Below are 113083 nucleotides of genomic sequence, written 5' to 3' on the forward strand. Positions count from 1 at the left end.
CTCTACGAACGCATCCAGACCGACTGGCTGTTCGCGATGCCGAGCCTGCGCCTCGCGGAGGCCCAGCACGCGGGCGGCGGCCGCGCCCACTTCTACGAACTGACCTGGCCGGCCCCCGAGAGCGTGGGCTTCGGCGCCTGCCACGCCCTGGACATCCCGCTGCTCTTCGGCACGTACGACGCGGACCTCGGCGCCATCCTCTTCCCCGACGGCAGACCCACACCGGACGCGGAGCGGCTCACGTCCCTCTTCCAGCGGGCCTGGACGACGTTCGCCCGCACCGGCGACCCCGGCTGGCCGGCGTACGACCCGCAGCACCGCCTGGTCCAGATCCTGGACCGGGAACCGCGGGTGGCGCCGTACCCGGAGGAGAAGAGCAGGCTCATCTGGGAGGGGTACGACTTCTCACCCTGCCCCCTGCCGAGCTGACCGGCGGGGCACGGGTGTCACATCCGGCGGCCGGGCGGTGTCTTCATGCCGAGCAGCCGGACAAGGACACCCGCTGAGGAGAAGAACCGTGACGCTTCGCCTTCCGAAGGCCGCGACGGCATGACCGAGGACCCGTTCGTCGCCCACCGCGGCCTGCTGTTCACCGTCGCCTACGAGATACTCGGGTCGGCGGCCGACGCGGAGGACGTGCTGCAGGAGTCCTGGCTGCGGTGGGCCGACGTCGACACCGCGCAGGTGCGCGAGCCGAGGGCGTACCTGGTGCGCACCGTCACCCGGCAGGCGCTCAACCGCCTGCGCACGCTGTCGCGCAGCCGCGTGGACTACGTCGGCCAGTGGCTCCCGGAACCGCTGCTGACCAGCCCCGACGTCGCCGAGGACATCGAACTCGCGGAGCGGGTCTCGATCGCGATGCTGACCGTCCTCGAAACCCTAGGACCCACGGAGCGGGCGGTGTTCGTGCTCCGCGAGGTCTTCGAGGTGCCGTACGACGAGATCGCCGAGGCCGTCGGGAAGACGCCCGCCGCGGTGCGGCAGATCGCGCGGCGGGCCCGTGCGCATGTGGCGGCCCGGCGGCCCCGGACACGGGTGAGCCGCGCGGAGCAGCAGGCCGTGCTGGAGCGCTTCCTGGCCGCGCTGCGGACCGGGCAGGTGCGGGAACTGATGGAGGTCCTGGCGCCGGACGTGGTCCTCATCGCCGACGGCGGCGGGATCGCGGCCGCCGCCCGGGCTCCGGTCCACGGCGCCGCACTCGTGGCGGCGCTGCTCGCCCGCCCGGACCGGACCGTGTCGACCGTGTGGCTCAACGGCGCGCCCGGCGCCCGGATCGAGGCCGGCGGCCGACTGGCCGCGGTGAGCCTGGAGGTCGAGAACGGCCGGATCACCCGGATCCACGCGATGGCGAACCCACGCAAGCTGACCCGGCTGGACCGGCCGACGCGACTCACCAGATAGATCCGCTACGGATTCCCCATGTTCCCCATGTTCCCCATCGGTTCGATGTCGACGTGCACGGGTGTGCCCCACACCCGCAGCACCTCGTAGTCGGTGAACTCGTGCACGAGCCGGTAGGCCATCGCGGGCCGCGAACCGCGTCGCTGGGCGGCGAGATACGCCTCGGCCTCGTGCCGGTCCCGCCGCGGCGTCCCGCACAGCTGCCACTCGTGCCCGTTCCACGCCTCCGGCAGCCAGCGCTGCTGCGGCTGGGGCCGGTCGGCGCGGACGCCGTAACGGGAGGGCGCGGTGGCGACGGGCGCGGGGGTGCCCCGCCCGCCGTGGAACTCCGACCGGCGGGCGGCCCGGCGCCGGGTCTCGCAGAGCAGGCACAGATCGGGCGCGCTCTCGTCGACGGGCCCCTGCGGATGCTCCGCGCACCGGGTGCTGGGCGCGCCGCTCCCGGCACTCTCCTCCACCAGGTCGAGCGCCCGGCGCAGATCGGCCTTGATCTCGTGCAGCCGGGCGTCAGGGGTGTCGGCGGTCAGGGCCTCCCCGTGCTCCCCGAGGAGCCGAAGGGCCCGGCCGAGGGCGGCGAGCTGGGCGTGGTTCATGGTGTCCGACGGTAGCGCGTTCCGGTCGGACCGGGCGTATGACCGTACTGCGGGGCCTGGAGTGCCCCGTCGTCAGCCGCGCAGATAGCTGACGGCGCTGCCCGCCCCGCACACGGGGACGGCGCCGAGGGCACCGGCCGCCAGCGTCAGCGGTGAGGTCGGCTGGAGAACGGGGAGCAGGGCGACATTCTCGGCACACCTGAGGGCATCGGATTCGACCTCGCGGTCGTCGGCGTGGGCGGGGGCGGCCAGGGCGGCGACGGACGCGGCGAGGAACGCGGTGGCCAGGAGCTTCTTCATCATGCCCGGGGGAACGACCGGCCGGGCGGTTTGTCACGCGGGTGCGGCCACACGGGGACGGCGCGGGAAGCCGAAGAGGTAGGTCGCGGCGAAGCCGACCGCGTACCCGGTGAACAGCCCGCCCGCGTAGATCGCCGCCGCCACCGCCGGGCCCCGGTTCCCGGCCAGCAGCGGGAACAGGGCCCAGCCGGACGGTCCGATCGCCGTCGCGCCCACCCGGGTGCCGAGCATCGCGAAGAAGCCGACGAAGCCGCCGCCCGCCGCCCCGCCCGCACAGGCGGTCAGGAAGGGGCGGCCAAGAGGGAGGGAGACGCCGTAGATCAGGGGCTCGCCGACGCCCAGCAGGCCCGCCGGGAGCGCCGACCTGATCGTCGTCCGCAGGTCCGTGTCGTGGCGCAGCCGGACGTACACCGCGAGCGCCGCGCCCACCTGGCCCGCGCCCGCCATGGCCAGCAGGGGCAGCAGGACGGTGTAGCCCTGCTGCTCGATGAGGGTGGTGTGGATGGGGATGAGGGCCTGGTGCAGGCCCAGCATGACCAGGGGCAGGAAGAGGCCGCCCAGGAGCAGGCCGGCCCCCGCCCCGGCCGTGGCCAGCAGCCAGTTCGCCGCCGCGCCGATGGCCGTCGCCACCGCGCCGGCCGCGTACATCAGGCCGTACAGCGTCGCCAGGCCGGAGACGAGGACGGTGACCGTCGGGGTGAGCAGGACGTCCAGCGCGCCCGGCACCCGGCCCCGCACCCACTTCTCCACACGGGTCGCGAGCAGCGCCGCCGCGAGCGCGCCGAGCACCCCGCCCTGTCCGGGCGCCAGCTGGGTTCCGAACACCGTCACCTTCGCCACGCCCGGGTAGACGACGACGGCCGCGACCGCGCCGCCCAGTACGGGCGTGCCGCCGAACTCCTGCGCCGTGTTGACGCCGACGAACACCGCGATCAGCGCCAGGAAGGCGGCGGCGACGGCGGACAGGGCCGGGGTCAGGGCGGGCAGCCAACCGGTGTTCAGCAGCAGCCCGTTGACGCCGGACAGGATGCCGCAGCCGATCAGGGCGGGGATCAGCGGCACGAAGACGTTCGCGACCCGGCGCAGGGCGGTCTTGACGGGGGTGGCGTTGCGCCGCCGCAGCTCCTCCGGCAGCGCGGCGCGGTCCCGCGACTCGGTGTCGTCCGGCAGTGCGGGGTCGTCCCGCGGCTCAGTGCCGTCCGGCAGTGCGGCGCCGCCCCGCAGCTTGGTGCCGTCCCGCAGCCCGGCGCCACGGCCGCTCGGTCGCGCGGTGGCGGCGACCCGCGCCGCGACCTCCGCCGTGACCTCGTCGACCACCCCCGGCCCGAGCACGATCTGCCACGCGGGCCCGTCGGTCACCACCCCCAGCACACCGGGCAGGGCCCGCAGCGCCGCCTCGTCCGCCGCCGCCGGGTCGGCGAGGGCCAGCCGGAGCCGGGTCATGCAGTGGGCCACGGAGGTGACGTTGGCGGGGCCGCCGACCCGGTCGAGGACGGCGGTCGCGGTGGCGGCGGAGTCAGGGGTGGCGGGGTCGTTGCGCACGCCCTGAGCGTGCGGGTCAGCGGGCCGCCTGCGCCAGCGCGGCGCGCAGATGGCCGCCGGACTCCTCCAGAAGGCGGGTGGCCGTCGGGCCCTCGACGTCGGCGAGAAGGCAGAGGATCGCGTTCTTCACCTCGCCGCCGGACTCCGTCAGCGCCTTCTCGATCTCCTCGTCCGAAGCGCCCGTGGCCAGCGCCACGATCCGGCGGGAGCGGGCCCGGAGCTTGTCGTTCGAGGCCCGGACGTCGACCATCAGGTTCCCGTAGGTCTTGCCGAGCCGGATCATCGTGATCGTCGAGAGCATGTTGAGGACCAGCTTCTGGGCCGTACCGGCCTTCAGCCGGGTGGACCCCGTGATCAGCTCGGGTCCCACGACGACCTCGATGCCGTGCTCGGCGGCGGCCGCGAGCGCGCTGTGCGCGTTGCAGGACAGGCCGACGGTCAGGGCACCCAGCGCGCGGGCGTGTTCGACGGCGCCGATCGCGTAGGGGGTGCGGCCGGAGGCGGAGATACCGACAACGGTGTCGGCGGGGGCGATTTCCAGCCCGTCCAGGTCCTGGCGGGCCAGCTCCCCGGAGTCCTCGGCGCCCTCCACCGAGGTGACCATGGCCGTCGGTCCGCCCGCGATCAGGCCGACGACCTGCCCGGGATCGGTGTTGAAGGTGGGCGGGCACTCGGAGGCGTCCAGCACGCCCAGCCGTCCGGCGGTACCGGCACCGGCGTAGATCAGGCGGCCGCCCTTCTCCATCCGCTCGGCGATGGCGTCGATCGCGGCGGCGATCCGGGGCAGCTGGGCGGCGACGGCGGTGGGGACGCCGGCGTCCTCGCCGTTCATCAGGCGGGCGATGTCGAGGGTGGGCAGGCGGTCGATGCCGGCGAGTTCGGGACGGAAGGCTTCGGTGGTCAGGGAAGCCAACTGAGTACGCAGGTCGTGGGAGGTCATGGGGGGTGCTCTCTCAGGTTCGGGTTCGCGTGCTGGTACTCACCTGGGGTTGCTGCGATGCCGGTGGGCCAGCGCCTCGTACGACGCGGCCAGCGCGGGCGCCGCCGTCTCGTACGTCCGCTGGGCCACTCCCACGAACAGGCAGTCCACCACGAGCAGTTGACTGGTCCGCGAGGACATCGCGGCCGGTCGCAGCTCGCTCTCCCGTGAGGTGGACGTGGTCAGTACGTGGTCGGCGTACTGGGTGACCGGTGAGTCCGGCCGGCCGGTGATGGCCACGGTGGTGGCCCCGTGCTCGAAAGCGACCCGCAGCGGCTCGATGACGTCCCCCGTCGAGCCGGAGTGGGTGATGGCGATCGCCACGTCGCCCGAGCGGAGCTGCACCGCGTTGGTCACCGCGAGGTGCGGATCGCTGTGCGCGTGGGCTATGAGCCCTATCCGCAGCAGCTTCTGCGTGAGGTCCTGGGCGACGAGCCCGGACGCGCCGATGCCGTACACATCGGTGCGCCGGGCACCGGCCAGCGCGCCCACGGCGGCACCGAGCTGCACGGTGTCGAGCCCGGCCGCCGTGTCGGCGAGGGTCTGCTGCTCCTCGTAGGCGAGCTTGGCGACGACGTCGGCGATGGGGTCGTCCACGGCGATGTCGGTCGTGATCGCGGGCGCGCGCCCGGACTGCTGCTGGGCGGCGAGCCCGGCGAGGGCGAGCCGCAGGTCCCGGTAGCCCGGGTAGCCGAGGAGGCGGGCTGTGCGGACGACCGTGGCCTCGCTGGTGCCGGTGAGTTCGGCGAGGCCGGTGACCGTGAGGGCGGCGCAGCCGGCCGGGTCGTTCGCCACGGCCTCCGCGACGCGCTGCATGGACCGGGTCATGGAGGGGGCGAGGGTGCGCACCTTGGCGGCGAGGGAACCGCCCGGACTGCCGAAAATTTCCTTCACGTCCTGGTTCACAGATGAAAGATATTTTCGGTTCGGCCTCGTGGTCAAGAGTGCGCACAATGGGTTCCATGGAGCCCATCAGTCCCCTTGAGCAGGCCTTGCATGCCGCCCGAGCCCTCGTGCTCGCCGATCTGGTCGCGGGCGAGGTCGCGAAGGCGGACGTGGTCTCGCTGGTCGAGGACTCCGTCGCGGAGCGGCGCTGGTGGGTCGAGCAGTGGCCGGACGGCGCGGCCTATGTCGCCGGGCTGATCGCCCAGGACGTCCAGGACGCGCTGCTGGACCGGTACGGCCGCTGGCCGCTCTGCCCGGTGTGCGGCACCGGCGACCCGCACGCGCTGGACGTGGAGCCCGAACTGGGCCCCGACCCGCACTGGGTCTGCCACAAGGTGGGCGTGAAGGTCGCGGCGGTCGGCTCGCTGGGCTCGGCCACCGGCGAAATGCCCTCGTCGTGACCCTGTACATCGACCCGCCCGTCTGGCCGGGACACGGCCGCCTGTGGTCGCACCTGGTCAGCGATGTGTCCTACGACGAACTGCACGCGTTCGCCAGGAAGTTGGACGTGCCGAGGCGCGCCTTCGACCGCGACCACTACGACCTCCCGGCACACCGCTACGCGGACGCGGTGGCGGCCGGGGCGGTGGAGGTCGGCTCCAAGGAACTGGTCCGCCGGCTCACCCAGGCGGGCCTGCGACGCCCGAAGGGCCGGCCGGCCGCGTAGGGGCGGGACCCGGGGTCTCGAACCACGTCTCCGCCTCGTGCCGCATCCCGAGTTCCGTGGCCATCGCCGCCGCGACGCGCAGCGAGGTACCGGCTCGCATGGCGGCGACGGCGAGGGGGACGAGGGAGATTTGGCGGCTGTCGTCGGGGCCGAGGGGGATCGGATGCCTGTCAGGGGCCTGGAGCGCCTCGACCAGGGAGTCCTCCAGCTCGCGTTCCCTGGTCCACTCCTCCGTGGGCGGTACGACGTCGTAGCCGAGGGCGGTGAGGGCGGCGGCTATGCCGTCACAGCTCCGGTTGGTGCGGTGGGCGGCGGCGCGCACGGCTTCGGGGGAGACGCGGTCCGAGTTCGCCGTTTGCCTGCTGAAGTACACGTAGGAGGCATCCTGTTCGCGCAGGCAGGTGACGGCTTCGGGCGCGAAGGAGAAGCGGTGCCCGATACGGGCCAAGCGGTCGACTGCTTCGGCCAGGGAGACATTGGCCCGCCGCGCGGCCGCCGCGACCTGCTCCAGGGAGAGCGGGTGCCCGGCATCCGCGTTCTCGGTGTCGGTTCCGAGGAAGGTGATCTCCTCCCTGGAGGGCAGATCCTCGTCCTCGGGCACCTCGGCCACTGTGAAGCCCAGCTCACGCAGTCTCTCGGCGAGTAGACGCGCCGGCCGCTTGAGGCGCCGGGACGCCGTGGCGACATAGTGCAGCGGCACATCCCGCTCCACGCTGAGTTTATGGCTGTTCGCGAGCAGGGCCTTGTCGTCGTCGGTCAGTTCGGACAGTTCCGCGGCGCCCGGCGGCAGGCGGAAACCCAACTGCCCGAGGAGCCCGGTGACGCGACGCACCGGCAGGTCCGCCCGATGGGCGACCATCGTCACCCGCGCGGCGGAGACGTACGCGGCATCCTCGGGCGAGGGGCCTTCGGCGTGCGTGTCCCATAGCCGGGTGAGGATCGCGCGCTCCTCCTTGTCCCAGTGCTCGCGCACCGGGACGTCAGCCGGCACGGAGAAACCCAGCTCACGGAGCCGCTGCGCGGCCTGTGACGTGGCGCAGTCGGCTCGCGCCGCGCTGACACAGACCTGGGCAGCGGACAGTGTGGCCCCCGGGGGACAGCCAGCTGTACGCGCCCAACTCCCGCAGCAGCCGTACATCGGAGAATCGTGCCTCGGCGCGCCCAGCAGTGGCTCCACGTCGTAGCCCAGGACAGTGAGCCGCTCCGCGATATCGGCGGGCGAGCGCCGGCTGTCGGCGCTCAGCTGGAGCACCTCCGCCGTTTCGACCGGCAGCGTCGGGTCACGCCATCCGAAGAGCGCGTCGATGCTTGTCAGGCCGGTCTCGGCAAGCTGCCGGGACGGTGCCGCTCCAGCGAGCAAGGAGGGAGCCGAGGGCTCCCTCAGCCAGCGTTCGCGCGCCCTGCGACCCACCGTCGCGAAGGGCACGTCGACACCGTCCGCGAGCTGCCAGTCCAGGCCGTCTTGGCGCGCCTGCTCGGCGATACGGTCGGCGAGGGGCAGGTTCCACTCACTCGCGCTGTGGAGCCATGCGGGGTGACCAGCTCCGGACTCCGGCGCCGTCAGGCTGGGGACGGCGGAGGCCAGGAGGTCCAGCACATGGCTCCTGTCATAGCCCCCTGTTCCCGCCGACCGTGTGTCGCCGCAGCGTCCTCACGCATGGGTGTGCGGGACAACTCTAATGTCCCAAGGGGCCGTTGGGAGCGTTCCCGGCAGGACCGGACCCACCTCGTCCGCGGGAACGCCCTTCCTCACCGGCGTGTGTAGAGCAGGAGTCCGCCCTCCAGGCCGTGTTCCTCGTGGGCGATCCGCTCCTCCTCCACGGTCGCCCGGGTGAAGCCCGCCCGGTCCACCACGCGTTGCGAGGGAGTGTTGTCGCGCTCGATGCACGCGAACACGAGGTCGACGTCCTCCCGCGCCAGCGCCTGCTCCGTCAGTGCGCGTACGGCCTCCGTCGCGTAGCCCTCGCCCCGGGCGCCCTCGACGAGGTCGTAGCCGATCTCCACCCGGCCGTCGTCGTCCGGGACGCCGTGGAAGCCGATGCCGCCGATCGCCCGGCCGTCCTCGTGGCGTACCAGCACGAAGACCCCGAACTCCGGCCGGTGCACGCCGGCCTCGTACGCCTTCATCAGGTAGGTCGAGGCCTCCCGGGTGCCCTCGTACGGACCGCCCTCCAGCCAGTCGAAGCCGCCGTCGCCGCCCAGCTGCAGATCGTGGGCGACGGCCGGGCGGACGCCGACCAGGGTGAAGCGCTCGGCCGGGATGACGAGGTTGTTCTGCCAGCGCCACTCGGTGACCGGGTCGCGGCCCCGCAGCTCGCCGCGGCCGGTGGCCCACAGGAGGGTCGGCCACGCGGCGGGGCCGGGCTGGACGTGCGGGAACAGCCAGGCGAGGACGGACTCGGCGAGGTCGGCCGGCGGCTCGTAGGGGATCCCCAGCCCCTCCGCGATGTCGTACGTGTGCAGCAGCACCTCGGCGATGCCCATCGCGGCGAAGCCCACCCGGTCGGCACTGCGGAACGGGTAGGGGTGGTAGGCCCGGACCCCGGGCGGGGCGGTGCGCACGGTGGCGGCGAGCAGCGCGCCGGTCGTCTCGATGACGTGCAGCAGGCCCGCGTTGTCGGTGCCCTCGTCGAGGGTCAGCTCGAAGGGGACGTAGGCGTCCTGGGCGCGTCCGGCCAGGTTCGCGGCGTAGCCGATGAAGGCCTCGGCGACATGGAACGCCGTCGTGTGGCAGTCCCACTCCAGCCGTCCGGCCCGGGCGGCCCGCCAGTCCCGGTCCAGCACCGTGCGCAGCGCTGCCGAGCAGCTCGCCACGGCCTTGATCACATCGTCCCCGTTTATCGGTCGCATGGGGCGAACCCTAGGCGCCGTCCTCCCTCAGGTCGACAGCATTTCCAGCTCGGCAAGGAGGTTGTAGCGGGCGGTGGCCTCCCAGTGCTCCCGGCCGTACGCGGTGCGGAACAGCCTTGGCAGGCCGAGGAGTTGACGCAGAACCGCCGAACGACCATCCCGGAAGGCGTCGTTCGGCACGAAGTGGTACTCCTCGCGCACCTCCGCGGTGTAGACGGCGTACGCCGACGGAGGCGCGGCCAGGATCGCGAGGTCGGCGTCGCACAGCACCTGGCCGTCGCGGTCGTCGTCCGCCGGATCGTGCGTGACGGTGAGCCGGACCAGCCGGGCCACCTCGGCCGTCTTCGCGTCCGGCACACCGGCCTCCGGCAGTGCGCGCTCGGCCAGCCGCGCGGACCGCTCCTCGTTCGTCGACCGCTCGGGCAGATAGACGGCGTCGTGGAACCAGGCGGCCAGGCGTACGACGTCCGGGTCGTCCGCGTGTTCCTGGAGTACGTCGATGTGGTCGAGGACCGCCGTCAGGTGCTCGACGGTGTGGTACCGGCGCTGCGGCTCCTGCCAGCGGCGCAGCAGGGCATCGGCGTACCGGTACGGATCCGGGGCGCGGGAGTCGTCGTCCCGTGCCGCGAGCAGGGCGCGCAACCAGCGGGTACGCAAGTCGTCGAGGTCGGCCATGCCGTCATTCTCCCGCCGCGCGACGCGTTGCCCCTAGCGTGGCACCCATGACTGACGTACAGGAAGCACGGGACCCCGAACTGCCCGGCCGGCTGCTCGCCGTCGAGCGGGACGCGCTGATACCGCTGCTGCGGTCGCGGCCGGACGCGGACTTCGCCCTGCCGACCGCGGCGTGTCCGGGGTGGACGGTGCGGGATGTGCTCGCGCACTGCTCGGCCGCGCTGACGCGGGTGGTGGAGGGGCGTTTCGAGCAGGGCGTGTTCTCGCCCGAGTCCAACGACCGGGACATCGCCGAGCGGGCCGAGTGGTCGAACGCGCGGGTCGTCGACGAGCTGGAGCGCGGGATGACCGAGGCCGGGCCGGTGATCGCCAGGTCCGGCGGGGCGCTCGACATGATCGCGCTGGGCGAATGGGTGCACGCCGGTGATGTGCGCGAGGTCTTCGGCGCGCCGGGGGCGTACGCGGGGGCCGGGCTGCCGTACGCGCTGACGCTGCTGGTGCGGGTCACCCGGGAGAAGGAGCATCTGCCGCTGCACGCGGACCTGGACGACGTGGACGAGCCGCTGCGGTTCGGGGCGGCGGTGGCGGCGGGGCCGCCCGCGCGCTACATCGGCGACGCGCCCACGCTCGTCCGGCTGTACGCGGGGCGGCCGGTGGGCGGGGCCGGTGGGGCCGGCGGGTATGAACTGGCCGGCGCGCGGGAGGGGGACCTCAACATCTTCAGTTGAGGGGACACCTCCGGGTGAACGGCGCTCCCGTCGGGCGTGGTCCGTACGGCCGTGGTCGGTACAGGCGTAGTCTTGGAATTGGACTAGACCTGTAGTCGCCGGCGGTACGCGCCGAGGAATGCCGAGGAATGGGGTGCCATGAGCAAGCGTGCAGTCCTGGAGGTGATCGCGCTCGACGTCGAGGACGCGGTCGCCGCCCAGGCCGGAGGCGCGGACCGCCTGGAGCTGGTCACCGACATGGCGGCGGACGGGCTGACGCCGTCGGTGGCCGCCTTCGCCGGGATCCGTGCCGCCGTCGACATCGACCTGCGCGTGATGCTCCGCCTCGCGGACGGGTTCGCGGCCGGCGACGTGGAGCGGCTCACGGCGGTGGCCGGGGAGCTGCGGGAGGCCGGCGCCGACCAGTTCGTGCTCGGGTTCCTCGACTCGGACGGCGGGGTGGACCTGGCGGCGGTGGAGCGGGTGGTCGGTGTGCTGGACGGCTGCGCGTGGACCTTCCACCGGGCGATCGACCGGGCCGCCGACCGCGAAGCCCTGCGCAAGCAGCTCGCGGACCTGCCGGGCCTGGACACCTACCTCACCGCCGGCTCCGCCGCCGGTGTGGACGACGGTCTGCCGACGCTGGTCGCGGAGGCGGGGCGGCGCGGGGAACCCGGGTACGACCAGACGGTCCTCGTCGGCGGCGGGCTCCGCCTGGACCACGTCCCCGCGCTGCGCGCCGCCGGCATCGACGCCTTCCACATCGGCGGCGCGGCCCGCCCGGACGGCTGGACGGGCCCGGTGTCGGCGAAGTCGGTAGCCCACTGGCGCACCCTGCTGGACGACCGGCCGGTCGCCTAGGGGGGCGGCATGGCCGGGGTGGGGGGCCGGTCCGTGGGCCTGCTGCCATGGTCCTGGTGTCAGGTCGGTGGGCGGCCCCGGGCTCGTCGTCGGGTCGGCGGGCCGGTTGAGGACCTTTCGCCGGGGCGGCGGCCTGCCCGGGGTCTGGCGTCGCGTTGGTGGCTCCCTGGCTGGCTGGGCTTGGTGGCAGGTCGGTCGGCCGAGGGCCTGTTGTCTCGCCGCCCGGTCCGGGGGCTGTTGTCATGCCGGTGGGCCTGCTGCCATGGTCCTGGTGTCAGGTCGGTGGGCGGCCCCGGGCTCGTCGTCGGGTCGGCGGGCCGGTCGAGGGCCTGGTGTCGCGTCGGTGGGGCGGCCCAGGGACTGGTGTCGTGTCGATGGGCCGGTTCGGGGCTTGTCGTCACGCCCCGGTGAGGCCGGCATCCGGCTCCCGTCGCCGGCCGGTCGGCGTTGTCATGAGATCGCGAAGCCGACGATGATCACGAGGACGAACAGCGCGAAGCCGGTGAGCGGGACCAGGCCCAGCATTCCGGTCGGCCGCAGGAACACCGGGCGGCCGGGGTCCAGCGGGGGGCGCCAGCCGGCCGCCGGTGCGGGGAGCTTCCGGATCCGGGACAGGGTGAAGAGGTTGATCAGCAGCGTGATGGGCGTGATGAGCATCGACATCGGCCCCCACCATCCCTGCGCCAGCGTGTCCGCCTGCATCTTCCGGAAGACGGCGAGCGCGCAGGTGTGACAGAACCTGCCGTGCCTCCGCAGGAACCGCATCATCAGCACCATGCCCTGGTGGCCACGGATCGTCACCGTCTCCGCGGGCGACGCCCCGCACACCTCGCACCCGAGGCCCGGCCCGGGGGCGGGGGCGGGCGGGTAGGCGCCGGGGGCCTGCTGGTACGGAGCCTGGCCGTGGCCGACGGGCGCCTGCGGATACCCCACCGAGGCCTGCTGGTAGGCCCCGGGGCTCTGCTGATGCTGGTACGGCCCGGGGTTCTGCGGGTACGCGAGGTGCGGTGGTGGTGGCGTGCTCAACGGAGGCCTTTCCCTGGGGACACGGGGGAACGGCACAGCACCCTACTCACCGCCCGTCTCGGAGAGTTGCGCGGGCACCGGTGCGGCGTGGGTCACGATCAGGCCCGACACCGCGCGGGTGAGCGCCACGTACAGGCGCCGCAGTCCCGTCCGTTCGTCCGGCTCGCCGTCCACCACCGCCTGCGGCTCGTCCAGGACCACGTAGTCGTACTCCAGACCCTTGGCGAGGGACGCCGGGACCAGGGTGAGGCGGGTCTCGCGGGTGGTCTCCTCGCCGGGGGAGAGGTAGGCGATCCCGGCCGCCGTCAGGGCCGCGGCCAGCTCCGGGATGCGGGCGTCGGCGGCGATCAGGCCCGTCGAGCCCTCGTTGCGCAGCAACTCATCGCAGGCGGCGAGGACTTCGGCCGTCTCCGCGGCCGTACGGACCTCGAAGAAGCCGAGGTTCTCACGGACGGAGGCCACCGGGGTGAGACCGGGCGCGATGTGCGGGAGGAGGCGGGAGGCGTAGGTGATGACGTCCGTGGGGACACGGAAACCGGCCGTCAGCTCCTCGATCACGCCCTCGCGCTTGCCGAGATGGCCCAGCGCCTCGTCCCAGCTGCGGGTCGCCCAGGGAGTCGTGCCCTGCGCCAGGTCGCCGAGGACGGTCGCGCTGCCGGTGGTGCAGCGGCGCCCGACGGCCCGGTACTGCATGGGGGAGAGATCCTGCGCCTCGTCGAGCACGACATGGCCCAATGAGTGAGTGCGCTGGATCAGGTCCGCCGCCTCGTCGACCAGCACCGCGTCCGCCGCCGACCACTTGGCCGACTTCACGCTGCGCACCGGCTTGGCCCACAGGATCGTCTTCTGCTCGTCCTCGTCCAGGATTCCGGCGGCGTGCTCGGCGAGGAAGCCGGCGTCCGTCAGCAGCCGCAGGACCAGCTTCGCCGGGTCCACCACCGGCCAGATCCCCTTCACGGCCGCCTTCACCGCGCTGTTGCGGGCGACGGCGTCCTGCACCCGGTCGTCCGGGGCCTCCCCGGACCGCTCCATCTGCACCAGCACCGCGTGCGCGATCCGCTGCGGCAGGGCCTCGCGGGCGGCGCCGTAACGGATGTCCCGGTCCAGCAACTCCCGGACGATGTCCTCCAGTTCGTACGACGGCACCCGCCAGCGCCGTGAGCCGCGCACCACCATGACCGCCTCCGTCGGCAGGGTCACATGGGAGTACAGGGCCCGGCGCAGCACCTCGGCCATCCGGGCGTCACCCTTGACCACGGCCGCGGCCGCTTCGTCCGTGCCGCGCACCTCCACATGCGCGACCAGGTCGTCCACGGTGGCCTGCTGGACGGCCAACTCGCCCAGGGCGGGCAGGACTTGCTCGATGTAGTGCAGGAAGGAGCGGTTCGGTCCGATGACGAGCGTGCCGGTGCGGGCGAGCCGCTCCCGGTGGGCGTAGAGGAGGTAGGCGACCCGGTGCAGGCCGACGGCGGTCTTGCCGGTGCCGGGGCCGCCCTGTACGCACACGGTCCCGCCCAGCCCGCTGCGGACGATCTCGTCCTGCTCGGGCTGGATGGTGGCGACGATGTCCCGCATGGGGCCGACGCGCGGTCGTTCGATCTCCTGCTGGAGCAGCTTGCTGGTCTGCGCGGACTCCTCCGGGTCGGACAGGTGCTCGTCCTCGTAGGCCGTGAGGTCGCCGCCGGTGTAGCCGAAGCGGCGGCGCAGCCCGATGTCCATCGGGTCCTTCTTGGACGCCCGGTAGAACGGCTGCGAGACCGGCGCGCGCCAGTCGATGACCATGGGGTCGCCGTCGGCGTCGTGGACATGCCGTCGCCCGATGTAGAACCGCTCGCCCTCGGCGCCCTCCGCCTGGTCCGCCGCCGGCGCGTGCTGGTAGTCCAGCCGGCCGAAGAACAGCGGGGTGTGGCTCAGGTCGGCCAGCGCCTTGATCCGCTCGTCGATCTGACGGGACAGTACCTCGGCGTTGACCCAGTTCGCGGTGACGTCCCGGATGTCCAGCGACTCCACGTCCTCGCGCATGGCGCGCAGCGCGGCCCGGGAGGAGGCGAGGTGGGACTGTTCGCGGGCGAGGGGGTCGGCGAAGTCGCCGTGCGGGCCTTCGAGTGGTTCGTGGGCGGGCGCGGACAAGGGGGTGCCTCCGGATCTGCTCTCGCATGACGCATGACTGGGGCCGTCCGGTTTCCGTCCGGGCGGCGGCGCTCCGGGAGGGAGGCGGGCAAGAGCGGAGATTTTAGGTGAGCGGGCGGGGCGGAGGCCACTGGATTTTCCGACCCCTAGGGGATGAGGGGTCCCCGAAGTAGGGGCCGTGGTCCACCCGGGGGCCTACGCGGAGCTGTCCGGGATTGGCTCTGGAGACCGATGCGGGTCTTGTACCCGGCGAGCCACCATGGAGACATGAGCGCAGCAACCATCTCACCCTCCTCCCCGGTCCGACCCCCGTCCGGCGCCACGGCGACGGACGGCCCCCATCACCACCCCCTGGGCAACGCCCTGCGCGCCCTCAAGGTGTTCGCGGAGGCCGCGTTCAGCGTGGTCATCCTCGGTGAGTACGGCGAGGAAGCGGGCATACGCCGTAAGTGACGGCCCAGGGCCGCATCCGAGACCGGCCCCTGGTCGTCCACCGGGCCGAGGGCACTGCCGTGCGTCCTGAAGGCGGCCTTCCTCGCGGGCACGCGCTCCTGCTCGCGACCCCCCATCGGGAGCCGTCGGCTCAGCCCTCCGCCAGGATCTCGTCGGCGTCCACGATCCGGTAGGAGTAGCCCTGCTCGGCCAGGAAGCGCTGGCGGTGAGCGGCGAAGTCCTGGTCGATGGTGTCGCGGGCGACGACCGAGTAGAAGTGGGCCTGGTGGCCGTCGGCCTTCGGGCGCAGCACCCGGCCGAGCCGCTGGGCCTCCTCCTGGCGGGAGCCGAAGGTGCCGGACACCTGGATGGCGACGGTGGCCTCGGGCAGGTCGATCGAGAAGTTGGCGACCTTGGAGACGACGAGCACGCTGATCTCGCCCTCGCGGAAGGCGTCGAAGAGCTTCTCGCGCTGGGCGTTGGAGGTCTCGCCCTTGATCACGGGGGCGTTCAAGTGCTCGCCCAGTTCATCGAGTTGGTCGATGTACTGGCCGATGACGAGGATCTGCTGCCCGGCGAACCGGCGCACGATCGCCTCCGTGACCTTCCGCTTGGTGTCCGTCGTCGCACAGAAGCGGTACTTCTCCTCCGTCTCGGCGGTGGCGTACGCCAGCCGCTCGGAGTCGGTGAGGTTCACCCGGACCTCGACACAGTCGGCCGGCGCGATGTACCCCTGCGCCTCGATCTCCTTCCACGGCGCGTCGAACCGCTTCGGCCCGATGAGCGAGAACACGTCCGATTCGCGGCCGTCCTCACGGACCAGGGTGGCCGTGAGCCCCAGTCGCCGCCGCGCCTGAAGATCGGCGGTGAACTTGAAGACAGGAGCGGGCAGCAGATGCACCTCGTCGTAGACGATCAGCCCCCAGTCCCGCGAGTCGAACAGCTCCAGGTGCGGGTAGACGCCCTTCCGCTTGGTCGTCAGCACCTGGTAGGTGGCGATGGTGACCGGGCGGATCTCCTTCCTCGTCCCGCTGTACTCGCCGATCTCGTCCTCGGTCAGCGAGGTCCGCTTCACCAGCTCGTGCTTCCACTGCCGGGCGGAGACGGTGTTGGTGACGAGGATCAGGGTGGTCGACTTGGCCTGCGCCATGGACCCGGCGCCGACCAGCGTCTTCCCGGCGCCGCAGGGCAGCACCACGACCCCGCTGCCGCCGTGCCAGAAGTTCTCCACGGCCTGCTTCTGGTACGGCCGAAGCGCCCAGCCGTCCTCCAGCAGCTCGATCGGATGCGCCTCGCCGTCGACGTATCCGGCGAGGTCCTCGGCGGGCCAGCCCAGCTTCAGCAGCACCTGCTTGATCTGCCCGCGCTCGGAAGGGTGCACGACGACGCTGTCCGGGTCGATGCGGGCGCCCACCAGCGGGGCGATCCGCCTGGACTTCAGCACCTCCTCCAGCACCGGCCGGTCGGTGGTGGTCAGCACCAGCCCGTGCGCCGGATGCTTGCTCAGCGTGAGGCGCCCGTACCGGTCCATCGTCTCGGCGATGTCCACGAGCAGCGCGTGCGGCACCGGATACCGGCTGTACTGCACCAGCGCGTCCACGACCTGCTCGGCGTCATGCCCGGCGGCCCGCGCGTTCCACAGCCCGAGCGGCGTGACCCGGTAGGTGTGGATGTGCTCCGGCGCCCGCTCCAGCTCGGCGAACGGCGCGATGGCCCGACGGCAGTCGTCGGCCCGCTCGTGGTCGACTTCCAGGAGCAGGGTCTTGTCGGACTGGACGATCAGCGGTCCGTTCACGAGCGGCTCACCCTTTCCATCACGGCCTTTTTCATCTCGGCCAAACGTCCAGTGTGCCGCATCGGCCGCCGAACCGGGTCAGCCCTCCGCCAGCTCCGCCACCCCCGTGATCCGGTGCAGCGGATAGGTGCGAACCTCGTCGGCGGTGTGGTCGTACGCCGTGACGAAACCGCCCTCCACCCGGACCGGGGCGATGACGCGCTGGCTGGCGGTGCCCTCGGCGTTGACGTAGCCGATCCAGAGGGACCCGCCGGTCAGCACGGCGGCCTGCATGGTCGCCAGGGTCTCGGCGGAGGAGGTGCGCGGCAGTTCGCCGCCCGCGAGCGGGGCCCCGGCCCCGGCGGGCTTGCGCGGCGCGGTGGCGGCCAGGTCGCCCGCCCGGATCGCCCGGATCGCCGCCGCGAGCAGCGTGGCGTCGGGCGTCGGCGGTCCGTCCGGTACCGGCTCGGGTGCGGTGCGCGGCGGGGTGCGACGGGCGTGTGCGCGGGCGATCAGGACGTCGCCCTCGGCGGACTCGGCGGCCGGTGCGTATCCCATCGCGCGCAGGCCCTCCAGCAGCGTGGCCGGGTCGGTCTGGGCGGCCAGCACGGTCGGTGCGAGCCGGCGCAGCCGCAGGGCCACGGTGCGCCGGTCGGCCAGGATCTCGTTCAGCAGGGTGTCGTCGTCGCAGCGGACGTAGGCCGAGGCCGCGCCGACCCGGAGGTGACCGTGCTTGCGGGCCACGTCGTCGACCAGATAGGCGAGCGGCTGCGGGACCGGGGTGCGGGAGTGCTGGGCGAGGAAGGCGTGCAGGTCGGCGGCGCTGCGGCCGGCGTCCAGGGCGCGCCGTACCGAGGCCGGGGTGAAGCGGTACACGGTCGCGCCGCCCTTGGACTCGACGTCGGCGAGGACGTCCAGCACTTCGGCGAGCGGACGCTGCAGCGGGCCGGGCGCCACCGCCGTCAGGTCGGCCTGGAGCAGGACATGGTCCAGTGGTTCGGGCAGCAGCGGCGCCAGCAGCCGCCCGGCGGCGGCCGCCGCCACGGCCTGCTCGGCGGGGGAGAGCGGAGCGGGGCCGGCGGCCGGCCGCTGGTGATGGTGCACGGGCAGCTTGTCACCGGGGCCGGAGGGCTCCGGCGCGCCGGCGGGCGCCGACGCGGTGTCCCGGGCGCCCAGCAGCGTCCGCCCGTGCTCCGACAGCGCGCCCCGCCCCGTGATGCCGAGCATCTCCGCCTCGGCCAGGGTCCAGCGGGCCAGCCGGATGCGCAGATCCTCCTCGCCGCCGAGCGGGGCGTCCCGCTGGGCCCCGCGCAGCGGCCGCTCCCAGCGCAGCCGGGCCAGCACCGACTCGGCGTCCGGGGCCGCGCCCGCCGGCAGCCCGGCCAGCAGGGTCAGCACCCGGTGCCGTACCTCGGGCGCGGCCGAGCGGTCCAGGCCCGGGCCGAGCGCGGCGAGCGCACGCTCCTTCGCGTCCCGCCCGCCGACCAGCCCCGGCGTCCGGGTGGCCGCCAGCCAGGCCTGCGCCAGCTGGGCCCAGCGCTCGGCGGCGGGCCGCTCCAGCCACTCGTCGTAGGCGGGCGTGGCCGCGTACCGCTCGTCGGCCTCGCCGTCGGAGGCGATCAGGCCGGCCGCGTACGCCAGTTCCACCCAGAACGCGGCGACCGGCTCGGACACATCCAGGGCGACGGCGGTCCGCTTCAGATCACGCACGCTCAGGCCGCCGGCCCGCAGTACGGCCGGGCCGCCCTCGTCCCAGTCCTTCAGCAGCTCCTCGACGGTGGCGAGCGCGGTGTACGCCTGCCCGGCCGCCGTCGCGTCCACCACCTGCGGACCGTGCGTCGCGGCCGGCTCCACGGCGGGCGGCAGCGGCTCGGCCGCGCGATGCGCCCGGCCCTCGCGCAGATGCAGGGCCACCTCACGCGGCAGGACGACCGTGCCGGGCGTGGCCGGCAGCAGCAGACCGCGGTCCAGGAGCCAGCGCAGATGCGCGGCCGGGTCCGCGGTGACCTGCCCGTACGGCGGCCCCCACACCAGCCGGGACAGCACCTCGCGGGCCGGTGCCGGGGCGCCGGCGAGCAGCTCGGCCATCTTCTTCCGGTCGGCGAACAGCGCGGTGAGCGCGGCCAGGGCGGACACCGAGTCATGGGTCGAGGGCAGCCCGGCCGCCGTGACGATCTCCTGGATCCGGCCCGGCGACATGCCCGCGGCGGCCTCCTGCACGCTGGGCCCGAGCCCGGTCGGGGAGGGGTGCTGCGGGGCCGGCGCGAGGAGTTCACGGGCGGTGCGCACCAGCCGCAGCCGCTCGTCGTCGCCCCACACCAGCGCCTGTTCGCGCAGGGTGGCGAGGGCACGCGGCAGCGGGCCGGCGACGGCCCCGTCTCCCGCGTCGCCCGCCATCAGCCCGAGCAGCGTGTCGTACGACGCCGGGTCCGGGGCCACGGCCAGCGCCTCCGCCGTCTGCAGCGCGAACCGGTCCAGCCGTTCCAGCGCGCGCAGCACCGAGGCACGGGTGCCGGCGCGGGTGGCCAGCTGGGTGAGGTCGGTGGGGACCGGCGTGATGAGGTCGGGTCGGCTGCGCAGCAGCGCGGCCAGCGAGACGTCGTCCCGCGCGCGGAGCGCCTCGGCGAGGGAACGGGGGGCTGGGTGGGCCGCATGGCTCATCTGACCCACGGTAGCGGGTGCGCACGTTCCAGCCGAGCGAGTCGGGCGGCGAGCGGGTGGGTGAGCGGGCGGGGACGGGGTGCCGGGGCGGAGCGCGCGGTGACGGCAACACCGGCGCCGGGCAGGCGAGAAGAAGCGGTACCGTCCTCGTCGGGGGTTCATCACCGTCACCCCGGAGGGGCTGTCCGTGGGGATCGAGAGCGACCAGGTCGTCTACGAGTATCTGAGCCGTGTCGGAGACATCGCTCACCAGCGGCAGCTGCCGTCGAACACGCGGATGCGGCTCGTGTCGGAACTGCGCAGCGAGATCGACCGGCATCGGGCCGAGGCCACGGTCGACAGCCCCGCCGCGGTCCGCCGCATCCTGGACCGCCTGGGCACCCCCGACGAGGTCGTCGAGGCAGCGGGCGGCACGTCCGGCACATCAGGCACCGGCCGGAGCCCGCGGCCGCCTGTGGCCGCCGTACCCGTACAGCCCGCGTCGGCGGACGAGAAGCGGCCGAAGGGCAAGAGCCTGCGCCGGGTGGTCCCCCGCCCCCGCCCGCGCTCCGCCGAGCCCGCCACCCCACGCGAGACCCCGTCCCCGCCCCACCTCGCCGCCGCACACGAACTCGGGGACAGCGCCGTACAGCCCGACTGGTGGCGGCTCGGCGGCAGCCCCTTCGGCGCCGCCGAGACGACCGACTCCGTGCCGGGGTTCGTCGGCGGCGTGGAGATCCCGGAGCTGCTCAAGCGCCCGCCGAAGCCGACGGAGGAGCCGGGGAAGCCGACCGAGAAGCCGGCGAAGCCGACCCCGGACACCGTCGAGCCGCAGGCGGACGGCACCGGGGCCGAGGCCGTGGCCGAGCCCGCCCGGCGCCGCCGCCGACTCCTCCCCCGTCCCGCGGCGGGCTGGACCAACCCCCTCCTGCTGCTGGCCGCCGCCGCACTGGTCGCCGGTGCGGTGCTCGGCAACTGGTACGCCCTGCTGCTCGGCTGGGCTATCGCCTACGCCTCCCGGCGGCTGACGCCCGCGGAGACCAAGCTGGCGGTGATGGTTCTGCCGGGCACCGCTGTCGCGGCCGGGGTGGTGTGGCTGTGGGGCAGGGACAACGGTCGCTGGGGCCGGCCGATCGCCCACGGCCACATGAACGACGCGATCGCCGGGACATGGCCATGGGTCGTACGGGGCGCGGCACTGGCCTCGGCCCTGTATCTGGTGTGGCGTTCCCAACGCCGCAGGTGAGCGGGTGACGCCGGTGCGATTGAGGCCAACGGCACTGCAACCCCCCAGGGGCGCGGGGCTGTGTCGATATGCGGCTCCGCCGCGTGGGCGCGACCAGCCACGACGGACCCGCACCCGGAAACCGCCCGGCCGAACCGCCGGAGGCACCCGGCACAATGGCCGACATGACTTTGACCGTCGGCTTCGACCTCGACATGACGCTCATCGACTCCCGGCCAGGCATCCGCGCCTGCTACCTGGCCCTGGCGGAGCGGACCGGGACGTACATCGACGCCGATCTGGCGGTGACCCGGCTCGGCCCGCCGCTCGTCGACGAGTTGGTCAACTGGTTTCCGGAAGAGCAGATCCCGGTGATGGCCGATCTGTACCGGGACATGTACCCGTCGATAGCCATCGCCGCGACGCCCGCCATGCACGGCGCGAGCGAGGCGATCGCCGCGGTGCGCGCGCTCGGCGGCCGGACGATCGTGGTCACGGCGAAGTACGAGCCCAACGCCAAGCTGCACCTGTCCCACCTCGGCATCGAGCCGGACGTGGTCGTGGGCGACCTGTGGGCCGAGCAGAAGGCGGAGGCGCTGCGCGAGTACGGCGCGAGCGTCTACGTCGGCGATCACGTCGGAGACATCCGCGGGGCCCGTGCGGCGGGCGCGCTGTCCGTCGCCGTGGCGACCGGGCCCTGCCCCGCCGACGAGCTGCGCGCGGCCGGTGCGGACGTCGTCCTCGACGACCTCGCCGCCTTCCCGGACTGGCTGACCGGCTACCGGGCGACCGGCTGACCGGTCACCGGGCGGCGGCCCGCGCCTGACGGCGGCCCGCGGTCACCGAGCGCAGCACACCCGCGCCGGCCAGCAGGAATCCGACCCCCATGAGCATGCTCATGCAGTACATGTACGTCGGAAACGGCTTCGCGCCGAAGAACAGCGGTGCCACCGTGACGAGAGTGGACACGGCGCCGACGAAGAAGACGATCGCACCGGAACGGATCATTCGGTCACCGGGCGCGGCGGAATTCGTTTGGGTTTTGTCACGCACCGGACCAGGGTAGTTCCCAGCGCGAGAGAACAACCGGGGGACGTCTTGTCACCCGCCCCGAGACCATTACGCTTGGTAGCGGCGGGTCACGATCGACCCGCTCTAGTGCTATCAAGAGCACTTTCCGAGCAGTAGCGGTTCCCCAACTAGTACGAGGACGAGGACAGACGGTGCCGACCGGGCGTGTCAAATGGTTCAACAGCGAGAAGGGCTTCGGCTTTCTCTCCCGCGACGACGGCGGTGACGTCTTCGTCCATTCCTCGGTTCTCCCCGCCGGAGTGGAGGCACTCAAGCCGGGACAGCGCGTGGAGTTCGGCGTCGTCGCCGGTCAGCGCGGTGACCAGGCGCTGTCGGTGACCGTGCTGGACCCGACGCCGTCGGTCGCCGCCGCCCAGCGCAAGAAGCCGGACGAGCTGGCCTCGATCGTGCAGGACCTGACGACCCTTCTCGAGAACATCACGCCGATGCTGGAGAAGGGCCGTTACCCGGACAAGGTCTCCGGCAAGAAGATCGCCGGCCTGCTGCGGGCGGTCGCCGACCAGCTGGACGTATAAGAACCGTCAGGACCCGTCGGGGAAAGCGAGCGCATCCGGGCCGAGGGGCGGCAGCAGCCCCTCGGCCGCCGCGCGTGTGAGTAGCCCGCGGATCGCCGCGTAGCCGTCCTCGCCGAGGTCGGCGGTGAACTCGTTCACATACAGCCCGATGTGCTGATCGGTCACGGCCGGGTCCATCTCCTGGGCGTGCGCCATGACGTACGGCCGGGACGCCTCGGGGTCGTCCCAGGCGGCCCGTACGGAGGCGCGGATGGCTTCGGCGAGCCGGCCCAGGATCTCGGCGCCCAGCGCGCGCTTGGCGACGATCGCGCCGAGCGGGATCGGCAGCCCGGTGGTGTGCTCCCAGTGCTCGCCCATGTCGGCGAGCTTGTGCAGCCCGTAGTTCTGGTAGGTGAACCGGGCCTCGTGGATGACCAGTCCGGCGTCCACCTTGCCGTCCCGCACGGCCGGCATGATCTCGTGGAACGGCAGGACCACGATCTCCCCGACCCCGCCGTCCCGCAAGGTGTCCGCCGCCCAGAGGCGGAAGAGGAGATAGGCGGTCGACTTCTCGCTCGGCACCGCGACCGTACGGCCCGTCAGATCGACCCCGGGCTCCCGCGTGAGCACCAGCGGCCCGCAGCCCCGGCCCAGCGCACCGCCGCACGGCAGCAGCGCGTACTCGCCGAGGACGTACGGCAGAACGGCGTACGACACCTTCAGCACGTCGAGCTCGCCGCGCTCGGCCATGCCGTTGGTGAGGTCGATGTCGGCGAAGGTCACGTCCAGTGCGGGGGCGCCGGGGACGCGGCCGTGGGCGAGGGCGTCGAAGACGAAGGTGTCGTTCGGGCAGGGGGAGTACGCGATCTGCAGTGGCTCACTCGTCATGTCTGTTCCAACTCTCCAGTACGGGCGCGAGCTTCCCGAACGCTTCGGTGAGGGCGGTGAGGGCGTCGCCGATGCGCCAGGCGGCGCGGTTGCGCGGGCCGACCGGGTTGGAGACCGCGCGGACCTCCAGCACGGGCGCCCCGTGCGCGGCGGCCGCCTCCGCCACCCCGAAGCCCTCCATGCCCTCGGCGAGCGCACGCGGGTGCCGGGTGCGCAGCTCGGCGGCGCGGGCGGCGGTGCCGGTGACGGTGGAGACGGTCAGGACGGTGCCGGCCGGGGCGCCGGTCGCCTGGGTGGCGGCCCGTACCAGTGATCTCGGCGGGCGGTGGGTGACGGTCCCGAAACCCAGGTCGGTGACCGGAAGGAAGCCGTCGGCGGTCTCGGCGCCCAGGTCGGCGACGGTGATCCGGTCGGCGACGACGAGCGAGCCGACGGGCGCCTCGGGCTGGAAGCCGCCGCCGATCCCGGCCGAGACGACCAGGTGGTAGGGGGTGCCGGCGAGCCGGGCTGCGGTGAGGGCGGCGGAGGCGGAGGCGGCGGCACGGGCCGGGCCGACGCCCGCGTCGAGCAGGTCCCAGCCCGCGGCCGTACGGATCAGCTCCGTTCCGGGCAGCGGGACATGCTCCACGGGTGAGGCGAACGCACGCGCCACCGCGTCCCGCTCGGCGGGGACCGCGGTGGCGACCAGAATCCGTGCGGACGTCGTGATCAGGCCTTCTTCAGCTTGAACGACCACATGCCCTGGTTGGACTTCTCACCCATGCGGATCGTGACCGTGTTGGTGTCGCCCTGGGTGCCGTACTGCTGGTTGAAGAACGCGCTGCCCGGGATGGTGCGGTAGGTCTTCTTGCTGACGTCGGTGAACTGCTGGCCGTTCACCAGGAGGACCCAGCCGGCGTCCGCGATCTTCGGGTCGACGCCGAAGCGGACCGTCTCGTCCTGGTCGACCTTGATGGACTCGGCCTTGTCGACGTTCTTGACGCAGCTCATCAGCGACTTGGCGTCCAGCGCCTTGCCGTCGTTGTAGCACATGGCCTCGGAGTTGACCGAGCTTCGGCCGACAGTGACAGTCGCGACGGGCGTCGGCTTCTCACAGGCCGTGAGCAGGAGCAGTCCGGCGGAAACGGCGCCGGCGGCGGCGACGGCGCGGCGGCGTCGCACTACGGATTGCAGCGTGGTCATGGCCGAAGGCTATCGGGCGCCCGGAGCCGTCCGGCCACGCGGGGTGCGGCGTGCCCGGTTCGTTACGCCAGCCGAGCCTGCCGCCGGCAAACCGTGTCCGGTTCGTTATACCGGGCCAGTTCAGGCCCCCGACTCCGGGCGCGGTTGCGGCGCCGGGGCCGATCGGGCCCCCTGGGACCGGCTGCGCCCGTGGTGCCGGGGTAGTTCGGGCCGCGCGGGATCGGCTGCGCCCGCGGTGCTGGGTCTGGTTGGGCCGCGTGAGAGCGGGTGTGGTCGTGGTGCCGGGGCTGGTCGGCTCCCGGGACCGGCTGCGCCCACGGTGCTGGGCCTGGTCGGGCCGCCTGGGATCGGCTGTGCCCACGGTTCTGGGGCTGATTGGGCCGCCTGGGACCGGCTGCGCCCGCCGTGCCGGGGCAGTTCAGGCCCCCAGGACCGGCTGTGCCCGCCGTGCCGGGGCTGGTCGGGCCGGGCGGGAGCGCGGGTGCGGCCGCCGTGGCGCGGCGGTCAAGTCACGCGGGAGCGGGTGCGGCCGCCGTGGCGGGCCGAGGCCAGGAGGCCCTTCAGGGTGGTCAGCCAGCCGACGGCCACGAAGGCCGCGCCGATCAGCAGCCCGAGGGTCCCGTTGAGCGGCAGCACGATGCCGACGGCCCCGCCGAACACCCACGCCATCTGCAGCAGCGTCTCCGATCGGGCGAACGCCGAGGTGCGCACCAGCTCCGGCACGTCCCGCTGGATCAGCGCGTCCAGCGCCAGCTTGGCCAGCGCCTGCCCGAACCCGGCGACGGCTGCCAGGCAGGCCACCAGGAACGCCCCGAAGAACAGGCCGGCCACGAGCGCCGTACCGAGCACCACCGCGACGACGGTCACGATGATGATCTCCGGGGCGCGTGATTTCAGCCAGGCCCCGACGGCCGTCCCCAGCGCGTTGCCCACACCGGCGGCGACCCCGACTATCCCGAGCGAGACCGCCGCGCTCTCCCCGGTCAGCGGATGCTCGCGCAGCAGGAAGGCCAGGAAGAAGATCAGGAAGCCGGACAGGCAGCGCAGGGCGGCGTTGGCGCCGAGCGCGTGGGTGACGGCGGGCCCCACGGTCCGCAGCCCCGGCCGTTTCGCCGCCTGCTCCTTTCTGCGAGGCCCGTGCAGATGCTGCTCGTCGGCCGCGAGCAGCGCCCGGTCCTCGCCCTTGGCCGAGTCCACCTTGTGGGGCAGGGAGAACGACAGGATCGTTCCCCCCACGAAGATCACGAAGGCGCCGTACAGCGGCCAGGGATCGCCGACCTTGTGCAGCCCCGCCGCGACCGGCGCGGCGATGCCGGTGGCCAGCAGCCCGGCCAGGGTGACCCGAGAGTTGGCCTTCACCAGCGAGAACCGGGGCGGCAGCAGCCGCGGTACCACCGCGCTGCGCACCACGCCGTACGCCTTCGACGCGACCAGCACACCCAGCGCGGCGGGATACAGCTCCAGGCTGCCGCTCGCCACGGCACCCGAGATCACCAGCGCGAGCAGCGCACGGGCCAGCATGGCCCCGGCCATCGCGGCACGCCGGCCGTGCGGCAGCCGGTCGAGCAGCGGGCCGATCACGGGCGCGAGGACGGTGAAGGGCGCCATGGTGATGGCCAGGTACAGCGCGACCCGCCCGCGGGCCTCGTCCGTCGGCACGGAGAAGAACACGGTGGAGGCGAGCGCCACGGTGATCATGACATCGCCGGCGCCGTTCACGGCGTGCAGCTCGATCAGCTTGCCCAGCCCCGACTCGCCCGCGCCATGGGCGTGCGTGGCCTTGCGGATGCCCCGCGCCGCTCCGGTGACCGGAAAGTGCAGGGCACGCCCGACGGAACGGACGGCGCCGCCGACCCGGCTCGCACCGCCACCCCGAACACCACGCCTGTCAGCGGTCGCCACGTGCTTCATAGTGCCCTGAGAAGCGGCCGGATAGTGCGGTACGGCGCGGATGACGGCGAACCGTGCCTCTGATCACGCCGCCTACCGCCATCGAAGGTCATGCGTGGCAGGGCCGATGGTCATGGCCGCCCGGGTGGGAGACAATGCCGCGTAGCGGCGGCGAATCTCATTCGGTGTAGCGTGCGTATCTCAGCCATAACGCAGAATGGATGGCAGAGGTGCGCCCGAGCGCGCGGATGCATGACGTCGATGCGGTCCCCCGGTCCGCTCCGTCGGCAGGCCCGCCAAAGGCAGCCGCACTCGACGAGACGGCGTAGGAGAGAAGCGATACCTGTGAGCGCAGCGACAACGCGAAGCCGCACCCCCGACCGTCTGTGCGCCGAGGCGGTCGATCTCGCCCGCGGTGCCGCCGAGGAGGCCGCCGCGCCCGGCGTGGTCGGCGAGCACGCCGGCCTGGTGTCCGAGGGCGACCGCGTTGTGACGCACTTCTTCGAGTGCAAGGAGCTGGGCTACCGCGGCTGGCGCTGGGCGGTGACCGTTGCCCGCGCCTCCCGCGCCAAGATCGTCACCCTCGACGAGGTCGTCCTCCTCCCCGGCCCCGACGCCCTGCTCGCCCCCGAGTGGGTCCCGTGGAGTGAACGCCTGCGCCCCGGCGACCTCGGCCCCGGCGATCTGCTCCCCACCGACCAGGAGGACCTGCGCCTGGAGCCCGGCTACAGCGGCGAGGAGGAGCCGTCGCCGAACGCGGCGGTCTCGCACGAGATGGCGGAACTGGCGGAGGCGGAGGACGCCGACGTCACCCCCGGCGCCCCGGCCGTCCAGCCCATGGTCCCCTCCCGGGGCTCGATCGCCTCCGTCGCCGAGGAACTGGGCATGCGCCGCGCCCGCGTGCTGTCCCGCTACGGCCTCCATGTCGCCGCGGACCGCTGGGAGGAGTCGTACGGCCCCCGGACCGCCATGGCCCAGGCCGCCCCGGCGACCTGCCTGACCTGCGGCTTCCTGAACCCCATCGGAGGCTCCCTGGGCCAGGCCTTCGGTGTCTGCGCCAACGAGTTCTCCCCGGCCGACGGCCGCGTGGTCTCCCTCGCCTACGGCTGCGGCGGCCACTCGGAGGCCGCGGTCATGCCGAAGCCCCCGCAGCCGGCCGCGCCGGTCATCGACGAGACGAGGGTCGACCCCTTCCCGCTCCGCCCCGCCCACGGCTCGGGCTCGGTCCCGGAGGTCGGCGACGAGGAGACGGCGGAACTGGGCCACTCCTGAGCCGGAGTCGCTCCTGAGCCGGCGCCGCTCCAACGGGTGCCCTCGGCGGCGCAGTTGCCCGGCGGGCAGCCGGGCTCGGTGCCGCCAAGCGCTGACCGGATGAATCGGGCTGCTCCATAAGGGGTGCCGCGCGCGTTCGTCGGCCACCGCAGGGGGGCCGCTCCTCGATCATCGCCGGGGCCGGCGCTGGGCCGGCCTCGACGCGAGGAGTGGCCCGATGGCGGACCGAAGCGTTTCCCGAGGCCAGAGTGTTTTCCGAAGCCAGAGTGGTTCCCGAGCCCGGAGTGCTTCCCGGAGCCGGTCGAGCCGGCGGCGCGGCAGGTGGGCCGCGGTCTGCGCGGGCCTCGCGCTCGCGCTGGGCGTCGCGCAGGGCACGGCGGCCGCGGCGGGCACCCCGGATCCCTCGGTACCGCGGGGGAAGCTCCTCTCCGCCCCCACGGCGCTGGTCGGGGGGCTGGTCCACCCGGACGCGCCGCCGGCCGGAGCCGACGACTTCAGCTGCAAGCCCACGCGTGAGCATCCGCGCCCGGTCGTCCTGCTGCACGGGACATTCGCGAACGCCTACGACGACTGGAGCGTGCTGGCCCCGTACCTGAAGCAGCTGGGCTACTGCGTCTTCGCGCCCAACTACGGCGGGGCACCCGGCAATCCGGTCAAGGCCACCGCGCACGTCCCGGACTCCGCCCGGCAGATCGCCGACTACGTCGACGGCGTCCTGAAGGCCACCGGCGCCCACCAGGTCGACCTTGTCGGCCACTCCCAGGGCGGCGGTCTGACGCCCCGCTGGTATCTGCGGTTCGACGGCGGCACCGACCCCGCGCACCCGGAACGCAACAAGGTGCACAGCCTCATCGGCCTGGCGCCGTCCAACCACGGTACGACCGCCTCCGGCCTCGGCACCCTGACCACCAAGCTGGGCCTCAACCCGACCGTGTCCCTCCTCGCCGGCCAGGCGTACGCGGACCAGATGGTCGGCTCCGAGGTGAACACGACGCTGGACCGGGACGGGGACACGCAGCCCGGGGTCGACTACACCGTCATCGCCACCAAGTTGGACGAGGTCGTCACCCCCTACACGCACCAATTCCTGACCGCGGGACCGAAGGCGACCGTCAAGAACATCACGATCCAGGAGATCTGCCCCCGGGACCTCTCCGAGCACGTCTCGATCGCGTACGACTCCAACGCCGCCCAACTCGTCCGCAACGCCCTCGACCCCGCCCACGCCCAGCCCGTCAGCTGCGGCCTGACCCTGCCCGTACTGGGCGGCTGAGGCGTCAGTTCCTGCGAGGGCCGTCGTAGTCCGGTGCGACACGCACTTCGGCCCACACCGTCTTGCGTGGCGGCAGCCCTGGTGCGACACCCCATTTGTCGGCCAGGGCCTCCACGAGGAGAAGACCTCGGCCGGAGTCCGCGTCGGGGTCGGGTAGCGCCGGTTCGGGGTGGTGGTCACCACGTGTGTCCGCCACCTCGATACGGAGCGTGTCGCCGACGGCGTACAGCGTCAGCCGGAAGTCCCGGCCCACGACCCGGCCGTGCGTGGCGGCGTTGGCCGCCAGCTCGGCGACGATCAGCTGGGCCGGGTCCAACGCCATTCCCCAGGAGTGGAGTTGTTCCGTGGCGAGCAGCCGGGCGAGACGGGCGCCGCGAGGTGTGGAGGACAGCTGGGCGGTGAAGTTCGGGATGGGGGTGGAGATTTCCTGGTTCACATCACTCAGAGTGGCCGCGGATGACTACCGTGAACAGTGACGACGCGGTTGCGTAGGGTCACTGTCCAGGCGCGTCCAGTGGTGTCTGGGCTGTCGAGAGGGGGCGCGGTGAGTGGTGTGAGCGAGGAAGAGGAGCCGGGGTGGGAGGTCGACCCGGACGACGAATGGGGCCTGGCCGTGATCGCCACGGTGGGGAGGCAGTTGCGGCTGAGGCGCGAGGCGGTGGGGATGCGCGCCGCCGACTTCGCCAAAGCCGTGGGCTACAGCGAGGACATGGTCTACAAGGTGGAGGCCGGGAAGCGGATCCCCCGGCCCGAGTACCTCGACAAGGCGGACAAGGTGCTGAAGGCGGGCGGGCTGCTCGCCGCGATGAAGGAGGACGTGGAGAAGGTCCGGTATCCGAAGAAGGTTCGGGCGCTGGCGGAGGTTGAGGCGAAGGCCGTGGAGATTCAGTTGTACGACCCGCTGAGCATCCATGGGCTGTTGCAGACACCGGAGTACGCACGCACCCTGCTCGGGATGCGGCGCCCCGCCTATACGCAAGCCGAGGTAGAGCGATACTTCGCTGCCCGGATGGCCCGCAAGTCGGTCTTCGAGCGGGACCCGGCACCAGAACTCGGTTTTGTACTGGAGGAGTGGACGCTCCGGCGCCCGCTCGGAGGACGAGGGTTGCTCCGCCGTCAGCTCGAACACATCCTTGAAGTGGCGCAGGTGCGGGGTGTCGAACTTCAGGTGATGCCGATGGACAGGGAAGAGCACGCTGGAGTAGACGGCAGTATCGAGCTGCTGAAGTTCGCTGATGGCACGGCTATCGGCCGTTCTCCTGCGCTGGCCAACGGCCGTCCGGTCGATGAGCCGAGGCACCTCCGTATTCTTGAGCTGCGCTATGGCATCATCCGGGCTCAGGCGCTGACTCCCCGTGAGTCGACGTCCTTCATCGAAGAGCTGCTGGGGGCAACATGATCCGCTGGTTCAAGAGCAGTTACAGCAGCGGCAGCGAGGGCGACTCCTGCGTCGAAGTGGGCCTGGACTGGTTCAAGAGCAGCTACAGCGATGGCAACGAAGGCGACTCCTGCGTAGAGGTCGCCCCCACCCCCACCACCATCCACATCCGCGACTCAAAGCAGACCGACGGCCCCCAGCTGGCGCTCACGCCGGAGGCCTGGGTCGGCTTCGTGTCGTACGCCTCCGGCGGCTGACGTCCTCGCCGGTCACCTGATCGACTTGCGTTCACTCCACCGCCGCGCACCTTCGAGTTGCGGTCCCGCCGCGGCGCGGTACCTTCAGTCGTCGCCGACGAGGAGAGTGAACGTGAGCAAGTACGTGCGGCCCGCGGCCGAGGGTGCCGACCCCTTCGGCACCGCCCGGCTGCGCCGTGGTGTCCTCGACGCCTGGGCGACCAGCGCCGCCCGGTTCCGTGAGGACGCCAACGCCGAGGAGGATCTCGTCCTCGGCGGTTACCGGGACCGGCTCGTCGTCGAGCTGGCCCAGAACGCCGCCGACGCCGCCGCGCGGGCCAAAACCCCTGGTCGACTGCGGCTCACCCTCCGGGACGGCGTGCTCGTGGCCGCGAACACCGGTGCCCCGCTGGACGCGGCCGGTGTCGAGTCGCTGTCCACCCTGCGCGCCTCCGCGAAGCGGGACACCGAGGTCACCCAGGGTGCCGTCGGGCGGTTCGGGGTCGGGTTCGCCGCCGTGCTCTCGGTGACCGACGAGCCCGCGATCGTGGGGCGGCACGGGGGTGTCCGCTGGGCGCTCGCCGAGGCGCGCGAGCTGGCCGCCGACATCGCCCGGCACAGCCCGGGTCTGGGGGACGAGGTACGGCGCCGGGACGGGCACGTGCCGCTGCTCCGGCTGCCGTTCGCCGCCGAGGGGACCGCTCCGGACCCGTACGACACCGCCGTCATCCTGCCCCTGCGGGACGCGGCCGCCGCCGATCTCGCCGAACGGCTGCTGGGCGCCGTCGACGACGCTCTGCTGCTCGCCCTTCCCGGCCTTCAGGAGGTCGTCGTGGAGGTCGGTGAGCAGGCGCCGCGCACCCTCAGCCGGCGCACCGACGGCGCCTTCACGGTCGTGGAGGACTCCCTCAACGGCATCACGAACTGGCGTACCGCCTCCGGGCACGGGCCACTCACCCCCGAGCTGCTCGCCGACCGCCCGGTGGAGGAGCGGCTGCGCCCCCACTGGTCGGTGACCTGGGCCGTGCCCGTCGACGCCTACGGCGCCCCGGCCCGGCCCCGTACGGCCCCGGTCGTCCACGCCCCGACCCCCAGCGACGAGCCCCTCGGGGTGCCCGCGCTGCTCATCGCCTCCTTCCCCCTCGACACCACCCGCCGGCACCCGGCTCCCGGCCCGCTCACCGACTTCCTGGTGCAGCGCGCGGCCGACGCCTACGCCGAACTGCTCGCCGAGTGGCGGCCGGTGACGGAGGGGAGCATCGACCTCGTGCCCGGACCGCTCGGCAAGGGCGAACTGGACGGGGCGCTGCGGCAGGCCGTGCTGGAGCGGCTGCCGCGCACCGCGTTCCTGCCGCCCGCCGTTCAGGCGAAGGGCGGCGACGACGACCACGAGCTTCCGGAGGCGCTGCGCCCCAGGGAGGCCGAGGTCGTGGAAGGCGCCGGGGCGGACACCGTGCGGGTGCTCGCCGAGGTGCTGCCCACGCTGCTGCCGGCCGGTCTTGAGAGGCGGGCCGAGCTGCGCACGCTCGGGGTCGCCCGGCTGCCGCTGGCCGACGCCATCGACCGGCTCGCCGGTCTGGAGAAGGACCCCGAGTGGTGGTGGCGGCTCTACGACAGCCTCGCCGGGGTCGACCCCGAACGGCTGTCGGGGCTGCCGGTGCCGCTGGCTGACGGGCGGACGACCATCGGCCCACGGCAGGTCCTCCTGCCCGCCCCGGACGCCGCCCGGATCGACGCGGACGTCCTCGGGCGGCTCGGGCTGAAGGTCGCCCACGAGGACGCCGCGCATCCGCTGCTGGAGAAGCTGGGCGCGCTGCCCGCCACCCCGCGCGCGGTGCTCACCACCCCGCAGGTGCGGGCCGCCGTCGCCGCCTCGCTGGACGAGGAGGGCGCGATCGGGGGATGGGAGGAGGACGCTCCGGACGCCGAGGAGCTGGCCGACACCGTCCTCGCGCTGGTCCGGGACGCGGGGCTGGAGCCCGGTGAGGAACCCTGGCTGGGCGCCCTGGCGCTGCCCGACGAGGACGGGGAACCGGCACCGGCGGGTGAGCTGGTCCTTCCCGGCAGCCCCTTCGCCCGGGTGATCCGCGAGGACGAACTGGCCGCCGTGGACCAGGACCTGGCCGAGAAGTGGGGCGAGCAGCCGCTGACCGCCTGCGGTGTGCTCGCGAACTTCGCGCTCGTCCGCGCCACCGACGTCGTCCTCGACCCGGACGAACTGGATCCCCGGGAGGGCGACTTCGCCGAGCCCGACGACGCGGGGCTGCTGGACGCCGTCGACGTGTGGTGCGAGGACATCCTCGACCGCTTCCCGGACAGCCCGGTGCCGCCGGTCGCCACCGAGCTGGTCGCCGTACGCGATCTGGACCTGGTGGACGACGAGCGCTGGCCGCAGGCGCTCGCGCTGCTCGCGCAGCCGCCGCTGCGGGACGCGCTGACCCAGCCCGTGCGGATCCTGCTGCCCGACGGCACCCACGAGGTCGTACGGCCGTACACGGCCTGGTGGCTGCGCGGCCACCCGGTGCTCGACGGCCGACGGCCCGCCGGTCTGCTCGCGGCCGGCGGTGATCCGCTGCTGCACGGGCTGTACGACGAGGCCGACGCGACCGGGTTCGAGGACGAGCAGGTGCTGCGGGCCCTGGGCGTGCGGACCTCTGTTGCGGCTCTGCTGGACGAGCCCGGCGGCGCCGCCGAGCTGCTGGACCGGCTGGCCGACCCCGGGCGGCCGGTCACCTCGGCCCAACTGCACGGACTGTACGCGGCGTTGGCGGACCTCGATCCGGAGCAGGTGACCCTGCCGGACGAGCTGCGGGCCGTGGTCGACGGGCGGGTGGCCGTGGTGGACGCGGCCGACGCGGTCGTGGTCGACTCGCCGGACCTGCTGCCGTTCACCTCGGGAGTGCCGCTGCTGCCCGTCCGCCCGTCCCGGGCCGCGGAGCTGGCGGAACTGTTCCAGGTGCGGCGGCTGAGCGAGTCCGTCACCGGCGAGGTGCACTCCGAGGGCACCGAGCACGAGGTGCCGGAGCCGGTGCGGGTGCTGCTCGGGGCGCGCACGCCGGAGACGTACGTCGAGCACGAGGAACTGGTCGTGGACGGCGTGGAGATCGACTGGTGGCTCACCGACGACGGGGTGCTGCACGCGGCGACCCTGGAGGGCGTGGCGGCGGGCCTGGCGTGGGCGGCGGGTCAGTGGCCGCGGCGCTTCGAGGTGGCGGCCCTGCTGGAGGACTCGTCCCGGACGGAGGAACTGGCCCGGGACCGCTGGTTCGACTGACGGCACACCGGATCCACAGCCTTCACCCGTCCCTCATACGGTTTTCAACTTACGTACAACCGTCCCCCTGCGTACCGAGTCTCACCGGCGGAAGCCAACTGGCTCACCGATCACTCTGTACGCAGGGGAGCACATGCGTATACGTGCCACCGTGGCCGCCGTCTCCGGCGCCCTGGCCCTCTCCGCCTTCGTCATGCCGGCCGCCCGGGCCGCCGACGCGGGCTCGGCGTCCTTCCGCGCGGACGCGGCGCGGACCGTCTCGCACGCCGCGTCCGGCAAGGCCGCGTTCAGCACCGCCGAAGCGGCGACCCGCCTGAACGTCACGTTCTCCCACCTCAAGATCGCCAAGGCGGTCAAGGTCGGGACGACCAACCACGTCTCCACCAGCGTCAGCTACACGCTGACCCACGGCGCCGGCGTCGACTTCACCTCCCACGACTTCGCCACCGGCCCCTTCATCTACACGGGCTCGTCCAGCGCTCCGGACAAGCTGCTGTTCGGCGACAACCCCGCCACCTGCACCGCGACCTCGGCGACCACCGCCAGCTGCAAGGGCCTGATCGACATCTACCCCGGCCCCGGCAGCGAGCAGCTGGTCAACGCCGACGCCGGCACCTGGCACGCCGGCGCGCTCGCCCTCGTCTACAGCGCCAAGGCCTCCGCCGCGCAGTTCGACCTGGGCGCCACCCTGGTGCAGCGCAACTCCACGCTGACGGTCGACGCCGCCCCCGAGCCGGTGAAGAAGGGCGCCACCGTCACGGTGACGGGCAAGCTCGCCCGCGCCGACTGGGAGGACCACAAGTACCACGGCTACACCGGCCGGCCGGTCAAGCTCCAGTTCCGCCCGAAGGGCTCCAGCACGTACACCACGCTGAAGACCATCACCTCGGACTCCGCGGGCAACCTGAGGACGACGGTCAAGGCCACGGTCGACGGCTACTACCGCTACTCCTTCGCGGGCACCTCGACCACCCCGGCGGTCAACGCCACGGGTGACTTCGTCGACGTGCAGTAGTCGACGTGCAGTAAGCGGGACGCTGTCTCTCACTTGTGTAATGGATCATTAATCCAGGCATAAAATCTGGTCCGCGGGGGCACCGGCCGTACAACCAGCCGCATCCCCCGCGGATCTGATCGCGTGAGTCAACCGACTCCACGATCACTTCTCCCTTCAGGGGAACGCACATGCGCATACGTGCCACTGTGGCCGCCGTCTCCGGCGCCCTGGCCCTCACCGCCCTCGCAGTCCCGGCCGCGCAGGCCGCCACCGACTCGGGCGCGCCGTACACGCTGAACGCAAGCTTCTCCAACGTCTCGATCGCCAAGGCGATCAAGGTGGGCACCACCAACGAGGTCACCGTCCCGTACTCGTACACGCTGACGCACGGCGCCGACGTGAACATCGCCGCGAGCGACTTCTACACGGACGCCTTCCTGTACCACGGCACCTACAGCGACACGGAACCCGAGCTGTTCGGCGACAACCCGGCGACCTGCACCGCCACCTCGTCGACGACGGCCACCTGCAAGGGCTCCATCAACATCTACCCGGCCCACTCCTCCTCCGACGGCGGCCTGCTGAACGCCTGGGCCGGCGGCTGGAGCGTGGCTGCCGAGGCCATCGCCTTCAACGGCCAGAACCAGCAGAGCCCCGACATGAGCAAGGTCGGCTACAAGGACCAGAGCGGCCTGGGCGCCACCCTGGTCCAGCGCAACTCCACGCTGACGACCACCGTCAGCTCGACGTCCGTCTACACGGGCAAGACGTTCACGGTCTCGGGCAAGCTGTCCCGCGCCAACTGGGAGGACCACCAGTACCACGGCTTCACCGGCGTGCCGGTCCAGCTCCAGTTCCGCAAGGCGGGTACCAGCACGTACACCACGGTCAAGACGGTCACCACGGACTCGTACGGCAACCTGAAGACGACGGCCACCGCCAACTACAGCGGCTACTGGCGTTACTCCTTCGCGGGCTACTCCACGACCCCGGCCGTCAGCGCCACGGGTGTCTACGTCGGCGTGAAGTAACCCGACCGAACCGCACACAGCCGCCCCGCCGACACACCGGTGGGGTGGCTGTGTCATGTCCGGGGCACATGCCGGTCCTGCGGAGTACGCTTGCGGCGACTGATCAACAACGGGGGTAACATGCCAATCAAGCACTTAAGACGGGCAGTTGTGACGGTCGCGGGGATCGCCGCGCTCGTCCTGGGCAGCGCGCCCAGCGCCTTTGCCGACGGCGAGGTGACCTGGCGGCACAAGACGTCCGACGACTGCCTCTTCTACCGGGTCAATGTGACCGGCAAGCCCTATGACGTGGGCATCGACTGGTGCGCCGCCGCGAACGTCTGGTACGAGCAGCACAACAGCGACGACGACAGCTGGCTGATGCATCCGGGCGGCAACCGCGACTACTGTCTGGCGGCCTACTCCAACGACGACGTCTACGTGGAGCCCTGCACGCCGAACAACGACTGGCAGCGCTGGTACGAGCGCTGGACCGGCTCCTACTGGAAGCTCCAGCACAAGCAGACCGGCCGCTACCTCGACAGCAACGACTCCAGCGTCTATCTCGGCCCCGGCGGCTGGAACAACGACAACAAGTACCAGCTCTGGTACTGACCCACTCCCGCACGACCTGATATCCCCGAAGGCCCTGAGTCGACGGGGATATCAGGCATGCCGAAAAACAGAGCGGAATGCTCGACTTTCTTTTTCGGCGGGCGATATCAATTCCCTTGTGGGCTTCAAAAGAACCTGTGTAACGTCCCGCTTCGGCCGCCACTGAGGCAGCCGCGACCACATTGCTGAACAACGAAAAAATGGGGGAACAGACATGCGTGTCAAGCGCATAGCCCAGGCCGTCGGAACGATGGCGCTCGCTCCGCTCTTCGTCCTCGCGACGAGCGCTGTGGCCCACGCCGACTCGGACGTCCACTGGAACCACAAGCCGGACGGAAGGTGCCTGGACGCCGACTACAACGTGTGGGGCACGCCGGTCGACGTCACGCTCCGCGACTGCAGCAGCGCCTATCGTCCCTGGCACGACGTGCAGCAGGGCGACGGAAGCTGGCTGGAGCAGGTCGCGGGCAAGAACGGCTACTGCATGACCGCGTACACCGACCACGACGTCTACACCGAGCCGTGCAGCGGCAACAACTACCAGCGCTGGGACGAGATCGACACCGGCGCGGGCTGGAAGCTGCGCAACCGGCAGACCGGCGAATGCGTCGACAGCAACGGAAAATCCGTCTACATGCACGAGTGCAACGACGGCAACGAGTATCAGCTGTGGAACTGAGCCGAAAAACGGGGAATTCCGTACGGGTGATTCCGTACGGGAACTGAAGACGGGGAACTGAATTGCTCAAGAAGCGCATGGGGCGCGCACTCGGCGCGGTGCTGCTCGCTCCCGCACTGATGGTGGCGGCGGCCACCGCGGCCCACGCCGACGGAAACGTGGTGTGGAACCACAAGGACGGCGGCGGCTGTCTCACCGCGGACTACGACCACCACTACGGGTGGTACGACGTGTCACTCAAGTACTGCTCGTTCGGTGCCGCGAAGTGGCACGACATCAATGTGGGCGGCAACGTCTTCATCGAGCAGATGGCCGAGGTCCCGGGCACCTGCCTCGCCGGGTACACCGACCACGACGCCTACGTCGAGGCGTGCAGCAGCGGCGCCAACGACTACCAGCGCTGGCGGGAGATCGACACGGGCAACGGCTGGAAGCTCCAGAACGTGGCCACCGGCGAGTGCCTCGACAGCGACAACGACAAGGTCTACACGCACGAGTGCAACGACGGGAACAAGTACCAGCTCTGGACCTGAGCCCCGGCGTCCGGTGACGGAGCCGGACGCTCAGGCGGGAAAGCGGCGGTCGACCCACTTCCAGATCCACTCCAGGGCGGCCGCCGCCACCACCGCCACGCCGACGGCGGTCCACGGCATGCTCACCCCGACCAGCTTCAGCGCGAAGAAGCTCTGCAGGGCCGGTACGGCGAGGATGAACACGAACGCCAGGCCCATCGACGCCACCAGCAGGACCCGCCACCAGGTGTACGGCCGGGCGATGATCGCGAGGATCCACATGGAGACCAGGAAGAGCGTCAGGGTGGCCGCGCTGGTCTCGGCGCCCAACTGGCCACCACCCGTGTAGAAGTGACGGGCGATCAGGTACGTCACGAAGGTCGCCACTCCGGCCACCACACCGCCCGGGACCGAGTACCGCATGACCCTGCGCACGAAGTGGGGTTTCGCCCGCTCCTTGTTGGGCGCGAGGGCGAGGAAGAACGCCGGGACGCCGATGGTGAGCGTGGAGAGCAGGGTCAGGTGCCGCGGCAGGAAGGGGTACTCGACCTGCCAGCACACCACCAGCACCGCCAGCAGCACCGAGTAGACCGTCTTCACCAGGAACAGCGTCGCCACCCGAGTGATGTTGCCGATCACCCGGCGGCCCTCGCCGACCACCGACGGCAGGCTCGCGAAGCTGTTGTTCAGCAGCACGATCTGCGCCACCGCCCGGGTCGCCTCCGAGCCGGAGCCCATGGCGACCCCGATGTCGGCGTCCTTCAGCGCGAGCACGTCGTTCACGCCGTCGCCGGTCATCGCGACCGTGTGCCCGTTCGACTGCAGCGCCCCGACCATGTCCCGCTTCTGCTGCGGGGTGACCCGCCCGAAGACGGTCCCCGCCTCCAGCGCGTCCGCCATACCGGCCCGGTCGGCGGGCAGGCGCCGTGCGTCCACCGCCGTACCTTCGAGGCCCAGCTTGGCGGCGACCGCGCCCACCGACACCGCGTTGTCCCCGGAGATGACCTTGGCGCGCACGTCCTGGTCCGCGAAGTAGCGCAGGGTGTCGCCCGCGTCGGGCCGCAGCCGCTGCTCCAGGACGACGAGGGCACTGGGGCGGGCGCCATGGGCCGGCTCGGCATCGTCCAGGTCGCGGCTCGCGCGGGCCAGCAGCAGCACCCGCAGCCCCTGCTCGTTGAGGCGCTCGGTCTCGGTCAGGGCCGGGTCGTGGTCGGCGAGGAGGACGTCCGGGGCGCCGAGCAGCCAGGTGCTGGTCTCGCCGTCGGCCTCGCTGAACGCGGCCCCGCTGTACTTGCGGGCCGAGGAGAACGGCAGCGACTCCACGCAGCGCCAGTCCTCGCTGTCCGGGTAGGCGTCGATGATCGCCTGGAGGGAGGCGTTGGGGCGCGGGTCGGACTCGCCGAGCGCACCGAGCACCTTGCGCAGATACTCCTCGTCGGCCCCGCCGAGCGGCCGCAGCTCGGTGACGTCCATGCCGCCCTCGGTGAGCGTGCCGGTCTTGTCCAGGCAGACGGTGTCGACGCGGGCGAGCCCCTCGATCGCCGGCAGCTCCTGCACCAGGCACTGTCTGCGGCCGAGCCGGATGACGCCGATCGCGAAGGCGACGGAGGTGAGCAGCACCAGCCCTTCGGGGACCATCGGGACGATGCCGCCGACCGTGCGGGCCACGGCGTCCTTGAAGCCGTTGCTCTTGACCACGAGCTGGGTGACGACCAGGCCGATCGCGGCCGGGACCATCATCCAGGTGACGTACTTGAGGATCGTGGAGATGCCGGTGCGCAGCTCGGAGTGGACCAGCGTGAAGCGGGAGGCCTCCTCGGCGAGCTGGGCGGCGTAGGCCTCGCGGCCGACCTTGGTCGCCGTGAAGCCGCCGCCGCCGGCGACCACGAAGCTGCCGGACATGACCTGGTCGCCGGGGCGTTTGACGACGGGGTCGGCCTCGCCGGTGAGCAGCGACTCGTCGATCTCCAGCCCGTCGGCCTCGGCGCACACGCCATCCACGACGATCTTGTCCCCGGGCCCGATCTCGATCAGGTCGTCGAGGACGATCTCGTTGGTGGCGACTTCGACGGCCGCGCCGTCCCTGCGCACGGTCGGCCGGGCCTCCCCGATGACCGCGAGCGAGTCGAGGGTCTGCTTGGCCCGCCATTCCTGGACGATGCCGATGCCGGTGTTGGCGAGGATCACGAAGCCGAAGAGGCTGTCCTGGATCGGCGCGACGAACAGCATGATCAGCCAGAGCAGGCCGATGATCGCGTTGAACCGGGTGAAGACGTTGGCCCGGACGATCTCCCCGAGCGACCGGCTGCTGCGCACGGGCACGTCGTTGACCTGGCCGCGGTTGACGCGTTCCGCCACTTCGGCGCCGGTCAGCCCGGCCGACGCACTCTTCGGCAGGGCCACGGGATGCACGGGGTCGAGTTCGGCACCCGCGTCTATATGGCTCATGCCATCGACGGTACGTGCGGTTCTGCCCAGCCGCCCACTTGACCCGTCAGCCGGAGAGCGTGCCCTGCGAAGCCGCCGCCCGCTTGATCGCCGCGTCCCGCCTGCGGACGTACCAGACGCCGATCAGCCCCAGCCCGCCCCCGGCCAGGCACGTCCACAGCCACCACAGATGGCCGTGGTCGGCGAACCAGCCGTAGAACGGAAGCTGGACCAGGAAGAGCACGAACCACACGATCGTGCCGCCGGTGATGGTGGCGACCACGGGCCCCTCCAGGGGCTCCGGCGCCTCGTGCTTGGGGGTCCACTTGGCCATGTCGCACAGCTTACGAGGCGGTCGCGTCTACGCGCGGAGATAGCGATCTCCCAGTCATACGTTCATACTGAAACCGTTTGTCTTCGACCGTTTCCGCTCGTACGAAACTCCAAAGAGGCTCGGGGGAACCCTCTTGGTGATGAGGTCCCGCATGTCCACCCCGGCACCCGCCAAGGCCCCCACCCCCGAGAAGCCGGGCGGTGCGCCGGTCCATGGCGCGCTCGACCGCTACTTCAAGATCTCCGAGCGCGGCAGCTCCGTCGCCCGCGAGATCCGCGGCGGTTTCGCCACCTTCTTCGCGATGGCCTACATCATCGTGCTGAATCCGATCATCCTTGGCACCGCGAAGGACATGCACGGTCACCATCTGGACAACGGCCAGCTGGTGACGGCGACCGCGCTGACGGCCGCGTTCACCACGCTGCTGATGGGTGTCATCGGCAATGTGCCGATCGCGCTCGCCGCCGGCCTCGGGGTGAACTCGGTCGTCGCGCTGCAGCTGGCGCCCCGGATGTCCTGGCCGGACGCCATGGGCATGGTCGTCCTGGCCGGTTTCGTGGTCATGCTGCTGGTCGCCACCGGTCTGCGCGAGCGTGTGATGAACGCCGTGCCGTTCGGCCTGCGCAAGGCGATCTCGATCGGTATCGGCCTGTTCATCATGCTGATCGGCCTCGTCGACTCCGGTTTCGTCTCGCGTATCCCGGACAAGGCCGACACCACCGTTCCGCTGCAGCTCGGCGTGGGCGGTCATCTGCACGGCTGGCCGGTGGTCGTCTTCATCCTCGGCGCGCTGCTCACCTTCGCGCTGATCGTCCGCAAGACGCCGGGCGCGATCCTGATCTCGATCGTCGGCATGACCGTGCTCGCGGTGATCCTCAACGCGGTCACCACGATCCCGTCCTGGGGCCTGACGGTCCCGAAGTGGCCGGGCAACCCGGTCGCCACTCCCGACTTCGGCCTGGTCGGCCACGTCAGCCTGTTCGGCGGCTTCCACAAGGTCGGCCTGCTGACCGGCACCCTCTTCGTCTTCACCGTCCTGCTGTCGTCCTTCTTCGACGCCATGGGCACGATCATGGGAGTCAGTGACGAGGCCAAGCTGACCGACGCCCAGGGCTATATGCCGGGCATCAACCGGGTCCTGTTCATCGACGGCCTCGCCGTCGCGACGGGCGGCGCCAGCTCCTCCTCGGCCACCACCGCGTTCGTGGAGTCCACGGCCGGCGTCGGCGAGGGTGCCCGTACGGGCCTCGCGAACGTCGTCACGGGCGGCCTCTTCGCCGTGGCGCTGTTCCTCACCCCGGTCGCCACGATGGTCCCGTCCCAGGCGGCCACCCCGGCGCTGATCGCGGTCGGCTTCCTGATCCTGTCGAACTCGATCAAGGAGATCGACTGGGCGGACTACACGATCGCGATGCCGGCGTTCGTGACGATGCTGATGATGCCGTTCACCTACTCGATCACCAACGGCATCGGCATGGGCTTCATCACCTTCACGGTGCTGCGCCTGGCCGCCGGCCGGTTCCGGGAGATCCCGGCCGCCATGTACGTCGTCTCGGCGGTCTTCGCCTTCTACTACCTGATGCCGGCCCTGGGCCTGACCTGATCAGGAGCTGTCCACGCGTCATGTGACGCCGTAGAACCTCTCCGTCTCCTCGACGGCGGCCTGGAACCGTTCGTCGAAGTCGTCCCGGATGAGCGTGCGGATCACATAGTCCTGCACGCTCATTCCTCTTTTCGCCGCATGGTGCCGGAGCCTTTCGAGCAGCTCTCCGTCTATGCGCAGGCTGAGCACGCTGGTCCCCATGTCTACGAGGGTCGCCACATCAGCCCATCCCGTGCGTCACTTTCCGGAAGCGGCTCACTCATATGAGTGATCGTGGGGTTGAGTGGCCAGGGTCACGGGCATCGCACCTGTGTCGCGGTGGTCTTTAGCGAGAGTAATGAGTTACTCTAAAGAACATGCCGGACCTTACCCATGGCGACGACGCTGCCGCCGTGAACTCCCTCCGCTCCGCCGTGATGCGGTTGTCCCGTCGGCTCAAGCACCAGCGGGTCGACGAGTCGCTGAGCCCCACCGAGATGTCGGTGCTCGGCACCCTCGCCCGCTGCGGCTCGGCCACACCGGGCGAGCTGGCCCGCAAGGAGCACGTCCAGCCGCCGTCGATGACCCGCATCGTCGCGCTGCTGGAGGCCAAGGGACTGGTCCGGCTGGAGCCGCACCCCGAGGACCGGCGCCAGAAGGTCGTCACCCAGACCGAGCAGGCCGAGGCGATGCTCGAGGAGAGCCGCCGCAAGCGCAACGCCTTCCTGGCCGGCCTGGTCGAGGGCCTCGACGAGGACGAGTGGGCCGCCCTGCGCGCCGCCGCCCCCGTGCTGGAGAAGCTCGCACACCTATAACCGCGCCCATGGAGGAGGCGAACGCTTTTGAGTACGGGATCCGGAACACCTTCCGCCCCCGCACCGACCGCCCACAACCCTCGTAAGTCCTCGATGTTCAGCTCGCTGAGGATCCGGAACTACCGCCTGTTCTTCATCGGCCAGGTCGTCTCCAACACCGGCACCTGGATGCAGCGCATCGCCCAGGACTGGCTCGTCCTCAGCCTCACCGGCTCCTCCGCAGCCGTAGGCATCACGACGGCCCTGCAGTTCCTGCCGATGCTCCTCTTCGGCCTCTACGGCGGTGTCCTGGTCGACCGCCTCTCCAAGCGCCCCACGCTGCTGGCCACCCAGGCCTCGATGGCCGTCGCCGGCCTCGCGCTCGCCGCGTTGACCCTCACCGGCCACGTCCAGGTCTGGCACGTCTACGTCGCCGCCTTCGCCGTCGGCCTCGCCACGGTGCTCGACAACCCGGCCCGCCAGTCCTTCGTCTCCGAGATGGTCGGCCCCGAGCAGCTGCAGAACGCGGTCAGCCTGAACTCGGCGAACTTCCAGTCCGCCCGCCTGGTCGGCCCCGCCGTCGCCGGCCTGATGATCACCAGTGTGGGCACCGGCTGGGCGTTCCTCGCCAACGGCCTGTCCTTCGTCGCACCCATCACCGGCCTGCTGCTGATGCGCGCCCGCGAACTGCACGTCGTCGAGCGCGCGCCGCGCGGAAAGGGCCAGCTGCGCGAGGGCCTGCGCTATGTGGCCGGCCGCCCGGAGCTGATCTGGCCGATCGTCCTCGTGGGCTTCATCGGCACCTTCGGCTTCAACTTCCCGGTGTGGCTGTCGGCCTACGCCGAGCAGGTCTTCCACGCCGGTGCCGGCGCCTACAGCCTCTTCAACACCCTCATCGCCGCCGGCTCCCTGGTCGGCGCCCTGCTGGCCGCCCGGCGAGGCACGGCCCGGCTGCGCATCCTGACCGCCGCCGCGCTGGCCTTCGGCGCGCTGGAGGTCGTGGCCGCGCTGGCGCCGTCGTACTGGCTGTTCGCGCTGCTCATGGTCCCGATCGGCATCTTCGGCCTGACGGTGAACGTCACGGCGAACACCGCGGTCCAGATGGCCACCGACCCGGCCATGCGCGGCCGGGTGATGTCCCTGTTCATGATGGTGTTCATGGGCGGTACGCCGGTGGGCGCGCCGATCGTCGGCTGGATCACCGACACCTACGGCGCCCGGGTCGGCTTCGCTCTCGGCGGCATCGTCTCCGCCGCGGCCGCCGGCACCATCGGCCTGGTCCTGGCCCGTGTCGGCGGGCTGCGGCTGGCGGTGGGCTGGTACCACGGCCACCCGCGGGTCCGGTTCGTGCCGAGAGAGCGGGAGCAGCTGGCGACGGCGGCGTGACGGCGGCGTAGAGATCACCACGCCGTGTCCCCGTACGGATGCGTGTCTGCGTGTCGATCGCCGGTGCGATTGCGCCCCATGAGATGACTTCTGCCAGTACGCCCCCTTAGGGGCCCGTATGGGAACAGGAGCATCCGCATGGCATCACAGGCATCGCCCCCGAGACCCCGCTCCCGCGTACGGCTGCTGACGGCGGTCGCGCTGGCCCTGGGCACGGTCGGCGCGCTCGCCGCCGCGCCGCCCGGGGCCGTCGCCGCGCCGCGCAAGGCCGACCACGGCTTCCGGGAGCGCGATCTCGTCTCCGACCTCGCGGGCAGAGCGGAGCGGCAGGACCAGAACCTGGTCAACCCCTGGGGGCTGGTGCGCACGCAGGACGGGGCGATCAGGGTCTCCAACAACGGCACCAGCACCTCCACGGTGTACTCGGGCGCCCGGGACCACCGGCCGGTCACCGTCCTTACGCCCGTCGTCCACCTCCCCGACTCCGCCGACCCGACCGGGATCGTGCGCAACGACACCCGCGACTTCCGCTTCACCGCCTCCGGACGCTCAGGTCCCGCGCGGTTCATCTTCGCCGGGGAGAACGGCGGCCTCTTCGCCTTCAACCCGCAGGTGCTCCCGACGACCGGCGTCCAGGTCGCCCAGGAGGACAACGCCGTCTTCAAGGGCCTGACCCTCGTCGACCACGAGCGGAAGGAGGAGAAGGGCGGACGGCACCGGCCGCGCATCCTCGTCGCGAACTTCCGCGACGCGCGCATCGACGCCTTCGACACCCACTTCAAGCAGGTGAAACAGGCCGCCGACGCGTTCCAGGACCCGAAGATCCCGAGCGGCTTCGCGCCCTTCGACGTCAAGGACATCGACGGCAGGGTCTTCGTCACCTACGCCAAGCAGGACGCGGCCAAGCACGACGACGTCGCGGGCCCGGGCAACGGCTTCATCGACGTGTTCAGCACCAAGGGCAGGCTGCTCAAGCGCTTCGCCCGCCGCGGGGTGCTCAACTCGCCCTGGGGCCTGGAAACGGCTCCCAAGGGCTTCGGGAAGTTCGCCGGCGACCTGCTCGTCGGCAACTTCGGCGACGGCCGCATCCACGCCTTCGACCTCAGGACCGGCCGGTTCGAGGGGACCCTGAAGGACCGCCACGGTCGGCCGATCGAGATCAACGGCCTGTGGGGGCTGCAGCGGGGCACGGCCCGGTCCGGCGGCCGGGACAGTGTCTGGTTCGCGGCGGGAATCCAGGACGAGGCGCACGGGCTGCTCGGCACCCTGCGCGCCGAGCGCTGATCCGCCGATCGCACCCAGGGTGCTCGCCGGGCGGTTCACACCCGCCGGGCGAGCACCTGTCCCGGCCAGTCGTCCTTGCCGTGGGTGTAGGCCTGTGTCGGGATGAAGCCGTTGGCCTCGTAGAAGGCGACCAGCTTGCGGTCGTCACCCGCGTAGCAGTCCACGCGCAGCAGGGAGACTCCCACCCGCCGGGTCTCCTCGGCCGCGTGGGCGAGCAGGGCGGCACCGGCGCCGTGGCCCTTGAAACGGCGGTCGGAGGCGAGCCAGTGGATGTACCGCTCGGGCTCGCCGGGCGGCGGCAGATGGGACAGATAGGCGCCGGGCCCCTCGGTGAGGGTGAGCGTGGCGGCGGGCACGCCGTCGACCTCGGCGATGTACGTACGGCCCTGCTCCATGGCCCCGGTGATCGCCTCCGCCACCCTCGGGTTCTCCGACAGCGGCTTGTCCCCCCACTGACGGGTGCGCCCCTGTGACACCAGCCACTCCACACTGCTGTCGAGCATGCCGAGTATCACGGGGAGATCGTCGGGTCCGCCTTCGCGCACGGTGATCGTCATGAAGGTCATCATGCACACCGGTGTCTGCGAAGGTGAAGGCATGAGACTCTTCGCCGCGGTGCTCCCCCCGGAGCAGGTGGTCCATGAACTCGCCGTCGAGATCGCCAAGTTGAAGCGGCTGCCCGGCGCCGAGCGGCTGCGCTGGACGAGCCGCCCGGGCTGGCACTTCACCCTGGCCTTCTACGGCGAGGTCGCGGACGACGTCGTACCGGACCTGTCGGAGCGCCTGGCCCGCGCGGCCCGCCGCACGTCCCCCTTCGCCCTGGCCCTCTCCGGCGGCGGCCAGTTCGGCCACGGCAAGGCCCTGTGGACGGGTGGCTACGGCGAGGTGGAGGCGATGCGGCTGCTGGCCGACCGGGCGGAGTCGGCGGCGCGGAAGGCGGGCGTGCCGATGGAGGAGCACCGGCGCTTCAAGGCCCACCTGACGGTGGCGCGGGCACGGGACTCGGTGGACGTACGGCCGTATGTCGATCTGCTCCGCGAGTTCACCAGCAGGACCTGGACGGTGGACGAGCTGGTGCTGGTCCGCAGCAACCTGCCGAGATCCGGGGTGCCGGGGGAGCAGCCGCGGTATGAGGCGGTCGCCCGCTGGGCTCTGGGCGGCGCCGGTTAGGCTCGGTCATGTGGACCCGAAGAGTCGGAACCGGATCATGGCCGGTGCGCTTGTGTTGATGCTGGTGGTTGTCGCCGTGGCCGCGGCCGTCAGGTAGCGGCTGGCCTGTCGCCCCAGGGGCGCGGGGTTCCCTTCTACATGCGGCCCCGCGCCCCTGGGTGGGTCACCCCTGAGGTGTCACCAGGCGAAGGCCTCCGGGGACGGGCCCGGGCCCGGGAAGACCTCGTCCAGGCCTGCCAGCAGCTCCTCGCCCAGCTCCAGCTCGACCGCCCTGAGGGCGGAGTCCAGCTGTTCGGCGGTGCGCGGGCCGACGATCGGGCCGGTCACGCCGGGCCGGGTCAGCAGCCAGGCCAGGGCCACCTCGCCGGGCTCCAGGCCGTGCTTGTCGATCAGGTCCTCGTACGCCTGGACCCGGGCGCGGGCGGCGGGGTCCTTGAGGGTGTCGGCGGCCCGGCCGGAGGCCCGGCGACCGCCCTGGACCTCCTTCTTGATGACGCCGCCGAGCAGGCCGCCGTGCAGCGGCGACCACGGGATGACACCGAGGCCGTACTCCTGCGCGGCCGGGATGACCTCCATCTCGGCGCGCCGCTCGGCGAGGTTGTACAGGCACTGCTCGCTGACCAGGCCGATGGTGCCGCCGCGGCGGGCGGCGATCTCGTTGGCCTGGGCGATCTTGTAGCCGGGGAAGTTGCTGGAGCCCGCGTAGAGGATCTTGCCCTGCTGGACCAGGGTGTCGATGGCCTGCCAGATCTCCTCGAACGGCGTGTCCCGGTCGACGTGGTGGAACTGGTAGAGGTCGATGTGGTCGGTCTTCAGCCGCTTCAGGCTGGCGTCCACGGCCCGGCGGATGTTCAGCGCGGAGAGCTTGTCGTGGTTGGGCCAGGCGGCCTGCCCGTCGGGGGCCATGTTGGCGTAGACCTTGGTGGCGAGGACGACCTTGTCGCGCCGGTCGCCGCCCTTGGCGAACCAGTTGCCGATGATCTCCTCGGTCCGCCCCTTGTTGTCACCCCACCCGTACACGTTGGCGGTGTCGAAGAGGTTGATGCCGGCGTCCAGCGCCGCGTCCATGATGGCGTGGCTGTCGGCTTCGTCGGTCTGCGGCCCGAAGTTCATCGTCCCGAGGACGAGCCGACCGACCTTGAGTCCCGTGCGTCCAAGCTGCGTGTACTTCATGGTCCACCAGCCAACGGCTTGGAGTGGGCTCTAGGCAAGCACTTCAGTCCCGGGGGAAGTCGTCGGTTTTGAGGATGAGGTCGACTACGGTGCCGGTCAGGTCGATGTCGGTGCCGAAGTCCACCGTCGTCCTCACGGCGTAGTTGCCGTCCTTGGGGTCGGTATAGACGTGGCAGCGGCCCTGGTAGGGATCGGCGATGACATAGACGGGGGCCTCGGCGACGGCGTAGGCGGTCTTCTTGGGGCCGTAGTCGTTGTGGGCCGTGCCCTTGGAGATGACCTCGGCGACGAACTCGACGTCTTCGTGGCGCCATAGGCCCTTGGCGTTCTTCTCGGCGCCCTCACGGATCTTCGCTACGTCCGGGGCGTAACCGTTCAAAATCCCAGGGAAGTCAATGCGCACGTCGGACAGCACATTCACGTCCATGCCGAACGTGTCCTCAAGGGCTCGGACGATCCGGCGGATGATCTGCCAGTGGATGTCCCGCTGCGGCGTCATGTAGACGGTCCCCTCGACGATTTCGAGCTTGTATCCCTCGGGGACGGGCATCTTCTCGAACCGCTCGAAAAACTCGTCGAGCGTGATCGGGCTGTCGCTCTCGGCCATCTCGATCCTGTCGTCAAGGACGGTCATCGTGGCGCTCCTCCCCGGCTGCCCCACGGACGAGTGCAGCCGCGCGGTTCAACGATACGCACCGTGACGGGGAGACGCCGGAATCAAGTCAACCTGTTCCAGCCGCGTACGCCTGTCCGACCCCCCACGCCTCCCACATCGCCCCCGCGAACGCCCCCGCGATCCGGTGCTCCCCGCTCGCGTTGGGATGCGTCCCGTCGTAGGTGTCGGCGTGGATGTCGTACGACTGAGGCGCGGAGGCCAGCAGGATCGGCGAGCGGGGCTCGTCCAGGTCGGCGACTGTCTTGGCCAGCAGGACATTGAAGAGGTCCACCTGCGCGGCGAACGAGGTGTCCGCCTCGGCCCGTATGTTCGGGATGACCGGGAGCAGCACCATGCGGATGTGCGGGTTCGCCTCCCGGGCGCCGTCGGTGAACGCCCGTACGTTCTCCGCCGTCTGCTCGGCGTTGGTGTAGAAGCCCAGGTCGATCAGCCCGAGGGAGACCAGGAGGACGTCGGCGCGGTGCTCGCGGACCGCCGCCGAGATCAGCGGGGCCATGTGCAGCCAGCCCTCGCCCCAGCCCGCCAGATGGCGGCGGGGGAAGCCGGGATCGGCGTACGCGTGGGACGTCGGGGCGTCGGCCGACTTGTCGTACAGCTCCTCGCGCGGGCCGACGAAGGTGAACGGGCCGTCGTACGTGTCCCGCAGATGCTGCCAGAGCCGGTACCGCCATGTGTGCTCGCCGGCGCTCCCGATCGTCATGGAGTCACCTACGGGCATGAACCTGAGCATCCGCTCATGATGAACGATCGTGCGCACCGGTGGGGTGTGAGGCCCACCACGTCCGGTGCGCCCCGCGTGAGCGCCCCCGTGAACCCCCGGGGGGAATGGCAGGCTTGGGGGTATGCGTCGATCGTTCGCCGTCCTCGCCGGGGTGTTGCTCGCCGGTGCCTGCGCGCTGCCCGCCTCCGCCGCCGACGGTGACGGCGACCAGGGGTTCACTTTCAAGGACCCGCGCATCACCGAGTCCAGCGGGCTCGCCGCCTCCCGTCTCCACCCCGGCGTCTACTGGACGCACAACGACAGCGGCGACGGGCCGTACGTCTACGCCGTGGACAGCCGGACCGGGAAGACCGTCGCCCGGATCACCCTGCGCGGCATCGGGTCCCCGCGTGACGTCGAGGCCATCTCCATCGGGCCGCACGACGAGATCTACCTCGGCGACATCGGCGACAACTTCGGCGGCAGATGGCCGTACGTCTGGATCTACCGGCTGCCCGAGCCGAAGGAGCTGAGGGACCAGACGGTCACCGCCACGCAGTACGTGGTGAAGTACGCGAACGGACCGCGCGACGCCGAGTCGCTGGTCGTCCACCCGAAGACCGGGCGGGTCTACATCATCGACAAGAAGGAGGACGGCGGGCATCTGTACGAGGGCCCGGCCACCCTCTCCACGTCCGGCACGAACGTCTTCAAGCCGATCGCCCCGGTCGACCTGTGGGCCACGGACGCGGCCTTCTCGCCGGACGGCCGGCAGCTCGCCGTACGCGGCTACATCGGCGGTATCTCCTACGACTGGAACGGCGGCCGGATCAAACGCGAGGGCCAGCTCGACGTGCCCCTCCAGGGGCAGGGCGAGGGCGTCAGCTACTCCGTCGACGGAACCAAGCTGCTGTACAGCAGCGAGGGCGCCGACAGCGAGGTCGTGGCGAAGGACGCGCCCGGCCTGCCCGCCGCCAAGTCCCCGTCCGTGAGCGCGAGTTCGGGTTCGGGTTCGGTGGGTGGCTCGGTCGCCGGGACCCTGAAGATCGGTGCGGCCGTCGTCGCCGTGGGCCTGGCCGCCCTGTTCGGCCTGCGCAGGCTGCGACGCCGGGGCTGAACGGCCCGAAGGGCGCCCGGTGGCCACCGGGCGCCCTTCGCTGTCGTGGACGGGACGACTACGGCTTGTCGATCGGCTACAGCTTCTCGATCACGTAGTCGACGCACTTCGTCAGGGCCTCGACGTCCGCCGGGTCGATGGCCGGGAACATGGCGATGCGCAGCTGGTTGCGGCCGAGCTTGCGGTAGGGCTCGGTGTCGACGATGCCGTTGGTGCGCAGTGCCTTGGCGACGGCGGCCGCGTCGATCTCGTCCGAGAAGTCGATCGTGCCGATGACCTGGGAGCGCTTGGCCGGGTCGGTGACGAACGGGGTGGCGTGCTTGGACTCCTCGGCCCAGGAGTACAGGCGGGTGGAGGAGTCCTTGGTGCGGGCCGTGGACCAGGCGAGACCGCCCTGGCCGTTGAGCCACTTCAGCTGCTCGTTGAGCAGGAACAGGGTGGCGAGGGCCGGGGTGTTGTACGTCTGGTTCTTGCGGGAGTTGTCGATCGCGGTCGGCAGCGAGAAGAACTCGGGCACGTGCCGGCCGCTGGCGTGGACGCGCTCGGCGCGCTCGATCGCGGCCGGCGAGAAGAGCCCGATCCACAGGCCGCCGTCGGAGGCGAAGGACTTCTGCGGGGCGAAGTAGTAGACGTCGGTCTCGGAGACGTCGACCGGGAGGCCGCCCGCGCCGGAGGTGGCGTCCACCAGGACGAGCGCGCCCTCGTCGGCGCCGGCCACGCGCTTGATGGGCATGGCGACACCGGTGGAGGTCTCGTTGTGGGTGTAGGCGTAGACGTCGACGCCCGCTTCGGCCCGCGCCTCGGGGTGGGTGCCGGGGTCGGTGGCGATGACGGTGGGCTCGGCCAGCCAGGGGGCGAGCTTGGCCGCCTTGGCGAACTTCGAGGAGAACTCGCCGAAGCTGAGGTGCTGGGACTTGTTCTCGATCAGACCGTGGGTGGCGATGTCCCAGAAGGCGGTGGATCCGCCGTTGCCGAGGATCACCTCGTAGCCCTCGGGCAGCGAGAACAGGGAGCTGATGCCCTCACGGACCTCGCCGACCAGGTTCTTGACGGGCGCCTGGCGGTGGGAGGTGCCCATGAGGGACGTGCCGGTGGCGGCGAGGGCGTCCAGCCCCTCGGTGCGCACCTTGGAGGGGCCCGCGCCGAAACGTCCGTCGGCGGGCTTGATGTCAGCGGGAATCTGGATGTCGGCCACGAGTCGGAGGGTATCGGCTGGGCGAAACCGGGCGGAACCATGTCCGTCCGATGAGACGAGATCGTCGAGCCGATGGACCTGTGAATTAGTACGACGATATGCGCGAAGCTGTGGAAAAGTTTCGGTGACTGTGCGTGAGCGGATGCATCCTGGACGCATGACGGATCACTCGGGTCTCGAAGCGGAGCTGCGCGGTGCCGTCCGGGGCGAGGTCGGTTTCGACATCACCTCCCGGGCACTGGTCACCATGGACGCGTCCAACTACCGGCGTGTCCCGCTGGGCGTCGTCGCGCCCACAGACGCCGGGGACGTGGCCGCCGTGCTGGAGGTCTGCCGGGCCCGCGGGGTGCCGGTGGTGCCGCGCGGCGGGGGCACGTCGATCGCCGGACAGGCCACCGGCACGGGGGTCGTCCTGGACTTCACCCGGCACATGAACCGCCTGCTGTCGATCGATCCCGAGGCGCGCACGGCGGTCGTGCAGCCCGGCCTCGTCCTCGACCGGCTCCAGGAGGCCGCCGCCCCGCACGGCCTGCGCTTCGGCCCGGACCCGTCCACGCACAGCCGCTGCACACTCGGCGGGATGATCGGCAACAACTCCTGCGGTTCGCACTCGGTGGCCTGGGGGACGACCGCGGACAGCGTGCGGGAGCTGTCCGTCCTGACCGCGCGCGGACGGCCGCTGCGGCTCGGGCCGGGCTGGGCGGGCGCGCCCGAGGGGCTGCGCGAGCTGGTGGACGGCGACCTGGCCCGGCTGCGCACGGGCTTCCCGGAGCTGCCCCGCCGTATCTCCGGCTATGCGCTGGACGCGCTGCTGCCCGAGAAGGGCGCCGACGTCGCCCGCTCCTTCTGCGGCTCCGAGGGCACGCTGGGCGTGTTGACCGAGGCGGTCGTCCAGCTGGTGCGGGCCCCACGCGCGCGTGCCCTGGCCGTGCTGGCGTACGCCGACGAGGGTGCGGCCGCCGAGGCCGCCGCGGGGCTGCTCCCCTACGGCCCGCTGACGGTGGAGGGCATGGCGGCCGACCTGGTGCGCTCCCCGGCCGGACTGCCCGCCGGTGGCGCCTGGCTGTTCGTGGAGACCGGCGGCGAGACCCCGGCCGAGGCACGCGCACGTGCACAGGACGTCGTCCGCGGGGCCGACGTGGTCGGCTCCCTGGTGGTGACGGACCCGGCCGCCCAGCGGGTCCTGTGGCGCATCCGCGAGGACGCGAGCGGCACGGCGACCCGCATGCCCGACGGCAGTGAGGCCTGGCCCGGCTGGGAGGACTGCGCGGTGCCGCCCGCCCGGCTCGGCGCCTATCTCCGGGACTTCCGCGCGCTGCTGTCGGCCCACGGCCTGCGCGGCGCGCCGTACGGCCACTTCGGCGACGGCTGCATCCACGTCCGCATCGACTTCGACCTGCTCACCGAGGCCGGCATCGGCCGCTTCCGCCGCTTCTCCGAGGAACTGGCCGACCTGGTCGTGGCGCACGGCGGCTCGCTGTCCGGGGAGCACGGCGACGGACAGGCCCGCGCGGAGCTGCTGCCGCGCATGTACGGCGCGCAGACGGTCCGGCTCTTCGAGCGGGCCAAGGCGGTCTGGGACCCGGATGACCTGCTCAACCCCGGCATGCTGGTCCGCCCGGCCCCGCTGGACACCGGCCTGCGCTTCTCCGTCCTTCCCGCACAGCCCGTCGACGTGGCCTTCGGCTACCCGGCGGACGACGGTGACTTCCGCGCGGCCGTCCGCCGCTGCGTCGGCGTCGCCAAGTGCCGTACGACCACGGCGGCCGGCCCCGCCGTGATGTGCCCCTCCTTCCGCGCGACCGGCGAGGAGGAGCACTCCACGCGCGGCCGGGCCCGGCTGCTGCACGAGATGCTGGCCGGTGAACTGGTCACCGACGGCTGGCGTTCGACACAGGTGCGCGACGCCCTCGATCTGTGCCTGTCCTGCAAGGGCTGCCGCTCCGACTGCCCGGTCGGCGTCGACATGGCCACCTACAAGGCGGAGTTCCTGCACCACCACTACGCCGGCCGACGCCGTCCCGCCGCGCATCTCAGCATGGGCCGGCTGCCGCAGTGGCTGCGCTGGGTCGCCGTCACACACACGGCCCCGCTGCTCAACGCCCTGGCGGGAGTCGGACCGTTGGCCCGCGCCGGCAAGCGCCTGGGCGGGATCGCGGCCGAGCGGGAGATTCCCCGTCTGGCGGCACAGACCTTCACCGGATGGTGGCGCACGCGGAAGCCGGTGCCACGGAGGCCGGTGCCGCGCAAGTCGGTGCAGGGCGCAGAGGGGCCGGGGCCGGACGGCTCGGATTCCGGTGGCTCGGGTCCGGGTGGCTCGGGCCGGGGTGATCTGGTGGTGCTCTGGCCGGACACCTTCACCGAGTATCTGTCCCCGTCCGTCGGCCGGGCCGCCGTCCGGGTGCTGGAGGCCGCCGGACTGCGCGTGGCCCTGCCGCCGACGCTGCTGGTGCGCGCGGCAGGCATCGGGGCCGGCCGCGCCAGGTCGGCCGCCGCGCTGCTCACCGCCCGCCGTGCACGCGTCTGCTGCGGCCTCACCTATATCTCCACCGGCCAGCTCGACCGCGCCCGCGCGGTCTTGCGCCGCACCCTGGACCTGATGGAGCCGGTGCTGCGGGCCGAAGTCCCGGTCGTCGTCCTGGAGCCGAGCTGCGCGGCGGCCCTCCGCACCGACCTGCCCGAGCTGCTGCACGACGACCCGCGCGCGGCCCGGCTGGCCTCGGCCGTCCTCACCTTCGCCGAGGCCCTCGGGCGGCACGCCCCGCACTGGACCCCGCCCGCCGTGGACCGCCCGGTCAGCGGCCAGACCCACTGCCACCAGCACGCGGTGCTCGGCGACACCGCCGACCGCCGGCTGCGCGAGGCCGCGGGCCTCACCGGCGAGCTGAGCGGCGGCTGCTGCGGACTCGCGGGCAACTTCGGCTTCGAGAAAGGCCACTTCGAGGTGTCCAGGGCCTGCGCGGAGGAACAGCTCCTGCCGTCGGTCCGTAAGGCACCCGAAGGGACGGTGGTCCTGGCCGACGGCTTCTCCTGCCGCACCCAACTGGACCAGCTGGCTGGCGTGCGGGGACGGCATCTGGCCGAGGTGCTGGCGGAGGCGCTGGAGAAGGGGGCAGGGGACTGAGAGGTATTCCCTTATGTGAATGGGCAGTTGGCGGCGCATACGTAGACTCGGAAGCGACCAGTCGTCTCGCAGTTCGGAGGAACCCCTCATGACGAAGGCCCCGTTCGGCTCCTTGTCCGCCGCGATAGCGGCGCTCGGCACAGCTCTCGCGTTCCTCACGCTCCAGCTCCGCGCGAACGGCTATGAGCCGTACGTCGAATCCGTGGCCACCGCCAGCATCGTGATGTACGTCACCGCGGCTCTCGTTGTGGTGACGTGGGCCCGTGACCGTCGGCGGCACTCGAACTGAGCACGCCGACCTGGTGCCTCGGCGCAAACCGGGGGTGGTGAAGTGACGGTGGAGCACACCCGCTTGGCGGTCCTGTCCGACATCCATGGCGTGCTGCCCGCCCTGGAGGCGGTCCTCGCGGAGCCCGAGGTGGCGGCCGCCGACCGGATCGTTCTCACCGGCGACATCACGGCGGGGCCCCAGCCGGCCGAGGTGCTGGACCTGCTGCGCGAGCAGGGCGAGAAGGTGCTGTGGCTGGCGGGCAACGCCGACCGGGAGCTGGTGGAGTACCGGCGCGGCTCGCGCACCGGGATCCCCGACCCCATCGGTCCCTACGCGGCCCGGCAACTCCGCGAGGACCAGGTCGACTTCCTCGCCGGCCTGCCCCGCACGCTCACCCTGCGCGTCCGCGGCCTCGGCACGGTCCTGTTCTGCCATGCCACCCCGCGCGACGACGAGGAACTGGTACTGGTGGACTCCCGCCCCGACCGCTGGGCGGAGGTCTTCACCGGCCTCGACCCCGGCGTCGGCACGGTCGTCTGCGGCCACACCCATATGCCCTACGTCCGCCTCGCGCACGGCCGTCTTGTGGTCAACCCCGGCAGCGTCGGCATGCCCTACGGCCGCCCCGGCGCCCACTGGTGCCTGCTCGGCCCCGGCGCCGACCTGCGCGTGACGCCGTACGACATACCGGCGGCCGTCGCCCGGCTCACCGCGGAATGCGCCTACCCGGACATCGCCGAGTGGGCCGACCACTACCTGCACGCCCGGGCGACGGACACCGAGGTGCTGGCGGCCTGGGGGCCGAAGGCCGGATCATAAGGCAACCTCAGGTTCATAAGAGAACTCTCAGGTTCGCATGGGCTTCGAGCGATTCTCTCAGGAACCACAAAGGTATTCACAGCACCCCTTTGCCAATTTTGCCTTTCGGGCTCTCGGGTGGCGTGTAGGTTCTTCGATGTCGGGATCCGGACGCGGAATTCTCGAAACAAGAACTTCGAACCAGTAGGAGTCAGAAATGAGCTTCAAGAAGCTTGCCCCGCTGCCCCCCAAGCCCAACAAGCAGCTCCCCCCGCCGCCGAAGCCGAAGCCGAAGAAACACGCGCCGAAGCCGCCGCTGCCCAAGCCGTTCCCCGGCCAGGACCAGTGATCCGAGGCTGAACGGAAAGGGGCCGATGGTGCACCGTCGGCCCCTTTTTCTTTTCTTTGGAAGGGGAATTCAATGGGTGAAGAGAGCGCCGAGGCGGAAGAGTTCGAGCATGAAACGCCCACCATTCCCGCCCGCACCGCATTCCGCCGTTTCTGGCCGCTGACCAAAGGGCTCAGGAAATGGCTGCTCGTCGTCTGGGTGTGCACGGTGCTCGCCGCGCTCGCCGAGACCGAGGCCATCCTGCTGTTCAGCGACCTCACCGACCACGCCCTGCGGAAGGGCTCGACGGCCGCGTTCTGGAGCCCGGCGGGCAAGTGGCTGGGGATCGCCATGGCCGGCGCCGTCGTCGCGTACGCCGGCAACTCCCTTGCCGCCTGGGTGACCGAGCGGTTCGTGATGCGACTGCGCGAGCATGTCTTCGACCATGTCCAGCAGCTGCCGCCGCACTTCTTCCAGCGTCACCGCCAGGGCGATCTGCTCTCCCGGCTGACCGGCGACGTCGAGGCGATCGAGACGATGGTCGTCTCCGGCCTGGTCGGCGCCGCCTCGGCGGCGTTCTCCGCCCTCTTCTACGCCGTCGCCGCGTTCTGGCTGCGCTGGGACCTGGCCGCCGCGACCTTCGTCCTCGCGCCGCTGTTCTGGCTGGCCGCGCGCCGCTTCTCCGGTTCCATCAAGGACGTCTCCCGCGAGGGCCGGGTCGCCGACGGCGCGATCACCTCCGTGGTGGAGGAGTCCCTCGGCAACATCGTGCTCACCCAGGCCTACGACCGCCGGGACGCCGAACGCCGCCGGCTGCACGAGGAGGCGTCCGCCTGGTTCCGGGCCTCGGTCCGTTCCACCCGCCTGAACGAGGCGTACGAGCAGCTCGTCCAGGTCATCGAGACGGTGTGCGTGCTCGCCGTGATCGGCATCGGCGCCTGGGAGATCTCCACCGGCCGGATGACCCTCGGCCAGCTCCTCGCCTTCGCCGCCTTCCTCGGCTACCTCTACCCGCCGGTGCGCGGCCTCGCCCAGCTGGGCCTTACCGTCACCGCCGCCACGGCCGGCGCCGAGCGGCTCATCGAGATCCTGGACGTCCGCCCCTCGGTCACCGACCCCCGCAGAGGCACGGAGACGGGCCGCCCGGACGGAAGAGTCGAGGTCCGCGGGGTCACCTTCGGCTATCCGGGCGCCGACAGGGCCGCCCTGGAAGACCTCTCCTTCGCGGTCAGCCCCGGCGAGCTGGTGATCGTCACCGGCCCGAGCGGCGCCGGCAAGTCCACGGTGTCCAAGCTCCTGCTGCGGTTCTACGACCCGGACGCGGGAGAAGTCCTCCTGGACGGCGTCCCCCTGCGCGACTTCCCCCTGGCCCGCCTCCGCGCGTACGTGACACTCCTCCCGCAGGAGACCCTCGTCCTGCACGACACGGTCCGCGCCAACATCGCCTGCGGCCGCCCCGGCGCCAGCGACCGGGCGATCGAGGAAGCGGCGCGGGCGGCCGACGCGCACGAATTCATCGTCCGCCTCCCCGACGGCTACGACACCAGGGTGGACCCCAACTCGGCCCGCCTCTCCGGCGGTCAGCTCCAGCGGCTGGCCATCGCCCGCGCCATCCTGCGCGACGCCCCCGTCCTAGTCCTGGACGAGCCGACGACCGGCCTGGACGCGATGGCCGCGCGCAGGGTCGTGGGGCCACTGCGCCGCCTGATGGCGGGCCGCACGACGATCATGATCACCCACGACCTCAACCTCGCCCCCGACGCCGACCGCATCCTCGTCGTGGACCGGGGCCGGATCGTGGAGACCGGACGCCATGACGACCTCCTCGCCCGGGGCGGGGCGTACGCACGGCTGCACCGCTCGCAGAACAACGCGGTGACGGACACCGGCGAGCTGCGCATGCCGTTGTGGGAGGCCCAGAGCCCGGCGCCGTCGTACGGGCACGCGCCCGCGTACCAGCAGCCGTACGGTCACGACCCCTACGCGGCCCCCCTCCCCGCGGCCCTTCCCGCCACCCTCCCGGACGGCCGTCCCCTCTTCCGTGACGGGGAGGCCTGGCCGGGCATCTGACAGAGCTTGGCCGGGCGTCCGGTCCAGCATCCGGGACAGTTCCTTAATGGGTTTACGCACCTGTCAGGGTTCATTACCCTAGACCTGTTGGTACATCGAGATGAACGAACCCGATCAAGCACAGGACCGCCCGTGACCGCCACCTCCACCACCTCCAGCGCCACCAGCACCACCGCAACGCCGACACCGGTCGCCCCCGTCGGACGGCAGAGCCGGTTCGGCTCACTCGGCCCGGTGGGCCTGGTGCTGGCCGGCGGCGTCTCGGTCCAGTTCGGCGGTGCCCTCGCGGTGACCCTGATGCCCCGGGCCGGCGCACCGGGCGTCGTCGCCCTCCGTCTCCTCGCGGCGGCCGTGGTCCTCCTCCTGGTCTGCCGCCCCCGGCTGCGCGGCCACTCGCGCGCCGACTGGGGCACGGTGATCGCCTTCGGTATCGCGATGGGCGCGATGAACGGCCTCTTCTACGAGGCGGTCGCCCGCATCCCGCTGGGCCCTGCGGTCACCCTGGAAGTGCTCGGCCCGCTGGCCCTGTCGGTCCTGGCCTCGCGCCGCGCGGTCAACGCGGTGTGGGCGGGCCTGGCCCTGCTCGGCGTCTTCCTGCTGGGCGGCGGAGGCTTCAGCGACCTCGACCCCACAGGTGTCGCATTCGCCCTGGGCGCCGGCGCCATGTGGGCGGTCTACATCCTCTTCAGCGCCCGTACGGGCCGCCGCTTCCCGCAGGCGGACGGCCTGGCCCTGGCCATGGCGGTCGCGGCCCTGCTCTTCCTCCCCATCGGCATCACCGCAGCGGGCACCCGCCTGCTGGACCCCACCACCGTCGCCCTCGGCTCGGCGGTGGCCCTGCTCTCCTCGGTCCTGCCCTACACCCTCGAACTCCTCGCCCTGCGCCGCCTGCCCGCCTCCACCTTCGCCATCCTGATGAGCCTCGAACCGGCGCTGGCGGCAACGGCCGGCTTCCTCGTCCTCGGCCAGTCCCTGTCCGCCACGGAAGCGGCCGCGATCGCCCTGGTCATCGCGGCGAGCATCGGCGCGGTACGGACCCAGGTGGGGCGGGGCAGGGCCAGGGTGGAACTGGCACCGGAGGCCTGACGGCCCTCACCCGCTCCACCGGGGCCCGGGCGATCCGGCGGCCGAGTGAGGGAGAGGGTGTCCTCGCCCGGTGTCGGCCAAATTCATGCAAGCACGCTTGATTGTTTCTGGGCTCGCTGCCATGCTCCCCCCATGGCCGACCCGACGCCCGTCATCGACGACCTGCGTGCCGAGAGCGAGGAACTCGACCTGCTCGTGGCCGAGTTGAGCCCCGAGCAGTGGGCACTGCCCACCCCCGCGCCCCGCTGGACCGTCGCCCACCAGATCGCGCACCTCGCCTGGACCGACCGCTCGGCGCTGCTCGCCGTCACCGACGCGGACGCCTTCCGGGCGCTGGTCGAGAAGGCGCTCGCCGCCCCGGACTCGTTCGTGGACGAGGGCGCGCAGGACGGCGCCCGGCTCGCCCCCGCCGAGCTGCTGCGGACCTGGCGCGCCGGACGCGAGGCCCTCGACCGGGCGCTGCGTGCCGCGCCGCCCGGCGCCCGGTTCCCCTGGTACGGCCCGCCCATGTCCGCCGCCTCCATGGCCACCGCCCGACTCATGGAGACCTGGGCCCACAGCCTGGACATCGCCGACGCACTGGGTGTGGTCCGCGCACCCACCGACCGGCTGAGGCATGTGGCCCGGCTCGGGGTCCGCACCCGGGACTTCGCCCACACCGTCCACGGGATCACACCGCCCGCCGACGAGTTCCGGGTGGAACTCACCTCACCCACGGGCGAGGTGTGGGCGTACGGCCCCGAAGACGCCCCGCAGCGCGTCACCGGCCCCGCCCTCGAGTTCTGCCTCCTGGTCACCCAGCGCGCCCACCGCGCCGACCTCGCCCTGACCGCCGTAGGCCCCGAAGCCGACCGCTGGCTGGACATCGCACAGGCCTTCGCGGGCCCGCCCGGCACCGGCCGTCCGCCGAGGGGAACCGAGCGGTGAAGGCCCTGCGCATCGGCAACTTCTCCGGCTTCTACGGCGACCGCGCGGACGCCCTGCGCGAGATGCTCACCGGCGGTGAACTCGACGTCCTCACCGGTGACTACCTCGCCGAACTCACCATGCTGATCCTCGCCCGCGACCGGCTGAAGGACCCCTCCGCGGGATACGCCCGCACCTTCCTGCGCCAGCTGGAGGACTGCCTCGGCCTCGCCCACGAGCGGGGCGTGAAGATCGTCACCAACGCGGGAGGCCTCCACCCGGCCGGACTGGCCGCCGCGGTGCGGAAGCTGGCCGAGCGGCTCGGCATCCCGGCCGATGTCGCACATGTCGAGGGCGACGACCTCACCGCCTCCCACCCCGGGACCCTCGCCGCCCACGCCTACCTCGGCGGCTTCGGCATCGCCGCATGTCTGCGGGCCGGTGCGGACATCGTGGTCACCGGGCGGGTGACCGACGCGGCCCTCGTCACCGGGCCCGCCGCCGCCCACTTCGGCTGGCAGCCCGGGGAGTACGACCGGCTCGCGGGCGCCGTCGTCGCCGGACATGTGCTGGAGTGCGGGACGCAGGCCACCGGCGGGAACTACGCGTTCTTCCGGGAGGGGGACGTACGCAGGCCCGGTTTCCCGCTCGCCGAGATCCACGCCGACGGCAGCAGCGTCATCACCAAGCACCCCGGTACCGGCGGTCTGGTCGATGTCGGCACGGTCACCGCGCAACTGCTGTACGAGACCGGCGGCGGCCGCTATGCCGGACCCGATGTCACCGCCCGGCTGGACACCGTACGGCTGAGCCAGGACGGGCCGGACCGGGTGCGGATCGAGGGGGTGCGGGGCGAGGCGCCGCCGCCGACCCTGAAGGTCGGCCGCAACCGGCTCGGCGGCTTCCGCAACGAGGTCGTCTTCGTCCTCACCGGACTCGACATCGAGGCCAAGGCCGACCTCGTGCGCCACCAGCTGACCGACGCGCTCGCCAAGGCGCCGCCCGCCGAGGTGCGCTGGGAGCTGGTCCGCACCGACCGGGCCGACGCCGACACCGAGGAGACCGCGAGCGCCCTGCTGCGGCTCGTCGTACGGGACGCGGACGAACGGGTCGTCGGGCGGGCGCTGAGCGGGGCCGCCGTGGAACTGGCGCTGGCCAGCTACCCGGGCTTCCATGTGCTGTCCCCACCTGGAAAGGGCGCCCCCTATGGGGTCTTCGAGGATGTGTACGTCCCCCATGGCGCCGTAGACCATAGGGCTGTCCTCCACGACGGACGCCGTATCCCTGTGGCGCCGCCCCAGGACACCCGGCCCCTGGACGCCGTACCGGAACCGGCTCTCCCCGAGCCGCTCCCGGCCGGGCCGACCCGGCGCGCGCCCCTCGGGCTGGTCGCGGGGGCCCGCAGTGGGGACAAGGGCGGCAACGCCAACGTCGGCGTCTGGGCCCGTACCGAGGACGCCTGGCGGTGGCTCGCGCACGAGTTGACCGCCGAAAGGTTCCGGCAGCTGATCCCCGAGAGCCGGGACCTGCCCGTCACCCGGCACCTGCTGCCGGGCCTCCGCGCGGTCAACCTCGTCGTCGAGGGCATCCTCGGCGCGGGCGTCGCCGCGCAGGCCCGCTTCGACCCGCAGGCCAAGGCCCTCGGCGAATGGCTGCGCTCCCGCCACCTGGACATCCCGGAGGCCCTGCTTTGACCACCCTGACCTCGGCCCTGGACCCGGGCAGCCCCGACCACCGCGCGCACCGCGAGGCCATGCTCGCCAGGCTCGCCGGACTCGACGCCGAACACGCCAAGGCGCTCGCGGGCGGCGGCGAGAAGTACGTCCAACGGCACCGGAAGCGGGGCAAGCTGCTCGCCCGGGAACGGATCGAGCTGCTCCTCGACCCCGACACCCCCTTCCTGGAACTGTCCCCGCTCGCCGCCTGGGGCAGTGACTACACCGTCGGCGCCTCCCTGGTCACGGGCATCGGCGTGGTCGAGGGCGTCGAGTGCCTGATCACCGCCAACGACCCGACCGTGCGCGGCGGCGCGAGCAACCCGTGGAGCCTGAAGAAGGCCCTGCGCGCCAACGACATCGCCCTCGCCAACCGGCTGCCCTGTATCTCCCTGGTCGAGTCCGGCGGTGCCGACCTGCCCTCCCAGAAGGAGATCTTCATCCCGGGCGGCGCCATCTTCCGCGACCTCACCCGCCTCTCCGCCGCCGGCATCCCGACCCTCGCGGTCGTCTTCGGCAACTCCACCGCCGGCGGCGCCTACATCCCCGGCATGTCCGACCACGTGATCATGGTCAAGGAGCGCGCGAAGGTCTTCCTCGGCGGGCCGCCGCTGGTGAAGATGGCGACCGGCGAGGAGAGCGACGACGAGTCCCTGGGCGGCGCCGAGATGCACGCGCGCGTGTCGGGCCTCGCCGACTACCTCGCCGTGGACGAACCGGACGCGCTGCGCCAGGCACGCCGCGTGGTCGCCCGCCTCAACCACCGCAAGGCGTACCCGGATCCGGGCCCGGCCGAGCCGCCCAGGTACGACCCGGAAGACCTGCTGGGCATCGTCCCGGAGGACCTGAAGATCCCGTTCGACCCGCGCGAGGTCATCGCCCGGATCGTCGACGCCTCCGACTTCGACGAGTTCAAGCCGCTGTACGGGACCAGTCTGGTGACCGGCTGGGCGTCGCTGCACGGCTACCCGGTCGGCATCCTGGCCAACGCCCAGGGCGTGCTCTTCAGTGCCGAGTCGCAGAAGGCCGCCCAGTTCATCCAGCTCGCCAACCAGCGCGGCATCCCGCTGCTCTTCCTGCACAACACCACCGGCTACATGGTCGGCAAGGAGTACGAGCAGGGCGGGATCATCAAGCACGGCGCGATGATGATCAACGCGGTGAGCAACAGCCGGGTGCCGCATCTGTCGGTGCTGATGGGCGCGTCGTACGGCGCCGGTCACTACGGCATGTGCGGACGCGCCTACGACCCCCGCTTCCTGTTCGCCTGGCCCAGCGCCAAGTCCGCCGTCATGGGCCCGCAGCAGCTCGCGGGCGTGCTGTCGATCGTCGCCCGGCAGTCGGCGGCGGCGAACGGCCAGCCGTACGACGAGGACGCGGACGCCGCCCTGCGCGCCATGGTGGAGCAGCAGATCGAGTCCGAGTCGCTGCCGATGTTCCTGTCCGGGCGGCTGTACGACGACGGCGTCATCGACCCGCGCGACACCCGCACCGTCCTCGGCCTGTGCCTGTCCGCGATCCACACCGCGCCCTACGAAGGTGCGCGCGGTGGCTTCGGCGTCTTCCGGATGTGAGGCATCACGTGATTACGACACTGCTCGTGGCCAACCGGGGCGAGATCGCCTGCCGGATCGTCCGCACCTGCCGTGAGTTGGGGATCCGGACGGTCGCCGTGCACTCGGACGCCGACGAGAACGCGCTCCACGCGCGCGTGGCCGACACGGCGGTACGGCTGCCGGGCGCGGCGCCCGCCGAGACGTATCTGCGCGGCGACCTGATCGTGAAGGCGGCCCTGGCCGCCGGCGCGGACGCCGTGCACCCCGGCTACGGCTTTCTCTCCGAGAACGCCGACTTCGCCCGCGCCGTCCTCGACGCCGGCCTCACCTGGATCGGCCCGCCCCCGGAGGCCATCGAGGCGATGGCGTCCAAGATCCGCGCGAAGGAACTGATGGGCCTCGCGCCCCTCGCCGCGACCGACGTCACGGAGGCCGACCTGCCGGTGCTGGTGAAGGCGGCCGCGGGCGGTGGGGGGCGCGGAATGCGGATCGTGCGCCGTCTGGAGGAGCTGGGCGCCGCACTGGAGGCCGCGCGCGCCGAGGCCGCGAGCGCCTTCGGCGACGGCGAGGTCTTCGTGGAGCCCTACCTGGAGCACGGCCGCCACGTGGAGGTGCAGATCCTCGCCGACGCCCACGGCACCGTGTGGCCGCTCGGCACCCGTGACTGCTCCCTCCAGCGCCGCCACCAGAAGGTCATCGAGGAGGCCCCGGCGCCCGGCCTCTCCGAGGGGCTCACGGAGGATCTGTACGCGCTGGCCGTACAGGCCGCGCGCGCCGTCGCCTACGTGGGCGCCGGCACCGTCGAGTTCCTGGTCGCCGACGGCCGCGCGCACTTCCTGGAGATGAACACCCGCCTCCAGGTCGAACACCCCGTCACGGAGGAGGTGTTCGGCCTCGACCTGGTCGCCGGACAACTCCGTGTCGCCGAGGGCCACGCCCTGCCGAAGGACCCGCCACGCGCGCGTGGCCACGCGATCGAGGCCCGCCTGTACGCCGAGGACCCCGCCCACGGCTGGGCCCCGCAGACCGGCACCCTGCACCACCTCGCCCTGCCGGCCGGCGTCCGCCTGGACACCGGCTACACCGACGGCGACACCATCGGCGTCCACTACGACCCGATGCTCGCCAAGGTCGTCGCCCACGCGCCCACCCGCGCGGAGGCGCTCCGCCGGCTCGCGGACGCCCTGGAACGCGCCGCGATCCACGGTCCGGCCACCAACCGCGACCTGCTCGTCCGCTCCCTGCGCCACGAGGACGTCACCTCCGCCCGCATGGACACCGGCTTCTACGACCGCCATCTGCCCGCACTGACCACCCCCGCCCCCGACCCGTCCGCCCGCCCGTCTCCCACCACCGCCCTCAACGGAGTCGCTGCGCGACCACCTCTGGTTGCCCTGGCCGCCGCCCTCGCCGCCGCCCACGGCCGCTCCCGCTTCGGCGGCTGGCGCAACCTGCCCTCGCAGTCGCAGGTCAAGCGGTACGAGATGGCGGGCGAGGAGCACGAGGTCCACTACCGGCACACCCGGGAGGGCCTCACGGCCGACGGGGTGCGGGTCGTGCACGCGGACGCGCGCGTCGTCGTCCTCGAAGTGGACGGCGTGCAGCGCAGGTTCGAGGTCCGCGCGTACGGCGACGAGGTCCACGTCAACGCCGCCCGCCTCACCGCCCTGCCCCGCTTCCCCGACCCCACCGCCCAGCTCGCACCGGGTTCCCTGCTGGCACCGATGCCGGGCACGGTCGTACGCGTCGCCGAGGGCCTGACGGAAGGGGCAACGGTTCAGGCCGGTCAGGGCCTCCTATGGGTGGAGGCGATGAAGATGCAGCACCAGATCTCCGCACCGGTCACCGGAACGCTCAGCGCCTTGCACGTCAAGGCCGGTCAGCAGGTGGAGCCGGGCACGTTGCTCGCCGTAGTGCAGGAAACCTCTTCCTAGGAGACCCATGACCGCCGTCATCGAATCCGAAGAGCACAAAGCCCTCCGATCCGCCGTAGCCGCCCTCGGCAAACGCTACGGCCGCGACTATCTGGTCCAGACCGTGGCCGCAGGCAAACCCCTCACCGAACTCTGGTCCGAGGCAGGCAAGCTCGGCTATCTCGGCGTCAGCCTCCCGGAGGAGCACGGCGGCGGAGGCGGCGGCATCACCGAACTCTCCATCGTGCTCGAAGAGCTGGGCGCCGCAGGCTGCCCCCTCCTCATGCTCGTCGTGTCCCCGGCCATCTGCGGCACCGTGATCTCCCGCTTCGGCACAGAGGCCCAGAAGCAGGCATGGCTCCCCGGCATCGCCGACGGCACCCGCCTCATGGCCTTCGGCATCACCGAACCCGACGCGGGCTCCAACAGCCACCGCATCACCACCACCGCCCGCCGCGACGGCGCCGACTGGCTGCTCACCGGCCGCAAGGTCTTCATCTCCGGTGTCGACATGGCGGACGCCGTCCTCATCGTCGGCCGCACGGAGGACGCCCGCACCGGACGCCTCAAGCCCTGCCTCTTCATCGTCCCGACGGACGCCGAGGGCTTCCACAAGCGCCCCATCGACATGGAACTCCACGCCGCCGAGAAGCAGTTCGAGCTGGTCCTGGACGATGTGCGGCTGCCGGCCGACGCGCTCGTCGGTGGGGGCACCTCCCACGCTTTCGGCAGTGGGGGAGAGGACGCGGGCCTGCTCCAGCTGTTCGCCGGCCTCAACCCCGAGCGGATCATGACGGCGGCCTTCGCCATCGGGATGGGCCGCTACGCGCTCGCCAAAGCCGTCGAGTACGCCCGCGACCGCTCCGTCTGGAAGACCCCCATCGGCGCCCACCAGGCCATCGCCCACCCCCTGGCGCAGGCGCACATCGACCTGGAGCTGGCCCGGCTGATGACGCAGAAGGCGGCCCACCTGTACGACGCCGGCGACGACATGGGCGCGGGCGAGGCCGCCAACATGGCGAAGTACGCGGCCGGGGAGGCCTGTGTGAAGGCGGTCGACCAGGCCGTGCACACCCTCGGCGGCAACGGGCTCACGCGCGAGTTCGGGCTCGCCTCGTTGATAACGGCCGCACGTGTGGCTCGTATTGCCCCGGTGAGCCGGGAGATGATTCTCAACTACGTCTCCCACCAGACCCTGGGCCTGCCCAAGTCGTACTAGGCCGGCACCGGCAGCCGCTTGGAGGAACCGTGTTCCGCAGCGAGTACGCAGACGTTCCGCCCGTAGAACTCCCCATCCACGAAGCGGTCCTGGGGCACGCCGCAGACTTCGGCGAGCGGCCGGCCCTGATCGACGGCACGGACGGCACCACCCTCACGTACGAGCAGGTGAACCGGTTCCACCGGCGTATCGCCGCCGGTCTCGCCGACGCGGGCGTCGCCAAGGGCGATGTCCTCGCCCTGCACAGCCCCAACACCGTCGCCTTCCCGACGGCCTTCTACGCGGCCACGCGCGCGGGTGCCACCGTCACCACGGTGCACCCGCTCGCCACGCCCGAGGAGTTCGCCAAACAGCTCGGCGACAGCGGCGCCCGCTGGATCATCACCGTCTCACCCCTGCTGGGAACGGCCCGCCGCGCCGCCGAACTCGCGGGCGGCGTACGGGAGATCTTCGTCTGCGACAGTGCGAGCGGGCACCGGTCGCTCATCGACATGCTCGCCACCACCGCCCCCGAGCCGCGGCTCGCCTTCGACCCGGCCGAGGACATCGCCGCGCTGCCGTACTCCTCCGGCACCACCGGCGTCCCCAAGGGCGTGATGCTCACCCACCGGCAGATCGCCACCAACCTCGCCCAGCTGGAGCCCGCCGTCACCATGGCGCCCGGCGAGCGCATCCTGGCCGTCCTGCCGTTCTTCCACATCTACGGCCTCACCGCGCTGATGAACGCGCCCCTGCGCAAGGGCGCCACGGTCGTCGTCCTGCCCCGCTTCGACCTGGAGACCTTCCTCGCGGCCATCGAGAACCACCGCATCACCGGCCTGTACGTCGCCCCGCCGATCGTCCTCGCCCTCGCCAAGCACCCGGCGGTCACCCGCTACGACCTCTCCTCCCTGAGATACGTCATCAGCGCCGCCGCCCCGCTGGACGCCCAGCTCGCCCGGGCCTGCGCCGACCGGCTGGGCCTGCCCCCGATCGGCCAGGCCTACGGCATGACGGAACTGTCCCCCGGCACCCATGTCGTCCCCCTCGACCGACTGCACGACGCGCCCGCCGGCACCGTCGGCAGGCTCATCGCCGGCACCGAGATGCGGATCGTGTCCCTCGACGACCCCGACAAGGACCTCGGCACCGACGAGTCCGGCGAGATCCTGATCCGCGGCCCCCAGGTGATGAAGGGCTACCTGGGCCGCCCCGACGCGACCGACGCCATGATCGACGCCGACGGCTGGCTGCACACCGGAGACGTCGGGTACGTCGACGCGGGCGGCTGGCTGTTCGTCGTGGACCGGGTGAAGGAACTCATCAAGTACAAGGGCTTCCAGGTGGCCCCCGCCGAACTGGAGGCCCTGCTGCTCACCCACCCCGGCATCGCCGACGCCGCGGTCATCGGCACCCGCAACGACGACGGCAACGAGGTCCCGCACGCCTTCGTCGTCCGCCGTGCCGACGCCGGGGACCTCTCGGAGAACGAGATCCTCCTCCACGTCGCCGAACGCGTCGCCCCCTACAAACGCGTCCGCCAGGTCACCTTCATCGACACCGTCCCGCGCGCCGCCTCCGGGAAGATCCTGCGCCGGGAACTCAGGGAGCTGCCATGACGTCGATCAGCCGTACACGCGCGCGCGGCGTCGAAACCCTCAGCCTCGACGCGACCGACACCCGCAACGCGCTCTCGGCGGCCCTCGTCGCCGACCTCGCCGCCGCCCTCACCGACTGCGGCAAGGACCCGGACCTCCGGGCCGTCGTCCTCACCCACACCGGCAGCACCTTCAGCGCCGGCGCCGACCTGCGCGACCCGCCGCATCCGGACGCCCTGGTCGGCCTGCTCCGGCAGATCGTCGAGCTGCCCAGACCGGTCGTCGCCCGCGTCACCGGACACGTCCGCGCGGGCGGCCTCGGCCTCCTCGCCGCCTGCGACATCGCCGCCGCCTCCACCACGGCCACCTTCGCCTTCACCGAGGTCCGCATCGGCGTGGCCCCCGCCGTGATCTCCCTCCCGGTGATCCCGCGCACCGACCCCCGCGCCCTGGCCCGCCACTACCTCACCGGCGAACGCTTCGACCCGGCGCAGGCCGTGCGGCTCGGCCTGCTCACGACGGCGGCCGACGACGTGGACGAGGCCCTCGCCCCGATCCTCGACGGCCTGCGCCGCTCCTCGCCACAGGCCCTGGCCGAGACGAAACGGCTGCTCACGGCTAGGGTGCTGGAGACATTCGACCGGGACGCGGCGGACCTGACCGCCCTCTCGGCCCGGCTGTTCGCCTCCGACCAGGCCCGGGAGGGGATGACGGCCTTCCTGGAAAGACGGGACGCGGCATGGGTGGTGTGACCGGATGAGCACGGCGGCGGAACGCGACCGCGTGCCCAAGCAGGACCGCAGCCGGGCCACCCGGCAGCGGCTCCTGGAGGCCGCCGTGGCCTGCCTGGCCGAACACGGCTGGGCAGGCTCCACCGTCGCCGTCGTCGCCGAGCGCGCCGGTGTCTCGCGCGGCGCCGCCCAGCACCACTTCCCGACCCGCGAGGACCTGTTCACGGCCGCCGTCGAGTACGTCGCCGAGGAGCGCTCCACCGCGCTGCGGGCGCTCTTCCCGGGCGGCCCCGCCGACCGCCGGGCCGTCGTCGCGGCCCTCGTCGACCTCTACACCGGCCCCCTCTTCCGTGCCGCCCTGCACCTGTGGGTCGCCGCCTCCGACGAGGACCAGCTGCGCACGCGCGTGACCGAGCTGGAGGCCCGTGTCGGCCGAGAGACCCACCGGATCGCCGTCGACCTCCTCGGCGCCGACGAGTCCCGCCCCGGCGTCCGCGAGACCGTCCAGGGCCTGCTCGACATGGCCCGCGGCCTCGGGCTCGCCAACCTCCTCACCGACGACACCCCGCGCCGCGAACGGGTCGTCGCCCAGTGGGCGGACCTGCTGGAACAGGCTCTGCGCTGAGCCGTCGGCAGCGGGGCCGTACCTGGATCCGGCGCGGAGCAGTACCCTTGCCGCATGCTTCCGATGCTCGTTCGCCGACGCCACGTGGACTACGTGCGCGTCACGAGCATGGGCTGTCGGCTTTCGGCCTGATTCAGCCCTTTTTTCTCCCTCTTCTTACGGCATTCTGGGCGCCGCCCTACCCTCGGCGGCCTGCCCGTGGCCCACACACCCTTGTGGACGCATCCATGACCACGCACATCGCGACGACGACCCCGTCGTACGACCAGCTCCCGATCATCGACCTGTCGGCCGCCGACCGCGGCCCCCAGGCTCGTGCCTTGCTCCACGCCCAGCTGCACAGCGCCGCCCACGACGTCGGCTTCTTCCAGCTCGTCGGACACGGCGTGACCCCGGCCGAGACCGACGCGCTGCTCACCGCCATGCGCGCCTTCTTCGCCCTCCCCGAGGCCGACCGGCTCGCCCTGGACAATGTGAACTCCCCGCACTTCCGCGGCTACACCCGCACCGGCGACGAACGCACCGCCGGCGCCCGCGACTGGCGCGACCAGCTCGACATAGGCGCCGAACGCCCCGCGCGCGTCCCCGGCCCCGACGAGCCCCCGTACTGGTGGCTGCAGGGCCCCAACCAGTGGCCGGCCGCCCTCCCCGAGCTGCGCACGGCGGCCCTGACCTGGATCGACAGACTCAGCGCGGTCGCCGAGCGCCTCCTGCACGAACTCCTCGCGGCGATCGGCGCCCCCGCCGACTTCTACGACCCGATCTTCGGCGCCCGGGCCCACCCGCACCTCAAGCTCGTCCGCTACCCCGGCAGCGCGGGCGACGGCACCGACCAGGGGGTGGGCGCCCACAAGGACTACGGGTTCCTGACCCTCCTGCTCCAGGACACGGTCGGCGGCCTCCAGGTGCACCGCGAGGACGGCCGCTTCCACGACGTCCCGCCGCTGGAGGGCGCCTTCGTCGTCAACCTCGGCGAACTGCTGGAGGTCGCCACCAACGGCTATCTTCTGGCCACCAACCACCGCGTGGTCAGCCCGGCAGGAGCAACGGAACGCTTCTCCGTCCCGTTCTTCTACAACCCCCGCCTGGACGCCCGGATAGCGCCCCTGCCCTTCCCGCACGCCGCCGAGGCCCCCGGCATCACCACCGACCCGGCGAACCCCCTGTACGCCGAGTACGGCTACAACGAACTGAAGGGCAAGCTCAGGGCGCACCCGCTGGTGGCGGAACGACACCACGGCGCCTTGCTGACACCGGCGGCGTGAACTCCCTCAGGGGCGCGGGACTTCATCGATATGCGGCTCCGCCGCGTCGCCCGCGCCCCTCAGGCACCCTTCAGTGGGCGATGTCCGCGTAACCCTCGATGTCCTGCGGACGGCGCACCCCCGGCCCCACATACCGAGCAGACGGCCGCACCAGCCGCCCGGTCCGCTTCTGCTCAAGAATGTGCGCCGACCACCCGGCCGTACGGGCACACGTGAACATCGAAGTGAACATGTGCGCCGGAACCTCGGCGAAGTCCAGCATGATCGCGGCCCAGAACTCCACGTTGGTCGCCAGCACACGATCCGGCCGGCGGTTGTGCAGCTCCTCCAGCGCGGCCTTTTCGAGCGCCTCCGCGATCTCGAACCGCGGAGCGCCCAACTCGCGCGCCGTACGCCGCAGCACCCGCGCCCGCGGATCCTCCGCCCGGTACACCCGGTGGCCGAACCCCATCAGCCGCTCACCGCGGTCCAGGGCCTGCCTGACGTACGCCTCCGCGTCCCCGGTCCGCTCGATCTCCTCGATCATCCCGAGCACCCGCGACGGCGCACCCCCGTGCAGCGGCCCGGACATGGCCCCGACCGCACCCGACAGCGCGGCGGCGACATCGGCGCCGGTGGAGGCGATGACCCGCGCCGTGAAGGTGGACGCGTTCATGCCGTGCTCGGCGGCCGACGTCCAGTACGCGTCCACCGCGGCGACATGCTTGGGATCCGGCTCGCCCCGCCAGCGGATCATGAACCGCTCCACGACCGACTTCGCCTTGTCGATCTCCCGCTGCGGCACCATCGGCAGCGTCTGCCCGCGCGCGGACTGGGCGACGTACGACAGCGCCATCACGGCGGCCCGAGCCAGATCGTCCCGTGCCTGCCGCTCGTCGATGTCGAGCAGCGGCTTCAGCCCCCACACCGGGGCCAGCATGGCGAGCGCCGACTGCACATCCACCCGGATGTCCCCGGAGTGCACCGGGATCGGGAACGGCTCGGCGGGCGGCAGACCGGGGTTGAAGGCGCCGTCGACCAGCAGCCCCCACACGTTCCCGAACGAGACGTGCCCGACCAGGTCCTCGATGTCGACGCCCCGGTAGCGCAGGGCGCCGCCCTCCTTGTCCGGCTCGGCGATCTCCGTCTCGAACGCGACGACTCCCTCGAGTCCGGGTACGAAATCGGACATCAGGCGGCTCCTCGTGAATATGGTCGGCGGCGGTCACCCCCGTGATGCCCCGAACGGCTGGTGGTCACCCAAAACCGCAGGAGAACCAGCACGATATCCCCCGGTGCCACACATGGGGAGCCCACGCGACACTGAGTGCCAGGCCCATTCGGCAGGCCCCGGGGCTCCGGCCGTCCGATACGGCCGTACGGGACGCACGGCCCGTACGGCAAGATGACCGCGTGACCGACCGCGACCCGCTCCTGGACCCCGCCATCGATCCCGCCGCCATGCGCAAGCAGTACCGGGCGGAGGGCCTCGCCGCACAGGACCTCGCCACCCACCCCATGGACCAGTTCGCCCGCTGGTTCGAGGACGCCGCCCGGGCGGCCCTGCACGGGACGGTCTACGAACCCAACGCGATGGTCGTCTCCACGGCGGACGCGGCCGGCCGCCCCAGCTCGCGCACCGTCCTGATGAAGCAGTTCGACACCGAGGGCTTCGTCTTCTACACCAACTACGACTCCCGCAAGGCCCGCGAACTCGCCGAGAACCCGCACATCGCCCTGCTCTTCCCCTGGCACCCGCTCGCCCGCCAGGTCATCGTCACCGGCACCGCCCGCCGCACCGGCCGCGACGAGACCGCCGCCTACTTCCGCACCCGCCCGCACGGCTCACAGCTGGGCGCCTGGGCCAGCGCCCAGTCCTCGGTGATCGCCTCCCGCACCCCACTCGATGCCGCCTACGCCGATCTGGAGGCCCGCTACCCCGAGGGCGAACAGGTCCCGGTCCCGCCGCACTGGGGCGGCTTCCGGATCACCCCGCAGGCCGTCGAGTTCTGGCAGGGGCGCGAGAACCGCCTCCACGACCGTCTGCGCTACGTCAGCCGGCCCGACGGCACCTGGAAGGTCGAGCGCCTCAGCCCCTGAGCCGCGCACCGGCAGCGGGCCCTGAACGCAGACGACCCGCGAAAACGCAGACGACCCGCGAACTCGGGTCCTCCACCTCTCGGCGGAGAAGCCGGCCGGACGTACCGGCGAGTTCGCGGGTCGGGTGACTGCTGGGATTGGGCCGGCTGCACGCGTCTGTCACGTGCTGGTCCGGCACCGCACTTGTGTGGTGACGGGCCGCTAGCCCGCAGCCACCTCACGCGTCCGGTTCTCATACATCTGCCGAACCACCTCCCTTCTCGTGTAACCGACACCCTAGGAAACCGGCGGCAGACGCTCAAGCTCTTTTTTTCTCGGGAACATGATGTGGGCTGGGTCACGTTCCAGTTGAATGAAGGCCAGTGAGCGAACCGCGCGCCGAACGCGCGCAGACGCAGCCTGCAGGGGGTCCAGGTGAGTGCTTCCCGGCGGAGTGGGACCACCGACGAGCTGGGGCCGGACGACCCCGGTGAATCCGGGGGATCCGATCTGCTCGCCGCACTGCTCGACGGCATGGACGCGGCCCTGTGCGCGTTCGACGCCGATGGGGTCGTCACGCACTGGAACCGGGAGGCCGAGCGGATCCTCGGCTGGACGGCCGCCGAGGCGGTCGGCCGGCAGGGGTTCGCCGGGTGGGCGGTGCGCAGTGCCGACGCCGAGGAGGTGCAGGCCCGGCTGATGTCGGCGATGCACGCGCCCGGACGGCAGGTGCACGAGTTCGCGCTGGTGACCAAGGACGGCGGGCGGGTGCTCGTACGGACCCAGTCCGCCGCCGTGCGCGGGCCCGAGGGAAAGCCGGCCGGGGTGTACTGCGCGTTCAGCGAGGTGCACGCGCAGATCGACCTGGAGCGGTCGATCGCGCTGAGCGAGGCGCTGTTCGAGGACGCCGCCTGGGGAGTCGTCCTCATCGACGCCGATCTGCGGCCCGCCGTCGTCAACGCGCACGCGGCCCGTGTCCTCGGGATCGGGCGTACGTCCGCGCTGGGCCGGCCGCTCGGCGAGCTGCTCGCGCAGGGCGTGGAGGAGCTGGAGGCCGCGCTCACCCATGTGCTGGCCGAGGGCGCCCCGCCCGCGCCCGCCGAGATGTGGGTGGCGGTACGCACCCCGGAGGGCGAGAAACGGCGCTGCTGGCGCAGCGGGTTCGTGCGGCTGGCCTCGCCGCTCGCGGAGGAACCGGTGCCGCTCGGCGTCGGCTGGCTGTTCCAGGACGTCACCGAGGCCAAGCAGAGCGAGCAGGAAGCGGCCCTGCTGCGGTTCCGCACCAACCAGCTGCACCGGGCCGCGCGTGCCGCCGCCGAGTGCGAGGACCCGGCCGAGGCGGCCACCGTCCACCTGGACTTCGCGCTCGCCGGTTTCGCCGACCACGCCTTGATCGACCGGGTGGCGCCCCCCGGGCGCACGGAGGGCGAGGAGGCGCCCGTACGGCTTGTCCGGCTCGCGGCGACGCCCGCCGGGGCGCCCGGGCCCAGCCTGCTCACGGGGGCGGCCGGGCTGCCCGTGCGCTACGAGCCGGGACACCCGGCGCTGCAGTGCGTGGAGCGGGCCGGCGCGGTGCGCGCGGACGTCGGCTCGGTCCCGGCGGAGGTGGCGCGGGAGTGGGCGCTCGCCCGGCAGTGGCCCGGCGACGCGGTGCACGCCCTGTGCGCGGTGCTGCGCAGCCGGGGGCGGACGCTGGGCGTGGTGACCTTCCTGCGCGGCTCCGGCCGCCACCGCTTCGAGCGGTCCGACTCGGCCTACGCGGAGGACGTGGCGGTCCGTATCGCGGCGGCGCTGGACCTGGCGGACGCGGTGCGGGAGGACTAGGCCCCCGGGTGGCTCAGCGCCGGTAGAAGATCCGGTCGCCGTACTCCCGCATCACGCGGCCGTTCCACTCGTGGCCGCCGTCGACGTTGCCGGAGCGCAGGAGCGGGGGCTCGATGCCCCGGTCGGCGAGGGTGGCGGCGGTGGTCGCCATGACGGCCTGCAGCAGGGCGGTGGTGACGACCGTGGAGGCCGGGGCGAAGGGCGCCGGGATGGTGTCGAGGGTGAGTTCCGCGTCGCCGACCGCGATCTTCGAGTCCAGGACGATGTCGCAGTGGTCCTTCAGGAAGGTGCCGGAGGCGTGCCGGGACGTGGTCTGCGCGGCGTACGCGACCGAGGTGACGCCGATGACCCGCACACCGAGGGCGCGGGCGTTCTGCGCCATCTCCACGGGCAGGGCGTTGCGGCCGGACAGGGAGATGATCACGAGGGCGTCGCCGGCGCGGACCGGGGAGGTGTCCAGGACGGCGCCGGCGAGGCCGTCGACGCGTTCGAGGGCGGAGCCGAGGGTGGCCGGGGTGACGTCGACACCGACGACCCCGGGGACGGCGAGCAGGTTCATCAGGGCGAGGCCGCCGGCGCGGTAGACGACGTCCTGGGCGGCCAGCGAGGAGTGCCCGGCGCCGAAGGCGAACAGGCGGCCGCCGGCGGCGACGGTGTCGGCGAGCAGGGTGCCGGCCGCGGCGATCGACGCGGCCTCCTCCTCGCGGACCCGTTGCAGCAGGCCGATCGCGGCGTCGAAGAACAGGTCGGCAGGCGTGCCGTCGCTCATGCGGTGCCCCTTCGCAGCGTCTGTGTCGCGGATCACCGTGCGGTCTGGACCAGTGCGGTGTCAATACGGCCGTCTGCTCGGGCGCCGGCCTTGTCGGGGTGGGCACAGCCACGTGGTTTCCCCGGCGGCCCCCGCTTGTCAGTGGGATCCGGCAGAATTGACGACAGGGCCAGCGCACGCGCCGGGCGACCTTCCGGCAGAGGTAATCGAGGGGCACGTATGTCCGGACTGATCGACACCACGGAGATGTATCTCCGCACCATCCTCGAACTCGAAGAGGAAGGCGTCGTCCCCATGCGCGCCCGCATCGCGGAGCGGCTGGACCAGAGCGGGCCGACGGTGAGCCAGACGGTGGCGCGCATGGAGCGCGACGGCCTGGTGTCCGTGGCCAGCGACCGCCATCTGGAGCTGACCGACGAGGGCCGCAGGCTCGCCACGCGCGTGATGCGCAAGCACCGGCTGGCCGAGTGCCTCCTCGTCGACGTGATCGGCCTGGAGTGGGAGCAGGTGCACGCGGAGGCCTGCCGCTGGGAGCACGTGATGAGCGAGGCCGTGGAGCGCCGCGTCCTGGAGCTGCTGCGGCACCCCACCGAGTCGCCGTACGGCAACCCGATCCCGGGCCTGGAGGAGCTGGGCGAGAAGGACGGCGCCAACCCGTTCCTGGACGAGGGCATGGTCTCGCTGGCCGACCTGGACCCGGGGGCGGACGGCAAGACGGTCGTCGTCCGCCGGATCGGCGAGCCGATCCAGACGGACGCCCAGCTGATGTACACGCTGCGGCGCGCGGGTGTGCAGCCCGGCTCCGTGGTGAGCGTGACGGAGTCGGCCGGCGGTGTCCTGGTGGGCAGCGGCGGCGAGGCGGCGGAGCTGGAGGCGGATGTCGCCTCGCACGTGTTCGTCGCCAAGCGCTGAGCATGTGAGGGCCCCGGCGCCCTTGTGGCGCCGGGGCCTGTCCTCCCCTGTGCTGACCCGGAGCCCCGAGCTCTCAGGGTCATCCCCTCGGACCGTTTTTCCCCGAGCGGTCCGCCTCCCGCAGAAGAGATCCCCTGCGCGGCGGCGATCATTCCTTGAGGGGTGTCACTCGAATGAGGGGTGTTGTCCGCAGAGACAGATTTTTCGAATGGGTATTCGATAGTCTGCGGCGGCAGGACGAGCACGACAGCGACAGCGGCAAGTACGAGCGAGTACGGCAGTACACCGGTACGAGGCGGGCGGAGCTGGGGGTGCCAGGCCCATGGCACGGCGGATCGACGTGACGGGAGCGGGCGGGGTGCGCCTGGCCGCCTGGGAGTTCGCCGACCCTCCCAAGACGGGTCTCGACCCGGCACAGGGCCGGGCGGCCCCGGAGCCCGGCGTTCCGGGCGTGCTGTTACTGCACGGCCTGATGGGCCGCGCCTCCCACTGGGCCTCGACGGCCCGCTGGCTCGCCGCACGCCACCGCGCCGTCGCCCTCGACCAGCGAGGGCACGGCCAGAGCGAGAAGCCCCCTCAGGCCGCCTACACCCGTGAGGCCTACGTCGAGGACGCCGAGGCCGCCCTCGAACAGCTCGGCCTCGCCCCCGCCGTCCTCATCGGCCACGCCATGGGCGCCCTGACCGCCTGGCAGCTCGCCGCGAAGCGTCCCGATCTCGTCCGGGCCCTGATCATCTGCGATATGCGGGCCTCCGCACTGGGGGCCGCCTCGCAGCGGGAGTGGGCGCAGTGGTTCCAGGCCTGGCCCGCCCCCTTCGCCACGCTGGCCGACGTCCGCAAGTGGTTCGGTGAGGACGACCCGTGGGTGGAGCGGCCGAACCCGGCACGCGGGGAGTTCTACGCCGAGGTGATGCACGAGTCCGTCGACGGCTGGCGGCCCGTGTTCGAGCCGGAGCAGATGCTCAGGTCCCGTGAGACCTGGGTGTACGACGCGCACTGGGAGGAGCTGGCCCAGGTGCGCTGCCCGGCGCTGGTCGTGCGCGGGGTGGACGGGGAGCTGGGGCGGGCGGAGGCACAGGAGATGGTGCGGGTGCTTCCGGCGGGGGAGTACGCGGAGGTCGCTGAGGCGGGGCACCTCGCGCACTATGAACTGCCGTCGGCCTGGCGGTCGGCTGTCCAGCCGTTTCTTGATCGGGTGCGCGGGGATTGAGTGCCTATGCGTCTGCCGGGTTGCTTATCGTCGGCGGGTGCGGGTCGTGTGTGGTTGTTCGCGCAGTTCCCCGCGCCCCTTGGGTGACTCTCCCTATCCCTTGCTGACAGCCGCGAGGATCTCCGGCAAGCGGGCCGCCGTCCTCGGAGCTGCCAGGCGCAGGCCCAGGAAGGTCAGCCCCGCGCCGTACGCCGCACCCACCGGCAGGAGCAGCCACCTCCAGTCCTCGCCGCCCGCGCTCACGTGGAGCCAGATGGTGAGGGCGATGGCGGGGGAGCAGAGCAGGGCCGCGGAGACCATGCCGCCGAAGATCGAGATCCAGGCGAGGCCCGCCTGGCCCGGGGCGACGTTCTTGTGGCCCTCCTGGGGGATGGAGTAAGGGAAGGCGGCCGACGTCCAGGCGCCGGTCGCGAGCATCGCCCCGAGCAGGGCGAAGGACAGCCCCAGCACCTCCGGCAGCCGTGACCAGGCGCCCAGCACGGCCGTCGTCACCACCGTCACGAGCGCCGCGTACGGCAGGGTGATCAGCAGCAGGGCCAGGGCGCGGCCGCGCAGTTCGGCGTAGGCGTCCCGGGGCGAGGAGATGGTCATGGCCACCGTCCAGAACGCGGAGGTGTCCTGCCCGAACTGGTTGTACATCTGGATGCCGAGCATCCCGGCGGCGAAGCACGCGAAGTACACCGACCCGGTGCCCTGCACCGCGTTGAACACCGGCACGATCAGCCCGATCGCCAGCGAGGTCACCCACGCGGCCTTGGTCTTCGGATCCCGCCAGATGTAGCGCAGGCTGCGCTCCATGACCGTACCCGTGCGGTCCTGCGGCAGCAGGCGTCCGAGGCCGCTCGACGCACGGCCCGGGGCCTGGGCGTCGGCGGCCTGCAGCGTGGAGCCGTCGGGCGCGGTCATCAGCCGGGTCAGGGTGCGTGCCCACACGGCGATGAGTGCCGCCAACCCGGCTGCGGTGAGGGCGAGTTGGGCTGCGGCCGTGCCGTACGCCCCCTCGCTCGCCGACCCCACCGCCGAGATCGCCGACGCGGGCGGCACCCAGCCCAGCGCGTCCGCGACCGGCTGCAGCTGCCCGAGGCCCGCCGAACCGAGCTGCCGGGCGGCGAAGTTGACCAACTGCGCGCCGATCGCGATCACCAGCCCGCTCAGCACGGCCAGATCACGGCCCTTCCTGCTGGTCAGCAGCCGTACGTTGGCGGCGGCCACGGCCCGTGCGAGCGCCACGCAGACCAGCAGGCCGAGGGCGACGGCGAGCACCGCGACGGCGTACGCGGCGGCCCCGTGCGCCACGGCCACCGCGCACCCCACCAGCACCAGCAGCGTGAACAGCGGGCCGATGCCGACCAGCGAGGCCGCGAGCAGCGCCCGGACCAGCGGCCGGGGCCGCAGCGGCAGCATCACCAGCCGAGTCGGATCCAGCGTCTCGTCGCCGGTCGGGAAGAACAGCGGGAGCACCGCCCAGCCCAGCGCCAGCACGGCCGTACCCGGTACGGCGACGGCGTCGGCGTGCGCGTGCCCGCGCAGCGCGAGCAGCCCCAGCAGTTGCAGCAGCGCGAACAGGACCGCGATGACCGTCGAGGCGACGAACGCGGCCCGCCGGCCCCCGGACTGCCGCAGCCCGCCCCGCAGCAGCGACAGCTTCAGCCGTACGACGGTGGAGGTGAGGCTCGTCATCGCGCCGCCCCACCGCCCAGCCAGTCCAGATCGGACCCGGCGTCCCGCCCGCTCGCCCCGACCAGCTCCAGGAACGCCCCCTGGAGCGTCGGGTGCGCCCCGCGCACCTCGGCGAGCGGACCGGTGGCGCGGATCCGCCCGGCCGCCAGCACCGCGACCCAGTCGCACAGCGACTCGACCAGCTCCATGACGTGGGAGGAGAAGACGACTGTGGCACCGGAGGCCGTGTACCGCTCCAGGACGCCCCGGATGGTCTGCGCGGACACCGGGTCGACGCCCTCGAACGGCTCGTCCAGGAAGAGCACCTCGGGGTTGTGCAGCAGCGCGGCGGCGAGCCCGATCTTCTTGCGCATGCCGGTGGAGTAGTCGACGACGAGCTTGTGCTGGGATCCGGCCAGGTCGAGGACGTCCAGCAGCTGCGTGGCCCGCTTGTCGACCTCCGCCCCCGGCAGCCCGCGCAGCCGCCCCGAGTACCCGAGCAGCTCCCGCCCCGACAGCCGCTCGAACAGCCGTAGTCCTTCGGGAAGGACGCCGATCCTCGCCTTGACGGCCACGGGATCCCGCCACACGTCATGACCGACGACCTCGACGGTGCCGTCATCGGGCCGCAGCAGCCCGGTGACCATGGAGAGGGTGGTGGTCTTCCCGGCCCCGTTCGGCCCGACCAGCCCGATGAACTTCCCGGCGGGCAGCTCCAGATCGATCCCCGCGACGGCGACCTGCTGCCCGAACTGCTTCCAGAGCCCACGCACGCGTACTGCGACTTCGGTCATGCATGCACAGTAGGTGAGGCCGAGTTCCTCAGGGGCGCGGGACTGCGCCTGATATGCGGCTGACGCCGCGTGGGCTCACGTCAGCGATCCCGACCGCACGCATAGGCGAGCGGCGAGATCAACTCCTCGGCATCCGGCAGCCACCGGTTCGCCGGGGTGGGCCGGCACGCCCACTGCACGGCACCACGAGAGCCGAAGCGGGTGGGGGGAGCGGCCACGTAACTTCCCTCTCCCAACGCCACCAGATCCAACGACGACAGCGTCCACCCGAGCTTGCGCACCACATCCGGCACCTTCGCCGAACCCCCGGGCAGCACGAAGAAGTTCATCCGCCGATCGGGAGCCAGCGTGACCGGCCCCAGGGTCAACTCCATCCGCTCCATGCGGGCGAGAGCCAGGAACCCGGCGCTCTCCGGGACGGACAGCGCGTCGAACGTCCGCCCCGTCGGCAGCAGGATCGACGCCGTCGGCTGCTTCTGCCACATCCGGCGCGCGACGGTCGCGCTGCCCGTGGCCTGCGTCGCCCAGTCGGGGCGCGCGGGGTGCGCACCCGGCGCAGGGCAGGAGGCATCGCTGCACGAGCAGCGCTGCATGCCGGCGACCGCTTCCAGCCAGGTGCCCGGGAACACGTCCCAGTGCCGCTCCTCGGCGTAGCGTACGGCGGTCTCCAGCAGCGATTCCCCACGCTGCTGCGGGATCTGACCGGAAATCTGAGTGTTCTGGGCGCCCGCGATCGTCTCTTCCACGCTCCTCTCAACTCCCGCACCCACCTGGAGTTACGGCTGGAGCGCGCGCGGGGGCGGAGCATCGGTTCCGCAGTCGGGGCGCATGGGTGCACGCCCGGGGGCGCGCAGGGGGAAACACGGCGTCGGGTGGGTAGCCAGGGATGGGGTTGGCAGCCGTCGTTACCCCGGCAAACGGCACATGTCGCGCATTGGCGGTATGTCAGCTGGGCAGTGATCTTCCCGAATCGGTCACGCCCAGGGGATCGCAACGCAGGGGGTAGCACATGGCCGCAAGGCCTCTCGTGGCCCGGCAGCCGAACGAACGGCTGCAGGCACTCATCCAGGAAGCGGGGTGCTCGAACGCCGGGCTGGCCCGGCGGGTCAACATGTGCGGTGCCGAGCACGGGCTCGACCTGCGCTACGACAAGACGTCCGTGGCCCGCTGGCTGCGCGGACAGCAGCCGCGGGGCCGGGCCCCGGCGATCATCGCGGAGGCGCTCGGGCGCAAGCTCGGCCGTACGGTCACGATCGACGAGATCGGCATGGCCAACGGCAAGAACCTCGCCTCGGGGGTCGGTCTCCAGTTCTCGCCGACGGTACTGGGGGCCATCGAGCAGGTCTGTGAGCTGTGGCGCAGCGACGTGGGCCGGCGGGACTTCCTGTCCGGCTCCTCCGTCGCCGCCTCCGCGCTGGTCGAGCCCAGCCGGGACTGGCTGATCTCGGCGCCGGACGCCCAGGTGGCCCGGCAGGCCGGCCCACGCGTGGGCCTGGCCGATGTGGCGGCCGTGCGGTCCATGACCCAGGCGCTGACCGACCTCGACCACCAGTACGGCAGCGGGCATGTCCGCCCGGTGGTCGTGCACTACCTCAACAGCGTCGTCTCCGGGCTGCTCGCGGGCTCGTACCGGGAGACGGTGGGACGGGACCTGTTCGCCGCGGTCGCCCGGCTGACCGAGCTGGCGGGCTACATGGCCGTGGACACCGGGCAACCGGGCCTGGCCCAGCGCTACTACATCCAGTCGCTGCGGCTCGCGCAGGCCGCCGGGGACCGCGGGTACGGCGGTTACGTCCTCGCCGCGTCCATGAGCCACCTCGCCGCGCAGCTCGGAAACCCGCGCGAGATCGCCCAGTTGGCGCGGGCGGCGCAGGAGGGGGCGCGCGGGCAGGTGACCCCGCGCGTGGAGACGATGTTCCACGCGGCGGAGGCCCGCGGACACGCCCTGCTCGGTGACGTGCGCGCCGCCCAGGCCTCCATCGGGCGGGCTGTGACGGCGATGGAGCAGGCGGACGACTCCTCCGGAGACGACCCGGTGTGGATCCGGCACTTCGACGAGGCCTATCTGGCCGACGAGTTGGCGCACTGCCACCGCGACCTCGGGCAGCCCGAGCAGGCGGCCCGGTACGCCGAGCGGGCCCTGGCCGGGCACCCCGCCTCCCGGGCCCGCCGGCGCGCCATCGGCTATGTGCTGCTCGCCACGGCCCAGGTGCAGCAGCGCGAGGTCGAACGGGCCTGCAACACCGGCCTGAAGGCGGTGGAGCTGCTGGAGACGCTCCGCTCCAACCGGGGCGCCGAGTATCTGGAGGACCTGCAGCAGCGCCTGGAGCCCTTCCGGGAGGAGGCGGTGGTACGGGAGTTCGGGGCGCGCCTCGATCTCCAGCAGGCAGCCTGAACAACGGCCCCGCGGTTGCGTGAACATGCGGCGAACGGCACCCGATGACGTGAGGGTGCCCTGCGGCGCCGCACGGCAGCGCACCGCGGGACGGTTCTGTTATCGCCGTCACAGGCGGAAAGATCGCGCCCTGAGCTGCGTGGCACCCGGCTCGGGGGACCCGGTAGCGTGAGCGCGATTCACAAGGTCCCCCATTAGTAGGAGTCCCGGTGACGCAGAGTGGACAGGGCGAGGAGCCCTCGGCGCGGCCCGCGCACGAAGGCATCGTGCTGCCCTCCGACGGAGGCGAGCCCTTGCTGCCGGGCATGACCGGCGAGCCCGCCCCCGCCGCCCCGGCCGGCGGGCAGGCCTGGGGCGGCTCCTGGGGGCCCGAGCAGCAGCAGCCCCAGCAGGGCCAGGGCTGGCCTCCGGCGGCGGTCCAGCACTGGCACACACCGGACGTCCCGCACCAGCAGCCGCCCGCCGCGAACCCCGGCCCGCTGCCCCCCGAGGGCGCCCCGGCCCCGGCGTACGGCCAGACTCCGTCCTACGGCCAGGGCGGCGGCCAGGACGGCGGCTACGGCGCCGGTCAGCAACCGGGGTACGGCACGGCACCGGAGCCGTACCACCAGCCACAGGCGCAGCACCAGCACCAGCAGCCGCAGTACCCGCAGCCGTCGGCCGCCGCGGCGCCCCTTCCCCCCGCCCTGCCGGACGCGTACCCGGCCGCCGGGGCCCCGCTGCCGCCCGCCGCCGACGGTGCCACCCAGTACATCCCGCCGGTCCCGGCGGCAGCCCCGGCCGACGAGGGGGCGACGCAGTACATACCGCACATACCGTCGGTGCAGGCCTCCTCCGCCGACGGCGCGACCCAGTACATACCGCCCGTGCCGGCCGCCCCCGCCGACGAGGGCGCGACCCAGTACATTCCGCCGGTGGCCCCCGGCGCGCTGCCGCCCGAGTCGGCCGGCGAGGAGACGCGGTACCTCGGCCACGCATCCCAGCGGCCGCCGGCGCCCGCGTCGCCCGACGCCGAGGCCACCCAGTACATCCCGCCGTACGCCGCCCAGGCGCAGACGCAGGGCGGGGACCGGCAGCCGCCGGCCGAGTTCGACAGCCTGTTCCGCAGCGGCCCGGCGGGCGGTGACGGCCCGGCCGGGTCCACCCAGCAGCTGCCGCGCGTCCCGCAGCCGGACGCCCGCCCCGGCGCCGCGCAGCAGCCGCCGTACGGCCGCCGGCAGCCCTCCTACGGCGCGCAGCAGCCGTCGTACGAGCCCGGCTACGACGACGAACCGAGCCGCGGCCGGTCGCGGGTGCCGCTGATCGCCGCCGTCGGTGTCGGCATCGTCGTCATCGGGGTCGGCGCCGGCGTGCTGCTCAGCGACGGCGGCGGCAAGGACCAGGGCACCGACGGCAAGACCGTCGCGGCCACCTCCCCGGCCCCCGGCCAGGGCTCCTCCGCGGCCGCCGACCCGGCCCGGGCCCAGGCCGTCGAGCTGGACAAGCTGCTCGCGGACAGCGGCAGCAGCCGCGCCTCGGTGATCGGTGCCGTGGCCGACGTCAAGCAGTGCGACAACCTCGACGGGGCCGCCTCCGACCTGCGCGCCGCGGCCGGGCAGCGCGACCAGCTGGTCACCCGGCTCGGCAAGCTGTCCGTCGACAAGCTGCCGGACAACGGCGACCTGACCGCCGCGCTGACCAAGGCCTGGCAGGCGTCCGCCGCGGCCGACAACCACTACGCGGCCTGGGCCGACCAGTCCAAGGGGCACAAGGCCTGCCGCCGGGGCCACGCCCGCATCACCAACGAGACCCAGGCCGGCAACCGGGAGAGCAGCACCGCCAGCGCGCAGAAGGCGAAGGCGGCGGTGCTGTGGAACACGATCGCGCAGAAGTACGGCCTGACCCAGCGCCAGCCCACCCAGCTGTGACGGTGGGCGCCGGCGTCACTGCACGTCGGCGCCCTCCAGCGTCTGTGTCATGTCGGTGATGCCGTTGAGTCCGCCGAGGCTCCTGCGGGCCGCGACCAGCTGGCCGTCCTGCACCTCCTGGAGGGTGACGTCGGCGTTGACCATCCGCGGGAAGCCGACCCCGGCGAGCTTGCCCTCGTAGGGCCAGGCGAGGGGCGGGGTGAGACCGCCGGTGGAGACCCGCAGGCCGTCGTCGAGGGTGTGCCGCACGCTGTCGGCGCTCACCTCGCCTGCGCCGATCTTGTCCAGGGCGGCCTTCAGCACGGTGTAGGCGATCCAGGTGGTCTGCACTCCGGCGTCCGCGGGGTCGATGCGGTTGTCGCCGAAGGCCTCCTCGTTGATCACCTTCTTCATCGCGTCCCAGCGGGCGTCGGACGCCGGCGGATACCAGCCGGTGATGTACGCCCCCTCGTACGGCCCGGACGCGCCGCCCGTGGCGTTGATCACGGTCTGGTCGACATTGCCGAGCACGGTCCCGAGCCGTACGGCGGGGTAGTTCTCGCGGGCCCGCCGGAAGGAGTCCATGAAGGTGTCGGTGCGGTCCCCGAGCGCGGGCACCACACAGCCCTTCTTCAGCGGGCCCTTGGCCGCGTACGCCAGCGACTGGTCGGCCTGGCCGCTGTACTCGGTGGCGTCCTCGGCGGCGAGGCGGTCGTCCGCCTTCGTGTGCCCGCCCGCCTGCAGCCCGGAGTCGAGCAGCACCGGCAGCTCGTCGCCGGCGATGCTGTCCGGGCGGACCAGGGCGATGTTGCCGCAGGTGGCGGCGAGGGCCTTGCCGAGCCCGGCGAGCAGGGCGGGCTGGCCGCCGTTGACCGGGTACGACATCTGGCCGGTGAACTCGTCGTTGGTGACGCCGTAGCCGCCTATGTAGGGGATGCCGGCGCCTTCCAGCGGGGCGAGGTAGGAGTCGCCGAACTGGCTGTAGGAGCCGACGACCGCGACCACGTCCTCCTCGGCCGCGCTGCGGGCGCACTTGGCGGCGGCCACAGGGTCGTTGCGGTCGTTGCAGGTCAGGACCTGGAGCTTGCGGCCGTTGATGCCGCCGTGCGCGTTGATCCACTTGGCGTAGGCGAGGGCCATCGCGGGCATGCCGGGCTTGTTGGTGGCGTCGGTGTCCTGCGGGGCCCAGGTCATGACCTTGATCGGGTCATCCCCGGAGCCCCCCGTGGCACCGGGGATGACCCCGCATCCGGCGGTGAGCGACGCACAGAGGGCCACGGCACCCGCGGTCACGGCGGTGGCTCTGCCGGGGCGGGTGGACGAGTGGAGGAAGGTACTAACGGTGCGTCGCCTGCCGGTCATGGCTATGCACGATTCCCTCACACCGCTAACCGGGGAGTGACCCTGGGTCAACGAACGGTGACACCCAGGTGAATTACAGGGGGCGGTGAGGCAGGTGTGACGGGGAACGTACGATCGATGACCGTGCAAGCTCCGGAGAACTCTTCCCGTCGTGGCCGTCGCTCCTCCACCATGGGCGGCATGCCTCTAAGCGACATGCCGTGGTGGCGCTGGCGCAGCAATGTGCGCTCGGCGCTGCACATGCTCTCCGACCCGGTGTTCCAGCGGGACGTCTGGCTGGCCGGCGTGGACGGATACGGCGACGTCACCGACGCCGTCTACCGGCTGGTGGAGGACACCTGGCTGGACAACTGGTCCGCGGAGAAATACGTCGGCACGATCTTCCGCGACTCCCAGGAGGCGGCGCTCGTGGACACCGCCGTACTGCGGGTGCTGCGGATCATGCACCAGGTCGGCCCGGACGCGCCGGTCTCCGCGTATCTCGACCACCAGGGGTGGCCGGATGCGATACGGGCGGCGCGGGACGCGCATGTGCGGATGGCGGCGAGCGACGGGGAGGACCCGGACACGCCGCCCCGGAGCCTGGATGTGCTGCGGATCATGACCAGGTCCGCGTAGCGGACGTGACCGCTGGTGGCGGTGCGGGCATGAGACCCTGTGGTGCATGAATGAGCAGTCTGCGCCCGCCGCCGCACCGGCCGACCAGTACATCCTCACCCTCTTCTGCCCCGACAAGCAGGGCATCGTGCACGCCGTGTCGAGCTACCTCTTCATGACCGGCTGCAACATCGAGGACAGCCAGCAGTTCGGCGACCACGACACGGGTCTGTTCTTCATGCGTGTCCACTTCTCGGCCGAGGCGCCGGTGACCCTGGAGAAGCTGCGGGCGAGCTTCGCGGCGATCGGTGACTCCTTCCACATGGACTGGCAGATCAACCGGGCCGACGAGAAGATGCGGATCCTGCTGATGGTCAGCAAGTTCGGGCACTGCCTGAACGACCTGCTGTTCCGGGCCCGGATCGGCGCGCTTCCGGTGGAGATCGTGGGTGTGGTGTCCAATCACACTGACTTCAAGGAGCTGGTGGGCTCCTACGACATTCCCTTCCACCACATTCCGGTCACGAAGGAGACGAAGTCGGCGGCCGAGGCGAGGGTGTTGGAGATCGTCCGCGAGGAGGGCGTCGAACTGGTCGTCCTCGCCCGCTATATGCAGGTCCTCTCGGACGACCTGTGCAAGCAGCTCAGCGGCCGGATCATCAACATCCACCACTCCTTCCTGCCGAGCTTCAAGGGCGCGAAGCCGTATCACCAGGCGCACGCCCGGGGGGTCAAGCTCATCGGGGCGACCGCGCACTACGTGACCGCCGACCTGGACGAGGGGCCGATCATCGAGCAGGAGGTCGAGCGGGTCGGCCACGGTGTGACCCCGGACCAACTGGTGGCCATCGGCCGCGACGTGGAGTGCCAGGCGCTGGCGCGGGCGGTGAAGTGGCATGCGGAGCGACGCATTCTGCTCAACGGCCGCCGGACGGTCGTGTTCGCCTAGTGCCGGGGCACTGGGCCCTGGGCTACTCCGCGACCGTGAAGTAGCGGGCGAAGGCCGGGATGACGTCCTGCTCGGTGACGGTGCCGTCGGCGTCGGTGTCGAGGGACGCGGCGGTGGCCTCGGCCAGCTCGGCCGGGACGTGCAGGACCCGCAGGACGCGGGCGGTGTCGGCGACCGGGATACGGCCGTCGGCGTCCGCGTCCGCCACCGCGAGGGCCGCGTGCAGGAAGGGGCGGGCGATCTCGGCGAAGCGCTCGGGGTTGTCGCGCAGGCGCTTGACCGCGCCGCTGACGAACTCCTCGCGGGTGATGCGCTGGTCGCCGTCGCGGTCCGCGATGCCGGCCATGCCCTGCCAGAAGGCCTCCGCGCCGGCGTACAGCGCCTGCCCCTTGTCGGAGCGGGCGGTCACGGTGAACTCGGCGAGGAGCGCCTTGGCGGCCGCGCTGAAGTCCTCGCGGTCGATCCAGCCGTTGCCGTCCTGGTCGAAGGTGGCGAACCGGGCGGCGATCCTGCGCTCGTACTCGGTGCTGACCATGTCTGTTCGGACCGCCTTAGGTGTGCGTCGTTGGTGCGGGTGCGTCGTGCGGGTGCGTGACCGACCTCCTGGCAGGGAGCGTATGACGCGGCCGGCCGCCGGATGGCGGGAATCCGGCGACTGTGCCAGGACCGGGGGAATTCTGCGACAACAATGTGGCCTTGTCGCGAAGACGCGGCCGCGGCCGCGCGGCCCGGTCAGGCGGAGAGCGGACCCGCCTCGTCGGACGTGGCGGCCTGGAGGTCGGGGCGGACGTCGAAGAGCCGGCGCACGCCGAGCGCGCCGAGGACCCGGTTGACGTGCGAGCCGTCGTCGGCGCCCCGGTCGGGCAGGATGAGCCGGAGCCGGCCCTGGCAGGATCGGATCAGCCGGCGGGCGGCGATGAGCACGCCGACCCCGCTGGAATCGCAGAAGAAGACGTCGGCGAGGTCCACGACGAGGCTGTGATGCCCCTCGGCGACGACGTCGTGCACACGTTGCCGCAATACCGGCGAGGTCATCAGGTCAAGTTCCCCGGACACCCGGAGCACGGCCCACTCGCCCTGTTCGACGCCGGTCACATTGAATGCCACGTCCCTGCCCCTCCGCTCGCCGGAACTTCCGGAACCGCCCAGAAACGGAAGCAGTTCCTACGCTTGCTTCCGCAGCGGCTGCCCAGCGGCGGTTCCCTGAAACGTGGAGCTGCAAACTAGACGTGATCGACAAGGGACTTGTTTCGGTCACTACCGATCCTGTTCGATCAGATACGTGCAGAGTGTGCGTGAAGGTTATGTGAAGAGGGCACTATCACCTGCGGCGCTTCGAGAGGCGCACATTGACACAAAGGGGCGTGCACTGTCAGAGGTGCCGACTACATTCGGGAGGACGGCGCAGTCAGGCTGGACGGGTCGGACACGGGTGAGAGGAGGAGACCGCATGGCCAAGAAGGACGTACCGCCCCGCTGGGACCGCAGGATGCAGCAGCGGCTCGCCCGCGGAGAGGCAGCCGCCCTGGGCGAGCTGTACGACCGGTTCGCCTCACTCGTGCACGGCCTCGCCCACCGCGTCCTCGGCGAGGAGAAGGCCGCCGACACCCTCACCCGCGAGGTCTTCGCCCACCTCTGGGAACACCCCGAGACCTACGACCCCAAGAAGGGCCCGCTGCGCACCTGGGTCGCCGGGGTCACCCACCGGCTCGCCGTGGAGCGGCTGCGCGAGAGCGAGACCGCCGCGCTGCCGCACGGCGGCGGCTCCGTCGCCGAGCTTGAGCGCAAGGTGCGCCACGCCTCCGTGGCCGCCCGCGCCGACTACATCGTCCACTCCATGCCCGCCCCGCTGCGCGCCGCCCTGGACCTCGCCTACGTCCAGCGCCGCGACTACCGCCGCACCGCCGTCGACCTCGGCGTCACCGAGGACGAGGCCCGCCGCCGGCTCCGCCTCGGCCTGCAACTGCTCTCCACCGCCCACGACACCGGGACACCGCCGGAAGACGGGGGTGCGGTGTGAGCGGAGCGGGACGGTTCGAGCCGTACGACGAGCACGGGGGACGGGGAGAAGAGGACCCCGAGGGGCAGGCGTACGAGGACCGCGAGGGGTACGCGGGTCCGGGCGGCCGGGGTGGCAGCGCCCGCTTCGTCGACGGAGCGGGCGACGGCTCGGCGCAGCCACCGCCCGAAACCGGCGGGCCCGAGCCGAGCCGGCCGCCGCGCATACCGACACCCCGCGCCTCCGTGGAGGACAGCGGGCATCCGCTGCCCGACCCCGCCGACCTGGGGGACCTCGCGCCCGTGCCGCTCGACCTGCCGCACGACGTCCTGAAGTCGCTGCTCGGCGCCTGGGCGCTGGCCGCCTGCTCGGCGGCCGAGACGGCGGCCGTCGAGGAGCACCTGGGCGACTGCGGGGTGTGCGCCGACGAGGCCCGCCGGCTGCGCGAGGCGGTCGGCCTGCTGCACCAGCCGGAGAGCCTCGACCTGGACCCGGGGCTGCGCACCCGCGTCCTGGAGAGCTGTCTGGAGCGCCGGCCGCCGCGCATACCGGTCCCGGAGTGGGCGGCGGCGTACGACGCCGAGACCGCGCGACTGGACGCCCTGCTGCAGGACTTCGGGGACGCCGAGTGGCATGCGCCGGTGCGGCTGCGGTGGTTCGAGGCCGACAAGGCGAGAACGCGGCGTACGACGGTGGCCGGGGTGATCGCGCACCTGCTGTCCGTGGACGGGCTGATCGCCCTCGCGCTCGGCCTGGAGGACCCTCTCCCGCCCTCGGCCCCGCCCCACGCCGAGGCCGCCGGCGCGGCGGAGCATCAGGCGGCGGGGCCGTCCGGGCGCACCGAGGCGTTCTGGCGCACCTCCCACTTCCCGCCCACCCGATCGGTGCGGGGCCCCTGGCGGGAGCAGAGCCACAGCCTGGTGCGCACGGTGTCCTTCACCGGCGGCCAGGCGGGCGGACTCACCGTGTCGTACGGCGACTTCGAGCTGCCGCTGCACGACGCGATGCTGGACCGGGCCTTCGCCTGCTGGATGCATGCCGAGGACATCGCGGACGCGGTGGACTATCCGTACCGGCCGCCCGCGCCGCGGCATCTGAACAAGATGATCGACCTCGCGGCCCGGATGCTGCCCGCCGCGCTGGCCAGGCGCCGGCAGACCGGGCTGGCGGCACCGGCGCGCGGCCGCCACCTCAGCCTGGCCGGCGAGCCCGGCCGCAGCCTGCGCCTGGAGATCGAGGGCGCCGGCGGCGGCGAGTGGCTGATCCCGCTGGACTCCCCCGCGGCGGTGGGCTCCGCCGAGCACGAGGTGGCGCATGTGGCGCTGGACGACGTGGAGTTCTGCCAGTTGGCCGCCGGCCACATTCCTCCGGAGGAGGCCGCGGCGGGACAGGTCGGCGACCGGGAGGCGATCAGGGATGTGCTGTTCGCGACGGCGGGGTTGAGCCGGATGTAGATGGCGTCGGACGCGTTCTCCGCGTCCAGTACGGCACCTATGACGGCAAGCAGTGCGGCAGCGGACTCAAGTGCGCGAGCGTCCGCGAACGCTTCGAGGTAACCGCCGGGGCGTGTGACGGCAAAGGGCTCCTTCCCGGTGGCCGCCTGGTTCACCGATCCGAGTCGCCTCTTCCCTCTCGTCTGTCAGCGGCTCACGCCCGGCCGCGTCTTCGTCTTCTCGCAGCCTCCCGCCAGGGCCGGGTTCCTCAGCGGATACGACAGGCCCACCAGCGAGCCGCTGCTGACGACCTCACGGCGGTCGATCTGGAAATGCGTCACGTCCCCGGCCGACTTTCCCGGATGGGGACGTGACGTCTTGTTCCGCCACTCTTGCCGCGAGCCCGAGCGCCGCGACACAGGCGTGGTCAGCCCATCACCATGAAGACGACGGCTGCCAGGACCAGCGCCATGGCGATCAGGTTCACCAGCAAGGCATTTCGTGAGAGCCAGCTGTCCGCGGTCGGCTTGGGGCGGACGGTCAGTATCACCGCCGTGCAGCCGGCCGCGGCATACAGGGAGACGGGCCGGCTGGAGGGAACGAAGGCGAAAACAGCGAGGCACGCGAGTGCGGCGATTACCACAACGGGGAACAGATAGCGGCTGTTCTGCTTCATCGGACCTTCCTGATTACTCGTCGCGCTCACTTGCAGTAACCGCCCGAGTAGGTTTCGGCCTTCAGCATGGGAAGTTTGATCTTAAGGCATTTGTTGTCGCTGACCGCATTGGATGCGACGGTGGCGGTGTAGCCCGCCCAGATTCCCGTGACTCCGGTAGCCACCACGGCGCCGGCGGGTCCGCCCAGGGCGCCGCCGACGATGCTGGAGAAGGCCAGGCCCGCGGCAAGGGCGTTGCCCTTGTTGCGCATCCACTTGGTTTCCTTCTTGTTGTAGTACACCGTGCCGGTCACCCAGCCCCAGGTGTACTTCGGGTCGGCGACCACGGGGAAGGCGGTGTCCGCAGTGGTGTCGATCTTCTGGATGAGGGTGCTGCCGGAAATCTCGTAGTGGGTGGGGACGGGCTTGCCGCCCGCGTCCTTGGCCCAGGGCGCGTCGAAGGAACCCGCGGACAGCGTGCCGCCGCCCTGCACCGTCCGGACGATCTCCACACTGCCGTTGTCGCCCGGCGCGAGCGCGAAACCGTCCGGGAGCTTCAGGTCGAAGCGCTGCTCGGTGGGGGCAGCGGAGTCCTTCAGGGTGACCAGCGTGCGGGCCCCGCCGTCGGTGGTGGGCTGGACGGCGACGTCGGTGGAGGGCGCCGCTTCGGGGTAGACCACCGTGCCGTTGCCGGTGCTGTGGCCGGTGACGTCCTGACTGTGCGGCAGGCCCACCGCCACGGTGTCGCCGTCGGTGGCGCTGGCCCGGACCTGGCCACTGGACCGGGTGGGAGCGGTGACGGTGGCCGTGCCGTAGTCGGTGCGCGTGGTGGCCTTCGCCGCGACTCCGGGCGCGGTGGCGGCGCGGACCAGATCACCCGTGCCGGTGGCCTTCTCCACGACCGCTGCCGCTCGGGCGTCCTGACTGGAGCCGGAGTCCTCCGCGACAGCGAGCGGGGCGGAGGCGAGCAGAGCGGCGCTCGTGAGTACGGCTATACCGCCCAGCGAACGGTGGCTCTTGCTGAGTGTGGACATGTTTCGTTGCTCCCCGAGAAATTCCTTGCGCCGCCGGAGGTCAAACCGGCGGCGCGATAGCGCGCCGTGATCCTGTCACACCACATGAGCGGCATATATGCCAGGCAGTGGAGACAAGGATCACTGGAACCTTTCGTTCCGGATGCACATCCTGCGGGCGCGGGAATGGGTTTCGTGGGATGGGTTCGCGGGAATTTCCGATGGAGCAGTCGGCGGGTCTAAGGAAGCGGTCCCGAAAAACGCTCTCGCAACTTGTGCTTCAGCACCTTCCGCAGCGTTTCGTTGCGAGGAAGCGCGTCCACCAACTCCAGCCGTTCCGGCAGTTTGTGGGTGGACAGGCCTGCCGAGCGCAGATACAGGACGATCTCCGGCAAGGTCAATTCGGTGAATTCCGGCGGCTGTTCCACAACTGCGCAGACCAACTCCCCCCGGTCGTCGTCCGGCAGGCCGATGACCGCCGCGTCCGCGATCGCGGGATGGGCGGCGAGCAGGTCCTCGATCTCCTTGGCCGAGATGTTCTCGCCCTTGCGGATGATCACGTCCTTCAGCCGGCCGGTGAGGACCAGATGGCCGGAGTCCGTGACACGGCCCAGGTCGCCGGTGCGCAGGAAGCCGTCGGAGTCGAAGGCGGCGGCCGTCTGGGCGGGGTCCAGATAGCCCTGGCAGACGGCCTCGCCGCGCAGCCGTATCTCCCCGTCCACGATCCGGATCTCCATGCCGGCCGGGGGGCGGCCCTCGGTCGTCGCCAGGTTCTCCGGGGTGTCGCGCGGATCGCCCATGGTGATCATCGGGACCTCGGTCATGCCGTAGCCATGGGTCAGCTGGACGCCCATCTCGCGGACCACCGAGTGGTAGACCTCGGGGGGTTTGGGCGCGCCGCCGCCCGCGAGCAGGCGCAGGGAGGGGACGACCCTGTCGCCCGGCTGTCTGCGCTGCTCGGCGAGGAAGAGCGAGTAGAACGCCGTGGAGCCGCCGGCCACCGTCACCCGGTGCCGCCGGTACTCGGGCAGCGCGTCCGGCAGCGCGAAGTGCTCGAACATCACCGCCGGGAAGCCGTACAGCAGGAGCATCACCAGGTAGTCGGGGCCGCCTATGTGGGCGTACGGGAAGGCGATCGAGCCCACGTCGTCGGCCGTCAGCCTCAGCGCGTGGGCCAGGCAGGAGCCGCCGGCGATCAGCGAGCGGTCGGTGTGCAGCACGCCCTTGGGGTCGGAGGTGGTGCCCGAGGTCCAGTAGATCCAGCGGACCGACGTGCCCTCGGCGGGCGGGGCGGGCAGCACGGACGGGTCGCCGTCGGGCAGGGTGTCGTACGCCTCGAAGATCCCCTTCGCGCCGAGGCGGCGGGCCATCTCCGTGTGGTCGTGGCCGCGCCACACGCCGGGCACCGCGAAGAACTCCGCCTTCGACTCGCGGAGCGCGAAGCCGACCTCCCGGTCCCGGTAGAAGGGGATCACCGGGGACTGCACGGCGCCGAGGCGGGCCAGGGCGAAGGACAGCAGGGTCGTCTCGATGCGGGTGGGCAGCTGCCAGGCGACCACCGTGCCGGGGCGCACGCCCATGCCGTACAGGCCGGCCGCCACCCGCTCGGCACGCGCGCGCAGTCCGCCGAAGGTGAGCGCGCGGTCCTCCTGGAGCAGGACCGGGCGCGCGGGGGTCAGGTCCGCCCGGCGGACGACCAGCTCCCACAGCGTGCGGGAGGAACCCAGGGAGTGCGGGGTCTCGGTCATGTATGCCCCCTGACCGGCTTGGCTGACGGACCGTCAGCTGTCATGCTATCTGACGGACCATCAGATAAGTACTGTCCGGCGGCAGGAACACGGAGGGGAACCATGACCGAACTGCCCCGCATCATCAGCGTCGACGACCACGTGATCGAACCCGCCCACCTCTTCGAGACCTGGCTGCCGGCCAGGTACCGGGACCGCGGGCCCAGGCCGCTGACCGCCGGCATCGGGGAGCTGGCCTACGTCGGCGGCAAGTACCGGATCACCATGGACCCGGCGGGCCAGCCGACCGACTGGTGGATCTACGAGGACCTGAAGTTCCCGTACAAGCGCAACATCGCCGCCGTCGGCTTCGACCGGGACGAGATGACGCTGGAGGGGATCACCCGGGAGCAGATGCGGCGCGGCTGCTGGGACCCCGAGGCGCGCCTCGCGGACATGGATCTCAACCATGTGGAGGCCAGCCTCTGCTTCCCCACCTTTCCCCGCTTCTGCGGGCAGACCTTCGCCGAGGCGCACGACAAGGAGGTCGCCCTCGCCTGCGTGCGCGCCTACAACGACTGGATGGTGGAGGAGTGGTGCGGGGACAGCGGCGGGCGGCTGATCCCGCTGTGCCTCATTCCGCTGTGGGACGTGGAGCTGGCCGTCGCCGAGATCCGGCGCAACGCCGGGCGCGGGGTGCGGGCCGTGACCTTCTCCGAGATCCCCACCCACCTCGGGCTGCCCTCCATCCACTCCGGCTACTGGGACCCGTTCTTCGCCGTCTGCCAGGAGACGGGCACGGTCGTCAACATGCACATCGGCAGCAGCTCGCAGATGCCCGCCGCCTCCCCGGACGCCCCGCCCGCCGTCCAGGCCTCGCTCAGCTTCAACAACGCGATGGCCTCGATGATGGACTACCTCTTCAGCGGGGTCCTGGTGAAGTTCCCCCGGCTCAGACTCGCCTACTCCGAGGGGCAGATGGGATGGGTGCCGTACGCCCTGGAGCGCGCCGACGACGTATGGGAGGAGCACCGGGCCTGGGGCGGGGTCAGGGACCTCATCCCCGAGCCTCCGTCCACGTACTACTACCGGCAGATCTTCTGCTGCTTCTTCCGCGACATGCACGGAGTCGCCTCGATCGACGTCGTCGGCCGCGACAACGCCACCTTCGAGACCGACTACCCGCACGTCGACTCGACCTTCCCGCACACCAAGGAGGTCGCCCTCGACCATGTGAAGGGCCTGGACGACGAGACCGTGTACAAGCTGATGCGGGGCAACGCGATCCGCATGCTCGGCCTGGACCTCGACCGCTGATGGACCTCTCGTACACGCCCGAGGAGGAGGAGTTCCGGGCCCGGCTGCGGGAATGGCTCGGCAAGGTGCTGCCCACCCTGCCCGCCAGGCCGTCCCCGGACGACTGGTCCGCGCGCAGGGCCTGCGACCTGGGCTGGCAGCGGATGCTGTACGACGCCGGGTACGCCGACGTCCACTGGGACGCCTCCCCGACCACCCGGCTCATCTTCCTGGAGGAGACGGAGGAAGCGGGCGCCCCGTACGTCGGAGCCAACTTCGTGGGCCTGCTGCACGCCGGCCCGACCATCGCCGCCGAGGGCACGCCCGGGCAGCGGGCGCGCTGGCTCCCGCCGATCCTGCGCGGCGAGGAGGTGTGGTGCCAGGGGTTCAGCGAGCCCGGCGCCGGCTCCGACCTCGCCGCGCTGCGCACGCGCGCGTGGCGCGACGGCGACGACTACGTGGTGAGCGGGTCCAAGATCTGGACCTCCCACGCCGAGGTCGCCGACTGGTGCGAACTGCTCGTCCGCACGGACCCACAGGCCCCCAGGCACCAGGGCATCACCTGGCTGGCCATGCCCATGGACGCCGACGGCGTCACCGTACGGCCGCTGCGCACGCTCGCCGGCTCCGCGGAGTTCGCCGAGGTCTTCCTGGACGAGGTCCGGGTGCCGGTCGGCAACCGGGTCGGCGCGGAGAACGACGGCTGGCGGGTGACCATGGTGACCCTGTCCTTCGAACGCGGCACGGCCTTCGTCGGAGAGGTCGTCGCCTGCCGCCGGGTGCTCGGCGAACTCGCCCGCGCGGCACGGGAGAACGGCCGCTGGGACGATCCCGTGCTGCGGCGCCGGCTCGGGCGGCTGGAGGCGGAGTTCCGGGCGCTGTGGCGGCTGACCCAGTGGAACGTGAGCGAGGCGGAGGCGAACGGCGGGGTGCCGGGCACGGGCGGCTCGGTCTTCAAGCTCCGCTACTCGCACGCCCGCCAGGAGCTGTACGACGCCGCGGCCGACGTCCTCGGGCCGGACGGCCTCGACCTGGACCGGCCCTGGGTCCTCGACCGCCTGTCCTCCCTGTCGTACACGATCGCCGCCGGAACCTCTCAGATCCAGCGCAACATCGTGGCCGAACGGATCCTGGGCCTGCCGAAGGGGAGATGAGCATGCGGTTCCAACTCACCGATGACCAGCGGATCTTGAAGGCCGGTGTACGGGAGCTGCTGGAACGCCGGTTCGGACGGGAGGCGTTGCGGGCCGCCGTCGACGCGCCGGGGCGGCTCGACCGGGCGCTGTGGCGGGCGCTCGGGGACGCCGGGTTCTTCGCCCTGCGGCTGCCCGAGGCGGACGGCGGGGTCGGACTGGGCCTGCCGGAGGCGGTGCTGGCCTTCGAGGAGGCGGGGCGGGCCCTGCTCCCCGGCCCGCTCGTGGCCAGCCACTTGGCCGCCGCGACCGTGCCGGGAGCGGCCACGGGGGAGACGGTCGTGACGGCGGTGGACGGGGAACTCGTGGAGTGGCTGGAGGCGGCGGACGTCGTCCAAGGCGACACGGCCGGGGCCGTACCCCTGCGCTCACTGGACCCGCTGACGCCCCTCCACCGGACGTCCCCGGCCGCGAGCGGTCGCGCCTCCTGCGGCGTGGCCACCCTGCTCACCGCCGCCGAGCAGCTGGGCACCGCCGTGCGCGTGGGTGAGCTGGCCGTGCAACACGCCCGGACCCGTGAGCAGTTCGGGCAGCCGATCGGTGCCTTCCAGGCCGTCAAGCACCTCTGCGCGGACCTGCTGGTGCGAGCCGAGACCGCGCGTGTCGCCGTCTACGCGGCCGCCGTCACCGCCGACCCCGCCGACATCGCCGCCGCCCGGCTGCTCGCCGACGAGGCCGCCGTACGGGGCGCCCGTGACTGCCTCCAGGTGCACGGCGGCATGGGGTTCACCTGGGAGGCGGATGTGCATCTGCATCTGAAACGGGCCTGGGTGCGGGCCCGGCGTGGTGGCGCGAGCACGGAGAGTGAGGAACTGCTCGCCGCGCGACTGGCGGCCTGAGCCCTCGCCGGCCCCCTGGGCTGCGGCGGCGGGAAAGCCATGGCCCACGATGTCGCGGATCGTGGCAAGTCGGTATCACGGAGCGTTGATACCTGGTTGTGTCCTTCAAGGGACTCGTCACGGCCCGGAGTCGGCTGTCCCCTCCGGTACCTTGTGTGGGATGCGAGTGGCTGCGAGCGCGGGCCGAGCCGGCGGTGCCCCTGGGGCGGTGCCGGGTCGCGCGGTGCGCGTCGCTGCTCGCGGTGCGGTGACGGCCTCGGCCGTCGCCTGTTCGACACCCCGGCATGAGCGTCGCACAGTATGCCTCACGCGTACTCCTTCGCGCTGGAATATGCCCGAAGCGCTTGTTGGGGTGACTGTACGTCAACCATGCTGGTTCCCAAGGGAATCACGTTCCGTGACCCTTGCTCTGGCCGTTGTTCTGGCCATGCAGAAAATGGCTACGATCGTGGCCCTCGTGATCGTCGTCACGGCTTTCGCCGTGACGGCCGGTTGGCGTGGGGTCATGTGTCCGCCGGTTCGGATGGTGTGAGCGGTGCAGGTGCTTCAAGTGCAGCTGGAGATCCGGCCCGACCCGACGGAGGTGGGGCGGGCGAGGAGGTGGGCCCGCTCGCGACTCGCCGGGCTGGGCATAGCGGCCGACGAGCCGCTGGCCGAGACCCTGATCCTGCTCGTCTCCGAGCTGGTGACCAACGCGGTGGTGCACACCGGCCGCACGGCCGTGCTGCGCCTCTCCCTGCCGGGCACGGAGACCGAGACGGCCGAGAGTGCCGGGACGGTCGAGAGTGCCGGGACGGTCGAGCCGTCCGAGCTGTGCGAGCCGTCCGGGCCCTCCGAGGCGGTGGAGAAGGCCGAGCGGTCCGAAGGCGCCGAGTGCTCCGAACGGCCCGAACGCCCCGAACGGTCCGAGGAGCCCGAGCAGTCCGCGAAGGCCGACACGCTCGCGGCGGCCACCGTGCGCGTCGAGGTGGCCGACAGCAGCTCCCGCGCCCCCGTGCCGCGCTGCGCCGGCGGTGACGCCACCGGCGGCCGGGGCCTCGCCCTCGTCGACTGCCTGGCCGATCGCTGGGGCTGGAGCCCGGAAGGCGCCGGCAAGAGCATCTGGTGCGAACTGGACCGCTGTTCGCAGCCGAAGGAGAGCGCAGCGATGGCGTACGGGGGCGGACTGTCCGCGTACGAGGATCTCGCCTTCGAGGCGGTGTAGCACCCGGCGCCGTGATGCGCCGGGGGTGCATCCGTGCGCGGGTGCCCTGAACAGGGTGTACGTAACAAATCCCCGTACCGGCGTTGACGACCCGTCACCCTCTGATCACGCTTGTGGGCGACGATTCGCCGCGAGGGGACGGCGAGGGCCTGGGTGACGGCGGCCCTCGCCGAGTGTGGGTCGCACCCGGTGGGCGGCGCGTGCGCAGGACGGTGGGGGGAGGCGGGCGCGCCGCCGGCCGGCCGAACGCCCGGCGCGGGAAGCGTCGGTGGGCACGCTCAGAGGACGGCCACCGGTGCCACCGGGGTGCCCGTCGCGCCGACGAACGGCTCGGGCATCGCCGACAACAGGAACGCGTACCGCCCTTCTTCTCCACAGGCTGTGGACAACTCTTCGAGATTCCAGTTCTGGCCCTGGAGCATCCCCATCTCCACCAGGTCCAGGGCGTGCACCGGCAACCAGAGATTCTCCGACTCGGGCGGAAATATCTCAAAAGTGAGCGTGTCGTTCGCGACCGCCGCGACATCGCGCGCGTGGAACCACTCCGGCGTACGGAGGGACAGCCCCGGCGACGGATAGCCGTACCCGTGCCGGTCCCCGGCCAGATACACCTGCACCTGCCCGGTCCGCACCAGTACGACATCCCCGGCCCGCACCCGGACACCGCCGAACTCCTCCGCCGCCTCCAGATCCTCCGGCGTGACCGCGTGGCCCCCCGCCAGCCGGTCCACGCCACGCGCGCGTGCCACGTCCAGCAGCACCCCGCGCGAGACGACGTGCCGCGCCTTGTCGATCCCGCCGAACTCCGCGCCGCCGTGCGCGGTGACCGTGTGCGCCGGGCGGCCGTTGTAGAGCCTGCCCGAGTGTGAGACATGGGTGAGCGCGTCCCAGTGCGTGCCCGCCTGCAGGCCCATGGTCACCGCGTCGTCGCTGCACGCCACCGTGCCCGGCCCGAACAGCTCCTGGTTGATCTGCACCATGGTGTGGAGGGGGTTGACCCGCCCGGGGATCACGCCGGTCTGCACGCCGTCCTGCCGCAGGGGGAGGGCGAGCGGGACGCGGCGGCCGGTGCGGACCTCGGTGGCGGCCGCGCGTACGACCTCGTCGGTGATCAGATTCAGTGTGCCGCTCTCGTCGTCGGCGCCCCAGCGCCCCCAGTTGTTCACGCGCCCCGCGATCTCGTGGAACTCCTCCGGCAGTGCCATCCGGTGCCTCCCCGGGGCTTGTGTCCGCGCATCCGACGCGCCATAGAATCTAACGGACCGTCAGAAACCGCGGGAAGGGGCCGGGCGTGGGGAACTTCTTGGCAGGAAAGGTCGTCGCCGTGACCGGTGCCGGACGCGGTATCGGCCGGGCGGTCGCACGGGCGGCCGCCGCCGAGGGGGCGAGGGTCGTCGTCAACGACTACGGCGTCGCCATGGACGGCGCCTCGCCCACGAGCGAGGTCGCCGAGGCCGTCGTCAAGGAGATCGAGGCGGCGGGCGGTCAGGCCGTCGCGGTGGCCGACGACATCTCCACGATGGCGGGCGGGCAACGGGTCGTCGACGCGGCCCTGTCGTCGTACGGCCGTCTCGACGGCGTCGTGTGCGTGGCCGGGATCCTGCGCGAGCGGATGCTGTTCAACATGAGCGAGGAGGAGTGGGATCCGGTGATCGCCACCCACCTCAAGGGCACGTTCACCGTCTTCCGGGCGGCGTCCGCGGTGATGCGGGGGCAGCGCTCCGGCACGCTGATCGGTTTCACCAGCGGCAACCACCAGGGGTCGGTGTCCCAGGCCAACTACAGCGCGGCCAAGGGCGGGATCATCTCGCTCGTGCGGAGCGCGGCTCTCGGGCTGCACAAGTACGGGGTGACCGCGAACGCGGTGGCGCCGGTGGCGCGTACGCGGATGTCGGCGAACGTGCCCATGGAGCTGACCGAGATCGGCGAGCCGGAGGATGTGGCGGCGCTGGTGGTGTACCTGCTGTCCGACGGGGCGGCGGAGCAGGGGATCACCGGGCAGGTGTACACCGTCGCCGGACCGAGGATCGCGGTGTGGGCCCAGCCGCGGGAACTCCGTTCGGTCCACGGGGAGGGGTCCTGGACGCCGGAGCGGATCGCCGAGGTCCTGCCGGGGGCGGTGGGGGTGGATCCGATGCCGATGCTGTCCCAGCTTTCGGCGATGGAATCGGCGGCGCGAGGTGGGTACCGGCCGAACGCCCAGTAGCTCGGAGCGTGTCGTGGTCCGGCGGCTGCGGGTGCGTGGTGGCTTGTCGCGCAGTTCCCCGCGCCCCTGGGGAACTGCAGTGCCGACGCTTTCGAGGCACCCAATCTAAAGGCGGTCCAACCATGGATTTCGGGTTCAGTGAAGAGGACGAGGACTTTCGTGCCGAGGCCCGCGCATGGCTGGCCTCACACGCCGGCCCAGTGGCAGACAGACGTACTTGGGAGCGCACCCTCGGGGCGGCCGGCTGGATAGGGATCGGCTGGGCGGAGTCCGGGTACGGCAACCGCACCGCCACGCTCACCCAGCAGGTCGCGTGGGCCGAGGAGTACGCCCGTTCATCCGCGCCCCCGCGCTCCGGGCACATCGGTGAGAACCTGCTCGCGCCCACGCTCGTCGCGCACGGCACCGAGGAGCAGAAGTCCCGGTTCCTGCCCCCGGTCGCGGCCGGCGAGGAGCTGTGGTGCCAGGGCTACAGCGAGCCCGGGGCCGGTTCGGATCTGGCCGGGGTGCGGACGGTGGCGGTGCGGGAGGGGGAGGGGTACCGGATCAGTGGGCAGAAGATCTGGACCTCGCTCGCCCATGAGGCCGACTGGTGCTTCGTGCTGGCCCGCACCGACCCGGACTCCCGGCGCCACCACGGGCTCAGCTTCCTGCTCGTCCCCATGGACCAGCCCGGTCGCATCGAGGTCTGCCCCATCCGGCAGATGACCGGCACCAGCGACTTCAACGAGGTCTTCTTCGACGGGGCGCACGCGCGCGCGGAGCACGTGGTCGGGGGAGAGGGGCAGGGGTGGCGGGTGGCCATGAGCCTGCTCGGGTTCGAGCGGGGCGTGTCGACCCTCGCCCAACAGATCGGATTCGCCGAGGAGTTGGCGGCCGTCGTACAGACCGCCGTGCGGAACGGGGCCGTGCGGGATCCCGTCGTGCGGTCGCGGCTCGTACGGCAGTGGGCCGAGCTGTGGACCATGCGCCGGCACGCCCTGCGCACCCTCGGCGGCTCGGCCGACCCCGGCGCGCCCAGCGTGGCCAAGCTGCTCTGGGCCGGCTGGCACCAGCGGCTGGGCGAGCTGGCGATGCAGGTCCGGGGTGCGGCGGCCACCGTCGGCCCCGCCGACTGGTCGCCCTCGGCGCCGTACGAACTCGACGCCGACCAGCACCTGTTCCTCTTCTCCCGGGCCGACACGATCTACGGCGGCTCGGACCAGGTCCAGCGCACGATCATCGCCGAGCGCGTGCTCGGTCTGCCCAGAGAGCCCAAGGGGGCCGTGTGATGCGTGGTGTGGTGTTCGACGGCAAGCGGGTCGAGGTCGTGGACGATCTCGCGGTGCGGGAGCCGGGGGTCGGTGAGGTGCTGGTGGCGGTCGCGGCGGCCGGGCTGTGCCACAGCGATCTGTCCGTGGTGGACGGCACCATTCCCTTCCCGGTGCCGGTGGTGCTGGGGCACGAGGGGGCGGGGATCGTCGAGGCGGTCGGCGCGGGGGTCACCCATGTCGCGCCCGGCGACCATGTGGCGCTGTCCACGCTCGCCAACTGCGGTACCTGCGCGGAGTGCGACCGGGGCCGGCCGACGATGTGCCGGCAGGCGATCGGGCGCCCGGGGAAGCCGTTCACGCGGGGCGCGGGGCCGGTCCACCAGTTCGCCTCCAACTCGGCGTTCGCGGAACGTACGGTCGTGAAGGCCGTCCAGGCGGTGCCGATCCCCGAGGACATCCCCCTGGAGTCCGCCGCGTTGATCGGGTGCGGGGTGCTCACCGGCGTGGGCGCGGTGCTGAACCGGGCGCGGGTGGACCGCGGGGACAGCGTCGTCGTCATCGGGACCGGCGGCATCGGGCTGAACGTGCTGCAGGGCGCACGGCTCGCGGGGGCGCTCAGGATCGTCGCCGTGGACGCCGATCCGGCCAAGGAGGAGGTGGCCCGGCGGTTCGGCGCCACCGACTTCCTGACCTCGACGCAGGGGGTGAAGGACATCCTGCCGACGGGCGCAGACCACGCCTTCGAGTGCGTCGGCCGGGTGGAGCTGATCCGGCAGGCGATCGACCTCCTGGACCGGCACGGCCAGGCGATCCTGCTCGGCGTCCCGCCGGCCACGGCCGAGGCGTCCTTCCTCGTCTCCTCCCTCTACCTCGACAAGTCCGTGCTGGGCTGCCGCTACGGCTCCTCGCGCCCCCAGCGCGACATCACCCTGTACGCCGAGCTGTACCGCCAAGGCCGCCTGCTGCTCGATGAGTTGGTGACGGAGGTCTACCCGGTGGAGGACTTCGGCAAGGCCCGCGCGGACGCGGAGGCGGGGCGGGTGGCGCGGGCGGTGCTCACGTTCTGACAGCGGTCCGGAACGTCCTGCGATAGGCGGTCGGCGTCACGCCGAGTGCCTGCTGGAGGTGCTGGCGCATCGACTGGGCCGTGCCGAAGCCGGCCTCGCGGGCGACCTGGTCGATGGACAGTTCCGTGGTCTCCAGCAGATGGCGGGCGCGTTCGACGCGCTGCTGGGTGAGCCACTGGCCGGGGCTGACCCCGACCTCCTCGCGGAACCGGCGGGTGAAGGTGCGTACCGACATGGCCTCCTGCTCGGCCATGTCCCGCAGCTGGATCGGCTCGTGGAGGCGGCCGAGCGCCCAGGCGCGGGCCGCGGTCGTCGTGGCCAGCTGCGGGTCCGGGACCGGGCGGTGGATGTACTGGGCCTGGCCGCCGTCGCGGTGCGGGGGTACGACCGTGCGCCGGGCGACGTCGTTGGCGACGGCCGTGCCGAAGTCGCGGCGCACCATGTGCAGGCACAGGTCGATCCCGGCGGCCACCCCGGCCGAGGTGAGCACGTCGCCGTCGTCGATGAACAGCACGTCCGCGTCGACCTTGATCCTCGGGAACAGCCGCTGGAAGCGCTCCGCGTCGGCCCAGTGCGTGGTCGCCGGGCGGCCGTCGAGGTATCCGGCGGCGGCGAGGACGTAGACACCGGTGCAGATGGAGGCGAGCCGGGTGCCGGGGCGGATGCGGGCGAGGGCGGCGGCCAGTTCGTCGGTGAGCCGGCCCTCCTCGAAGACCGGGCCCAGCTCGTACGAGGCCGGGACGATCACCGTGTCGGCCTCCGCCAGCGCTTCCGGGCCGTGCGCGATGTGCACGGCGAAGTCGGCGTCCGTCTCGACCGGGCCGGGCGGCCGTACCGAGCAGGTGGCGACCTCGTACAGGAACCGCCCCCGCTCGTCCTTCGGCCGGCCGAAGATGCGGTGCGGGATGCCCAGCTCGAAGGGGAGCAGCCCGTCGAGGGCCAGGGCGACGATCCGGTGCGGCCGGAAGCCGTCGGCGGCGGCAGTGGTGTCCCTCTCCACAGTCATGGCCCGATCCTAGCGAATGCTGTCCTTCGGGCCACTCGATGCGCGGGACCGGATCTCGCACGCTCTATGACGTGACTCAGACAAGCCCAGCCGCCGCCTCAGCCGCCGCCCCCGTCCAGGCCACCCCGCCCGCCCGGCGCCGCCGTGTGCACCGCGCCTGGTTCGTCGCCGCCGTCACCTTCGTCACGATCATCGGCGCGGCCGCCTTCCGTTCCCTGCCCGGCCTGCTCATCGACCCGCTGCACCAGGAGTTCGGCTGGTCGCGCGGCACGATCGGCGCGGCCGTCTCCCTCAACCTCGCGCTCTACGGCCTCACCGCGCCCTTCGCCGCCGCGCTGATGGACCGCTTCGGCATCCGCCGGGTGGTCGCCGTGGCGCTGATGGTGATCGCGGCCGGCTCGGGCCTGACCGTGTGGATGACGGCGGCCTGGCAGCTGTGGCTGTGCTGGGGCCTGCTGGTCGGCCTCGGCTCCGGCTCGATGGCGCTGGCCTTCGCGGCGACGGTCACCAACCGCTGGTTCACCGAGCGGCGCGGGCTGGTCAGCGGCATCCTGACCGCCGCCTCCGCCTCCGGCCAGCTGATCTTCCTGCCGCTGCTGTCCTGGCTGTCCGAACACCACGGCTGGCGCCCGGCGGCCGTGACCGTGGCCCTCGCCGCCCTCGCCGTGGTCCCGTTCGTATGGATCCTGCTGCGCGACCACCCGGCCGACATCGGCCAGAAGCCGTACGGCGCCGCCGAGTTCATACCCAAGCCGCCCCCGGTGACGGGCGCCGCCCGCCGCACCCTGAACGTCCTCTCCACCGCCGTCCGCACCGGCACCTTCTGGCTGCTCGCCGGCACCTTCGCGATCTGCGGCGCCTCCACCAACGGCCTGATCCAGACCCACTTCGTGCCCGCCGAGCACGACCACGGCATGCCCGTCACGACGGCGGCCTCGCTGCTCGCGGTCGTCGGTGTGTTCGACGTCGTCGGCACGATCGCCTCCGGCTGGTTCACCGACCGCTTCGACGCGCGCCGCCTCCTCGCCGTCTACTACGCCCTGCGCGGCCTCTCCCTGCTCTTCCTCCCGATGCTGCTGGGCCCCGCCGTCCACCCCCCGATGCTCTTCTTCATCGTCTTCTACGGCCTCGACTGGGTGGCCACGGTCCCGCCCACCCTCGCCCTGTGCCGGGAGCGGTTCGGCGACGACAGCGCCATCGTCTTCGGCTGGGTGCTCGCCTCGCACCAGGTCGGCGCGGCCCTCGTCGCCTACCTCGGCGGCCTCGCCCGCGATGTCTTCGGCTCCTACGACCTCGTCTGGTACGCCTCCGGCACCCTCTGCGCGGCGGCGGCCCTGATGTCCCTCGTGATCCGCCGGGTCCCCGTGGCCGCGCAGCCCGCACTATCGTGAACTCATGCGTATGACAGGCTGCTTCATGGTTCCCGGCATGGTCCTCGGCGACGCGTTCCTCGTGCCCGCCCACGTAGGAACGTCCTCCCGAGGAGCATGCCGTGTCCCTGGTCCACTGGACCGAGAAGCACCCCCTGTCCGCCCGCTGGCACTCTGAGAGCGAACTCCCGCCGCCCCGGCGCCTGGTCGTCGCCGACGACCGTATCCGCGCCGCCGTCGCCCACCGCCTCGCCTGTGAAGGCACCGGCCTGCTGTGGCGGGGCGACTACCACGGCGCCCGCCGGCTGCTGACCGCACTGGCCCGCCGTATCGACCGCAAGGCACCGGGCCCGGCGCCCTCCGCGGCCGAGACCTTCCGCCTCCAGCGCCGCTTCCGCGCGCACCGCGCCCGCGTCCTGGGCCGCCTCCTGGTCCTGCTGGAGGCCGACCACACCCTGGCCCTGCGCCGCGCCCCCGACGTCCGCGCCGCCTGCGCCGACGCCTACGGCCCATCGGCGGGCCCCACCCTCGTCCCGCTCCGGGAACTGCTGGGCGCCCTCGGCGCCCGCCAGTGGCGCGAGAAGGGCGTCCACGTCCCCGCGCTGGATGCCCGGATCCACCCGCACTACGGCGTCTTCGCCCCGGTCCGCGGCGAATACGTCGACCTGGTGGCTCAGGCACCGCTGCCCACCGCCGACACCACCGCCTTCGACCTGGGCACCGGCACCGGTGTGCTGGCCGCAGTCCTGGCCCGGCGCGGTGTGCGCCGCGTCCTCGCGACCGACCTCAGCCCCCGGGCCCGCGCCTGCGCCCGGGACAACGTCATCCGCCTCGGCCTCGCGGACCGGGTCACGGTCACCGGCCCGCAGCTGTACCCGCCCGGCCGGGCCGCCCTGGTCGTCTGCAACCCGCCCTGGCTCCCGGCCCGCCCCGCCTCCACCCTCGACCAGGCCGTGTACGACCCCGGCGGCACCATGCTGCACGCCTTCCTGGCAGGCCTGCCCGCGCATCTCGAACCCGCCGGCGAGGGCTGGCTGATCCTGTCCGACCTGGCCGAACACCTGGGCCTGCGCAGCCGCGCCGAGTTGCTCGGGGCGATCGAGGGCGCGGGCCTGAAGATCCTGTCCCGCACGGACACCCGCCCCCGCCACCCACGCGCGACCGACCCGGACGACCCCTTGCGCACGGCCCGCGCGGCCGAGGTGACGTCCCTGTGGCGGCTGGCGGTGCGCTGACCTGCACGCCGTAGCGGCGCCCGGCCGGCGAGCCGGACGCCGCAACCGCGCACGTCAGGCCGACCCGGTGAGCGCTCCGCCGAGGTGCCGGGCGAAGAACCGGACCGCGCTGTCGGCCTCGAACCGGGGCAGCTCCTTGTGCTTGCCCGAGTTCACATGCAGGGACTTCTCCTTCGAGGCGAAGGCGTCGAACAGGGCGAGACCCTCCTCGCGCGAGATGTGCTCGTCGTCCCACTGCAGGTCGAACTCGATCGGGACGGCGATCTGCTTCGCCTTCTCGGCCAGGACATGGGGCCAGTGCTGGCCGAAGACCGCGGCGGTGATCCTGGGTTCGGCTGCCACGAACGGCACGCCGATCGCGGTGCCCATGTTGATGCCCCAGTAGCCGACCGGCCCGTCGGCGCCGATCTCCGCAAGCTCCTGGAGGGCGTCCAGGGTCGCCCGGTACTCAGGTACGGCGAGTTCTGCCAGGTGGGCGTTGTAGCGGACGACGATCGGACCTTCCGGCTCACCGGCCGCTCTCGCGCGAAACAGCTCGGCGATTTCTGCCTCGTCGTGCGCGGTGCGCGGCCGGTCGCCGTGACCGGGCGCGTCGATGACGGCGACGTGGAAACCGCAGCCGGTCACGAGGAGGCGGGCCCGGCCCGACATCGCCGGGTGCTTCTTGTGGTTGCCGCCGCCGTGGCCCATCAGGACCAGGGGCGCGCGATCGGCACCAGAGGCCGGGGACCAGAGGACGCCGGGAACGTCGCCCACGGTGAAGTCGCGTTCGATCACGCCGTTCGACGACGACCCGGCGGTGAACTGCAGAGAATGCATAGGTGTTGCCCTTCGGGAGTGCCTTGTTGTCGAGGCGCTCCCGGCGACATCTATGTCGATCGCCCGGCCGTGACGGGAAGGGGGAGCACCCACATGGATACAGCGTTCATGGGTCTCACCTCCTCGGGCGGTGTCACGGGCAACGGCAAGCTAACAGCTTGATCATCATCCCCACAATCCCTTTTCCCTGCCCCGTGATCACAACTCCGGACAGGCCCTGGAGGCCTCAGGGGCCGAGCCGGGCGAACCGCCCCCGATGGAAGAGCAGCGGCTCGTCCGCCTCCTCCGTGCCGAGGGCGTTCACCCGGCCCACGACGATCAGATGGTCGCCCCCGGTGTGTACGGCGTGGACGGCGCAGTCGATCCAGGCGGCGGCACCGGCCAGGCGCGGGGCGCCGGAGACGGGCGCCGGGTCGTACGCCACGCCCGCGAACTTGTCCGCGCCGCTCACCGCGAAGGCCCGGCACAGTTCGCCCTGGCCCGCGCTGAGCACGTTGACGCAGAAGACGCCGGCGCGGGCGATGCGCGGCCAGGTGGTCGACGTACGGCCCACCATGAAGCAGACCAGGGGCGGTTCGAGGGAGAGGGAGGCGAAGGACTGGCAGGCGAAACCGGCGGGGCCCGGCTCGTCGTCGGCGGCCGGTGCCGTGATCACGGTCACGCCACTCGCGAAGCTTCCCAGTACCCGCCGGAACTCGGCCGGGTCGACCAAGGCGCGGTCGTCCTCCCGTACACACCGCAACTCCGGCCGTGGCAACGGCTCCACGGGCCCCGGCCCCAGATACCGGACGGCGGCGGCCGCCGCCCCTGCGTGTCCCATCACGCCATCCATTGAAACTGACGGTACGTCAGATGGGAAGCCCGATGGCGGGGCTTCGTACAGGCACTTCATAGGGTGCGGCCATGGGGTGGGAGAAAGCACGTGAGCGGGTCCGGGCGGTCCGGAGCGACCTGGCCGCGGCGGTCCCGGTGAACGCGGCGCAACTGCCGGCGGCCGGGCTGCTGTGGTGGATCTGGAGCACGAGCCAGGACCAGTACGAGACCGGCTACGGCGGCGCTTTCGGGATCTTCTGCCTGCTGATGTTCGCCCCGCTCTTGCTGCCGCTCCTCGGCCTGCTGCTCTCCGCCGTGCTGACGCTGCCCGCGATCCTGCTGGCCCGGCCGACGCTCAGGTGGTCCGGCGGGCCGGAGTGGGCCTGCCGCACGGTCGCGGCAGCGGCCGCGGCCGCCGGCTGGGGCGCGGTGACGACGGCACTCCTGCGCTGGCCGTTCGTCACCACGGCCTCGGTCCTCACTGCCCTGGGCCTGCTGCCCGCGCTCGGCAACGCCTACGTCCGCACCCGCTCCTGGTCGGCGTGGGGCCTGTGGTGGCGCTCGGCACTCGCCTGCGCCGGCCTCTTCGCCCTGACCCTCGGCGGCGGGCTCGCGGCCGCCGCGACCGGCCTGATCCCCCAGTACGAACCGCCCGAGCTGACCGCCGCCCGGCTCGCCGGAGTCTGGCGCGGCGACCACGGTGCCGAGCTGCGCCTCACCCCCGACGGCCGGGCCGAGGCGCGCAGCCTCCCCACTGAATCCACGGACCAGAACTGGGCGGCCCCGCACCACGATGACTACGCGGTCTGCGCGGGCTCCGGCACCTGGAAACCCGGCAAGGACGACATCGGCCGCCCCGCCGTCCTCCTGCACCTCGGCGGCGCGTGCGGCGGCGACACCCATTGGTCCGTCAGCGGCACCGAGTCCGCCCCCCAGCTGTACGTCCGCTTCGGCGACCCGGACGCGGGCACGCTGCGGACCCTGGACCGCGCCGGGGACTGACCCTCACCGCCCCCGGAACTCCGCCCCCCGCCGCTCCGCGAACGCCCGCAGCCCCTCCTGGGCGTCCTCGGTCGTCATGTTGAGTTCCTGGGCCCAGGCCTCCGCGGCGAAGGCGGTGGACCGGTCCGACTCCAGGGAGGTGTTCACCAGGTGCTTGGTCAGGGCCAGGGCGCGGGTGGGGCCGCAGGCCAGGCGCGTCGCCCACTCGCGGGTCGCCTTCGGCAGGTCCGCGTCGGGTACCACCCTGTTGACCAGGCCCAGGCGTTCCGCGTCCGCCGCCGGCACCGCGTCGCCGAAGAACATCAGCTCCTTCGCCCGGTGCGGGCCCAGCAGGCGGGGGAGCAGATAGGCGCCGCCGGCGTCCGGCACCAGGCCGCGGCGTACGAACACCTCGATGAAGCGGGCCGACTCGGCGGCCAGGATCAGGTCGCAGGCGAGGGCCAGGTGCGCGCCCAGCCCGGCCGCCGTGCCGTTCACCGCGGCGATCACCGGCTTCTCGCAGTCCAGGACGGCCGCGATCAGGCGCTGTGCGCCCTGGCGCAGGACGCGGGCCACGTCCCCCGCGACCCTGTCGCCGGAGCCCGCCGCGCCCCGCAGGTCCGCGCCCGCGCAGAAGCCACGCCCCCTGCCGGTCAGCACCACCGCCCGGACGTCCGGGTCGGCCGAGGCCTGCGTGAGCAGGTCGATCAGCCGGTCCCGTAGGGCGGGAGTGAGGGCGTTGAGGGACTCGGGGCGGTTCAGGGTGAGGTAGGCGACCTGGTCGCTCCGCTCGGTCTCCAGCTCGCTCATCGGCACACCACCAGCGCGTCCAGCGCGACCGCGCCCTGCCCCCGTGGCAGCACCATCAGCGGGTTGATGTCCAGCTCCGCTATGTGGTCGCCGAGTTCGAGGGCCATGCGCTGGACCCGCAGGACGACCTCCACCAGCGCGTCCCGGTCGGCCGGCGGGCGGCCCCGGACGCCGTCCAGCAGGGCCCGGCCGCGCAGTTCGGTGAGCATGGCGCGGGCCTGGTCCTCGCCGAACGGGGGGACGCGTACGGCCGCATCCCGCAGGACCTCCACCAGCACTCCGCCGAGGCCGACCGTCACCGTCGGGCCGAACAGGTCGTCGTGTGTCATGCCGACGACCATCTCCACACCCTGTTCGACCATCTGGCACACCAGGACCCCGTCCAGCGGGACACCGTCGTAGCGGGCGATGTCCGTCAGTTCGCGGTAGGCGTCGCGGACCTGGCTGGCGGACGTCAACCCGATCTTCACCAGGCCGAGTTCGGTCTTGTGGGCGAGCTGCGCGCCGGAGGCCTTCATCACCACCGGGTAGCCGACCTGCGCGGCCGCCCGTACCGCGGCCGCCGCGCTGGTCACCAGCTGTTCGCGCGGGACCCGGATGCCGTAGGCGCGCAGCAGCTGCTTGGCCGCGTGCTCGCTGAGCTGCTGGCCGGGGCGCATCAGGGCCTCGGCCTTGCGGAAGGAGGGGGAGGGGGTGCGCGGGGCCTCGTCGAAGGGGGAGCGGTAGTCGCTCACGAAGGCGTGGTGGTCCAGCCAGGCGCACACGGCCGTGAGGCAGTTGCCGACCGTGCGGAAGGTCGCCACCCGGGAGGAGCCCAGCAGGGTCTCGCGGTACGCCGCCTCCGTGCCGACCGGTGAGCCCCACACCACGCACACCAGTTTGTCCGTCTCCTCGGCGGCCTCGACCAGGTCCGTCACCAGCTTGTCGCTAAGGGGCGGGAAGGGGCCGGTGACGGGGCAGATCAGGACCCCGATCGACGGGTCGGCGAGGAGCGCGTCGATGATCCTGCGGCCACGCCAGTCGCCCACCGGATGCCCGCCGTTGTCCACCGGGTTGGCCACGTTCAGGTACTCCGGTATCCACTGGTGCAGCTCCGCCTGCCGGGCCTCGGACAGGCGGGGGAGCCGTAGCCCGGCCGCCGTGGCGAGGTCGGCGACATGGGCGCCGGTGCCGCCGGAGATCGAGTACACCGCGACCCCGTCCGCGAGCGGGGCCCGCGCCCGCGCCAACAGGGCGGCGGTGTCCTGGAGTTCGTCGAGGCCGTCGACCCGTACGACGCCGAACTGGCGCATCGCCGCGTCCACCACGTCGTCGGCGCCGGTCAGCTTGCCGGTGTGCGAGGCGGCCGTACGGGCGCCGGTCTCGGTGCGGCCCACCTTCACCGCGACCACCGGCACCTTGCGGCGGGCGGCGCGGTCGGCGGCCAGCAGGAAGGCGCGGCCGTCCTTGAGCCCTTCGACGTAACAGGCGATGGCGCCGACCTCGGGCTGCCCGGCGAACCAGGAGAGGAAGTCGGCGGTCTCCAGGTCGGCCTCGTTGCCGGTGGGCGCCCAGTGCGAGAGCCGGATGCCCAGCTCCTGGAGGGCGAAGACGGGGCGGCCCTGGTGCCCGGACTGGGTGATCAGGGCGATCGCGGGGCCGGTCAGGTCCTCCCGGAAGTGCTCGAAGGCGTTCAGGTTGGTGTTCGGGCCCAGCAGGCGCAGGCCCGAGCGCCGTACGGCGCGGGCGAGCCGCTCCTGTGCCGCGGCGCCCGCCTCCCCGGTCTCGGCGAACCCGGAGGCGAAGGCGACCGCGAACTTCACCTTGGCGTCGGCCAGTTCCTCGATCACGGGCAGCGGGTCGGCCACCAGCAGCACCGCCAGGTCGACCTGTTCGGGCAGGTCGGCGACGGAGGCGGCGCAGGGGATGCCGAAGACGGACGGGCGGGTCGGATGCACCGGGTGCACCCGTGCGCCGACCCGCCCTGCCCAGTCCAGCAGCTGCCGGGTGATCCCGGTGTTCGGCCGTCCCTCCGTGTCCGAGGCGCCGATCACGGCGACCGACTCGGGCCGGAAGAAGCGGGTCAGCTCCGGTACGTCCGTGTGCAGCGGCCGGCCGCTGACGTCCAGGTCGTCGACCTGGTCGTGGACGACGGGGCCGGGCCGCTGCTCGCCGCAGGCGATGACCCGGGCCCGGCGGGAGTCGGTGGTGAGGGTGCCGTGGGTTGATCCAAGCATCGGTCCGCCCGCTCCTGTGAGACAGCACAAGTAAACTGACGCAGTGTCAGATTACTGAACTGACGCAATGTCAGGAACTGGTCGGACGCGCAAAGTTACCCGCCGGTGCGCAGCTGCCGGGCCGCCGCCTTCGCGATTCTCCCGGCGTCGAGCGCCATCTCCCGGAACATCCCGCTGATCGGGTTGGTGAACCCGGTGAAGTACAGGCCGGGCGCCCCGGCGGGCGTACGGCCGCCGCGCACGACCGGCCGCCCGCTCCCGTCCAGCACCCCGAGATGCCCGACCAGGCCCTCCAGCGCCCGCCTGTACCCGGTCGCCGCGATCACCGCGTCCGGCTCGATGCGGCTGCCGTCGGCGAGGACGACCTTTCCGGGGTCCCCGCCCTCGAAGGACTCGACGGCGGCCACGATCTCCACCTTCCCCTTGCGCACGGCGTCGATCAGGCCGACGTCCTGGACCGGGACGGCGCCCTGCTCGACCCTGCTGTACATCCCGGTGTCCGGGCGGGGCAGCCCGCGGTCCGACAGGTCCGGCACGCTGAGCCGGGCCATCGGCCCCGCGAGCCGGTCCACCAGCCGTACCGGAAGCCGCCGTACCAGCACACCCGAGTACTGCGCGGGCCAGCCGAGCAGCGTACGGCGCACGAGGTGCGGGACGGTGCGGACCGCCAGCCGCACCCGCGCCGCCCCGCCCTCCACCAGGTCCACGGCGATCTCGGCGCCGGTGTTTCCGGCCCCGACGACCAGGACGTCCCGGCCGGCGTACGGCTCGGCGTTGCGATAGGTGCCGGCGTGCAGGAACTCCCCGCCGAACTCCCCGAGCCCCGGCCAGTCGGGGATGCGCGGGGTGTGGTTGTAGCCGGTGGCGACGACCACCGCGCTGCCGGTCAGCTCGCGCCCGCCGGAGGCGTGCAGCAGCCAGCCGCTGCCGTCCTCGGCGTGCTCGACGCGGAAGACCTCCACGCCGGTGACG

Annotated in this window: 104 protein-coding genes and 4 pseudogenes (2 of these 108 running past the window's edge); 64 read left to right on the forward strand and 44 right to left on the reverse strand. The window is 72.1% G+C overall.

Features of this window, described 5'->3' with window-relative positions; translation table 11 throughout:
- Both AB0L75_RS08000 and sigJ read left to right on the forward strand, forming a co-directional pair.
- Positions 1–429 (forward strand): annotated as a pseudogene (locus AB0L75_RS08000) (carboxylesterase family protein); it begins 1138 nt to the left of the window's first position.
- Positions 430–549: 120 nt separating this feature from the next.
- Positions 550–1401: an RNA polymerase sigma factor SigJ gene (gene sigJ / locus AB0L75_RS08005; RefSeq protein ID WP_365176896.1), complete on the forward strand. Its 852-nt coding sequence runs from the start codon at positions 550–552 to the stop codon at positions 1399–1401.
- Positions 1402–1406: 5 nt separating this feature from the next.
- Here the strand turns inward: sigJ and AB0L75_RS08010 are convergent, their stop codons facing one another.
- The 5 genes from AB0L75_RS08010 to AB0L75_RS08030 all read right to left on the reverse strand — a co-directional run bounded on the left by AB0L75_RS08010 (position 1407) and on the right by AB0L75_RS08030 (position 5721).
- A complete protein-coding gene (locus tag AB0L75_RS08010; protein WP_365176899.1) occupies positions 1407–1994 on the reverse strand; it encodes a hypothetical protein in 588 nt (195 codons plus the stop codon).
- Between the two features lie 72 nt (positions 1995–2066).
- Positions 2067–2297 (reverse strand): hypothetical protein, encoded by a 231-nt coding sequence (locus tag AB0L75_RS08015; RefSeq protein WP_365176901.1) that lies wholly within the window; start codon positions 2295–2297, stop codon positions 2067–2069.
- Positions 2298–2327: 30 nt separating this feature from the next.
- A complete protein-coding gene (locus AB0L75_RS08020; protein WP_365176904.1) occupies positions 2328–3836 on the reverse strand; it encodes a PTS transporter subunit EIIC in 1509 nt (502 codons plus the stop codon).
- A 16-nt stretch (positions 3837–3852) separates the two neighbouring features.
- A complete protein-coding gene (gene murQ / locus AB0L75_RS08025; protein ID WP_365176907.1) occupies positions 3853–4776 on the reverse strand; it encodes an N-acetylmuramic acid 6-phosphate etherase in 924 nt (307 codons plus the stop codon).
- Positions 4777–4815: 39 nt separating this feature from the next.
- Positions 4816–5721, reverse strand: coding sequence for a MurR/RpiR family transcriptional regulator (locus tag AB0L75_RS08030; RefSeq protein ID WP_365176910.1), 906 nt, complete (start codon positions 5719–5721; stop codon positions 4816–4818).
- Positions 5722–5777: 56 nt separating this feature from the next.
- On the opposite strand from AB0L75_RS08030, the gene AB0L75_RS08035 reads away from it, so the two are divergent.
- Together AB0L75_RS08035 and AB0L75_RS08040 are read left to right on the forward strand one after the other, a co-directional pair.
- A complete protein-coding gene (locus AB0L75_RS08035; protein WP_365176912.1) occupies positions 5778–6161 on the forward strand; it encodes a hypothetical protein in 384 nt (127 codons plus the stop codon).
- Positions 6158–6427, forward strand: a complete 270-nt coding sequence (locus tag AB0L75_RS08040; protein WP_365176915.1) for a DUF4031 domain-containing protein — start codon at positions 6158–6160, stop codon at positions 6425–6427. Before AB0L75_RS08035 ends, AB0L75_RS08040 begins: the two co-directional genes overlap by 4 nt.
- On the opposite strand, the gene AB0L75_RS08045 is transcribed toward AB0L75_RS08040, so the two are convergent.
- The 3 genes from AB0L75_RS08045 to AB0L75_RS08055 all read right to left on the reverse strand — a co-directional run bounded on the left by AB0L75_RS08045 (position 6381) and on the right by AB0L75_RS08055 (position 9952).
- Positions 6381–8024 (reverse strand): hypothetical protein, encoded by a 1644-nt coding sequence (locus AB0L75_RS08045; RefSeq protein WP_365176918.1) that lies wholly within the window; start codon positions 8022–8024, stop codon positions 6381–6383. The two genes, AB0L75_RS08040 and AB0L75_RS08045, sit on opposite strands and share 47 nt — an antisense overlap.
- A gap of 152 nt (positions 8025–8176) precedes the next feature.
- The gene (locus AB0L75_RS08050) at positions 8177–9277 is read right to left on the reverse strand and encodes a GNAT family N-acetyltransferase (RefSeq protein ID WP_365176921.1); all 1101 of its coding nucleotides are present in this window, start codon (positions 9275–9277) and stop codon (positions 8177–8179) included.
- Positions 9278–9304: 27 nt separating this feature from the next.
- Positions 9305–9952 carry a hypothetical protein gene (locus AB0L75_RS08055; RefSeq protein ID WP_365176924.1) on the reverse strand — a complete coding sequence of 216 codons (648 nt, stop codon included), beginning with the start codon at positions 9950–9952 and terminating at the stop codon, positions 9305–9307.
- A gap of 47 nt (positions 9953–9999) precedes the next feature.
- On the opposite strand from AB0L75_RS08055, the gene AB0L75_RS08060 reads away from it, so the two are divergent.
- Positions 10000–10680, forward strand: coding sequence for a maleylpyruvate isomerase family mycothiol-dependent enzyme (locus tag AB0L75_RS08060; RefSeq protein WP_365176927.1), 681 nt, complete (start codon positions 10000–10002; stop codon positions 10678–10680).
- Between the two features lie 138 nt (positions 10681–10818).
- Positions 10819–11520, forward strand: a complete 702-nt coding sequence (locus AB0L75_RS08065; protein ID WP_365176930.1) for a copper homeostasis protein CutC — start codon at positions 10819–10821, stop codon at positions 11518–11520.
- A 450-nt stretch (positions 11521–11970) separates the two neighbouring features.
- On the opposite strand, the gene AB0L75_RS08070 is transcribed toward AB0L75_RS08065, so the two are convergent.
- Positions 11971–12546: a hypothetical protein gene (locus AB0L75_RS08070; protein ID WP_365176933.1), complete on the reverse strand. Its 576-nt coding sequence runs from the start codon at positions 12544–12546 to the stop codon at positions 11971–11973.
- A gap of 42 nt (positions 12547–12588) precedes the next feature.
- Complete coding sequence (locus AB0L75_RS08075) at positions 12589–14676, reverse strand: UvrD-helicase domain-containing protein (RefSeq protein WP_365176936.1); 2088 nt, start codon at positions 14674–14676, stop codon at positions 12589–12591.
- Between the two features lie 267 nt (positions 14677–14943).
- Between AB0L75_RS08075 and AB0L75_RS08080 the strand changes: the two genes are divergently transcribed.
- The gene (locus AB0L75_RS08080; RefSeq protein WP_365176939.1) at positions 14944–15129 is read left to right on the forward strand and encodes a hypothetical protein; all 186 of its coding nucleotides are present in this window, start codon (positions 14944–14946) and stop codon (positions 15127–15129) included.
- A gap of 130 nt (positions 15130–15259) precedes the next feature.
- Here the strand turns inward: AB0L75_RS08080 and AB0L75_RS08085 are convergent, their stop codons facing one another.
- Positions 15260–16903: a DNA repair helicase XPB gene (locus AB0L75_RS08085; RefSeq protein ID WP_365176942.1), complete on the reverse strand. Its 1644-nt coding sequence runs from the start codon at positions 16901–16903 to the stop codon at positions 15260–15262.
- Positions 16904–16981: 78 nt separating this feature from the next.
- Positions 16982–19543, reverse strand: coding sequence for a helicase-associated domain-containing protein (locus AB0L75_RS08090; protein ID WP_365176945.1), 2562 nt, complete (start codon positions 19541–19543; stop codon positions 16982–16984).
- Between the two features lie 187 nt (positions 19544–19730).
- Here AB0L75_RS08090 and AB0L75_RS08095 point away from each other — a divergent pair, with 187 nt between their 5' ends.
- A complete protein-coding gene (locus tag AB0L75_RS08095; protein ID WP_365176948.1) occupies positions 19731–20768 on the forward strand; it encodes a hypothetical protein in 1038 nt (345 codons plus the stop codon).
- 155 nt (positions 20769–20923) lie between these two features.
- Positions 20924–21544, forward strand: a complete 621-nt coding sequence (locus tag AB0L75_RS08100; RefSeq protein WP_365176950.1) for an HAD family hydrolase — start codon at positions 20924–20926, stop codon at positions 21542–21544.
- Between the two features lie 4 nt (positions 21545–21548).
- Here the strand turns inward: AB0L75_RS08100 and AB0L75_RS08105 are convergent, their stop codons facing one another.
- Positions 21549–21800, reverse strand: a complete 252-nt coding sequence (locus AB0L75_RS08105; protein WP_365176953.1) for a hypothetical protein — start codon at positions 21798–21800, stop codon at positions 21549–21551.
- A gap of 170 nt (positions 21801–21970) precedes the next feature.
- Here AB0L75_RS08105 and AB0L75_RS08110 point away from each other — a divergent pair, with 170 nt between their 5' ends.
- The gene (locus AB0L75_RS08110) at positions 21971–22354 is read left to right on the forward strand and encodes a cold-shock protein (protein WP_365176956.1); all 384 of its coding nucleotides are present in this window, start codon (positions 21971–21973) and stop codon (positions 22352–22354) included.
- A gap of 6 nt (positions 22355–22360) precedes the next feature.
- On the opposite strand, the gene AB0L75_RS08115 is transcribed toward AB0L75_RS08110, so the two are convergent.
- The 4 genes from AB0L75_RS08115 to AB0L75_RS08130 all read right to left on the reverse strand — a co-directional run bounded on the left by AB0L75_RS08115 (position 22361) and on the right by AB0L75_RS08130 (position 26314).
- A complete protein-coding gene (locus AB0L75_RS08115) occupies positions 22361–23221 on the reverse strand; it encodes a 1,4-dihydroxy-6-naphthoate synthase (protein WP_365176959.1) in 861 nt (286 codons plus the stop codon).
- On the reverse strand, positions 23211–23957 hold the full coding sequence (locus AB0L75_RS08120) for a futalosine hydrolase (RefSeq protein WP_365176962.1): 747 nt from the start codon (positions 23955–23957) through the stop codon (positions 23211–23213). Before AB0L75_RS08120 ends, AB0L75_RS08115 begins: the two co-directional genes overlap by 11 nt.
- Positions 23930–24403: a DUF2771 domain-containing protein gene (locus AB0L75_RS08125; protein WP_365176965.1), complete on the reverse strand. Its 474-nt coding sequence runs from the start codon at positions 24401–24403 to the stop codon at positions 23930–23932. Before AB0L75_RS08125 ends, AB0L75_RS08120 begins: the two co-directional genes overlap by 28 nt.
- Before the next feature lie 504 nt (positions 24404–24907).
- Complete coding sequence (locus AB0L75_RS08130) at positions 24908–26314, reverse strand: MFS transporter (protein ID WP_365176968.1); 1407 nt, start codon at positions 26312–26314, stop codon at positions 24908–24910.
- Between the two features lie 324 nt (positions 26315–26638).
- Between AB0L75_RS08130 and AB0L75_RS08135 the strand changes: the two genes are divergently transcribed.
- Both AB0L75_RS08135 and AB0L75_RS08140 read left to right on the forward strand, forming a co-directional pair.
- On the forward strand, positions 26639–27565 hold the full coding sequence (locus AB0L75_RS08135) for a DUF3027 domain-containing protein (RefSeq protein WP_365176971.1): 927 nt from the start codon (positions 26639–26641) through the stop codon (positions 27563–27565).
- A gap of 217 nt (positions 27566–27782) precedes the next feature.
- Positions 27783–28838, forward strand: a complete 1056-nt coding sequence (locus AB0L75_RS08140) for an alpha/beta fold hydrolase (RefSeq protein WP_365176974.1) — start codon at positions 27783–27785, stop codon at positions 28836–28838.
- Positions 28839–28842: 4 nt separating this feature from the next.
- On the opposite strand, the gene AB0L75_RS08145 is transcribed toward AB0L75_RS08140, so the two are convergent.
- Complete coding sequence (locus AB0L75_RS08145; RefSeq protein WP_365176977.1) at positions 28843–29274, reverse strand: ATP-binding protein; 432 nt, start codon at positions 29272–29274, stop codon at positions 28843–28845.
- Between the two features lie 117 nt (positions 29275–29391).
- Between AB0L75_RS08145 and AB0L75_RS08150 the strand changes: the two genes are divergently transcribed.
- The 8 genes from AB0L75_RS08150 to AB0L75_RS08185 all read left to right on the forward strand — a co-directional run bounded on the left by AB0L75_RS08150 (position 29392) and on the right by AB0L75_RS08185 (position 37560).
- Positions 29392–30237: a helix-turn-helix transcriptional regulator gene (locus tag AB0L75_RS08150; protein ID WP_365176979.1), complete on the forward strand. Its 846-nt coding sequence runs from the start codon at positions 29392–29394 to the stop codon at positions 30235–30237.
- On the forward strand, positions 30234–30473 hold the full coding sequence (locus AB0L75_RS08155) for a DUF397 domain-containing protein (protein WP_365176981.1): 240 nt from the start codon (positions 30234–30236) through the stop codon (positions 30471–30473). Before AB0L75_RS08150 ends, AB0L75_RS08155 begins: the two co-directional genes overlap by 4 nt.
- A 112-nt stretch (positions 30474–30585) precedes the next feature.
- Positions 30586–33726, forward strand: coding sequence for a molecular chaperone Hsp90 (locus AB0L75_RS08160; protein ID WP_365176983.1), 3141 nt, complete (start codon positions 30586–30588; stop codon positions 33724–33726).
- Positions 33727–33859: 133 nt separating this feature from the next.
- Positions 33860–34741: a hypothetical protein gene (locus tag AB0L75_RS08165; RefSeq protein ID WP_365176986.1), complete on the forward strand. Its 882-nt coding sequence runs from the start codon at positions 33860–33862 to the stop codon at positions 34739–34741.
- A 170-nt stretch (positions 34742–34911) separates the two neighbouring features.
- The gene (locus AB0L75_RS08170) at positions 34912–35754 is read left to right on the forward strand and encodes a hypothetical protein (protein WP_365176988.1); all 843 of its coding nucleotides are present in this window, start codon (positions 34912–34914) and stop codon (positions 35752–35754) included.
- Positions 35755–35904: 150 nt separating this feature from the next.
- Positions 35905–36348, forward strand: coding sequence for a hypothetical protein (locus AB0L75_RS08175; RefSeq protein ID WP_365176991.1), 444 nt, complete (start codon positions 35905–35907; stop codon positions 36346–36348).
- Between the two features lie 214 nt (positions 36349–36562).
- Entirely contained in the window at positions 36563–37027 is a 465-nt protein-coding gene (locus tag AB0L75_RS08180; protein WP_365176993.1) for a ricin-type beta-trefoil lectin domain protein, read from the forward strand.
- A 77-nt stretch (positions 37028–37104) separates the two neighbouring features.
- Positions 37105–37560: a ricin-type beta-trefoil lectin domain protein gene (locus AB0L75_RS08185; protein ID WP_365176996.1), complete on the forward strand. Its 456-nt coding sequence runs from the start codon at positions 37105–37107 to the stop codon at positions 37558–37560.
- Positions 37561–37590: 30 nt separating this feature from the next.
- Here AB0L75_RS08185 and AB0L75_RS08190 read toward each other — a convergent pair whose 3' ends face one another.
- Together AB0L75_RS08190 and AB0L75_RS08195 are read right to left on the reverse strand one after the other, a co-directional pair.
- Complete coding sequence (locus AB0L75_RS08190; RefSeq protein ID WP_365176999.1) at positions 37591–39987, reverse strand: HAD-IC family P-type ATPase; 2397 nt, start codon at positions 39985–39987, stop codon at positions 37591–37593.
- Positions 39988–40033: 46 nt separating this feature from the next.
- Positions 40034–40300, reverse strand: coding sequence for a DUF2530 domain-containing protein (locus AB0L75_RS08195; RefSeq protein ID WP_365177002.1), 267 nt, complete (start codon positions 40298–40300; stop codon positions 40034–40036).
- 151 nt (positions 40301–40451) lie between these two features.
- On the opposite strand from AB0L75_RS08195, the gene AB0L75_RS08200 reads away from it, so the two are divergent.
- The gene (locus AB0L75_RS08200; RefSeq protein WP_365177004.1) at positions 40452–41903 is read left to right on the forward strand and encodes an NCS2 family permease; all 1452 of its coding nucleotides are present in this window, start codon (positions 40452–40454) and stop codon (positions 41901–41903) included.
- An 18-nt stretch (positions 41904–41921) separates the two neighbouring features.
- Here AB0L75_RS08200 and AB0L75_RS08205 read toward each other — a convergent pair whose 3' ends face one another.
- On the reverse strand, positions 41922–42104 hold the full coding sequence (locus tag AB0L75_RS08205; RefSeq protein WP_365177007.1) for a ribbon-helix-helix protein, CopG family: 183 nt from the start codon (positions 42102–42104) through the stop codon (positions 41922–41924).
- 155 nt (positions 42105–42259) lie between these two features.
- Between AB0L75_RS08205 and AB0L75_RS08210 the strand changes: the two genes are divergently transcribed.
- The 3 genes from AB0L75_RS08210 to AB0L75_RS08220 all read left to right on the forward strand — a co-directional run bounded on the left by AB0L75_RS08210 (position 42260) and on the right by AB0L75_RS08220 (position 45346).
- Positions 42260–42697, forward strand: coding sequence for a MarR family transcriptional regulator (locus AB0L75_RS08210; protein WP_365177010.1), 438 nt, complete (start codon positions 42260–42262; stop codon positions 42695–42697).
- A gap of 93 nt (positions 42698–42790) precedes the next feature.
- Complete coding sequence (locus tag AB0L75_RS08215; RefSeq protein ID WP_365178044.1) at positions 42791–44062, forward strand: MFS transporter; 1272 nt, start codon at positions 42791–42793, stop codon at positions 44060–44062.
- Between the two features lie 138 nt (positions 44063–44200).
- The gene (locus AB0L75_RS08220) at positions 44201–45346 is read left to right on the forward strand and encodes a TIGR03118 family protein (protein WP_365177013.1); all 1146 of its coding nucleotides are present in this window, start codon (positions 44201–44203) and stop codon (positions 45344–45346) included.
- 35 nt (positions 45347–45381) lie between these two features.
- Here the strand turns inward: AB0L75_RS08220 and AB0L75_RS08225 are convergent, their stop codons facing one another.
- Positions 45382–45903, reverse strand: coding sequence for a GNAT family N-acetyltransferase (locus AB0L75_RS08225; protein ID WP_365177016.1), 522 nt, complete (start codon positions 45901–45903; stop codon positions 45382–45384).
- Positions 45904–45943: 40 nt separating this feature from the next.
- Between AB0L75_RS08225 and thpR the strand changes: the two genes are divergently transcribed.
- Positions 45944–46516, forward strand: coding sequence for an RNA 2',3'-cyclic phosphodiesterase (thpR, locus tag AB0L75_RS08230; RefSeq protein WP_365177019.1), 573 nt, complete (start codon positions 45944–45946; stop codon positions 46514–46516).
- 177 nt (positions 46517–46693) lie between these two features.
- Here thpR and AB0L75_RS08235 read toward each other — a convergent pair whose 3' ends face one another.
- From AB0L75_RS08235 to AB0L75_RS08245, 3 genes are all read right to left on the reverse strand, one after another.
- Positions 46694–47689: an aldo/keto reductase gene (locus AB0L75_RS08235; RefSeq protein WP_365177022.1), complete on the reverse strand. Its 996-nt coding sequence runs from the start codon at positions 47687–47689 to the stop codon at positions 46694–46696.
- A gap of 43 nt (positions 47690–47732) precedes the next feature.
- Entirely contained in the window at positions 47733–48323 is a 591-nt protein-coding gene (locus tag AB0L75_RS08240) for a Uma2 family endonuclease (protein WP_365177024.1), read from the reverse strand.
- 88 nt (positions 48324–48411) lie between these two features.
- Complete coding sequence (locus tag AB0L75_RS08245; RefSeq protein ID WP_365177027.1) at positions 48412–49095, reverse strand: GDSL-type esterase/lipase family protein; 684 nt, start codon at positions 49093–49095, stop codon at positions 48412–48414.
- Positions 49096–49207: 112 nt separating this feature from the next.
- On the opposite strand from AB0L75_RS08245, the gene AB0L75_RS08250 reads away from it, so the two are divergent.
- Entirely contained in the window at positions 49208–50182 is a 975-nt protein-coding gene (locus AB0L75_RS08250; protein ID WP_365177030.1) for a WD40 repeat domain-containing protein, read from the forward strand.
- Positions 50183–50258: 76 nt separating this feature from the next.
- On the opposite strand, the gene serC is transcribed toward AB0L75_RS08250, so the two are convergent.
- Positions 50259–51377, reverse strand: a complete 1119-nt coding sequence (gene serC, locus AB0L75_RS08255; RefSeq protein WP_365177033.1) for a phosphoserine transaminase — start codon at positions 51375–51377, stop codon at positions 50259–50261.
- A 157-nt stretch (positions 51378–51534) separates the two neighbouring features.
- On the opposite strand from serC, the gene AB0L75_RS08260 reads away from it, so the two are divergent.
- From AB0L75_RS08260 to AB0L75_RS08330, 15 genes are all read left to right on the forward strand, one after another.
- Positions 51535–54501 carry an FAD-binding and (Fe-S)-binding domain-containing protein gene (locus tag AB0L75_RS08260; RefSeq protein ID WP_365177036.1) on the forward strand — a complete coding sequence of 989 codons (2967 nt, stop codon included), beginning with the start codon at positions 51535–51537 and terminating at the stop codon, positions 54499–54501.
- An 88-nt stretch (positions 54502–54589) separates the two neighbouring features.
- Positions 54590–54790: an SCO3870 family protein gene (locus tag AB0L75_RS08265; RefSeq protein ID WP_365177039.1), complete on the forward strand. Its 201-nt coding sequence runs from the start codon at positions 54590–54592 to the stop codon at positions 54788–54790.
- Between the two features lie 42 nt (positions 54791–54832).
- On the forward strand, positions 54833–55591 hold the full coding sequence (locus tag AB0L75_RS08270; protein ID WP_365177042.1) for a metallophosphoesterase family protein: 759 nt from the start codon (positions 54833–54835) through the stop codon (positions 55589–55591).
- Positions 55592–55787: 196 nt separating this feature from the next.
- Positions 55788–55919, forward strand: coding sequence for a hypothetical protein (locus tag AB0L75_RS08275; protein ID WP_365177044.1), 132 nt, complete (start codon positions 55788–55790; stop codon positions 55917–55919).
- A gap of 72 nt (positions 55920–55991) precedes the next feature.
- On the forward strand, positions 55992–57968 hold the full coding sequence (locus tag AB0L75_RS08280; protein WP_365177047.1) for an ABC transporter ATP-binding protein: 1977 nt from the start codon (positions 55992–55994) through the stop codon (positions 57966–57968).
- Between the two features lie 132 nt (positions 57969–58100).
- The gene (locus AB0L75_RS08285; RefSeq protein ID WP_365177049.1) at positions 58101–59054 is read left to right on the forward strand and encodes an EamA family transporter; all 954 of its coding nucleotides are present in this window, start codon (positions 58101–58103) and stop codon (positions 59052–59054) included.
- A gap of 132 nt (positions 59055–59186) precedes the next feature.
- Complete coding sequence (locus AB0L75_RS08290; RefSeq protein ID WP_365177052.1) at positions 59187–59981, forward strand: TIGR03084 family metal-binding protein; 795 nt, start codon at positions 59187–59189, stop codon at positions 59979–59981.
- Entirely contained in the window at positions 59978–61654 is a 1677-nt protein-coding gene (locus AB0L75_RS08295) for an acyclic terpene utilization AtuA family protein (RefSeq protein WP_365177055.1), read from the forward strand. Before AB0L75_RS08290 ends, AB0L75_RS08295 begins: the two co-directional genes overlap by 4 nt.
- On the forward strand, positions 61651–63249 hold the full coding sequence (locus AB0L75_RS08300; protein ID WP_365177058.1) for a carboxyl transferase domain-containing protein: 1599 nt from the start codon (positions 61651–61653) through the stop codon (positions 63247–63249). The genes AB0L75_RS08295 and AB0L75_RS08300 overlap by 4 nt, the downstream gene beginning before the upstream one ends.
- A gap of 8 nt (positions 63250–63257) precedes the next feature.
- Positions 63258–65165, forward strand: coding sequence for a biotin carboxylase N-terminal domain-containing protein (locus tag AB0L75_RS08305; RefSeq protein ID WP_365177061.1), 1908 nt, complete (start codon positions 63258–63260; stop codon positions 65163–65165).
- 7 nt (positions 65166–65172) lie between these two features.
- On the forward strand, positions 65173–66363 hold the full coding sequence (locus AB0L75_RS08310; protein WP_365177064.1) for an acyl-CoA dehydrogenase family protein: 1191 nt from the start codon (positions 65173–65175) through the stop codon (positions 66361–66363).
- 29 nt (positions 66364–66392) lie between these two features.
- Positions 66393–67961, forward strand: a complete 1569-nt coding sequence (locus AB0L75_RS08315) for a 4-coumarate--CoA ligase family protein (RefSeq protein ID WP_365177067.1) — start codon at positions 66393–66395, stop codon at positions 67959–67961.
- Positions 67958–68692 (forward strand): enoyl-CoA hydratase family protein, encoded by a 735-nt coding sequence (locus AB0L75_RS08320; RefSeq protein ID WP_365177070.1) that lies wholly within the window; start codon positions 67958–67960, stop codon positions 68690–68692. The genes AB0L75_RS08315 and AB0L75_RS08320 overlap by 4 nt, the downstream gene beginning before the upstream one ends.
- Positions 68693–68696: 4 nt before the next feature.
- Entirely contained in the window at positions 68697–69296 is a 600-nt protein-coding gene (locus AB0L75_RS08325) for a TetR/AcrR family transcriptional regulator (protein ID WP_365177072.1), read from the forward strand.
- Positions 69297–69523: 227 nt separating this feature from the next.
- Complete coding sequence (locus tag AB0L75_RS08330; protein WP_365177075.1) at positions 69524–70561, forward strand: 2-oxoglutarate and iron-dependent oxygenase domain-containing protein; 1038 nt, start codon at positions 69524–69526, stop codon at positions 70559–70561.
- A 70-nt stretch (positions 70562–70631) separates the two neighbouring features.
- Here the strand turns inward: AB0L75_RS08330 and AB0L75_RS08335 are convergent, their stop codons facing one another.
- Positions 70632–71732: a citrate synthase 2 gene (locus AB0L75_RS08335; RefSeq protein WP_365177078.1), complete on the reverse strand. Its 1101-nt coding sequence runs from the start codon at positions 71730–71732 to the stop codon at positions 70632–70634.
- A 221-nt stretch (positions 71733–71953) separates the two neighbouring features.
- On the opposite strand from AB0L75_RS08335, the gene pdxH reads away from it, so the two are divergent.
- Both pdxH and AB0L75_RS08345 read left to right on the forward strand, forming a co-directional pair.
- Positions 71954–72640, forward strand: a complete 687-nt coding sequence (gene pdxH, locus AB0L75_RS08340) for a pyridoxamine 5'-phosphate oxidase (RefSeq protein WP_365177081.1) — start codon at positions 71954–71956, stop codon at positions 72638–72640.
- A gap of 414 nt (positions 72641–73054) precedes the next feature.
- A complete protein-coding gene (locus AB0L75_RS08345; protein ID WP_365177084.1) occupies positions 73055–74443 on the forward strand; it encodes a PAS domain-containing protein in 1389 nt (462 codons plus the stop codon).
- Between the two features lie 13 nt (positions 74444–74456).
- Here the strand turns inward: AB0L75_RS08345 and AB0L75_RS08350 are convergent, their stop codons facing one another.
- A complete protein-coding gene (locus AB0L75_RS08350; protein WP_365177087.1) occupies positions 74457–75212 on the reverse strand; it encodes an SIS domain-containing protein in 756 nt (251 codons plus the stop codon).
- Positions 75213–75431: 219 nt separating this feature from the next.
- Here AB0L75_RS08350 and AB0L75_RS08355 point away from each other — a divergent pair, with 219 nt between their 5' ends.
- Both AB0L75_RS08355 and AB0L75_RS08360 read left to right on the forward strand, forming a co-directional pair.
- Positions 75432–76124, forward strand: coding sequence for a metal-dependent transcriptional regulator (locus AB0L75_RS08355; protein ID WP_365177090.1), 693 nt, complete (start codon positions 75432–75434; stop codon positions 76122–76124).
- 322 nt (positions 76125–76446) lie between these two features.
- Positions 76447–77334, forward strand: coding sequence for an alpha/beta hydrolase (locus AB0L75_RS08360; RefSeq protein WP_365177093.1), 888 nt, complete (start codon positions 76447–76449; stop codon positions 77332–77334).
- Positions 77335–77427: 93 nt separating this feature from the next.
- Here AB0L75_RS08360 and AB0L75_RS08365 read toward each other — a convergent pair whose 3' ends face one another.
- The 3 genes from AB0L75_RS08365 to AB0L75_RS08375 all read right to left on the reverse strand — a co-directional run bounded on the left by AB0L75_RS08365 (position 77428) and on the right by AB0L75_RS08375 (position 80533).
- A complete protein-coding gene (locus AB0L75_RS08365) occupies positions 77428–79014 on the reverse strand; it encodes a transporter (protein ID WP_365177095.1) in 1587 nt (528 codons plus the stop codon).
- Positions 79011–79787, reverse strand: coding sequence for an ABC transporter ATP-binding protein (locus AB0L75_RS08370; RefSeq protein WP_365177097.1), 777 nt, complete (start codon positions 79785–79787; stop codon positions 79011–79013). The genes AB0L75_RS08365 and AB0L75_RS08370 overlap by 4 nt, the downstream gene beginning before the upstream one ends.
- Before the next feature lie 80 nt (positions 79788–79867).
- On the reverse strand, positions 79868–80533 hold the full coding sequence (locus AB0L75_RS08375; RefSeq protein WP_365177100.1) for a bifunctional DNA primase/polymerase: 666 nt from the start codon (positions 80531–80533) through the stop codon (positions 79868–79870).
- 263 nt (positions 80534–80796) lie between these two features.
- On the opposite strand from AB0L75_RS08375, the gene AB0L75_RS08380 reads away from it, so the two are divergent.
- Together AB0L75_RS08380 and AB0L75_RS08385 are read left to right on the forward strand one after the other, a co-directional pair.
- Complete coding sequence (locus tag AB0L75_RS08380) at positions 80797–82182, forward strand: transcriptional regulator (RefSeq protein ID WP_365177103.1); 1386 nt, start codon at positions 80797–80799, stop codon at positions 82180–82182.
- A gap of 209 nt (positions 82183–82391) precedes the next feature.
- Positions 82392–84089 carry a hypothetical protein gene (locus AB0L75_RS08385; protein ID WP_365177106.1) on the forward strand — a complete coding sequence of 566 codons (1698 nt, stop codon included), beginning with the start codon at positions 82392–82394 and terminating at the stop codon, positions 84087–84089.
- Positions 84090–84104: 15 nt separating this feature from the next.
- Here the strand turns inward: AB0L75_RS08385 and AB0L75_RS08390 are convergent, their stop codons facing one another.
- Entirely contained in the window at positions 84105–85430 is a 1326-nt protein-coding gene (locus tag AB0L75_RS08390; protein WP_365177109.1) for an ABC transporter substrate-binding protein, read from the reverse strand.
- A 117-nt stretch (positions 85431–85547) separates the two neighbouring features.
- Between AB0L75_RS08390 and AB0L75_RS08395 the strand changes: the two genes are divergently transcribed.
- Entirely contained in the window at positions 85548–86048 is a 501-nt protein-coding gene (locus AB0L75_RS08395) for a hypothetical protein (protein ID WP_365177112.1), read from the forward strand.
- Between the two features lie 46 nt (positions 86049–86094).
- A complete protein-coding gene (gene purU, locus AB0L75_RS08400; RefSeq protein ID WP_365177114.1) occupies positions 86095–86976 on the forward strand; it encodes a formyltetrahydrofolate deformylase in 882 nt (293 codons plus the stop codon).
- 22 nt (positions 86977–86998) lie between these two features.
- Here the strand turns inward: purU and AB0L75_RS08405 are convergent, their stop codons facing one another.
- Positions 86999–87511 (reverse strand): EF-hand domain-containing protein, encoded by a 513-nt coding sequence (locus AB0L75_RS08405; protein WP_365177117.1) that lies wholly within the window; start codon positions 87509–87511, stop codon positions 86999–87001.
- A 197-nt stretch (positions 87512–87708) separates the two neighbouring features.
- Positions 87709–88083, reverse strand: coding sequence for an STAS domain-containing protein (locus AB0L75_RS08410; RefSeq protein ID WP_365177120.1), 375 nt, complete (start codon positions 88081–88083; stop codon positions 87709–87711).
- Positions 88084–88426: 343 nt separating this feature from the next.
- Between AB0L75_RS08410 and AB0L75_RS08415 the strand changes: the two genes are divergently transcribed.
- The 3 genes and pseudogenes from AB0L75_RS08415 to AB0L75_RS08425 all read left to right on the forward strand — a co-directional run.
- On the forward strand, positions 88427–88996 hold the full coding sequence (locus AB0L75_RS08415; protein WP_365177123.1) for a sigma-70 family RNA polymerase sigma factor: 570 nt from the start codon (positions 88427–88429) through the stop codon (positions 88994–88996).
- Entirely contained in the window at positions 88993–90429 is a 1437-nt protein-coding gene (locus AB0L75_RS08420) for an MDMPI N domain containing protein (RefSeq protein ID WP_365177126.1), read from the forward strand. Before AB0L75_RS08415 ends, AB0L75_RS08420 begins: the two co-directional genes overlap by 4 nt.
- A 141-nt stretch (positions 90430–90570) precedes the next feature.
- A pseudogene (locus tag AB0L75_RS08425) lies at positions 90571–90663 on the forward strand (SAM-dependent methyltransferase); the annotation flags it as partial.
- Positions 90664–90835: 172 nt separating this feature from the next.
- On the opposite strand, the gene AB0L75_RS08430 reads toward AB0L75_RS08425, so the two are convergent.
- The 3 genes from AB0L75_RS08430 to AB0L75_RS08440 all read right to left on the reverse strand — a co-directional run bounded on the left by AB0L75_RS08430 (position 90836) and on the right by AB0L75_RS08440 (position 93824).
- Positions 90836–91084: a hypothetical protein gene (locus tag AB0L75_RS08430; protein WP_365177128.1), complete on the reverse strand. Its 249-nt coding sequence runs from the start codon at positions 91082–91084 to the stop codon at positions 90836–90838.
- 26 nt (positions 91085–91110) lie between these two features.
- Entirely contained in the window at positions 91111–92097 is a 987-nt protein-coding gene (locus AB0L75_RS08435) for a hypothetical protein (RefSeq protein ID WP_365177131.1), read from the reverse strand.
- Between the two features lie 218 nt (positions 92098–92315).
- Entirely contained in the window at positions 92316–93824 is a 1509-nt protein-coding gene (locus AB0L75_RS08440; protein ID WP_365177134.1) for an AMP-binding protein, read from the reverse strand.
- 102 nt (positions 93825–93926) lie between these two features.
- Between AB0L75_RS08440 and AB0L75_RS08445 the strand changes: the two genes are divergently transcribed.
- From AB0L75_RS08445 to AB0L75_RS08470, 6 genes and pseudogenes are all read left to right on the forward strand, one after another.
- On the forward strand, positions 93927–95120 hold the full coding sequence (locus tag AB0L75_RS08445; RefSeq protein WP_365177137.1) for an amidohydrolase family protein: 1194 nt from the start codon (positions 93927–93929) through the stop codon (positions 95118–95120).
- Positions 95120–96253 (forward strand): acyl-CoA dehydrogenase, encoded by a 1134-nt coding sequence (locus AB0L75_RS08450; RefSeq protein ID WP_365177140.1) that lies wholly within the window; start codon positions 95120–95122, stop codon positions 96251–96253. The genes AB0L75_RS08445 and AB0L75_RS08450 overlap by 1 nt, the downstream gene beginning before the upstream one ends.
- 2 nt (positions 96254–96255) lie before the next feature.
- Positions 96256–97131, forward strand: coding sequence for an acyl-CoA dehydrogenase family protein (locus AB0L75_RS08455; RefSeq protein WP_365177142.1), 876 nt, complete (start codon positions 96256–96258; stop codon positions 97129–97131).
- A 397-nt stretch (positions 97132–97528) separates the two neighbouring features.
- On the forward strand, positions 97529–97663 hold the full coding sequence (locus AB0L75_RS08460; RefSeq protein ID WP_365177145.1) for a hypothetical protein: 135 nt from the start codon (positions 97529–97531) through the stop codon (positions 97661–97663).
- An 18-nt stretch (positions 97664–97681) separates the two neighbouring features.
- A pseudogene (locus AB0L75_RS08465) lies at positions 97682–97876 on the forward strand (ATP-binding protein); the annotation flags it as partial.
- A 201-nt stretch (positions 97877–98077) separates the two neighbouring features.
- Positions 98078–98335, forward strand: a pseudogene (locus AB0L75_RS08470) (ATP-binding protein); the annotation flags it as partial.
- A gap of 278 nt (positions 98336–98613) precedes the next feature.
- Here the strand turns inward: AB0L75_RS08470 and AB0L75_RS08475 are convergent.
- On the reverse strand, positions 98614–99540 hold the full coding sequence (locus AB0L75_RS08475; protein ID WP_365177148.1) for a cyclase family protein: 927 nt from the start codon (positions 99538–99540) through the stop codon (positions 98614–98616).
- A gap of 86 nt (positions 99541–99626) precedes the next feature.
- Here AB0L75_RS08475 and AB0L75_RS08480 point away from each other — a divergent pair, with 86 nt between their 5' ends.
- The 3 genes from AB0L75_RS08480 to AB0L75_RS08490 all read left to right on the forward strand — a co-directional run bounded on the left by AB0L75_RS08480 (position 99627) and on the right by AB0L75_RS08490 (position 102861).
- Entirely contained in the window at positions 99627–100541 is a 915-nt protein-coding gene (locus AB0L75_RS08480; protein ID WP_365177150.1) for an SDR family NAD(P)-dependent oxidoreductase, read from the forward strand.
- 122 nt (positions 100542–100663) lie between these two features.
- Positions 100664–101812, forward strand: a complete 1149-nt coding sequence (locus AB0L75_RS08485; RefSeq protein WP_365177153.1) for an acyl-CoA dehydrogenase family protein — start codon at positions 100664–100666, stop codon at positions 101810–101812.
- Positions 101812–102861, forward strand: a complete 1050-nt coding sequence (locus AB0L75_RS08490) for a Zn-dependent alcohol dehydrogenase (protein WP_365177156.1) — start codon at positions 101812–101814, stop codon at positions 102859–102861. Before AB0L75_RS08485 ends, AB0L75_RS08490 begins: the two co-directional genes overlap by 1 nt.
- Here the strand turns inward: AB0L75_RS08490 and AB0L75_RS08495 are convergent.
- Entirely contained in the window at positions 102851–103867 is a 1017-nt protein-coding gene (locus AB0L75_RS08495; protein WP_365177158.1) for a helix-turn-helix domain-containing protein, read from the reverse strand. The two genes, AB0L75_RS08490 and AB0L75_RS08495, sit on opposite strands and share 11 nt — an antisense overlap.
- Positions 103868–103938: 71 nt before the next feature.
- Between AB0L75_RS08495 and AB0L75_RS08500 the strand changes: the two genes are divergently transcribed.
- Complete coding sequence (locus tag AB0L75_RS08500; protein ID WP_365177161.1) at positions 103939–105258, forward strand: MFS transporter; 1320 nt, start codon at positions 103939–103941, stop codon at positions 105256–105258.
- A gap of 101 nt (positions 105259–105359) precedes the next feature.
- Complete coding sequence (locus tag AB0L75_RS08505) at positions 105360–106472, forward strand: class I SAM-dependent methyltransferase (protein ID WP_365177163.1); 1113 nt, start codon at positions 105360–105362, stop codon at positions 106470–106472.
- 54 nt (positions 106473–106526) lie between these two features.
- On the opposite strand, the gene AB0L75_RS08510 is transcribed toward AB0L75_RS08505, so the two are convergent.
- Positions 106527–107291: an alpha/beta hydrolase gene (locus tag AB0L75_RS08510; RefSeq protein ID WP_365177165.1), complete on the reverse strand. Its 765-nt coding sequence runs from the start codon at positions 107289–107291 to the stop codon at positions 106527–106529.
- Between the two features lie 226 nt (positions 107292–107517).
- Positions 107518–108111: a flavin reductase family protein gene (locus AB0L75_RS08515; RefSeq protein WP_365177168.1), complete on the reverse strand. Its 594-nt coding sequence runs from the start codon at positions 108109–108111 to the stop codon at positions 107518–107520.
- Positions 108112–108194: 83 nt separating this feature from the next.
- Between AB0L75_RS08515 and AB0L75_RS08520 the strand changes: the two genes are divergently transcribed.
- Entirely contained in the window at positions 108195–109106 is a 912-nt protein-coding gene (locus tag AB0L75_RS08520) for a hypothetical protein (protein WP_365177171.1), read from the forward strand.
- A gap of 3 nt (positions 109107–109109) precedes the next feature.
- Here the strand turns inward: AB0L75_RS08520 and AB0L75_RS08525 are convergent, their stop codons facing one another.
- The 3 genes from AB0L75_RS08525 to AB0L75_RS08535 all read right to left on the reverse strand — a co-directional run.
- Positions 109110–109895 carry an enoyl-CoA hydratase-related protein gene (locus AB0L75_RS08525; protein ID WP_365177174.1) on the reverse strand — a complete coding sequence of 262 codons (786 nt, stop codon included), beginning with the start codon at positions 109893–109895 and terminating at the stop codon, positions 109110–109112.
- A complete protein-coding gene (locus AB0L75_RS08530) occupies positions 109892–112111 on the reverse strand; it encodes an acetate--CoA ligase family protein (RefSeq protein ID WP_365177177.1) in 2220 nt (739 codons plus the stop codon). The genes AB0L75_RS08525 and AB0L75_RS08530 overlap by 4 nt, the downstream gene beginning before the upstream one ends.
- 95 nt (positions 112112–112206) lie before the next feature.
- A protein-coding gene (locus tag AB0L75_RS08535; RefSeq protein ID WP_365177180.1) for an NAD(P)/FAD-dependent oxidoreductase crosses the window boundary here: on the reverse strand, positions 112207–113083 show its 3' portion. Its footprint extends 320 nt past the window's final position; only the last 877 of its 1197 coding nucleotides appear in the window; its start codon lies beyond the right edge, outside the window; it ends in the stop codon at positions 112207–112209.

This window comes from Streptomyces sp. NPDC052101, from assembly GCF_040680235.1.
Lineage (GTDB): Bacteria > Actinomycetota > Actinomycetes > Streptomycetales > Streptomycetaceae > Streptomyces.

Excerpts from the sequence above, each read along its gene's own strand:
- AB0L75_RS08450 (WP_365177140.1), top strand. The coding sequence starts at position 95,120 with ATGGACCTCTCGTACACGCCCGAGGAGGAGGAGTTCCGGGCCCGGCTG.
- AB0L75_RS08010 (WP_365176899.1), bottom strand. The coding sequence starts at position 1,994 with ATGAACCACGCCCAGCTCGCCGCCCTCGGCCGGGCCCTTCGGCTCCTC.
- AB0L75_RS08365 (WP_365177095.1), bottom strand. The coding sequence starts at position 79,014 with ATGACGAGCCTCACCTCCACCGTCGTACGGCTGAAGCTGTCGCTGCTG.
- AB0L75_RS08435 (WP_365177131.1), bottom strand. The coding sequence starts at position 92,097 with ATGTCCACACTCAGCAAGAGCCACCGTTCGCTGGGCGGTATAGCCGTA.
- AB0L75_RS08165 (WP_365176986.1), top strand. The coding sequence starts at position 33,860 with ATGCGTATACGTGCCACCGTGGCCGCCGTCTCCGGCGCCCTGGCCCTC.
- AB0L75_RS08275 (WP_365177044.1), top strand. The coding sequence starts at position 55,788 with ATGAGCTTCAAGAAGCTTGCCCCGCTGCCCCCCAAGCCCAACAAGCAG.
- AB0L75_RS08065 (WP_365176930.1), top strand. The coding sequence starts at position 10,819 with ATGAGCAAGCGTGCAGTCCTGGAGGTGATCGCGCTCGACGTCGAGGAC.
- AB0L75_RS08235 (WP_365177022.1), bottom strand. The coding sequence starts at position 47,689 with ATGAAGTACACGCAGCTTGGACGCACGGGACTCAAGGTCGGTCGGCTC.
- AB0L75_RS08335 (WP_365177078.1), bottom strand. The coding sequence starts at position 71,732 with ATGTCCGATTTCGTACCCGGACTCGAGGGAGTCGTCGCGTTCGAGACG.
- AB0L75_RS08325 (WP_365177072.1), top strand. The coding sequence starts at position 68,697 with ATGAGCACGGCGGCGGAACGCGACCGCGTGCCCAAGCAGGACCGCAGC.
- AB0L75_RS08190 (WP_365176999.1), bottom strand. The coding sequence starts at position 39,987 with ATGAGCCATATAGACGCGGGTGCCGAACTCGACCCCGTGCATCCCGTG.
- AB0L75_RS08455 (WP_365177142.1), top strand. The coding sequence starts at position 96,256 with ATGCGGTTCCAACTCACCGATGACCAGCGGATCTTGAAGGCCGGTGTA.
- AB0L75_RS08310 (WP_365177064.1), top strand. The coding sequence starts at position 65,173 with ATGACCGCCGTCATCGAATCCGAAGAGCACAAAGCCCTCCGATCCGCC.
- AB0L75_RS08090 (WP_365176945.1), bottom strand. The coding sequence starts at position 19,543 with ATGAGCCATGCGGCCCACCCAGCCCCCCGTTCCCTCGCCGAGGCGCTC.
- AB0L75_RS08475 (WP_365177148.1), bottom strand. The coding sequence starts at position 99,540 with ATGGCACTGCCGGAGGAGTTCCACGAGATCGCGGGGCGCGTGAACAAC.
- AB0L75_RS08495 (WP_365177158.1), bottom strand. The coding sequence starts at position 103,867 with ATGACTGTGGAGAGGGACACCACTGCCGCCGCCGACGGCTTCCGGCCG.
- AB0L75_RS08240 (WP_365177024.1), bottom strand. The coding sequence starts at position 48,323 with ATGACCGTCCTTGACGACAGGATCGAGATGGCCGAGAGCGACAGCCCG.
- AB0L75_RS08130 (WP_365176968.1), bottom strand. The coding sequence starts at position 26,314 with ATGAAGCACGTGGCGACCGCTGACAGGCGTGGTGTTCGGGGTGGCGGT.
- AB0L75_RS08210 (WP_365177010.1), top strand. The coding sequence starts at position 42,260 with ATGCCGGACCTTACCCATGGCGACGACGCTGCCGCCGTGAACTCCCTC.
- AB0L75_RS08265 (WP_365177039.1), top strand. The coding sequence starts at position 54,590 with ATGACGAAGGCCCCGTTCGGCTCCTTGTCCGCCGCGATAGCGGCGCTC.
- AB0L75_RS08050 (WP_365176921.1), bottom strand. The coding sequence starts at position 9,277 with ATGCGACCGATAAACGGGGACGATGTGATCAAGGCCGTGGCGAGCTGC.
- murQ (WP_365176907.1), bottom strand. The coding sequence starts at position 4,776 with ATGACCTCCCACGACCTGCGTACTCAGTTGGCTTCCCTGACCACCGAA.
- thpR (WP_365177019.1), top strand. The coding sequence starts at position 45,944 with ATGAGACTCTTCGCCGCGGTGCTCCCCCCGGAGCAGGTGGTCCATGAA.
- AB0L75_RS08520 (WP_365177171.1), top strand. The coding sequence starts at position 108,195 with ATGGGGTGGGAGAAAGCACGTGAGCGGGTCCGGGCGGTCCGGAGCGAC.
- AB0L75_RS08140 (WP_365176974.1), top strand. The coding sequence starts at position 27,783 with ATGGCGGACCGAAGCGTTTCCCGAGGCCAGAGTGTTTTCCGAAGCCAG.
- AB0L75_RS08170 (WP_365176988.1), top strand. The coding sequence starts at position 34,912 with ATGCGCATACGTGCCACTGTGGCCGCCGTCTCCGGCGCCCTGGCCCTC.
- AB0L75_RS08260 (WP_365177036.1), top strand. The coding sequence starts at position 51,535 with ATGACGGATCACTCGGGTCTCGAAGCGGAGCTGCGCGGTGCCGTCCGG.
- AB0L75_RS08405 (WP_365177117.1), bottom strand. The coding sequence starts at position 87,511 with ATGGTCAGCACCGAGTACGAGCGCAGGATCGCCGCCCGGTTCGCCACC.
- AB0L75_RS08225 (WP_365177016.1), bottom strand. The coding sequence starts at position 45,903 with ATGACGATCACCGTGCGCGAAGGCGGACCCGACGATCTCCCCGTGATA.
- AB0L75_RS08195 (WP_365177002.1), bottom strand. The coding sequence starts at position 40,300 with ATGGCCAAGTGGACCCCCAAGCACGAGGCGCCGGAGCCCCTGGAGGGG.
- AB0L75_RS08515 (WP_365177168.1), bottom strand. The coding sequence starts at position 108,111 with ATGGGACACGCAGGGGCGGCGGCCGCCGCCGTCCGGTATCTGGGGCCG.
- AB0L75_RS08220 (WP_365177013.1), top strand. The coding sequence starts at position 44,201 with ATGGCATCACAGGCATCGCCCCCGAGACCCCGCTCCCGCGTACGGCTG.
- AB0L75_RS08080 (WP_365176939.1), top strand. The coding sequence starts at position 14,944 with ATGAGCGCAGCAACCATCTCACCCTCCTCCCCGGTCCGACCCCCGTCC.
- AB0L75_RS08200 (WP_365177004.1), top strand. The coding sequence starts at position 40,452 with ATGTCCACCCCGGCACCCGCCAAGGCCCCCACCCCCGAGAAGCCGGGC.
- AB0L75_RS08155 (WP_365176981.1), top strand. The coding sequence starts at position 30,234 with ATGATCCGCTGGTTCAAGAGCAGTTACAGCAGCGGCAGCGAGGGCGAC.
- AB0L75_RS08060 (WP_365176927.1), top strand. The coding sequence starts at position 10,000 with ATGACTGACGTACAGGAAGCACGGGACCCCGAACTGCCCGGCCGGCTG.
- AB0L75_RS08280 (WP_365177047.1), top strand. The coding sequence starts at position 55,992 with ATGGGTGAAGAGAGCGCCGAGGCGGAAGAGTTCGAGCATGAAACGCCC.
- AB0L75_RS08380 (WP_365177103.1), top strand. The coding sequence starts at position 80,797 with ATGGCCGCAAGGCCTCTCGTGGCCCGGCAGCCGAACGAACGGCTGCAG.
- AB0L75_RS08430 (WP_365177128.1), bottom strand. The coding sequence starts at position 91,084 with ATGAAGCAGAACAGCCGCTATCTGTTCCCCGTTGTGGTAATCGCCGCA.
- AB0L75_RS08530 (WP_365177177.1), bottom strand. The coding sequence starts at position 112,111 with ATGCTTGGATCAACCCACGGCACCCTCACCACCGACTCCCGCCGGGCC.
- AB0L75_RS08180 (WP_365176993.1), top strand. The coding sequence starts at position 36,563 with ATGCGTGTCAAGCGCATAGCCCAGGCCGTCGGAACGATGGCGCTCGCT.
- AB0L75_RS08360 (WP_365177093.1), top strand. The coding sequence starts at position 76,447 with ATGGCACGGCGGATCGACGTGACGGGAGCGGGCGGGGTGCGCCTGGCC.
- AB0L75_RS08125 (WP_365176965.1), bottom strand. The coding sequence starts at position 24,403 with ATGACCACGCTGCAATCCGTAGTGCGACGCCGCCGCGCCGTCGCCGCC.
- AB0L75_RS08035 (WP_365176912.1), top strand. The coding sequence starts at position 5,778 with ATGGAGCCCATCAGTCCCCTTGAGCAGGCCTTGCATGCCGCCCGAGCC.
- AB0L75_RS08355 (WP_365177090.1), top strand. The coding sequence starts at position 75,432 with ATGTCCGGACTGATCGACACCACGGAGATGTATCTCCGCACCATCCTC.
- AB0L75_RS08250 (WP_365177030.1), top strand. The coding sequence starts at position 49,208 with ATGCGTCGATCGTTCGCCGTCCTCGCCGGGGTGTTGCTCGCCGGTGCC.
- AB0L75_RS08485 (WP_365177153.1), top strand. The coding sequence starts at position 100,664 with ATGGATTTCGGGTTCAGTGAAGAGGACGAGGACTTTCGTGCCGAGGCC.
- sigJ (WP_365176896.1), top strand. The coding sequence starts at position 550 with ATGACCGAGGACCCGTTCGTCGCCCACCGCGGCCTGCTGTTCACCGTC.
- AB0L75_RS08205 (WP_365177007.1), bottom strand. The coding sequence starts at position 42,104 with ATGGGGACCAGCGTGCTCAGCCTGCGCATAGACGGAGAGCTGCTCGAA.
- AB0L75_RS08440 (WP_365177134.1), bottom strand. The coding sequence starts at position 93,824 with ATGACCGAGACCCCGCACTCCCTGGGTTCCTCCCGCACGCTGTGGGAG.
- AB0L75_RS08395 (WP_365177112.1), top strand. The coding sequence starts at position 85,548 with ATGACCGTGCAAGCTCCGGAGAACTCTTCCCGTCGTGGCCGTCGCTCC.
- AB0L75_RS08290 (WP_365177052.1), top strand. The coding sequence starts at position 59,187 with ATGGCCGACCCGACGCCCGTCATCGACGACCTGCGTGCCGAGAGCGAG.
- purU (WP_365177114.1), top strand. The coding sequence starts at position 86,095 with ATGAATGAGCAGTCTGCGCCCGCCGCCGCACCGGCCGACCAGTACATC.
- AB0L75_RS08445 (WP_365177137.1), top strand. The coding sequence starts at position 93,927 with ATGACCGAACTGCCCCGCATCATCAGCGTCGACGACCACGTGATCGAA.
- AB0L75_RS08525 (WP_365177174.1), bottom strand. The coding sequence starts at position 109,895 with ATGAGCGAGCTGGAGACCGAGCGGAGCGACCAGGTCGCCTACCTCACC.
- AB0L75_RS08015 (WP_365176901.1), bottom strand. The coding sequence starts at position 2,297 with ATGATGAAGAAGCTCCTGGCCACCGCGTTCCTCGCCGCGTCCGTCGCC.
- AB0L75_RS08390 (WP_365177109.1), bottom strand. The coding sequence starts at position 85,430 with ATGACCGGCAGGCGACGCACCGTTAGTACCTTCCTCCACTCGTCCACC.
- AB0L75_RS08490 (WP_365177156.1), top strand. The coding sequence starts at position 101,812 with ATGCGTGGTGTGGTGTTCGACGGCAAGCGGGTCGAGGTCGTGGACGAT.
- AB0L75_RS08320 (WP_365177070.1), top strand. The coding sequence starts at position 67,958 with ATGACGTCGATCAGCCGTACACGCGCGCGCGGCGTCGAAACCCTCAGC.
- AB0L75_RS08115 (WP_365176959.1), bottom strand. The coding sequence starts at position 23,221 with ATGACGAGTGAGCCACTGCAGATCGCGTACTCCCCCTGCCCGAACGAC.
- AB0L75_RS08215 (WP_365178044.1), top strand. The coding sequence starts at position 42,791 with ATGTTCAGCTCGCTGAGGATCCGGAACTACCGCCTGTTCTTCATCGGC.
- AB0L75_RS08510 (WP_365177165.1), bottom strand. The coding sequence starts at position 107,291 with ATGCATTCTCTGCAGTTCACCGCCGGGTCGTCGTCGAACGGCGTGATC.
- AB0L75_RS08415 (WP_365177123.1), top strand. The coding sequence starts at position 88,427 with ATGGCCAAGAAGGACGTACCGCCCCGCTGGGACCGCAGGATGCAGCAG.
- AB0L75_RS08350 (WP_365177087.1), bottom strand. The coding sequence starts at position 75,212 with ATGAGCGACGGCACGCCTGCCGACCTGTTCTTCGACGCCGCGATCGGC.
- AB0L75_RS08055 (WP_365176924.1), bottom strand. The coding sequence starts at position 9,952 with ATGGCCGACCTCGACGACTTGCGTACCCGCTGGTTGCGCGCCCTGCTC.
- AB0L75_RS08245 (WP_365177027.1), bottom strand. The coding sequence starts at position 49,095 with ATGCTCAGGTTCATGCCCGTAGGTGACTCCATGACGATCGGGAGCGCC.
- AB0L75_RS08370 (WP_365177097.1), bottom strand. The coding sequence starts at position 79,787 with ATGACCGAAGTCGCAGTACGCGTGCGTGGGCTCTGGAAGCAGTTCGGG.
- AB0L75_RS08100 (WP_365176950.1), top strand. The coding sequence starts at position 20,924 with ATGGCCGACATGACTTTGACCGTCGGCTTCGACCTCGACATGACGCTC.
- AB0L75_RS08330 (WP_365177075.1), top strand. The coding sequence starts at position 69,524 with ATGACCACGCACATCGCGACGACGACCCCGTCGTACGACCAGCTCCCG.
- AB0L75_RS08185 (WP_365176996.1), top strand. The coding sequence starts at position 37,105 with ATGGGGCGCGCACTCGGCGCGGTGCTGCTCGCTCCCGCACTGATGGTG.